113 protein-coding genes and 2 pseudogenes (2 of these 115 cut by a window edge) are annotated in these 111,704 nt (G+C 59.2%); 66 read left to right on the top strand and 49 right to left on the bottom strand.

Annotated elements, in window-relative coordinates:
- Positions 1-78 carry the beginning of an adenylosuccinate lyase gene (gene purB, locus AC2FF8_RS02890; protein ID WP_170343901.1) on the bottom strand. It extends 1,227 nt beyond the left edge of the window, so 78 of the gene's 1,305 nt are visible here — the first part of the coding sequence; its start codon is at positions 76-78; the stop codon falls past the left edge of the window.
- 88 nt (positions 79-166) lie between these two features.
- Here purB and AC2FF8_RS02885 point away from each other — a divergent pair, with 88 nt between their 5' ends.
- The 3 genes from AC2FF8_RS02885 (at position 167) to AC2FF8_RS02875 (ending at position 1,574) form a co-directional block, all read left to right on the top strand.
- A complete protein-coding gene (locus tag AC2FF8_RS02885; RefSeq protein WP_257598960.1) occupies positions 167-499 on the top strand; it encodes a hypothetical protein in 333 nt (110 codons plus the stop codon).
- A gap of 173 nt (positions 500-672) precedes the next feature.
- Entirely contained in the window at positions 673-1,233 is a 561-nt protein-coding gene (locus AC2FF8_RS02880; RefSeq protein ID WP_496878868.1) for a hypothetical protein, read from the top strand.
- 11 nt (positions 1,234-1,244) lie between these two features.
- Positions 1,245-1,574, top strand: coding sequence for a hypothetical protein (locus AC2FF8_RS02875; RefSeq protein WP_496878867.1), 330 nt, complete (start codon positions 1,245-1,247; stop codon positions 1,572-1,574).
- Between the two features lie 30 nt (positions 1,575-1,604).
- On the opposite strand, the gene AC2FF8_RS02870 is transcribed toward AC2FF8_RS02875, so the two are convergent.
- Complete coding sequence (locus AC2FF8_RS02870; protein WP_496878866.1) at positions 1,605-2,819, bottom strand: bifunctional alpha/beta hydrolase/OsmC family protein; 1,215 nt, start codon at positions 2,817-2,819, stop codon at positions 1,605-1,607.
- A 273-nt stretch (positions 2,820-3,092) separates the two neighbouring features.
- On the opposite strand from AC2FF8_RS02870, the gene AC2FF8_RS02865 reads away from it, so the two are divergent.
- On the top strand, positions 3,093-3,287 hold the full coding sequence (locus AC2FF8_RS02865) for a hypothetical protein (RefSeq protein ID WP_496872020.1): 195 nt from the start codon (positions 3,093-3,095) through the stop codon (positions 3,285-3,287).
- A gap of 10 nt (positions 3,288-3,297) precedes the next feature.
- Here AC2FF8_RS02865 and dddP read toward each other — a convergent pair whose 3' ends face one another.
- Entirely contained in the window at positions 3,298-4,641 is a 1,344-nt protein-coding gene (dddP, locus tag AC2FF8_RS02860; RefSeq protein WP_496878865.1) for a dimethylsulfonioproprionate lyase DddP, read from the bottom strand.
- Positions 4,642-4,764: 123 nt separating this feature from the next.
- Between dddP and AC2FF8_RS02855 the strand changes: the two genes are divergently transcribed.
- On the top strand, positions 4,765-5,508 hold the full coding sequence (locus AC2FF8_RS02855; RefSeq protein WP_496878864.1) for a heme-dependent oxidative N-demethylase family protein: 744 nt from the start codon (positions 4,765-4,767) through the stop codon (positions 5,506-5,508).
- Positions 5,509-5,544: 36 nt separating this feature from the next.
- Here AC2FF8_RS02855 and AC2FF8_RS02850 read toward each other — a convergent pair whose 3' ends face one another.
- From AC2FF8_RS02850 to AC2FF8_RS02835, 4 genes are all read right to left on the bottom strand, one after another.
- Positions 5,545-6,456, bottom strand: coding sequence for a hypothetical protein (locus tag AC2FF8_RS02850; RefSeq protein ID WP_170343908.1), 912 nt, complete (start codon positions 6,454-6,456; stop codon positions 5,545-5,547).
- Between the two features lie 197 nt (positions 6,457-6,653).
- Positions 6,654-7,448 (bottom strand): lytic murein transglycosylase, encoded by a 795-nt coding sequence (locus tag AC2FF8_RS02845; protein WP_170343909.1) that lies wholly within the window; start codon positions 7,446-7,448, stop codon positions 6,654-6,656.
- A 376-nt stretch (positions 7,449-7,824) separates the two neighbouring features.
- Complete coding sequence (gene glnA, locus AC2FF8_RS02840; RefSeq protein WP_117868600.1) at positions 7,825-9,231, bottom strand: type I glutamate--ammonia ligase; 1,407 nt, start codon at positions 9,229-9,231, stop codon at positions 7,825-7,827.
- 41 nt (positions 9,232-9,272) lie between these two features.
- A complete protein-coding gene (locus tag AC2FF8_RS02835; protein ID WP_170343910.1) occupies positions 9,273-9,611 on the bottom strand; it encodes a P-II family nitrogen regulator in 339 nt (112 codons plus the stop codon).
- Positions 9,612-9,782: 171 nt separating this feature from the next.
- On the opposite strand from AC2FF8_RS02835, the gene AC2FF8_RS02830 reads away from it, so the two are divergent.
- The 3 genes from AC2FF8_RS02830 (at position 9,783) to tig (ending at position 14,332) form a co-directional block, all read left to right on the top strand.
- The gene (locus tag AC2FF8_RS02830) at positions 9,783-11,384 is read left to right on the top strand and encodes an NAD(P)H-hydrate dehydratase (protein ID WP_496878863.1); all 1,602 of its coding nucleotides are present in this window, start codon (positions 9,783-9,785) and stop codon (positions 11,382-11,384) included.
- 307 nt (positions 11,385-11,691) lie between these two features.
- Positions 11,692-12,816 (top strand): porin, encoded by a 1,125-nt coding sequence (locus AC2FF8_RS02825; protein WP_170343912.1) that lies wholly within the window; start codon positions 11,692-11,694, stop codon positions 12,814-12,816.
- Between the two features lie 184 nt (positions 12,817-13,000).
- Complete coding sequence (tig, locus tag AC2FF8_RS02820; protein ID WP_257598951.1) at positions 13,001-14,332, top strand: trigger factor; 1,332 nt, start codon at positions 13,001-13,003, stop codon at positions 14,330-14,332.
- A gap of 101 nt (positions 14,333-14,433) precedes the next feature.
- Here the strand turns inward: tig and AC2FF8_RS02815 are convergent, their stop codons facing one another.
- From AC2FF8_RS02815 to rpsF, 6 genes are all read right to left on the bottom strand, one after another.
- On the bottom strand, positions 14,434-15,288 hold the full coding sequence (locus AC2FF8_RS02815; protein ID WP_496878862.1) for an acyl-homoserine-lactone synthase: 855 nt from the start codon (positions 15,286-15,288) through the stop codon (positions 14,434-14,436).
- Positions 15,289-15,395: 107 nt separating this feature from the next.
- Positions 15,396-16,097 carry an autoinducer binding domain-containing protein gene (locus AC2FF8_RS02810; RefSeq protein ID WP_170343915.1) on the bottom strand — a complete coding sequence of 234 codons (702 nt, stop codon included), beginning with the start codon at positions 16,095-16,097 and terminating at the stop codon, positions 15,396-15,398.
- A gap of 236 nt (positions 16,098-16,333) precedes the next feature.
- Positions 16,334-16,819 carry a lytic transglycosylase domain-containing protein gene (locus AC2FF8_RS02805; protein ID WP_170343916.1) on the bottom strand — a complete coding sequence of 162 codons (486 nt, stop codon included), beginning with the start codon at positions 16,817-16,819 and terminating at the stop codon, positions 16,334-16,336.
- A gap of 156 nt (positions 16,820-16,975) precedes the next feature.
- A complete protein-coding gene (rplI, locus tag AC2FF8_RS02800) occupies positions 16,976-17,596 on the bottom strand; it encodes a 50S ribosomal protein L9 (RefSeq protein ID WP_170343917.1) in 621 nt (206 codons plus the stop codon).
- Between the two features lie 12 nt (positions 17,597-17,608).
- A complete protein-coding gene (gene rpsR, locus AC2FF8_RS02795; RefSeq protein ID WP_005608650.1) occupies positions 17,609-17,836 on the bottom strand; it encodes a 30S ribosomal protein S18 in 228 nt (75 codons plus the stop codon).
- A 28-nt stretch (positions 17,837-17,864) separates the two neighbouring features.
- Entirely contained in the window at positions 17,865-18,218 is a 354-nt protein-coding gene (gene rpsF / locus AC2FF8_RS02790; protein WP_170343918.1) for a 30S ribosomal protein S6, read from the bottom strand.
- A gap of 283 nt (positions 18,219-18,501) precedes the next feature.
- Here rpsF and AC2FF8_RS02785 point away from each other — a divergent pair, with 283 nt between their 5' ends.
- Positions 18,502-19,020, top strand: a complete 519-nt coding sequence (locus tag AC2FF8_RS02785; RefSeq protein ID WP_117868609.1) for a hypothetical protein — start codon at positions 18,502-18,504, stop codon at positions 19,018-19,020.
- Positions 19,021-19,145: 125 nt separating this feature from the next.
- Positions 19,146-19,718 carry a YceI family protein gene (locus AC2FF8_RS02780; RefSeq protein ID WP_170343919.1) on the top strand — a complete coding sequence of 191 codons (573 nt, stop codon included), beginning with the start codon at positions 19,146-19,148 and terminating at the stop codon, positions 19,716-19,718.
- A gap of 59 nt (positions 19,719-19,777) precedes the next feature.
- On the opposite strand, the gene AC2FF8_RS02775 is transcribed toward AC2FF8_RS02780, so the two are convergent.
- Complete coding sequence (locus AC2FF8_RS02775) at positions 19,778-21,004, bottom strand: cytochrome b/b6 domain-containing protein (protein WP_496878861.1); 1,227 nt, start codon at positions 21,002-21,004, stop codon at positions 19,778-19,780.
- 174 nt (positions 21,005-21,178) lie between these two features.
- On the opposite strand from AC2FF8_RS02775, the gene fabD reads away from it, so the two are divergent.
- The 7 genes from fabD (at position 21,179) to mltG (ending at position 27,489) form a co-directional block, all read left to right on the top strand.
- Positions 21,179-22,117 carry an ACP S-malonyltransferase gene (gene fabD, locus AC2FF8_RS02770; protein WP_170343921.1) on the top strand — a complete coding sequence of 313 codons (939 nt, stop codon included), beginning with the start codon at positions 21,179-21,181 and terminating at the stop codon, positions 22,115-22,117.
- A 42-nt stretch (positions 22,118-22,159) separates the two neighbouring features.
- Entirely contained in the window at positions 22,160-22,897 is a 738-nt protein-coding gene (fabG, locus tag AC2FF8_RS02765; protein ID WP_170343922.1) for a 3-oxoacyl-[acyl-carrier-protein] reductase, read from the top strand.
- 206 nt (positions 22,898-23,103) lie between these two features.
- Positions 23,104-23,337 (top strand): acyl carrier protein, encoded by a 234-nt coding sequence (locus tag AC2FF8_RS02760; RefSeq protein WP_008756330.1) that lies wholly within the window; start codon positions 23,104-23,106, stop codon positions 23,335-23,337.
- A 138-nt stretch (positions 23,338-23,475) separates the two neighbouring features.
- A complete protein-coding gene (locus AC2FF8_RS02755) occupies positions 23,476-24,015 on the top strand; it encodes a GNAT family N-acetyltransferase (RefSeq protein WP_170343923.1) in 540 nt (179 codons plus the stop codon).
- 123 nt (positions 24,016-24,138) lie between these two features.
- The gene (locus AC2FF8_RS02750; RefSeq protein ID WP_496878860.1) at positions 24,139-24,882 is read left to right on the top strand and encodes a 1-(5-phosphoribosyl)-5-[(5-phosphoribosylamino)methylideneamino]imidazole-4-carboxamide isomerase; all 744 of its coding nucleotides are present in this window, start codon (positions 24,139-24,141) and stop codon (positions 24,880-24,882) included.
- 183 nt (positions 24,883-25,065) lie between these two features.
- Entirely contained in the window at positions 25,066-26,331 is a 1,266-nt protein-coding gene (gene fabF / locus AC2FF8_RS02745; RefSeq protein WP_170343925.1) for a beta-ketoacyl-ACP synthase II, read from the top strand.
- Entirely contained in the window at positions 26,332-27,489 is a 1,158-nt protein-coding gene (mltG, locus tag AC2FF8_RS02740) for an endolytic transglycosylase MltG (protein ID WP_170343926.1), read from the top strand. It begins immediately after the preceding gene.
- An 84-nt stretch (positions 27,490-27,573) separates the two neighbouring features.
- On the opposite strand, the gene AC2FF8_RS02735 is transcribed toward mltG, so the two are convergent.
- Both AC2FF8_RS02735 and AC2FF8_RS02730 read right to left on the bottom strand, forming a co-directional pair.
- Positions 27,574-28,839 carry a DEAD/DEAH box helicase gene (locus tag AC2FF8_RS02735; protein WP_496878859.1) on the bottom strand — a complete coding sequence of 422 codons (1,266 nt, stop codon included), beginning with the start codon at positions 28,837-28,839 and terminating at the stop codon, positions 27,574-27,576.
- Between the two features lie 326 nt (positions 28,840-29,165).
- Positions 29,166-29,702 carry a winged helix-turn-helix transcriptional regulator gene (locus AC2FF8_RS02730; RefSeq protein ID WP_257598944.1) on the bottom strand — a complete coding sequence of 179 codons (537 nt, stop codon included), beginning with the start codon at positions 29,700-29,702 and terminating at the stop codon, positions 29,166-29,168.
- 39 nt (positions 29,703-29,741) lie between these two features.
- Between AC2FF8_RS02730 and AC2FF8_RS02725 the strand changes: the two genes are divergently transcribed.
- Both AC2FF8_RS02725 and AC2FF8_RS02720 read left to right on the top strand, forming a co-directional pair.
- Positions 29,742-30,119, top strand: a complete 378-nt coding sequence (locus tag AC2FF8_RS02725; protein WP_496872042.1) for a VOC family protein — start codon at positions 29,742-29,744, stop codon at positions 30,117-30,119.
- Positions 30,120-30,640: 521 nt separating this feature from the next.
- A complete protein-coding gene (locus AC2FF8_RS02720) occupies positions 30,641-31,942 on the top strand; it encodes a DNA-packaging protein (RefSeq protein WP_496879270.1) in 1,302 nt (433 codons plus the stop codon).
- A gap of 19 nt (positions 31,943-31,961) precedes the next feature.
- Here AC2FF8_RS02720 and AC2FF8_RS02715 read toward each other — a convergent pair whose 3' ends face one another.
- A complete protein-coding gene (locus AC2FF8_RS02715; protein WP_496878858.1) occupies positions 31,962-32,930 on the bottom strand; it encodes a cation efflux transmembrane domain-containing protein in 969 nt (322 codons plus the stop codon).
- A gap of 179 nt (positions 32,931-33,109) precedes the next feature.
- Between AC2FF8_RS02715 and AC2FF8_RS02710 the strand changes: the two genes are divergently transcribed.
- From AC2FF8_RS02710 to AC2FF8_RS02630, 17 genes and pseudogenes are all read left to right on the top strand, one after another.
- Positions 33,110-34,270 (top strand): phage portal protein, encoded by a 1,161-nt coding sequence (locus AC2FF8_RS02710; protein ID WP_496878857.1) that lies wholly within the window; start codon positions 33,110-33,112, stop codon positions 34,268-34,270.
- Complete coding sequence (locus AC2FF8_RS02705; RefSeq protein WP_152458319.1) at positions 34,263-34,481, top strand: GTA head formation protein, RCAP_rcc01685 family; 219 nt, start codon at positions 34,263-34,265, stop codon at positions 34,479-34,481. The genes AC2FF8_RS02710 and AC2FF8_RS02705 overlap by 8 nt, the downstream gene beginning before the upstream one ends.
- 14 nt (positions 34,482-34,495) lie before the next feature.
- Positions 34,496-35,053 carry an HK97 family phage prohead protease gene (locus AC2FF8_RS02700; protein WP_496872244.1) on the top strand — a complete coding sequence of 186 codons (558 nt, stop codon included), beginning with the start codon at positions 34,496-34,498 and terminating at the stop codon, positions 35,051-35,053.
- Between the two features lie 34 nt (positions 35,054-35,087).
- Complete coding sequence (locus AC2FF8_RS02695) at positions 35,088-36,266, top strand: phage major capsid protein (protein WP_496872047.1); 1,179 nt, start codon at positions 35,088-35,090, stop codon at positions 36,264-36,266.
- A 170-nt stretch (positions 36,267-36,436) separates the two neighbouring features.
- Positions 36,437-37,036, top strand: coding sequence for a head-tail connector protein (locus AC2FF8_RS02690; RefSeq protein WP_171115395.1), 600 nt, complete (start codon positions 36,437-36,439; stop codon positions 37,034-37,036).
- Positions 37,033-37,371 (top strand): phage head closure protein, encoded by a 339-nt coding sequence (locus AC2FF8_RS02685; protein WP_170343935.1) that lies wholly within the window; start codon positions 37,033-37,035, stop codon positions 37,369-37,371. Before AC2FF8_RS02690 ends, AC2FF8_RS02685 begins: the two co-directional genes overlap by 4 nt.
- Complete coding sequence (locus AC2FF8_RS02680; RefSeq protein WP_480684069.1) at positions 37,368-37,781, top strand: DUF3168 domain-containing protein; 414 nt, start codon at positions 37,368-37,370, stop codon at positions 37,779-37,781. Before AC2FF8_RS02685 ends, AC2FF8_RS02680 begins: the two co-directional genes overlap by 4 nt.
- 20 nt (positions 37,782-37,801) lie before the next feature.
- Positions 37,802-38,215 carry a phage major tail protein, TP901-1 family gene (locus AC2FF8_RS02675; RefSeq protein ID WP_170343937.1) on the top strand — a complete coding sequence of 138 codons (414 nt, stop codon included), beginning with the start codon at positions 37,802-37,804 and terminating at the stop codon, positions 38,213-38,215.
- A 4-nt stretch (positions 38,216-38,219) separates the two neighbouring features.
- Positions 38,220-38,540, top strand: a complete 321-nt coding sequence (locus tag AC2FF8_RS02670) for a gene transfer agent family protein (RefSeq protein WP_170343938.1) — start codon at positions 38,220-38,222, stop codon at positions 38,538-38,540.
- Positions 38,537-38,746, top strand: coding sequence for a rcc01693 family protein (locus tag AC2FF8_RS02665; protein ID WP_170343939.1), 210 nt, complete (start codon positions 38,537-38,539; stop codon positions 38,744-38,746). Before AC2FF8_RS02670 ends, AC2FF8_RS02665 begins: the two co-directional genes overlap by 4 nt.
- A complete protein-coding gene (locus AC2FF8_RS02660; RefSeq protein WP_171204954.1) occupies positions 38,733-39,395 on the top strand; it encodes an RcGTA-type gene transfer agent tail tape measure protein in 663 nt (220 codons plus the stop codon). Before AC2FF8_RS02665 ends, AC2FF8_RS02660 begins: the two co-directional genes overlap by 14 nt.
- Positions 39,396-39,410: 15 nt before the next feature.
- Positions 39,411-40,043 (top strand): DUF2460 domain-containing protein, encoded by a 633-nt coding sequence (locus tag AC2FF8_RS02655; RefSeq protein WP_170343941.1) that lies wholly within the window; start codon positions 39,411-39,413, stop codon positions 40,041-40,043.
- Positions 40,043-40,930 (top strand): phage/gene transfer agent baseplate hub protein, encoded by an 888-nt coding sequence (locus AC2FF8_RS02650; RefSeq protein ID WP_496878856.1) that lies wholly within the window; start codon positions 40,043-40,045, stop codon positions 40,928-40,930. Before AC2FF8_RS02655 ends, AC2FF8_RS02650 begins: the two co-directional genes overlap by 1 nt.
- Positions 40,927-41,373, top strand: a complete 447-nt coding sequence (locus tag AC2FF8_RS02645; RefSeq protein WP_257598934.1) for an NlpC/P60 family protein — start codon at positions 40,927-40,929, stop codon at positions 41,371-41,373. Before AC2FF8_RS02650 ends, AC2FF8_RS02645 begins: the two co-directional genes overlap by 4 nt.
- A pseudogene (locus tag AC2FF8_RS02640) lies at positions 41,373-42,719 on the top strand (baseplate multidomain protein megatron); the annotation flags it as partial. The gene AC2FF8_RS02645 and the pseudogene AC2FF8_RS02640, both read left to right, overlap by 1 nt.
- Positions 42,720-42,866: 147 nt before the next feature.
- Positions 42,867-45,488 (top strand): annotated as a pseudogene (locus tag AC2FF8_RS02635) (baseplate multidomain protein megatron); the annotation flags it as partial.
- The gene (locus tag AC2FF8_RS02630) at positions 45,488-45,784 is read left to right on the top strand and encodes a DUF7742 family protein (protein ID WP_496878855.1); all 297 of its coding nucleotides are present in this window, start codon (positions 45,488-45,490) and stop codon (positions 45,782-45,784) included. The pseudogene AC2FF8_RS02635 and the gene AC2FF8_RS02630, both read left to right, overlap by 1 nt.
- On the opposite strand, the gene AC2FF8_RS02625 is transcribed toward AC2FF8_RS02630, so the two are convergent.
- Positions 45,765-46,103: a TraR/DksA family transcriptional regulator gene (locus tag AC2FF8_RS02625; protein ID WP_170343945.1), complete on the bottom strand. Its 339-nt coding sequence runs from the start codon at positions 46,101-46,103 to the stop codon at positions 45,765-45,767. The genes AC2FF8_RS02630 and AC2FF8_RS02625 overlap by 20 nt on opposite strands.
- A gap of 83 nt (positions 46,104-46,186) precedes the next feature.
- Here AC2FF8_RS02625 and cysE point away from each other — a divergent pair, with 83 nt between their 5' ends.
- Positions 46,187-46,996 (top strand): serine O-acetyltransferase, encoded by an 810-nt coding sequence (gene cysE / locus AC2FF8_RS02620; RefSeq protein WP_170343946.1) that lies wholly within the window; start codon positions 46,187-46,189, stop codon positions 46,994-46,996.
- Between the two features lie 202 nt (positions 46,997-47,198).
- Here cysE and AC2FF8_RS02615 read toward each other — a convergent pair whose 3' ends face one another.
- The 6 genes from AC2FF8_RS02615 to AC2FF8_RS02590 all read right to left on the bottom strand — a co-directional run bounded on the left by AC2FF8_RS02615 (position 47,199) and on the right by AC2FF8_RS02590 (position 53,122).
- Positions 47,199-48,512 carry a pyruvate dehydrogenase complex dihydrolipoamide acetyltransferase gene (locus AC2FF8_RS02615; protein WP_257598931.1) on the bottom strand — a complete coding sequence of 438 codons (1,314 nt, stop codon included), beginning with the start codon at positions 48,510-48,512 and terminating at the stop codon, positions 47,199-47,201.
- Between the two features lie 14 nt (positions 48,513-48,526).
- Positions 48,527-49,900: a pyruvate dehydrogenase complex E1 component subunit beta gene (locus AC2FF8_RS02610; protein WP_496878854.1), complete on the bottom strand. Its 1,374-nt coding sequence runs from the start codon at positions 49,898-49,900 to the stop codon at positions 48,527-48,529.
- Between the two features lie 15 nt (positions 49,901-49,915).
- On the bottom strand, positions 49,916-50,905 hold the full coding sequence (gene pdhA / locus AC2FF8_RS02605; protein ID WP_171328037.1) for a pyruvate dehydrogenase (acetyl-transferring) E1 component subunit alpha: 990 nt from the start codon (positions 50,903-50,905) through the stop codon (positions 49,916-49,918).
- Between the two features lie 170 nt (positions 50,906-51,075).
- Positions 51,076-51,375 carry an FtsB family cell division protein gene (locus AC2FF8_RS02600; RefSeq protein ID WP_170343950.1) on the bottom strand — a complete coding sequence of 100 codons (300 nt, stop codon included), beginning with the start codon at positions 51,373-51,375 and terminating at the stop codon, positions 51,076-51,078.
- Positions 51,376-51,515: 140 nt separating this feature from the next.
- Positions 51,516-51,860, bottom strand: a complete 345-nt coding sequence (locus tag AC2FF8_RS02595; RefSeq protein WP_170343951.1) for a lysozyme inhibitor LprI family protein — start codon at positions 51,858-51,860, stop codon at positions 51,516-51,518.
- A 71-nt stretch (positions 51,861-51,931) separates the two neighbouring features.
- Positions 51,932-53,122 carry a phosphoglycerate kinase gene (locus AC2FF8_RS02590; RefSeq protein WP_496878853.1) on the bottom strand — a complete coding sequence of 397 codons (1,191 nt, stop codon included), beginning with the start codon at positions 53,120-53,122 and terminating at the stop codon, positions 51,932-51,934.
- A gap of 133 nt (positions 53,123-53,255) precedes the next feature.
- Here AC2FF8_RS02590 and AC2FF8_RS02585 point away from each other — a divergent pair, with 133 nt between their 5' ends.
- Positions 53,256-53,762 (top strand): peptidylprolyl isomerase, encoded by a 507-nt coding sequence (locus AC2FF8_RS02585; RefSeq protein WP_170343953.1) that lies wholly within the window; start codon positions 53,256-53,258, stop codon positions 53,760-53,762.
- Positions 53,755-54,312, top strand: a complete 558-nt coding sequence (locus tag AC2FF8_RS02580) for a peptidylprolyl isomerase (protein WP_257598928.1) — start codon at positions 53,755-53,757, stop codon at positions 54,310-54,312. The genes AC2FF8_RS02585 and AC2FF8_RS02580 overlap by 8 nt, the downstream gene beginning before the upstream one ends.
- A 60-nt stretch (positions 54,313-54,372) precedes the next feature.
- On the opposite strand, the gene aqpZ is transcribed toward AC2FF8_RS02580, so the two are convergent.
- From aqpZ to AC2FF8_RS02550, 6 genes are all read right to left on the bottom strand, one after another.
- Positions 54,373-55,062, bottom strand: coding sequence for an aquaporin Z (gene aqpZ / locus AC2FF8_RS02575; RefSeq protein ID WP_257598927.1), 690 nt, complete (start codon positions 55,060-55,062; stop codon positions 54,373-54,375).
- A gap of 113 nt (positions 55,063-55,175) precedes the next feature.
- Entirely contained in the window at positions 55,176-55,985 is an 810-nt protein-coding gene (locus tag AC2FF8_RS02570; RefSeq protein ID WP_257598926.1) for a M90 family metallopeptidase, read from the bottom strand.
- Positions 55,986-56,108: 123 nt separating this feature from the next.
- A complete protein-coding gene (locus AC2FF8_RS02565; RefSeq protein WP_117868644.1) occupies positions 56,109-56,609 on the bottom strand; it encodes a bactofilin family protein in 501 nt (166 codons plus the stop codon).
- Positions 56,599-57,930: a DUF5930 domain-containing protein gene (locus AC2FF8_RS02560; protein ID WP_425078443.1), complete on the bottom strand. Its 1,332-nt coding sequence runs from the start codon at positions 57,928-57,930 to the stop codon at positions 56,599-56,601. The genes AC2FF8_RS02565 and AC2FF8_RS02560 overlap by 11 nt, the downstream gene beginning before the upstream one ends.
- 174 nt (positions 57,931-58,104) lie before the next feature.
- Positions 58,105-58,923, bottom strand: coding sequence for a ferritin-like domain-containing protein (locus AC2FF8_RS02555; RefSeq protein WP_374041621.1), 819 nt, complete (start codon positions 58,921-58,923; stop codon positions 58,105-58,107).
- 84 nt (positions 58,924-59,007) lie between these two features.
- On the bottom strand, positions 59,008-59,469 hold the full coding sequence (locus AC2FF8_RS02550; RefSeq protein WP_170343959.1) for a peroxiredoxin: 462 nt from the start codon (positions 59,467-59,469) through the stop codon (positions 59,008-59,010).
- Positions 59,470-59,549: 80 nt separating this feature from the next.
- Between AC2FF8_RS02550 and AC2FF8_RS02545 the strand changes: the two genes are divergently transcribed.
- The 4 genes from AC2FF8_RS02545 to AC2FF8_RS02530 all read left to right on the top strand — a co-directional run bounded on the left by AC2FF8_RS02545 (position 59,550) and on the right by AC2FF8_RS02530 (position 66,081).
- Positions 59,550-62,924 carry a YhdP family protein gene (locus tag AC2FF8_RS02545; protein ID WP_496878852.1) on the top strand — a complete coding sequence of 1,125 codons (3,375 nt, stop codon included), beginning with the start codon at positions 59,550-59,552 and terminating at the stop codon, positions 62,922-62,924.
- Positions 62,925-62,966: 42 nt separating this feature from the next.
- Entirely contained in the window at positions 62,967-64,013 is a 1,047-nt protein-coding gene (gene queA, locus AC2FF8_RS02540) for a tRNA preQ1(34) S-adenosylmethionine ribosyltransferase-isomerase QueA (RefSeq protein ID WP_496878851.1), read from the top strand.
- A gap of 111 nt (positions 64,014-64,124) precedes the next feature.
- Positions 64,125-65,396 carry an MFS transporter gene (locus AC2FF8_RS02535; RefSeq protein ID WP_496878850.1) on the top strand — a complete coding sequence of 424 codons (1,272 nt, stop codon included), beginning with the start codon at positions 64,125-64,127 and terminating at the stop codon, positions 65,394-65,396.
- A 109-nt stretch (positions 65,397-65,505) separates the two neighbouring features.
- The gene (locus AC2FF8_RS02530; protein ID WP_496878849.1) at positions 65,506-66,081 is read left to right on the top strand and encodes a DUF924 family protein; all 576 of its coding nucleotides are present in this window, start codon (positions 65,506-65,508) and stop codon (positions 66,079-66,081) included.
- A gap of 44 nt (positions 66,082-66,125) precedes the next feature.
- Here AC2FF8_RS02530 and AC2FF8_RS02525 read toward each other — a convergent pair whose 3' ends face one another.
- Positions 66,126-66,560, bottom strand: a complete 435-nt coding sequence (locus AC2FF8_RS02525) for a hypothetical protein (RefSeq protein ID WP_170343964.1) — start codon at positions 66,558-66,560, stop codon at positions 66,126-66,128.
- Positions 66,561-66,773: 213 nt separating this feature from the next.
- Between AC2FF8_RS02525 and lpdA the strand changes: the two genes are divergently transcribed.
- On the top strand, positions 66,774-68,168 hold the full coding sequence (gene lpdA, locus AC2FF8_RS02520; RefSeq protein WP_171328054.1) for a dihydrolipoyl dehydrogenase: 1,395 nt from the start codon (positions 66,774-66,776) through the stop codon (positions 68,166-68,168).
- A gap of 153 nt (positions 68,169-68,321) precedes the next feature.
- Here lpdA and AC2FF8_RS02515 read toward each other — a convergent pair whose 3' ends face one another.
- Positions 68,322-69,707 (bottom strand): dipeptidase, encoded by a 1,386-nt coding sequence (locus AC2FF8_RS02515; RefSeq protein WP_496878848.1) that lies wholly within the window; start codon positions 69,705-69,707, stop codon positions 68,322-68,324.
- A 326-nt stretch (positions 69,708-70,033) separates the two neighbouring features.
- Here AC2FF8_RS02515 and hemA point away from each other — a divergent pair, with 326 nt between their 5' ends.
- The 3 genes from hemA (at position 70,034) to ispG (ending at position 73,785) form a co-directional block, all read left to right on the top strand.
- Positions 70,034-71,257: a 5-aminolevulinate synthase gene (gene hemA / locus AC2FF8_RS02510; protein WP_170343967.1), complete on the top strand. Its 1,224-nt coding sequence runs from the start codon at positions 70,034-70,036 to the stop codon at positions 71,255-71,257.
- A gap of 129 nt (positions 71,258-71,386) precedes the next feature.
- Positions 71,387-72,592, top strand: a complete 1,206-nt coding sequence (locus AC2FF8_RS02505; protein WP_496872072.1) for a helix-turn-helix domain-containing protein — start codon at positions 71,387-71,389, stop codon at positions 72,590-72,592.
- Positions 72,593-72,663: 71 nt separating this feature from the next.
- A complete protein-coding gene (gene ispG / locus AC2FF8_RS02500; RefSeq protein WP_170343969.1) occupies positions 72,664-73,785 on the top strand; it encodes a flavodoxin-dependent (E)-4-hydroxy-3-methylbut-2-enyl-diphosphate synthase in 1,122 nt (373 codons plus the stop codon).
- Between the two features lie 18 nt (positions 73,786-73,803).
- On the opposite strand, the gene AC2FF8_RS02495 is transcribed toward ispG, so the two are convergent.
- From AC2FF8_RS02495 to AC2FF8_RS02485, 3 genes are read right to left on the bottom strand one after another with little or no spacing between them, the layout of a single operon-like run.
- On the bottom strand, positions 73,804-74,874 hold the full coding sequence (locus tag AC2FF8_RS02495) for an agmatine deiminase family protein (RefSeq protein ID WP_496878847.1): 1,071 nt from the start codon (positions 74,872-74,874) through the stop codon (positions 73,804-73,806).
- Positions 74,875-74,898: 24 nt separating this feature from the next.
- Complete coding sequence (locus AC2FF8_RS02490; protein WP_496878846.1) at positions 74,899-75,657, bottom strand: DsbA family protein; 759 nt, start codon at positions 75,655-75,657, stop codon at positions 74,899-74,901.
- Positions 75,654-77,036, bottom strand: coding sequence for a M48 family metalloprotease (locus AC2FF8_RS02485; RefSeq protein ID WP_496878845.1), 1,383 nt, complete (start codon positions 77,034-77,036; stop codon positions 75,654-75,656). Before AC2FF8_RS02485 ends, AC2FF8_RS02490 begins: the two co-directional genes overlap by 4 nt.
- On the opposite strand from AC2FF8_RS02485, the gene AC2FF8_RS02480 reads away from it, so the two are divergent.
- The 8 genes from AC2FF8_RS02480 (at position 77,035) to AC2FF8_RS02445 (ending at position 86,721) form a co-directional block, all read left to right on the top strand.
- Positions 77,035-78,198, top strand: coding sequence for a pyridoxal phosphate-dependent aminotransferase (locus tag AC2FF8_RS02480; RefSeq protein WP_496878844.1), 1,164 nt, complete (start codon positions 77,035-77,037; stop codon positions 78,196-78,198). The two genes, AC2FF8_RS02485 and AC2FF8_RS02480, sit on opposite strands and share 2 nt — an antisense overlap.
- Before the next feature lie 66 nt (positions 78,199-78,264).
- The gene (locus tag AC2FF8_RS02475) at positions 78,265-79,485 is read left to right on the top strand and encodes an N-acetylmuramoyl-L-alanine amidase (RefSeq protein ID WP_496878843.1); all 1,221 of its coding nucleotides are present in this window, start codon (positions 78,265-78,267) and stop codon (positions 79,483-79,485) included.
- Positions 79,486-79,579: 94 nt separating this feature from the next.
- Positions 79,580-82,069, top strand: a complete 2,490-nt coding sequence (locus tag AC2FF8_RS02470) for a penicillin-binding protein 1A (protein WP_496878842.1) — start codon at positions 79,580-79,582, stop codon at positions 82,067-82,069.
- 15 nt (positions 82,070-82,084) lie between these two features.
- Positions 82,085-82,477, top strand: coding sequence for a RidA family protein (locus AC2FF8_RS02465; RefSeq protein ID WP_496872082.1), 393 nt, complete (start codon positions 82,085-82,087; stop codon positions 82,475-82,477).
- Between the two features lie 94 nt (positions 82,478-82,571).
- Positions 82,572-83,699 (top strand): peptide chain release factor 2, encoded by a 1,128-nt coding sequence (gene prfB / locus AC2FF8_RS02460; protein ID WP_170343977.1) that lies wholly within the window; start codon positions 82,572-82,574, stop codon positions 83,697-83,699.
- A 1-nt stretch (position 83,700) separates the two neighbouring features.
- The gene (locus AC2FF8_RS02455) at positions 83,701-84,405 is read left to right on the top strand and encodes a M50 family metallopeptidase (protein WP_496878841.1); all 705 of its coding nucleotides are present in this window, start codon (positions 83,701-83,703) and stop codon (positions 84,403-84,405) included.
- A gap of 103 nt (positions 84,406-84,508) precedes the next feature.
- The gene (locus AC2FF8_RS02450) at positions 84,509-85,909 is read left to right on the top strand and encodes an amidase (protein ID WP_496879269.1); all 1,401 of its coding nucleotides are present in this window, start codon (positions 84,509-84,511) and stop codon (positions 85,907-85,909) included.
- A 26-nt stretch (positions 85,910-85,935) separates the two neighbouring features.
- Positions 85,936-86,721, top strand: coding sequence for a DUF2189 domain-containing protein (locus AC2FF8_RS02445; protein ID WP_496878840.1), 786 nt, complete (start codon positions 85,936-85,938; stop codon positions 86,719-86,721).
- Positions 86,722-86,730: 9 nt separating this feature from the next.
- On the opposite strand, the gene AC2FF8_RS02440 is transcribed toward AC2FF8_RS02445, so the two are convergent.
- From AC2FF8_RS02440 to AC2FF8_RS02430, 3 genes are all read right to left on the bottom strand, one after another.
- On the bottom strand, positions 86,731-87,450 hold the full coding sequence (locus AC2FF8_RS02440; RefSeq protein ID WP_496878839.1) for a helix-turn-helix domain-containing protein: 720 nt from the start codon (positions 87,448-87,450) through the stop codon (positions 86,731-86,733).
- A gap of 314 nt (positions 87,451-87,764) precedes the next feature.
- Entirely contained in the window at positions 87,765-88,325 is a 561-nt protein-coding gene (ilvN, locus tag AC2FF8_RS02435) for an acetolactate synthase small subunit (protein WP_117868667.1), read from the bottom strand.
- Between the two features lie 69 nt (positions 88,326-88,394).
- Positions 88,395-90,146: an acetolactate synthase 3 large subunit gene (locus AC2FF8_RS02430; protein ID WP_496878838.1), complete on the bottom strand. Its 1,752-nt coding sequence runs from the start codon at positions 90,144-90,146 to the stop codon at positions 88,395-88,397.
- Between the two features lie 422 nt (positions 90,147-90,568).
- Here AC2FF8_RS02430 and AC2FF8_RS02425 point away from each other — a divergent pair, with 422 nt between their 5' ends.
- Both AC2FF8_RS02425 and AC2FF8_RS02420 read left to right on the top strand, forming a co-directional pair.
- Positions 90,569-91,414 carry a HalD/BesD family halogenase gene (locus AC2FF8_RS02425; RefSeq protein ID WP_257598909.1) on the top strand — a complete coding sequence of 282 codons (846 nt, stop codon included), beginning with the start codon at positions 90,569-90,571 and terminating at the stop codon, positions 91,412-91,414.
- A 47-nt stretch (positions 91,415-91,461) separates the two neighbouring features.
- Positions 91,462-91,833, top strand: a complete 372-nt coding sequence (locus AC2FF8_RS02420; RefSeq protein ID WP_170343982.1) for a bleomycin resistance protein — start codon at positions 91,462-91,464, stop codon at positions 91,831-91,833.
- Between the two features lie 95 nt (positions 91,834-91,928).
- On the opposite strand, the gene AC2FF8_RS02415 is transcribed toward AC2FF8_RS02420, so the two are convergent.
- Together AC2FF8_RS02415 and AC2FF8_RS02410 are read right to left on the bottom strand one after the other, a co-directional pair.
- Positions 91,929-92,576 carry a response regulator transcription factor gene (locus AC2FF8_RS02415; protein ID WP_170343983.1) on the bottom strand — a complete coding sequence of 216 codons (648 nt, stop codon included), beginning with the start codon at positions 92,574-92,576 and terminating at the stop codon, positions 91,929-91,931.
- A complete protein-coding gene (locus AC2FF8_RS02410) occupies positions 92,573-94,006 on the bottom strand; it encodes a cache domain-containing protein (protein ID WP_257598907.1) in 1,434 nt (477 codons plus the stop codon). The genes AC2FF8_RS02415 and AC2FF8_RS02410 overlap by 4 nt, the downstream gene beginning before the upstream one ends.
- 245 nt (positions 94,007-94,251) lie before the next feature.
- On the opposite strand from AC2FF8_RS02410, the gene AC2FF8_RS02405 reads away from it, so the two are divergent.
- The 3 genes from AC2FF8_RS02405 (at position 94,252) to AC2FF8_RS02395 (ending at position 98,752) form a co-directional block, all read left to right on the top strand.
- On the top strand, positions 94,252-95,334 hold the full coding sequence (locus tag AC2FF8_RS02405) for a TRAP transporter substrate-binding protein (RefSeq protein ID WP_117868673.1): 1,083 nt from the start codon (positions 94,252-94,254) through the stop codon (positions 95,332-95,334).
- 119 nt (positions 95,335-95,453) lie between these two features.
- Positions 95,454-96,380, top strand: a complete 927-nt coding sequence (locus AC2FF8_RS02400) for a TRAP transporter small permease subunit (protein WP_257598906.1) — start codon at positions 95,454-95,456, stop codon at positions 96,378-96,380.
- A 17-nt stretch (positions 96,381-96,397) separates the two neighbouring features.
- Entirely contained in the window at positions 96,398-98,752 is a 2,355-nt protein-coding gene (locus AC2FF8_RS02395) for a TRAP transporter large permease (RefSeq protein ID WP_170343986.1), read from the top strand.
- A 132-nt stretch (positions 98,753-98,884) separates the two neighbouring features.
- Here AC2FF8_RS02395 and AC2FF8_RS02390 read toward each other — a convergent pair whose 3' ends face one another.
- The 4 genes from AC2FF8_RS02390 to AC2FF8_RS02375 form a co-directional block, all read right to left on the bottom strand.
- Positions 98,885-99,274, bottom strand: a complete 390-nt coding sequence (locus tag AC2FF8_RS02390; protein WP_496878837.1) for a VOC family protein — start codon at positions 99,272-99,274, stop codon at positions 98,885-98,887.
- 7 nt (positions 99,275-99,281) lie between these two features.
- Positions 99,282-100,106, bottom strand: coding sequence for an arginyltransferase (locus AC2FF8_RS02385; RefSeq protein ID WP_257598903.1), 825 nt, complete (start codon positions 100,104-100,106; stop codon positions 99,282-99,284).
- A 75-nt stretch (positions 100,107-100,181) separates the two neighbouring features.
- Complete coding sequence (locus AC2FF8_RS02380) at positions 100,182-100,613, bottom strand: RDD family protein (RefSeq protein ID WP_425078424.1); 432 nt, start codon at positions 100,611-100,613, stop codon at positions 100,182-100,184.
- Positions 100,614-100,678: 65 nt separating this feature from the next.
- Positions 100,679-101,101, bottom strand: a complete 423-nt coding sequence (locus tag AC2FF8_RS02375; RefSeq protein WP_170343990.1) for a DUF2852 domain-containing protein — start codon at positions 101,099-101,101, stop codon at positions 100,679-100,681.
- 142 nt (positions 101,102-101,243) lie between these two features.
- Here AC2FF8_RS02375 and AC2FF8_RS02370 point away from each other — a divergent pair, with 142 nt between their 5' ends.
- From AC2FF8_RS02370 to AC2FF8_RS02350, 5 genes are read left to right on the top strand one after another with little or no spacing between them, the layout of a single operon-like run.
- Positions 101,244-101,633: a nuclear transport factor 2 family protein gene (locus tag AC2FF8_RS02370; protein ID WP_170343991.1), complete on the top strand. Its 390-nt coding sequence runs from the start codon at positions 101,244-101,246 to the stop codon at positions 101,631-101,633.
- Positions 101,634-101,682: 49 nt separating this feature from the next.
- A complete protein-coding gene (gene glnE / locus AC2FF8_RS02365) occupies positions 101,683-104,478 on the top strand; it encodes a bifunctional [glutamate--ammonia ligase]-adenylyl-L-tyrosine phosphorylase/[glutamate--ammonia-ligase] adenylyltransferase (RefSeq protein ID WP_496879268.1) in 2,796 nt (931 codons plus the stop codon).
- The gene (locus AC2FF8_RS02360) at positions 104,462-104,734 is read left to right on the top strand and encodes a hypothetical protein (protein ID WP_496878836.1); all 273 of its coding nucleotides are present in this window, start codon (positions 104,462-104,464) and stop codon (positions 104,732-104,734) included. Before glnE ends, AC2FF8_RS02360 begins: the two co-directional genes overlap by 17 nt.
- A 38-nt stretch (positions 104,735-104,772) precedes the next feature.
- Positions 104,773-105,975 carry an RSP_2647 family RNA methyltransferase gene (locus AC2FF8_RS02355; protein WP_496878835.1) on the top strand — a complete coding sequence of 401 codons (1,203 nt, stop codon included), beginning with the start codon at positions 104,773-104,775 and terminating at the stop codon, positions 105,973-105,975.
- Positions 105,972-106,514 (top strand): RSP_2648 family PIN domain-containing protein, encoded by a 543-nt coding sequence (locus AC2FF8_RS02350; protein ID WP_496878834.1) that lies wholly within the window; start codon positions 105,972-105,974, stop codon positions 106,512-106,514. Before AC2FF8_RS02355 ends, AC2FF8_RS02350 begins: the two co-directional genes overlap by 4 nt.
- 70 nt (positions 106,515-106,584) lie before the next feature.
- Here AC2FF8_RS02350 and AC2FF8_RS02345 read toward each other — a convergent pair whose 3' ends face one another.
- Entirely contained in the window at positions 106,585-107,271 is a 687-nt protein-coding gene (locus AC2FF8_RS02345; protein WP_170343995.1) for a M48 family metallopeptidase, read from the bottom strand.
- A gap of 181 nt (positions 107,272-107,452) precedes the next feature.
- On the opposite strand from AC2FF8_RS02345, the gene AC2FF8_RS02340 reads away from it, so the two are divergent.
- A complete protein-coding gene (locus AC2FF8_RS02340; RefSeq protein WP_170343996.1) occupies positions 107,453-108,937 on the top strand; it encodes an inorganic phosphate transporter in 1,485 nt (494 codons plus the stop codon).
- Positions 108,938-108,952: 15 nt separating this feature from the next.
- Here the strand turns inward: AC2FF8_RS02340 and AC2FF8_RS02335 are convergent, their stop codons facing one another.
- The 4 genes in view from AC2FF8_RS02335 to AC2FF8_RS02320 are tightly spaced (at most 4 nt apart) and all read right to left on the bottom strand, a layout consistent with a single transcriptional unit that may run on beyond the window.
- Positions 108,953-110,137 (bottom strand): vWA domain-containing protein, encoded by a 1,185-nt coding sequence (locus AC2FF8_RS02335; RefSeq protein WP_425078418.1) that lies wholly within the window; start codon positions 110,135-110,137, stop codon positions 108,953-108,955.
- A gap of 4 nt (positions 110,138-110,141) precedes the next feature.
- Entirely contained in the window at positions 110,142-110,339 is a 198-nt protein-coding gene (locus AC2FF8_RS02330) for a hypothetical protein (RefSeq protein WP_257600895.1), read from the bottom strand.
- A complete protein-coding gene (locus AC2FF8_RS02325) occupies positions 110,320-111,687 on the bottom strand; it encodes a DUF2927 domain-containing protein (RefSeq protein ID WP_480684103.1) in 1,368 nt (455 codons plus the stop codon). The genes AC2FF8_RS02330 and AC2FF8_RS02325 overlap by 20 nt, the downstream gene beginning before the upstream one ends.
- Positions 111,684-111,704, bottom strand: partial view of a GNAT family N-acetyltransferase gene (locus AC2FF8_RS02320; RefSeq protein ID WP_480684104.1) — the 3' portion only. 438 nt of this gene lie beyond the right edge of the window; the window shows 21 of its 459 coding nt (coding positions 439-459); its start codon lies off the right edge, out of view — the gene reads right to left on this strand; the stop codon is at positions 111,684-111,686. The genes AC2FF8_RS02325 and AC2FF8_RS02320 overlap by 4 nt, the downstream gene beginning before the upstream one ends.

Here is a 111,704-nt window from a genome sequence, read left to right as displayed (position 1 = left end):
GATTTCGTACCAGATGCGAAACTTGGTTTCGGGCGACCAGATGGCAACCATGTCAGGGCGGGAATAACGGGGAATCATTGGCGGCAGCACCTTTATGTGATTGGGATGAGGCGTTGGCGCGGGGTTTAGCCGCCCGTGCGCAAGGGAACAAGATGTGAGAGCAGGTATGAGACGGTTTGCCCTGATTTTCGCCCTTTGGCCGGGTGTTTTGGTGGCAGGAGACTTCCAGAAACTGTCCGGAGAGGAAATCCTGACGGCCTTGGCGGGCAAGAAGCTGGAATACGGTGCGGGTGTTTGGCAGGCTTTCGAAGCCAGCATGACCACGCAGTACTTCTCGGGCGGGCCCAGTGTCGGGCGCTGGGCGGTGAGAGGTGATCAATACTGCTCGACATGGCCACCTGCCGATTTGTGGGCTTGCTACGACGTCTGGCGAAATGGGGAAACGATCCGTTTCGTTGATGACGCAGGCGGCCAGACCGTCGGGGTTTACGCAAAATAGATTTCATGCGTTTGTCTGAAAGCTGGGGCGAGATGCTTGCAGAAGTCGGACAACATGTGTGGTAAACGGCAATACCTGATCGCGGTTTTCTTGGGTCTTTGCAACGCAGTGCTGGACAAGTCGCTCTTTCAGGGGTCAAGCTGAGGGCGAAGAAATTATCAGGTTATTGAGATATGCGTTTCTTATCAGCTCCGATTTTTGCCGTTTGCGCCGCTGTCTGGCTGGGTGGGGCAGGATCGGCATTGGCCGACACTCCGGTGACATATACCGAGGATGGTCGCGCGCTTTTTCGGTTCGACGTGCCCGATTTCTGGGTGCTGCGCACCGGCGGCCCGCGTGAGATCGAAGACACCGGGTTGGATGATCCGCGTGCGGTGGCTCGGGTCATGGGGCTGCGTCCGGTAACGGACGATATGGTCTGGATGGGCTTTGTTTCGCCTGCCGGAGTTGCAACCATCCAGGATGGTGTCCGGTACTTGCAGGATATCGACAAGTTTCTGGTCAAAGACCCGACCATCACCGGCACCAGCGACACCCGCATCGGAGGGTTGCCTGCCCGGGTCTATCGCGGGACCGGGCGCAGGGATGGCAAGGGAGTGAGCTTTACAGCCACTGTCATTGACTTGCCGCGCAATCGTGTCGCCATAGCCGTTGCCATTTTGCGAGACGGGGCAAACCCGGATTATGCAGACGATCTGAATGCCGTATTCGCGTCGTTCCGGTCGCTTCTGTGAGGTGGGGTAGGATGAGCTTTAGACTGATCAAACGGATTTCACTCGCATTGGGTCTGGGGGCTGCGACTTTGACGCTGTCGGCCTGTGACGGTGTAACGGTTGGCGTCGGATATGGGTATGACCCGTTCTATGACTCGATGCTGTGGAACGACTACTATCACGACGTTGATGTGGATGTTGATATCAACCGCCCGGAGCGCCCAAATCGACCTGATCGACCGGTGCGTCCCGAGCGCCCGAATCCACCGGTTACCAAACCTCCTGCGCGGCCGCGGCCCCCGGTGGCCCGGCCACCTGCCGCGCGGCCACCAATCCATCGCCCGGCACCACGCCGCAGATAATCAAAAGGCCGCCTGTCCGGCGGCCTTTTCTCAGGAAAGAAGTTCGGTCGTGATATGCGCCGAGCCTTCAAGTGTCCGGTGAACCGGGCATTTGTCCGCGATTTCCAGCAGGCGCTGTTTTTGTTCCTGATCAAGCGGGCCACTCAGACGGATCTTGCGGCGGAACTGATCCACTTTGCCCTCATTTGCCAAACCGGCATCCTGAGCATGAACTTTGTCATGGCAAACATCGACGCTGACACTGGTCAGCGGCCATTTTTTGCGGCGCGCATACATTCTTATCGTCATGGACGTGCAGGCGCCGAGACCGGATGAGACAAAGCCATAAGGCGACATGCCCTTATCCGTGCCGCCATAAGAGGCAGGCTCATCTGCAACTGCATGATGGTGCGGACCTGCCTGAATATCCTGCATGAAGCCATTCGGATCCGCCTCGGTCACGCGAACGACACCTTCCGGCGCACCCGGAGGTGGCGCGGGTGGGCAAAGTTTCAGATAGCGCGAGACCCAAGCCGAGATGACATCCGCGGCATATTCAGCATCCGAGGCTCGTGTGATCAGGTGATCGGCATCGTCGAGGGTGACGAAGCTTTTCGGGTGTTTTGCTGCCAGAAAGATGGCGCTCGCGTTGTCGATACTGACCGTTTTGTCCCGAGGGGCGTGCAGGATCAGCAGAGCGGCTTTGAGATCAGCGATCGCGGCCGACAGGGCCGTTTCAGCAATGTCATCCACGAATGCCTTGCCAATTCGAAACGGGCGTCCGCCCAAGGTGACCTCGGCGCTACCGTCCTGTTCAATCTGGGGCAGGGCATCTTCGAAATGATGGGACACATGAGAGGGATCGGCCGGTGCGCCCAAGGTAACCACCGCCTTGACCGTCGGAATTCCCGCACGCGCCCGTAAAACCGCTGCGCCGCCAAGCGAGTGACCGATCAACAGGGCAGGGGCCATGTTTCGCCCGGCCAGATAGTGCGCGGCCGAGATCAGATCCTCGACATTCGACGTGAAGGTGGTGTTGGCGAACTCTCCCTCGGAATGACCTAGGCCGGTGAAGTCGAACCGCAGCACCGCTATCCCCATGGCCGCCAGACGGGCTGAAATGCGCCGGGCCGCAGGTATGTCCTTGGAGCAGGTGAAGCAATGGGCAAACAGGGCCGTCGCAAGGACCGGACCATCCGGTAAATCCAGCCGCGCGGCCAGTTGGCTGCCGTCATGTCCGGCAAAAGTGATGCGTTCCGTGGGCATGTCGGCTCCTTGAGCGGTTCGGGGAAACATCCCCAATACTGTGGTCAAGCCCGCCGGGTCACAACCCTTATGTCAAACGCGTCACGGGAAGGTGAGCACGAAGCGAGCGCTTTGCAATCTGACAGATGCCTCGGGTGGGGGCAGAAGCGGTCGTACCCCTGGGGTAGGTTGATAAAATCAAGAATTGTGATGAGATCGACAACAAACATTCGTTTCACTTATGCCACTGTCAGGCCCATCTACTGACCACAGCAATTGATAAAGGAGACACAGATGACACATGCAGACACCGCCGTACACCTTCCCAAGATACTTCCAGGTACAGTTCTGGCGATTGTTCTGGCTGGCCTTTTGGGCTTCGCCGTCGGGCAATCCCGGCCCGCAGTTTTCAGCGGGCCGCAGGCTCAGGCAAGTCCAGCTGTCGAAGACTGGCACGGAAACGTGCGCCGGTCACATTGGTCAGAATGAGGTGCCGGCCTCACTCGAGCCCCATCAACCGGGCATCGAAGGGGTACTTCGTCAGGTTTTCATATCCGTCTTCGGTTATGAGAACCTGATCCTCCAGCTTGATGCTGAAATCGCCACCGACTTCGCCCACGCAGGCCTCGACACACAAGACCATTCCAGGTTCCAGCGGATAATCGTAAGCCCCCTCGACCGCCTTGTCCGGATAAGCAACCAGCGGCCATTCATCGCAAAGGCCGACGCCGTGCATCAGACAGCCATATTTCTGCGCCTGAAACTCTTCGTCCAGCCTGTGGGAATTTGCAGTCAGTTCCGGGATCATCACGCCGGGTTTGAGCATCTCCATATTGGTCATGATGTGCTCATGCGCGTGTTGCATGGCATAGATCATGTCCTCGCGCGGCTTCTGATCGCCGATCCACCAACTGCGTGAAATGTCGACGCAAATCCCGTAGGATCCGATAAGGTCGGTGTCGAACGAGATGATCTCGTTCTGCTGAGTGATCCGCGGGCCGCATTCCTGAAACCAGGGGTTGGTCCGCTGACCCGAAGCCAGCAGGCGGGTTTCGATCCACTCACCACCACGCTTGATGTTTTCGGCGTGAAGAACAGCCCAGATATCATCTTCCGAGGTCTTGCCATCGCCTACATTGGCACGGGCAAACCGTTCCATTTCGGCAACGGCGGTTTCGCAGGCATGGCTGGCGCAACGCATGGCGAGGATTTCGTCGGGCCCTTTGACGGCGCGGGTCTTTTCGGTCAGCTCTTCGCCTTCCATGATGTCGAACCCCTGCGCCTCAAGCGCGCGCAATCCGTGCAGCATGATCTTGTCGACGGCCAGGCGCTTGTTGCCGCCGCCGTGTTCTTCGATCAGTACGCGTACCTCGTTCGAGAACACGTCCGCGGCCACGTCAACCTTGTCGCCGCGGTCAAAGTAGAACAGGTCAGCGCCCGAGCGCTGCTCGCGTACAAGCGGATTGAAGGTGCTGAGGAAAGGCGAGTTCTTGTAATCCCAGATTACCATATAGCCATCCGCACACAGCAGAACCGCCCGAAACGGATTGTGGGTGTTCCACAGCTGCATATTCGTGCTGTCGGTGGCATAGCGGATATTCAGCGGGTCAAAAATCAGCAAGCCGCCATAGCCGCGGTCCACGATGGCCTGTGTCAGCCTCTTCCAGCGGTGTTCCCGCATCCGTGCCAGATTGGGAAGTTCCAGCCCCGCAGCGGCCCATTCGTCAAACGCAAGCTGCGTCGGCCCAATCTCGATCCTGTCATTTTCGTTTGGTGTACCATCGCCCAGTGTCGTGCCACGGCTGGGGTCTATCTTGCGCGTGTCTCGGTAGTGCTGGTTCATGGCTGGCCTCATCGCTTGTTCCAATTACAATTCATCCGCCACAACCAATCGTCTGAGAAAAATGCGACGGCGAGGTTGTCGTTTTCGACCGACAAGAAAAGCTGTGCATGCTAAGCCACTGGCATGAAGCGTATTCTACAAAACAAAATCCCATATGATGTCGGTAACCCACGCGCTTTGCCGGGTATACAACCGGCAACCATGGAAAGCTGGCTGCATCAGGATGAGGCCTTTGCCGACCAGATGCGGCGCCGCGAAGAAATTCTGGCCGAGCGGCGTGAAGACGTTCTTGCACTTGACCCTCAGGCCAAGCCTGCTGCCGTGGAACTACTGGATCTGGTGCTGATGCAGATCTATCCCACGGCCGGTGCAGAGGTCGTACGACCGGATGGCGTATCCGTCGCGATCGATCGGGATCGTCCGCTTGATACACTGTGCAGGCTGGTGCAGGAGGACTTCTGCATCCTTCAGAAACGGGGAAATGAGCATGTTCTGACGGGTGCCATCCTGTGTTTTCCTGCCAGTTGGCGCTTGTCCGAGAAATTCATGCGACCGCTGATTGATATCCACGTGCCCGTGGAAAGCTATGACGCCAATGTCGCGAAACGGGTGCAGAGACTGTTTGACGGTATTCAGCCCGGCCGGCCGCTGTGGCGTTTCAATGCCCTGTGGTACGAAGACCCGGAGCTGTTCCAGCCTCGCAGTGCCAGTGAGCCGCGCGAAATACGAGACCGGCGTCAGGCGTCTTACCTGCGAAGCGAGCGGCAGACGTTGTTGCGGTTGCCGAAAACCAACGCGGTCGTGTTTTCCATCCACACTTACGTTCTGGCCGCAAACGCGATCCCGGAAACGGAAAACCCCGCCTGATGGCGGGGCCTCCTAGGAGGGTCTTCGGTAATTCTTCTACATGCCCAAGGCGCCCGCTACATCGGCGAACGCGTTGCTGGCGTTCAGCGCGACAATGGCGAAAGTGAACACAAGCACCTGTGTGTTGAGGCGGAAATCCTCGCCCCGGATCAGGTTGACTGCGGCCATCGATACGGCAATCGGCGCGGAAATGCTGGCCAAAACTCCGGTCATGCACCAACTGCTGAGACGCAGGATGTCGCTTGGCTTGTCATCATCATCCGCGATGGCCGCGCCTGCATCCCTCTGGGCGGGCAGGTCTGGCTCGTCGTTTCGGAACGCGATGCTGAGCAATTGTTCATCCGTCAGTTGAATCGGACGCGCGGCAGGAGCGTGTAGGGCAGTGATCGTGTCATCCTGTTCAGACTGCTGCATCCCGGCGAACTGTCCGGTCAGTGATTTAAAGATCTGCTTTCGATTCCGCGTTGTTCGGCTTGGTGTCAGGGTGTCAAAAGCGCTCATGAAGTGCTCGACGGTAAGAACCGTGTGCGGCGACAGCCATTCAACCCGCCGGGTCGAACAGATATCGACCATGCGATACAGAGTGACCACCAGCATCAGTTCGGAAATCTCGGCGTCGTCCAAAAGTGGCGAGACCGGCGTGAACGTCACGACCAACCTGTTTTGGGGATGCGACACGCGGGGTTTCGTTATGGTTTTCAACCCCGCGGCGCGATCCATGCGCTCGTATCGGTCCTGCTGCCCGGAGCTGCCTGTATCCAGAGTCATCCGCACAAGATACTGGCTCGAGACGATGCTGGCCTCGGTTGCGCTGAGCAGGGTCTTGCGCTCGACCAGATGACCGTAGTCTTCCAGCGTCGTGGCGACGATCGTTCCAAAGCGCTCTATCGCGCCGGTTGCGTCGCCATCAAATTGCAGGCCGCCATGGTAGCTGTGCTTCCGAGCCACTGCCCCGTCCTTTTTTACGTTCTGTCAGCCAAAGGTTAGCACCCCTTCTTGCAGAGAATTTGGCGAAAAATGCAAAAAAGTGAAATTTCCTGGTGATTGGTTACGCTTTGGAAACCAAGTAACTAAAGGCTTTTGTTTGTCACTGTGGCGGAAATGTGGCGAAATCAGGCGCGGCACGTGGTGCCGGTGCGGCGGCGCTAATTGTCGATTCGGGCGGCCATTATAGCGATGGATTGCTGATAGACAGAGGCTGCATTCCACTGCTGCAAGACGCGAAAATTTGGTTCTCCGGGTTGATAGCCGCGCCCCGGTTTCCACCCCTTCTTGCGAAGAAAATTGGCGGTTGAGGCCAATGCATCCGTCATGTTGTAGAAGTCCACGCGCCGGTCGCCCGTAGCATCGACACCATAGGCCAGGGCGTTGCCGGGCAGGAATTGCGTGTGGCCCAGTTCGCCATGTTTTGCCCCTTTTGTCGCCATTGTGATGCTGCCCATGTCGACCAGTTTCAGTGCCCCGATTGCGTGTGGAATAAAGAACTCGGACCGGCGACAATCATAGGCCAGTGTTGTGATTGCGGAAACAACCTGACTGTCACCCATGAAATTGCCAAAGCCGGTTTCCATGCCGTGAATGGCGATCAGAACGCCGGCGGGAACACCGTATTGCCGTTCGAAGGCAGCATAGTAGTTCGGGTTGGCGGCTTTGCGTTTGCGGCCCTGAGCGACAATCGTATCGGCCCCCCGGACTCGCATGAATTTGTCCAGCGAGTATTTGAAGCTCTTTTGATTGCGGTCCGCGGCGATGGTGCGCGTGGCATATTGTGTCTGGGACAGCGCTTGCAGACCTTTCTTCTTCACCCCCGCCTTGCGTGCCTGTTTGGCAAAATCGGCCTTCCACGCCTCGAATCCTGCGCTGGTGTTGCCACAGGGGGCGGCCAGAACCGGGGAGGTCAGGGAAAGAGAAAGGGCAAGAATGGCGGTCAGGCGAAACATGGGCGTAATCCGATTGATCTGAAATCTGATATTAGCCTAGCGTGAGCCTTGGCTCCGGCAAAGCGGTTAGTGGAAGCCAACGCGGCCTTTTCCTTGAGCGTTTCCATTTTGCCGTGAACATTGGGAATTACACTGACGGGCAGCTTCTTCAGCGTATTATGGAACGTGCCGACACGCTTTTTTTTTCCCGGACGATCCGGGATAAAATCCGGGTATCGGACAGCGCCTTAACAAAGCCAGGCCGCATGCGGTTGTTTCCGACAGGGAGTATCCACATCAGCCTGTTGGATCAATGGCGGTGCGTCAAATCCTGTGGGCGGAAATGAAAAGGGCGCCCGAATGGACGCCCTCCTTGCAAGTCGTTTTCGAATGCAGCTCAGCAGCTGTAGTACATGCCGTATTCAACCGGGTGTGGCGTGTGCTCGTAGGTTTCCACCTCTTCCATCTTCAGTGCGATGTAGCCGTCGATCTGATCTTTGGTGAACACATCGCCCTGAAGCAGGAAGTCGTGATCGGATGCCAGAGCTTCCAGAGCCTCACGCAGGCTGCCGCAGACGGTCGGGATGTCGGCCAGTTCTTCGGCGGGCAAGTCGTACAGGTTCTTGTCCATCGCCTCGCCGGGGTTGATCTTGTTCTTGATACCGTCAAGGCCGGCCATAAGCAGGGCGGCGAACGCCAGATAGGGGTTGGCTGCCGGATCGGGGAAGCGGGCCTCGACACGTTTGGCTTTGGGGCTTTCGGTCCATGGAATACGCACACAACCCGAACGGTTGCGTGCCGAATAGGCGCGCAGAACGGGGGCTTCGAACCCGGGGATCAAGCGCTTGTAGCTGTTGGTCGACGGGTTGGTGAAGGCGTTCAGGGTCTTGGCGTGTTTCAGGATGCCGCCGATGAAGTACAGCGCCTCGTCCGACAGGTCGGCGTATTTGTCGCCAGCGAACAGCGGCTTGCCATCTTTCCAGATCGACATGTTCACATGCATGCCGGTGCCGTTGTCACCTGCGATCGGCTTGGGCATGAACGTGGCCGACTTGCCGTAGGCGTGCGCAACGTTGTGGATGACGTATTTGTACTTCTGCAACTCGTCGGCCTGCTTGGTCAGGCTGTCAAAGATCAGGCCCAGCTCGTGCTGGCACGAGGCCACTTCGTGGTGGTGCTTGTCGACCTTCATGCCCAGGCGCTTCATGGTCGACAGCATTTCCGAACGCAGGTCCTGCGCTTCGTCGATGGGGTTGACCGGGAAGTAGCCGCCCTTGACGCCCGGACGGTGGCCCATGTTGCCCATCTCGTATTCGGTGTCGGTGTTCCACGACGCATCCGTTGCATCAACTTCGAAGGATACTTTGTTGATGCTGTTGGAAAAACGAACGTCATCAAACAGGAAGAATTCAGCTTCGGGACCCATGTAGGCAACGTCACCGATACCGCTGGACTTCAGGTAGGCTTCGGCTTTCTGCGCGGTTCCGCGCGGGTCGCGACCATAGGCTTCACCGGTGTCGGGCTCAACGATCGAGCAGTGCAGACACAGTGTCTTCTCGGCATAGAACGGGTCGATGTAAGCCGATGTCGTGTCGGCGATCAGTTTCATGTCCGAGTTTTCGATCGACTTCCAGCCTGCAATGGACGAGCCGTCAAACATGAAGCCTTCCTCCAGGAAGTCTTCGTCGACCAGATCGACATCCACCGTCACGTGCTGCAACTTGCCGCGCACGTCAGTGAAACGGATGTCGACATAGGCGACGTCTTCTTCGCGGATTGTATTGAGAACTGCGTCTACGCTCATTCCCTTGGTCCTTCTGATAGATGTGTCAGTAATCTTGTGGGTTAGAGTGCGTCCGAGCCGGTTTCACCGGTCCGGATGCGAATGGCTTGGTCGACGGGGGACACGAAAATCTTGCCGTCTCCGATCTTGTCGGTTTTGGCGGCGGACACGATGGCTTCGATCGCGGCGTCGACCTGATCGTCGTCCAATACGACCTCGACCTTAACTTTGGGCAGAAAATCGACGACATACTCGGCGCCGCGATACAGTTCTGTATGGCCTTTCTGGCGACCGAAGCCCTTGACCTCGATGACGCTGAGGCCCTGGACGCCCACATCCTGCAATGCCTCTTTTACTTCGTCCAGTTTGAACGGCTTGATGATCGCTTCGATCTTTTTCATCCCGGTTCACCTTGAATGGTTGTCTCAGGGGCAGTGATCACGTCTAAGATCGGGCGGCAATGTGATTGCGATATCGTGCGGGTCGGGATGCTTGGAAAAACGGCTTGGTGCTAATTTTTGAGCGATTTGCACAAAAAGTAATCAGAACTGAATCGAGCAAGGGGTGGAAGGATGGAATTGCTGACAGCGGCACAGATGCGGACCATTGAGCAAGCCGCCATCAACTCTGGTGACGTGACCGGTCTGGAACTGATGGAGCGGGCCGGGCAGGGTGTTGTTGACGCGATTTTCGAGGAATGGCCCATGTTGGACAGGCGAGGGGCCAGCCCCTCGCGCTCCCCGGGATATTTGGGGCCAGATGAAGAGGATCCGCTGCGCGCAACAGTGCTGTGCGGACCGGGCAACAATGGGGGTGACGGGTTTGTCGTGGCGCGGCTTTTGCAGGCGCTGGGGTGGGAAGTTGAGGTGTTTCTGTACGGGAACCCGGAAAAACTGCCACCGGATGCGCGGGTGAATTATGAGAGATGGGGGGCAAAGAACGAGGTTCGCGTATTTGCCGTCGACTCTGCCCCATTAGAAGGTGATTTTCTTCACCTTCCAAAAGACATGGACCTGGTTGTCGATGGGGTTTTTGGCACGGGTCTCACCCGGCCATTTGCAGGGGCGTTTTCCATGTTGGCCAATGCGTCAGTCAGGGCCCTGCTGCGAGAGCGAGGTGTAAAGGTTGTTTCAATTGACGCGCCAAGCGGCTTGTGCGCCGACAGCGGTCGTATTCTTGGTCAGGCGATTGTTGCAGACATGACGGTGACGTTTCACAGCAAAAAGCTTGGGCATGTTCTAGGTGATGGCCCGGCGACCTGCGGGACGGTCCGAACCAAGTCGATCGGGCTTGAAACACAGGAAGACGGTCAGATCGTTCACACGACCCAGGCCGACAGGGTGAAGCTGTCGAAAGTTTCGGTTGGCCACAAATACTCGCATGGCCATGCTTTGATCCTGTCCGGGGGCTCGGGCAAAACAGGGGCCGCGCGGTTGGCGGCGCGGGGGGCTTTGCGGGTTGGAGCGGGGCTGGTGACGCTGGGCGTGCCGCCGTCTGCGCAGATGGAGGTGGCCAGCCAGATCACGGCCCTCATGTTGCAGAGGGTTGATGGGGCCGATGGATTGTCTGAAATACTGGAGGATACGCGCCTGAATGCGCTCTGCCTAGGGCCTGCGCTGGGATTGGAGCGGGCGCGGGCGCTGGTGCCGATGGCCTTGGCTGCGCGGCGGGCGACCGTGTTGGATGCGGATGCTTTGTCAGCTTTTGCCGAGGATCCCGGTGGTCTGATCGCGCGATTGCACGACCAATGCGTTTTGACGCCGCATGGCGGGGAATTTGCACGGGTATTCCCGGACATCGCCGAGCAGATGGAGGCGCAACCGATCAAGGGCCCGGCGTTTTCCAAAGTAGACGCGACGCGTGCTGCGGCAAAACGGGCCGGGTGCGTGGTTCTGTTCAAGGGCCCGGACACGGTGATTGCCGCACCGGATGGACGATGCGTGGTCAACGCGGCCGTATACGAAAGAGCGGCCCCCTGGCTGGCGACGGCCGGGTCCGGCGATGTGCTGGCGGGTTTCATCGCAGGTTTGCTGGCGCGAGGCTTGGCACCGATGCAAGCGGCGGGAACTGCGGCGTGGCTGCATGTGGAATGTGCGCGCCAGTTCGGGCCGGGTTTGATTGCCGAAGATTTGCCGGAACAGGTGCCGGAGGTTTTCAGAAAGTTGAATATTTGAGTTCGTTGGGCGTGGAACGGCTCAATTCGCGGCGAGTCGGCGGAAATCCGCCGTCAAGGTTTGCAGCAATGCAGACCGAATGTTTGCCAGATGCATAGCTGGACGTCACAATTTATTTGCACACTGTGCCGTGGATTTTCGAATGGATTCGTAACCGTATGATATAAAATAAGAAATAGTCGTTTTTTGACATGCCGTGTTGCGAATTTGCAATGCTTGCGAGGGAGTGTATGCGGGCCACTGGAACGCTCGCAGTTCGTAAACAAATGGACAGTACCTGAACCCCGAACCATTCATGGTGAGTGAAATGAACCTTAACATTAAACCGATATCTGTAGCCGCTGTTCTGACTGCGACGACCGCAATCCCGGCTGTGGCCGAGCTGAAGTACGAAAACAATAGTGGCGGGTATGTGCTGCTGTATGGACAGCTGAACCCAGCCTTGATTTCGGTAGATGACGGTCAGGATACCGAGACCCGAGTTCTCGACAACGATCTGTCGAACAGCCGTGTCGGCCTGCGTCTGATGCAGCCTTTCGGACAGAACGAGTTCACCTTCCGATTTGAATCTGCGCTGGGGTTGCCGAACTCGACCGAGTGGAACCAGAACGGCACGAATTTCAGTGGCTGGACCCGTGAAGACATCCGCCACGTGGATTTTGCCATGAAGGGCAACTACGGCAAATTCTCGGCTGGTCAGGGCAGCATGGTGTCTGATGGTGCAGCGGAAACGGACCTGTCCTATGTCGGAACGGCGCTGTATTCGTTTACCAATGACGAAAACTCGGGCTTCTTCTACCGCGCCACGAACGGAATGCTGAGCGGTATCACGGTTGGTGACAGTTCCAGTAACTTTGACGGCGCGCGCCGTGGGCGGGTGCGGTATGATACGCCATCGTTCAACGGGTTTTCCGCTGGATTCGCTTATGGTCAGAACATTTTGTCCAGCAGCGACGATGACGATTATTACGACGTCGGCCTGTTTTATGAAAACACCTTTGCTGGTGGAGTGGAATTCGCGGCAGCCGTTGCCTATTCGGTGCGCGAGCGCGATGACAATTCGGGCGACCGCAAAGACACCATTGGTTCGGCGTCTGTTCTGCTGCCCAGCGGGCTGGGCTTTACGATCGCGGGCGGTACACGTGACGACGATCAGGCCGGCGCTACGGATCCGAACTATTGGTATGGTAAGATCTCGTACGAAGGCAACTGGGTGTCCTGGGGAAAGACCGGCGTCGGCATCGATTACTATGATGGCTCGGATTTCCAGAGCAACGGGTCAGACACCAAAGCCTGGGGTATCGCGGTCGTGCAGAAAGTCGAGCCGATCAACACGGATGTCTATCTGAAATACCGCAACCACGATTTCGATGACGGCTCGTCCTTCGACAACAACGAAGCATGGGTTCTGGGCGCACGCTGGAAGTTCTGATTGTCAGGCTGGGCCAAGTGCGAGCGCCCCGGTTTCCGGGGCGTTCTTTTTTGCGGTTTTGGTGATCAAATACCACTGGATTCAGCCTTTGCCCCTTGCACGTGGGCGGCTGGGCAAATAGAAGGCTTCAAATTTGCCCGGCGCGCCCTATTTGCGCGCCCCGAATCCTATGGGGACTACCATAATGCAGGTAACCGAGACGCTGAACGAAGGTCTGAAACGTGGCTACAACATCGTTGTATCAGCAGCCGAGCTGGACGAGAAGGTCAATGAAAAGCTGACCGAAGCGCAGCCGGAAATCGAAATGAAAGGTTTCCGTAAAGGCAAGGTGCCAATGGCGCTGCTGAAAAAGCAGTTTGGCCAGCGCCTGTTGGGCGAGGCGATGCAGGAAACCATCGACGGCGCCATGAACAAGCATTTCGAAGACAGCGGTGATCGCCCCGCGCTTCAGCCCGAGGTCAAGATGACCAATGAGGACTGGAAGGAAGGCGATGACGTGGAAGTCGCCATGTCCTACGAAGCGCTGCCAGCGATCCCTGAAGTTGACCTGAAATCGGTCAAGTTGGAGAAGTTGACCGTCAAGGCCGATGACGCCGCCGTCGAGGAAGCGCTGAACAATCTGGCGGAAACCGCTCAGGATTTCAAAGCGCGCCGCAAGGGGTCAAAAGCCAAGGACGGCGACCAGATCGTGTTCGATTTCGTCGGCAAGGTTGACGGCGAGGAATTCGAAGGTGGTTCGGCAGAGGATTACCCGCTGGTTCTGGGCTCGAACAGCTTCATCCCCGGCTTCGAAGAGCAACTGGTTGGCGTGAAAGCTGAAGAAGTAAAAGACGTCAACGTCACGTTCCCTGAAGAGTACGGCGCCGAGCATCTGGCCGGCAAAGACGCTGTCTTCACCTGCACAATCAAGGAAGTCAAAGAACCGGTTGCTGCGGAAGTGAACGACGAGCTGGCCAAAAAATTCGGTGCCGAAGATCTGGAAGCTCTGAAAAAGCAGATCGCCGAGCGCCTGGAAGCTGAGTATGCCGGTGCATCGCGCGCCGTGATCAAGCGCGCCTTGCTGGACGCGCTGGACGAGATGGTGTCGTTCGACCTGCCGCCGTCGCTGGTTGAAGCCGAAGCCAAGCAGATTGCACATCAACTGTGGCACGAAGAAAACCCTGAAGTCGAAGGCCACGACCACGATCCGATCGAGCCCACGGACGAGCACACCAAACTGGCCGAGCGCCGCGTGCGTCTGGGTCTGTTGCTGGCTGAACTGGGCCAGAAGGCCGAGGTTGAAGTCACCGACGCCGAGATGACACAGGCGATCATGAACCAGGCACGTCAGTACCCGGGTCAGGAACGTCAGTTCTTTGAGTTCGTTCAGCAGAACGCGCAGATGCAACAGCAGCTGCGGGCGCCGATCTTTGAAGACAAGGTCGTGGACTACGTGTTGGAGCTGGCTCAGGTCACTGACAAGGAAGTCAGCAAAGACGACCTTAAGAAAGCTGTTGAGGCACTGGAAGAGGAGTAATCCTCTTCCTTCCCTTCCTCAGAGGAAGGGACAAAAAAACGGAGCCGCCTGCATTCAGACGGCTCCGCATGGGTGGCTTTTGTATCTATGAGGTGAGGGGGTCAGGCCTCATGAGCAAAAGCACGGGGGGTTTCCAAAAGAGCGGTTCTTTGCTCGGGCGTGAACGTATCCGTAAGCGCTTCGATCAGCTTGAGGACGTCCTGCCGTTCAGCTTCGGTTTTTGCAGCGCTCATCTGTTCCACAAAGTATTTCTCTAGATCGGTGAGTGGTTTGTGATCCTGGTTCGCCGGGTTCTTGGCCGCGGCATTCTTCGCGGCAAACAGGGCCAGCGCCTCTTCGTCGTCCATGAAGACGTCGTTGTGAATGTCCGCGAATTCACGCAGACCGGCGATACGTTCTTCGGTGCAGTCCAACAAAGCGGCCAATGCGTGAACTTTGCCCATTGGAACCGTCTTGCCGACGTAGTCATAAGGCGCGCAATTCGAACGCTTCAGCACCCGATCCATGACCGGATCGATCACGGTGATGATGTCCTGAATACCTGCGTTCTTCGCATATTCCAGAGATCCGATCATCAACTCGCAAGTGGCGTAGGAGACCGAGTTCTTTTCCTTGCCACGCGTGAGGCGTTGGGTGTCTACGCAGAAACGGGTGGATTCCCACATGGTTGCGCTGCGAAGAGGTGCTTCGCCGCAAAGAATGGCGGAAAAGACATCCGACAACATGTGAGGTCCGGTGGTCTGGAGGGCACGCACGGCTGCGACGACATTCCCCTCATCGTCGAGTCCGATTACATATGCCGGGTCCAGGTGATCGAACTCGTCGATTTCTTTTCCGTCTTGAATGTTGACGTCCCATCCCAGGCGTCCCCCAAAAACACGTGCTCTCAACTCGAACATTTCGTCAAGAACTTCGCTGAACAAATGTCTGTTCAGGCCATCTACCACGATGATCATTTCTTCCCCCTTCGAGTGGTTGTTCGGTAACTTAGACGTTACCGGACACAGGGGATTTTTCTATTGGGGGTTTCCCGTATTTTGGCGAAATTTGGCGATTTTTTTGTTTAACTTGGGGTAATAAGCCCAATTGCGATCGCCCGGCCAACGGCCTGAGGGGTGGTCAGCGCACTAAGCTTTTCTCGGCTGGAACGCAAGTGCACTTCTACGGTTCGGTGCGAAATTGACAAAATATCGCCGATATCCTGCTGCGATTTCCCCGCCGCGACCCACTGCAAAATCTCTGTCTCACGTCTGGAGAGCGTTGGATGATACAGCGCGCTGGTCAATTCGTCTGATGAAACCACGTTGTCATGGATGTGCACTGCCATCGACTGCAAGTCACTGATGACATGCGTGTAAAGCTTGCGCCATTCCTCTTTGCTGCAATCGCGCGTTGCGCTCAGCAAGCCGATATCCCCGTAGGGACCGCGCACGGGAATTGTAACGCCTTGGTTCGGCAATCCAAAATCATGGGCATCCCGGAATACACGTTGGAAGTCGGGGCTGCGCTCCAAGCGACTCCAGTCCACTGGCGCAATGCTGCGGCGGGCCATATGAATGGTCGGGTCGATCATGATCAGACCCTGGTTTGTGTAGTGTTCATTCCAGGCGTCGTCATATGTCACGAATCCTGCTACCGTACCGGCCGCAGGGTTCATGCCAGCATATGCAGCATGATCCATATCATGCTTCTCACAGATTTGCCTTAGAAATTCGGTGTATCGAACTTCTGAATCCGGCAGAGTGCTCAGATCGACAATTTCCATGTGGCGCCTACTAGCTGCGGCCCATCTTACAGCCCGATGGTGTCGTCGAGCATGCATATAACACAGAGTGGAACCCGTTTACCTCACCGGGTCAGAACACCACACTTTCCTAAACATGACAAGGCGAGGTACTAATTGTCTGCGCAATTCCAATTATTGAGACACTCAATAGAACATTTTTGTCACTATTCGGCAAAAAGTGCTAATTTCACGCGGTTTTCTGACGCTAATCACCGTCATTTGGCCGGTTTCAACCCAGTTTCCACCAGCAATCCGCGCGCTTTGGCTTCAGGGTAAAAACCCTTGGCATAAAGAAATATGGCCCGATCCTGGTTGCCATCAGACAGAAGCCAGGCACCGCGAAGGTATTTCCCGGCAAATTCAAGATTGGTGTCGGCGTCCAACAGGCCTTCGGCGTTTCCGGTGTATCCCATGGATCGTGCGGTGGCCGGAAGGATTTGCAGCAGCCCATAATAGGGTCGGTTGACCGCCCAGGGGCGATGTGTGCTTTCGCGAATGGCAAGCTTGTGAACAAGCTCTCGCGGAAGCTGGTAGTGGTCGGCCCATTTGTTTATCGACGCGCGAAGTTCCGGCGTTTCGTTCGGATAGAGCGGAGGATTGAATTGTTGTGTCTCCGCCTTGGATACTTCTCCTGCACCGCAGGCAACCAACGGGGCTGTCAGTAAGAGTGCCAAGAGATTGCGACGGTTGAACAGGGGCATTGGTTTCTCCGGAGTTTCGAGTGGCAATGATATGGTCTGAGTATTTAGCTGCAAGATTGTGGATGGAGTTGGGCTGAAATTTGCTGGTTTGGCTCGGAGACAAGAAAAAAGGCCGCGCTGAAGCACGGCCTTTGTTTTGTTCGAAACCTTGCCGGATCAGGCTTTGGCTTCGTCTTCCTCGGCAGGAGCGGCTTCCGGGGCCAGCTCTTCGTCCTCGGACGCGGCCGAGCCGATGTCGTCGAACAGTTCAGCGATCTCGAATTCAGCGGCTGCTTCTTCTTCTGCGGCCAGTTCCTGGATCGATTTGCCCGAGGCCTGAAGTTCGGCTTCTTCTTCCGAACGCGCCACGTTCATCTTGATTTCAACTTCGACTTCGGGGTGCAGCTTGACTGCAACCGAGTGCAGGCCCAGTTCCTTGATCGGATTGATCAGGATAACCTGCTTTTTGTCGACGGTGAATCCGGCTTCGGTTGCAGCGTCTGCGGCGTCACGCGGGGTGACCGAGCCGTACAGAGCGCCAGCATCCGATGCCGAGCGAATCACGATGAACTGCTGTCCGTCCAGCTTTTCAGCCAGTGCTTCAGCTTCTTTCTTGGTTTCCAGGTTGCGTGCCTCAAGCTGCGCTTTCTGGGCTTCGAACGACGCGATGTTGGCGTCCGAGGCGCTCAGGGCCTTGCCCTGGGGCAGCAGGAAGTTGCGGGCGTAGCCGGGTTTGACGTCAACGACGTCGCCCATCTGACCCAGTTTCGCAACGCGTTCCAGAAGGATAACTTGCATGTCAGTCTCTCCTTACTTCACGGCGTAGGGCAGCAGGGCGAGGAAGCGGGCGCGCTTGATAGCACGGGCCAGTTCACGCTGCTTTTTCGCCGAAACGGCGGTGATGCGCGAGGGCACGATCTTGCCGCGCTCAGAGATGTAGCGTTGCAGCAGACGGGTGTCCTTGTAGTCGATTTTCGGCGCGTTCTCACCCGAGAACGGGCAGACCTTGCGGCGGCGGAAAAATGGTTTTGCGGCCATGGTTTAGTGTCCTTTCCTCAGGCGGTGATCAACGACGCTCGCGGCGGTCGCCACGTTCGTCACGCTTCTGCATCTGAACCGACGGGCCGTCTTCGTGACCGTCAACCTTGATGGTCAGAACGCGCATGACGTCATCATGCAGGCGCATCAGGCGTTCCATTTCCTGAACCGCACCCGAGGGCGCATCGGTCTTCATAAAGGCATAGTGGCCCTTGCGGTTCTTGTTGATCTTGTAGGCCATCGTCTTGACGCCCCAATACTCGCTGTCGACAAGCTTGCCGCCGTTGTCAGCCAGTACGGTGCCGAAATGTTCGACGAGGCTTTCCGCCTGCGCGTTGGACAGATCCTGACGCGCGATCATTACATGCTCATACAGTGGCATGTGCACTCCTGTTTATGTCAAGGCGCATTTCATAGGCGGGGCCATCCGGTCCTTCGCGACCCTGCCACGAGAGGCTGCGCGATTCATTTGATTGCGAAGGATGGCCCGATATACACGTTTGAACCGCAGGAGCAAGCCCCGCCACATATGCCTTTGAGACGCCGCCCAATTTCCTTTGGGGTGCCCAAATGCTGACGCTTTTCGGCTCAAAGTTGTTTTGCATACCGGACGTTACCCGGACCAAACAGAAATTCGACAGTAACCTGAAAAAGGGTGAAGTGTTATGACCGCGACAAATACAAACACATACCGGGAAGAGGCGGCAAGCTCGCGCTTTGAGCATTCGGTGCCGGTAATGATTGCCTTCGCGCCAAACTGGAAGGCCCGTTTGATCCTGGCGCGGTTGGTCGGAGCGTTCCTGATCTTTTCCGCGTTTTCGATGTGGCTGATGCCGGGTTCGATCGTGGGTGCAGATGTCTGGCCGATCAAGATGGTGGCCTCGATGCTGTTTCTGATCGTCGGTGTCAGTTTGCTGACGATCGAAGTTCTTGATCAGCGCCCGGATGCCTATTTTGATCCGATCCGCCGCGAAGTCCGTGTTCTGCAAAAGAACGAAGACGGGCGCCCTCAGACAGTGCTGCGACGCAGCTATGAATCGCTGGGTGGTGCGCGTTTTGAAGAAAACGAAGTTCACCTGTTCGATGTGGATGGAAGCCTTTTGATGAAGCTGCCCCTTGAATCGGCGGATGTCAGCCGAGCGTTGAAGGGACAATTGAGCAAGAGCGTAACAATTTTCGGCTGAACTTTATTCTGTTCAAAAAGGAACAGATGTTGTGACTCGAAAAAGGTTGTGTGCCGCCGATAGGCGGCACATTTTGTTTGTGAGCAACCCAGACGGTTTGCATTCACAAAAACGCGGAGATTGTTATGAAATCCACCCTTCTTGCTGCTGCACTGGCCGTATCGGCGACCACGGCATTCGCCAGCGCCGAGAAATACGTGCTGGACCCGAGCCACAGCCAGGTTGTCTTCAGCTATGACCACCTGGGCTTTTCAACCACAACCGGCATGTTCTCGGGCTTTGAGGGCGAGATCATGTTTGACCAGGAAAATCCCGCCGCCTCCAGCGTGAGCGTATCGATGCCGGTACTGGAAATGTTCACCGGCTGGAAGCCGCGTGAAGATCACTTCATGACCGAAGATTTCTTTGGTGCGACCGAGGGCGATCTGATTACCTTTACCTCGACTGGTATCGAAGTGACCGGTGAAAACACTGCCAATATCACTGGCGACCTGACCATGAACGGCGTGACCAAATCTGTTGTTCTGGACGCCAAACTGAACAAGGTTGACACCCACCCGATGGCAAACAAGCCATGGGCCGGTTTCAACGCCACCACGACCCTTGTCCGTAGTGAATTTGATCTGGGCCAGTTCGCACCGTTTGTAAGTGACGAAGTGCAGGTGCAGATCTCGGTCGAAGCGCAAAAAGCCGAATAAGCGCGAGGCGACGAACAGGAAAACCGCCGGTGACAGGATCTCCGGCGGTTTTTTTGGCACTACTGACCGCGGGACGCAGCGAGTTCCACAGCGACTGTGACGGTGAAGCCGAGCGAATCTTCGGTGGGTTGCGATGCGCCTATGCCGAAATCCAACCTGTTAAGATCAACCGAGCCTGTCATGGTCGCGGTGTTGTCCTGAAGCTCCAGTGAAAACGGGAGTATGATATCGATCGTCTTGTCGCGGATTGTCAGCGGCCCGCGTGCCTCATATCCGCTTTCGGTTTTGAAAAGGTCAGCCGTGAATTGGGCCGTCGGAAACTGGGCGTTGTCGAAGAAATCCGCCCCCATGGCCTGTTCAGTTACGGTTCCGAGGCTGAGAGATCCTATTGCAATCGTGACGTCGACGGCCCCGGCCGGGCCGGGGTCAGTAGGTTCGTCAAAAGCAATTGCTGCCGTCCAGTCGGAGAACGAGCCGGTGACCGGGCTGCCCAATTGCGAGATCGTAATGGACAAGGTGCCGTTCTGAACCTGCCAGTCTGATTGCACCTCGGCCAGTTGGACGTCGGCGTCATCATCGTCGGCCTCACGCGCAAATTCGCCAGAGACCCAGCCGCCGGTGAGGACAAGCGCCCAAACGGCCACCGCGGCGACGGCGGGGACCAGGGAATGATGCTGGCGTGGAGGTTCCGGTGCGTCCGCCCCACCCGGCAACATCCTGCGCAACGTGCTGTCCTTGTCTATGACATGATGCTTCAATGCCCCGGCAACATGCAGGACCAGCGCGCCGACGAGCGTCCACATGAACAGCCAATGCAGGACGCCTGTCACCTCGGCCACAATGGTCGATTTTGGAACGAAAGGCAGGTTTTGGCCGAAGGGCCAGAGGATCGGAGCAAACCCTTCGGTTGCGGCGTGGTGCACCCAACCGGTCAGTGGCACAAGCACCAGTGACCCGTAGAGAAGCCAGTGGACAGTTTCGGCGGCGAAAGCCTCGGGCTTGTTGTCGGCATTCAACAGGCCGGGCTTGGTTTGCGTGAAAGCCCACACTATCCGAGCCAAAGCAACGAAGAACACGGTGACGCCCACGGTCTTGTGCAATGAGAACATGCGCGCCGCGCGTGCGATTTCGGCCTCGCTTGGGGCTGTGGGGGCATGCAATACGGCGTGGGCCAGGTTGTCCGCAATCCAGCCGAGCGGCAGGGCCGTGAAGATCAACAATGCGGTGAGCCAGTGAAACGTCTTTGCGACACTTCCGTAGCTTGAGAAGGAATTGGTCGAGGCCATGGGTGCAACGCTCCGGGATTCTGTGCTGCGCCCAAGTTAAGGTTATCGGAGGTCGACACAAGTAAGCGCTTGTGCACAGCCAAGGTGCCAGAATGCAGAACACAGGCAGAGCTTGTGCCAGACGATCAGTCAGTTTACACCCCGCCGCAACCTGACATCATCCATGAGGTTGCAATGACACTCGCGTTCGTTTTTCCGGGGCAGGGCGCCCAGACCATCGGTATGGGCAAAGCACTGGCCGATGCCTATCCGGCGGCGCAGGCCGTCTTCGATGAGGTGGACGAGGCGCTGGGAGAGAAGCTGAGCCACGTGATCTGGGAAGGCGACATCGCCGACTTGACGCTGACTCAGAATGCCCAGCCGGCTCTTATGGCGACATCCATGGCGGCAATGCGTGCGCTGGAAGCCGAAGGCGTTTCGGTTGGTCAGGCGGCTTTCGTGGCAGGTCATTCCTTGGGTGAATACTCGGCCCTTGCAGCTGCGGGGGCTTTGTCGGTTGCGGACACCGCGCGCCTGCTGCGCACCCGCGGTCTGGCGATGCAAAGTGCCGTACCGGTCGGCGAGGGCGCAATGGCGGCCATTCTTGGATTGGATCTGGAGGCGGTGCGCGCCGTTGCTGAAGAAGCCGCGCAGGGGCAGGTCTGTCAGGCTGCCAATGACAACGATCCAACCCAGGTCGTTGTGTCCGGTTCCAAGGCTGCTGTCGAGCGTGCCGCCGAGATTGCCAAGGAAAAAGGTGCAAAACGTGCCGTCATGTTGCCTGTAAGTGCTCCATTTCACTGTGCGCTGATGCAACCTGCGGCAGATGTCATGGCGGAAGCGCTTGCTGCCGTCGAGATAAAGGCGCCTTCCGTGCCTTTGGTAGCCAATGTGCGCGCCGAAGCCGTCAGTGATCCGGATCTGATCCGCCAGTTGCTGGTGGAACAGGTGACGGGGTCGGTTCGCTGGCGTGAAAGCGTGCAGTTCATGGCGGCGCAAGGCGTGACCGAGACATGGGAAATCGGTGCTGGCAAAGCGCTGTCCGGCATGATCCGCAAGATCGATCGTGCCATTTCGGGCAAGGCCGTGGGCACCCCGGAAGATGTTCAAAAGGCCGTTCAGGCCGAATCGTAAGCTCAAAACGCGTCGTGGCCGACGCACCAAGAGGAAAACCGAATGTTTGATTTGACAGGTAAGAATGCGCTGATCACCGGTGCTTCGGGCGGTATCGGAGGCGACATTGCACGTGCGTTGCACGGTGCTGGCGCAGCAGTCGGATTGTCCGGTACACGGGTCGAGCCATTGCAGGCTCTGGCAGATGAACTGGGCGAACGCGCGCATGTGTTGCCTTGCAATCTGAGCGATCCGGAGGCCGTCGAAGCGTTGCCAAAGCAAGCGATCGAAGCGATGGGATCGGTGGACATCCTCGTGAACAACGCCGGTATCACGCGCGATAACCTGTTCATGCGCATGTCTGATGAGGAATGGCAGAGCGTGATAGACGTGAACATGACCTCGACCATGAAACTGTGCAAAGGCGTGATCCGGGGCATGATGAAGTCACGCTGGGGCCGGATCGTGAATGTCTCGTCCGTGGTGGCCGTAATCGGTAATCCGGGGCAGGCGAACTATGCGGCGTCAAAAGCCGGAATGATAGGGTTTTCCAAGGCTTTGGCGCACGAAGTGGCAACGCGCGGAATTACCGTGAACGCCGTGGCGCCGGGTTTCATCACGACTGCAATGACCGAAAAGCTGACCGAGGAACAGAAAAAGGGTCTGTTGTTGAAGGTTCCGGCGGGCCGCATGGGTGATCCCGAAGAAATTGCAGCGGCTGTTCTGTACCTTGCCAGTCCCGAAGCGGGCTATGTTACCGGAAGCACCTTGCATGTGAACGGTGGTATGGCCATGTTGTGATCGCCACAGGGGCAGCGCGAAAGCGTTTGCCTCTTGCGTCGACTATGCTATAGGCGGCGCATCTATGCGGGGCCGGTTGTTCAGGTCGGCCTTCGACTTCCCGGTTCGCCGGGACCCAAACCGCCCGAAACGGGCAAATCAAAGCCAACCCGTGCGGGCAAGGGCAGAATCGGGCAGACCGCCCTGTAAAGGAATGAGGAATAGACATGAGCGACGTCGCAGATCGCGTTAAGAAGATCGTTGTTGAGCACCTGGGTGTTGAAGAAGATAAAGTCGCGGAAAACGCGTCCTTCATCGATGATCTGGGCGCAGACAGCCTGGACACCGTTGAACTGGTCATGGCCTTCGAAGAAGAGTTCGGCATCGAAATCCCCGATGACGCAGCCGAGACCATCCAGACCTTCGGCGACGCGGTCAAATTCATCAGCGAAGCGTCCTAAGCGTTTCCTTCTGATCAAAAGCGGCGCTTCCGGGCAACGGAGGCGCCGTTTTTTTGTGCCCGCTCAAAATTCATGCTTGCGCGTTTATATTCGGATACGCACTGTTTCCATTGAGGCAAAATTCAAAGTGGACAGGGCATGATAAGATCCACTCCCATGATAAATACCGCGCGTTTGACGCTGTGTGCCATGCGCCCGGAGGACTTTGACCGGTTCGCCGAGATCTGGAGAGATCCGTGCGTCGTTCAGCATGTTGGCGGCTCACCCCGATCGCGCGGAGAAGCATGGGATTCCTTTTTGCGCAATGCCGGGCATTGGCAGATGGCCGGGTTTGGACAATGGGGTGTGCTGCAACAATCGAATCGAAAGCTGATCGGACAGGCCGGTTTCTTTTACGGAAACCGTCAGATGGGCGAGGATTTCGACGGCTTTCCCGAGGCGGGCTGGGTTCTGGCGCCCGAGGCGCAGGGGCAGGGCCTGGGGTATGAGGCGGCCAAGGCAGCGCATGACTGGTTTGACCGGGTGATTCCCGGGCCATTGGTTGCGATGGTGAATGCGTCCAACGCCTCGTCGCAGAAACTTGCCAAAAAGCTGGGCTATGTATTGATGCGGGAAGGGGTGTATAATGAAACCCCGGTGCATTTGCTTCGGCGCAATGGGCCACCAGCGCTGGCGTGAATCCGCCACCTCGACACTATGCCGCAAAATGGCCAAACTGTGCCGATCCCAGTGATATTGGGAGGGCATTCCAGGTGTATGCTTCCGGGGATTTTCAGAGCGATTGAGCGGAGGACCGAGCTCATGAGGATATACCCCACTATGGAATTGCAGAACGGCCGGTGTGTCACGTTGGACAAAGGTCGTTTGCACAACGCCATGATTTGGCATGTAAACCCGGTCGAAACGGCGCGAAGCTGGGCCGAAGCGGGTGCCGAATGGATGCACCTGACCGATTTCGACGCGATCGAGGGCAAAGATACCAACGTCGAATTGATTGAAGAGATTATCCGCGCAGCCGAAATCCCGGTTCAGTTGGCAGGTGGTATGCGGACCCGCGAACAGGTCGAACGCTGGATCGACAAGGGCGTCGGTCGCGTTGTGATCGGGACGCTGGCAGCGCGCGAGCCGAAACTGGTCAAGGAGTTGGCCACGCTCTACCCGGATCAAATCGTGCTGTCGGTCGATGTCTGGCAGGGTTTTGTAATGACGGATGGCTGGCGCAGCCAAAGCGTATTCACGCCCGAAGCGTTTATCGACGCATTCGAAGGGGCGCCGTTTGCTGCTATCGTGGTGACGGATATCGACAGCGATATGGAGGACGTCGAGGCTCAGCTTGGCCTGATCTCGGGGCTTGCCAGCCATTCGCGCACCCCGGTGATAGCAAGCGGTGTTGTGCGTACTGCGGATGACATCTCGCGGCTGGCCTATATTCCCAATATCTCGGGTGCGATCGTGGGACGTGCACTGTTTCGCAAGACACTTGACCTGAACGATGCACTGGAAATGGCGAAAACGGCGCATGAGCCGGTGGCACAGTTCCAATAAACACGCTTCGCCCTTTCAATCGGATCCGAGAAAGGGCGGGCACCTGTTTCCGTAACCCAAAGCGGTACTGCTTCGGTTGCCCGGCGGCGGGAAGCCCGCCTGAAATCGCCGTTGCTCTTGCCCCCGCACCCCGGGCCGGGGTAAGAGCGGTTCTCATAACAGGAAGCAGGCAAGAGGCACTTCATGCGCAGAGTCGTTGTAACCGGTCTTGGATTGGTCACTCCTTTGGCCAGCGGGGTCGAGGAAACCTGGTCGCGGCTGCTGGACGGAGAGTCCGGCGCTGGTCCCATCACGCATTTTGATGCGGAAGGCAGTGGTGTCACCACGACCTATGCCTGCGAGGTCCCCCGCGGGGACGGAACCAACGGGACCTTCAATCCCGATGACTGGATGCCGCCGAAAGAGCAGCGCAAGATTGAGGACTTTATCCTGTATTCCATCGCAGCTGCGGAAATGGCCTGCAAAGATGCGAACTGGTTGCCGGAAGATGAAGAGGACCGGCTGCGAACAGGGGTTCTGATCGGTTCCGGAATCGGGGGGTTGGGTTCGATCGCGAATACCGCCAATCTGATCCGCGACAAGGGCCCGCGTCGGGTTTCACCGTTCTTTATTCCGGGTGCTCTGATCAACCTTGCATCAGGTCAGGTGTCGATCCGGCACGGCTTCAAGGGGCCGAACCATTCGGTCGTGACGGCGTGTTCGACCGGTGCCCATGCCATCGGCGACGCCAGCCGCATCATTCGCGCAGGTGACGCAGACGTCATGGTCGCAGGTGGCGGTGAAGGCTGCATCTGCGAGATCGGCATCGCCGGGTTCAACGCATGCAAGGCGTTGTCGACCAAATATGCCGATAACCCCAAAGCGGCCAGCCGACCCTATGACGTGGACCGCGACGGGTTCGTCATGGGCGAAGGTGCGGGCATCGTCATTCTGGAAGAGTATGAACACGCGAAGGCCCGCGGTGCGAAGATCTACGCCGAGGTGCTGGGCTATGGCATGTCGGGTGACGCGTATCACATCACGGCACCGTCCGAGGATGGTGACGGGGCAGAACGCTCGATGCGGGCGGCGCTGCGCAGTGCGGGGCTGGAGCCGAAAGATCTGGACTATATCAACGCCCATGGCACCTCGACCATGGCGGATACGATCGAGCTGGGCGCGGTTGAGCGTTTGCTGGGTGACCACGCCGCGAACGCCACCATGACGTCGACCAAATCGGCAACCGGTCACTTGCTTGGTGCTGCGGGCGCGATCGAGGCAATCTTCTCGATTCTGGCGATCCGTGATCAGGTAGCCCCGCCGACGATCAACCTGGACAACCCTGCGGTAGAGACACCGATTGATCTGGCCCCGAACGCAAAACGCGAGCGTGAGATCAATGTGGCCTTGTCGAATTCGTTCGGGTTTGGCGGCACCAATGCCAGCGTGATCTTCGGAAAGGCCAGCTAAATGTGGCGGGCCATTGCTTCGAACGCGCTGACCATTCTGGTGGTCGGCCTGTTCCTGATGGGCGGACTGATCCTTTGGGGGCAGAGCCAGTACAAGGCCGAGGGCCCGCTTGAAACCGCAATCTGCCTTCAGGTCAGAAGCGGATCGAACATGACACGTGTCAGTCAGCAGCTGCAAGAGCAGGGCGCGATCAGCAGTGCCACGATCTTTCGGATGGCCGCGGACTACACGGATCGGGCGCAGCAGTTGAAAGCAGGCAGCTTTCTGGTACGGGAAGGTGCGTCGATGGAGCAGATCATCGACGAGATCACCAGCAGCGGTGCCAGCACCTGTGGATCCGAGATTGAGTATCGTATCGGTGTGACGCGTGCTCAGACCCGTGTGCGCGAGTTGAACCCGGCGACCCTGGATTTCGTAGAAATCGCGTCGTTTGATCCCTCGGAAGACGAGGTGCCTGAGGCCTATACCGAGAAACGCAACGAGGCGGACACCCGTTACCGCGTATCACTGGCCGAAGGTGTGACCTCGTGGCAGGTGGTCGAGGCGTTGAAGGCGTTCGACGCTTTGACAGGTGAGGTGACCGAGATCCCGGCCGAAGGGATGCTGGCGCCGGACAGTTACGATGTTGTGGCGGGCCAGGACCGTAACGACATTTTGCAGGCGATGCAGGACAAGCAACAATTGCGGATCAATGCCGTTTGGGAAAGCCGTCAGGACGGGTTGCCGCTGCAAAGTCCCGAAGAAATGCTGATCCTTGCGTCGATCATCGAAAAGGAAACCGGAGTTCCGGAAGAACGCGGGCAAGTGGCCAGTGTTTTTGTGAACCGGCTGAAACAGGGGATGCGGTTGCAGACGGACCCGACCGTCATCTATGGCGTTACCAAAGGGCAAGGCACGTTGGGGCGCGGGCTGCGCCGCAGCGAGCTGAACCGACCAACGCCGTGGAATACCTATCAGATAGATGGTTTGCCGCCGACGCCGATTGCCAATCCGGGCCTGGCCAGCCTAAAAGCTGCTGTTGCGCCGGATGACACGGATTTCGTGTTCTTCGTTGCCGATGGCACGGGCGGTCATGCATTTGCCGAAACCTTGCAGGAACACAATCGCAATGTCGCCAAATGGCGCCAGATTGAGGCAGAGCGGAATTCGGGAAATTGATCTGAACGAAATCTGGTTCCGTTCATCGTGTTGCGCCAACGCCGGTCATTGAACCGGCGTTGGCTTTTTTGTGCCGTTCCGACCTTACGCCGCCGGACGTTTGCCGCGTGGGCGTCGCCGCTTGTTTGCCGCGGGTTTTCCTTCCCCGTAGGTGGGTTTGGGTTTGAACCCCCGGCGGCGGTTGTTCGGGCGGCGCGCCGGTTTTTCAGGTTGCACAGCTTCGGGCATCGAGCCACTGGCAACTGGGATTTCGATCTTCATCAGCTTTTGGATCTGGCGCAGCAGATCAACTTCTTCCGCGGAACAGAAGGCGATGGCTTCGCCTTCGCGCCCTGCGCGGGCGGTGCGCCCGATACGGTGGACGTAGTTGTCAGGCACCTCGGGCAGATCGAAGTTGATCACGTAGGCGACGCCCGGAATGTCGATGCCTCGGGCCGCAACGTCGGTGGCCACCAGAATGTTGATTTCACCCGCGCGGAACGCCTTGATCGCGCGATCGCGCTGACCCTGGCTTTTGTTGCCGTGGATGGATGCGGCGTTGTAGCCGTCAGCTACTAGGCCCTTCATCAGCCGTTCTGCACCATGTTTGGTGCGCGTAAAGACCAGTGTCAGGGCATCCACATCTTTCGAAAGGATTTCACGCAGCTTGATTGGTTTTCCGGGTTTGGAAACGAAGTGCAACGACTGCGTAATCTTGTCGGCCGCTTTGCCCGGAGGCGAGACCTGCACCCGCTGCGGGTTGGTTAGGTAAGCGCGGCTGAGCTCTTCCATCTGCTTCGGCATGGTGGCCGAAAACAGCATGGTTTGGCGTGGAGTGCCCAGTGCCGGCGCGATTTTACGCAACGCATGGATAAAGCCAAGGTCGAGCATCTGGTCAGCTTCGTCCAGCACCAGATGGCGGACCGCTCCGAGATTTACTGCACCACGTTCCATCAAGTCTATCAGGCGACCCGGTGTGGCGACCAGAATATCAGTGCCACGAGAGAGGAACATTATCTGCTTGTTGATCGACTGGCCGCCTACAACGGTGGCCACGCGCAGCTTGGTGCCCTTCGTCAGGGTGCGCAGGCTGTCGGCGATCTGGTTCACGAGTTCGCGGGTGGGCGCCAGGATCAGTGCCTTGGCGGTTTTCGGGTCGGGCTTGCCGGGTTGGGCCAGAAGGTGATCGATCAGAGGCAGGCCGAAAGCCAATGTCTTTCCGGTGCCGGTTTGCGCCAGTCCCAGAATGTCGTGACCATTCAGAGCAAGCGGAATCGCCTGGTTCTGGATCGGTGTGGGTTGAGTGAAATTGGCGCGTTTGAGTGCCTCGTTCAGTGCCGGGGCAAGGCCCAGCATATCAAAGTCGAACAAATAACTATCCTTTACAGCCCGGAGCGTTGGCCCGCGGACAGGTCATGAAGGGTCGCGCGTTGGCGACCGGCAGGGGTTGTGCGAGACCTCGGAACGAGCAGGTGCATCCTGCGCCATCCGGCCGTCGCGTCAAGAACCCTGCGTGATGGGGAACTGGAATGATGAGTTGGCGCTGTGGGGCGGACGAGGTCCGCTCGGGCTCACGCATCAGCGCTGTGATGTGGCGGACATGAGGGTTTCGCAATGGAATGTCAAGCACTGGTAAGTCTTCTGGTGGTCTTCTGAGTTGAAAGAGGCACTGTTCGCGGCACCGGACTGCCATGGAATTAGTGCGTTAAACCAACGGCCCTGTTGATCGCCATTCCAGTATTCACGGCTTGATAGGTTGGAAATGGCATCCTCTCGGCTGTGTAAATGTCGCGTCGGATCCAGTTTTGTGCTTCCAACTGGTGAAGGGATGAGGACAGCGCCCGATCTGTAATAACCGCAAGACCTGATTTGATGGCCGAGAAACGATGCGGGGTGCCTGCCAACGCCAGAACTGGCACAGTCCATGATTTTCGTAGAAGTTTGATTTCATCCTCAGAGCGGGCGGTATTAATTATCTTGCTGGCGACCGTGGCGGCCTGGGTTCCGAATGGCGTAAGTCGAAATTCTGGACGTAAAGGGTGCCCATGGCCGGGATTTCTTTCGATCATTCCAAGTTCAATAAGATGAGAAAGGCTGGCTGCAAAGGCCGTTCGGCTAGCGTCGGTCGCTGCCAAAAGCGGGGCTTGCCGGCCCGGAACTTTGGCGTGCAGCAGGGCAAGAATTTTCAGGGACCAAGCCCGCGATGTCAGCTTGACAAGTGTATTGATGTCCATAAAGTATAGTAGCTATATTTTAGATAAAAAGGAAGCCTCATGCCGCTCGTTTCATTGAAAAACACTATCACACTTGCGATGTCGGTGCGGGATCGACATGCCAGCGCGGAATGGTACGCTGCCAAGCTGGGATTTAAGCTTATCCACCACATTGATGAAGCAGGATGGAGCGAAATGCTGACGAATGTCGACGGAGTCACTTTGGGGCTGGGCGAACAGGCCGAAGCCTCTCCGGGGAATTGCGTGCCTGTCTTCGAAGTCGCGGATATCGTGGATGCGCGCAGAAAGTTGGAGGCGGCTGGAGTGGAATTTGACGGCGAAACGGACACGATTGAGGGGATGGTCAGCACGGCCACGTTCTATGATCCGGACAGGAATGCGCTAATGCTGGCGCAGGATTTGACAAGCCAGGGCTGAGAGCATCAGGTAAAGGAATACTCAACACAGCGGTCGCCCTGCGTTGCGCTCGTGTTGCGTAACTTATTGACATTACGTGCGTAATTCCGTACTAATTATGCCATGCTAGAAGAAGTGGGCAACGGCCCCGGGGCGACCCGGTGGCCGTTTTTTGCTTCTCTCGTGCGGAGAAAACTCACGCATGAGGTCACAGGCAAACATGACTTTGATTACCCCGGAAGAGCGGATTTCCCAGACGGCTGAATTGTTGCAGTCGCTTGAGAGGTCCATTCGCGATCTGCGGCAAGCGGCGGAAGACCTGCGCAAACAGATCGGAGCCGGGGAGGATGCAGATCTTGCTGGTTCAGCCAAGCAACTCGGGCAGTTAGAGGGGCTGATCCGAAGTTGTCAGAAAGTGGAGACAAGCTTTGTCGAACAACATCACAGACAAGCCGGAATTGCACAAGGTGGGTACGCGCTCGACCTTGACCGAGCTCGGTTTGAAGTCGGGTGCAGGCTGGCTCGCCTCCGCGCCTGTTGCGGTGCAGAACAGATTTCTGAGTGAGATCGGGGAGGGAGGGCTGTGTGCCCTCCCTTTCCTGTTCGAATTCTGGGCGCTGCCGCATCAGTTGCCGCCCGAGGGCGACTGGCGGTCCTGGGTGATCATGGGCGGGCGCGGTGCGGGCAAGACGCGCGCCGGGGCCGAGTGGGTGCGACAGATGGTCGAGGGGTCTTTGCCGTTGGATCGTGGTGAGGCCTGTCGGGTGGCCTTGGTGGGTGAGACATTCGATCAGGTGCGCGATGTGATGATCTTTGGCGACAGCGGGATATTGCAATGCTCGCCCCCGGATCGTCGGCCGCAGTGGAAGGCATCCGAGCGCAAGCTGGTCTGGCCCAACGGGGCCGAGGCGCAGGCCTTTTCCGCGCATGACCCCGAGGGGCTGCGCGGCCCGCAATTCGATGCGGCCTGGGTGGATGAGCTGGCCAAGTGGAAGAAAGCGGGTGAGACCTGGGACATGCTGCAATTTGCGTTGCGGCTGGGCGAGCGGCCTCGGGTCTGTGTGACGACCACGCCGCGTAACGTGAAGGTTTTGAAGGAGTTGCTGGCGTCGCCCTCCACGGTGCAGACCCATGCACCGACCGAGGCGAACCGGGCCAATCTGGCGGGTGCTTTTCTGGAAGAGGTGCGCGCGCGCTATGCCGGTACGCGGTTGGGGCGGCAGGAGTTGGACGGGGTATTGCTGTCAGATGCCGAGGGGGCGCTGTGGACCGGCTCGATGCTGGAGGCGGCGCGGTGCACGCAGGTGCCGGAGTTGGATCGGGTTGTCGTGGCGCTGGATCCGGCGGTAACGGCGGGGTCGGGTGCAGATGCCTGCGGGATCGTTGTTGTTGGTGCGCAGGTGCAGGGGCCGCCCGAGGCGTGGCGGGCCTATGTGCTGGCCGACCGCACGGTGCAGGGCGTGGGTCCTGCGGGCTGGGCGCAGGCGGCGATTGACGCGATGGATGAGTTCGGGGCCGAGCGGCTGGTGGCCGAGGTCAATCAGGGCGGGCAACTGGTGGAAGAGGTCGTGCGGCAGGTAGACCCTCTGGTCCCTTATCGGGCGGTGCGGGCGTCACGCGGTAAGGTGGCGCGGGCCGAGCCTGTGGCGGCTTTGTACGAGCAGGGACGTGTGAGCCATGTGACCGGGCTGGATGCACTGGAGGAGCAGATGTGCCAGATGACCGCGCGCGGGTTCGAGGGGCAGGGCTCACCCGACCGGGTCGACGCGCTGGTCTGGGCGCTGCATGAGTTGGTTGTGGGGCCTGCTGGGGTGTTTAGAAGGCCGAGGGTGCGGGCTTTGTGAGCCCATTGCGGCAAACACATCAAGCGCTTTGGGCAGGGGCGAGTTCATCTGGCCATCGTCTGGGATGTTCAGAGACAATCAGCAAAACGTCAGCCCCGGCCAATACGGTTCGAACATCGCGTATCAAGTCCAGGTTGAGGCGGTCGATTTCGTGCGCGAGAACGGAACGACATGGGTCGTAGTAAACAGTCACTAAATGGGAACGGCCCAGTTTGGTAACAGACAGATCCCGGATCCGCCCGCCATCTTCAATGAGAGTTGCACGTACTGCGCGGCGCGCGGTCGCGATAGTGGCAGGGCTGGCGCTTAACCCTGCAAGCTCGCCCAATCCGCCTTTGAATTCACGGATATAAGCCCCGAGGGCCAGCAGGCAAAGCAGTAGGACAATCACTGAGTCCCCGATCGGAGCGATCAAAGCAAGTGGTCCTTCCCTGAAAAAGTAGATGGCAGCCAGGCCGATGCCTGCCGCCGCAGTGATCATCCCGTCAAAAAGCGCCGCTTTGGCCTCCAGTCGCAGGATTGAGCTGTTTCGACCGATGCGTCGCCAGGTGAAATGATGAAAGGCCCAGAGCAAGGTGCAGGTCAGCCCAATCCCTGAGAAATAGAGGATCATTGGCGCAAAGCTCAATGGTTCGGGGGGCAGGCCGTTCAGATAGTTGTAGATGCTTTTGAGGGCGCTGGTGATCGCAAACAAAACAAGACCCAACAAGGATAGAGAGCGGAGTGTTGAAAAGATGGCTTCGTCTGCGGCATAGCCGAACGGTCTTAACTTGTCGGGTCCGGCATCAATTCGTTGGCTGATCCTTCGGCCGAGAACGGCTGAAGTAAAACCGATCAGTGAGAACAGTCCGTCCATCATGATCGCGTTCGAATTCGACAGAATGCTGGCCAGGATTCCAGCGGCACCCATGAAGAGATTTCCTCCCATTGCTACCACGAGTGCGCGGCTTTCCAGTCGTTTTCTGATGGCCAACTCTGGCTGGGTCATTCGATCGGTCCCGCTTTGCTTTCAGTACTTCTACCAATAGCCATCCATTCGGAATTGGCCACCCACTTTGGTTGTTCGTGTTGCCCACCCCCCGTACGCCCCATTCCCGAGGCTTAAACTTCTTTCCGTCATAACTCCTTTCAACAAGCCGGGCAGAGCGGCGGCAGAAAGGAGCACAGATGGTATTCGATTTCTTGCGTCGTGGATCGGCTGAAGCGGCGCCCGAGGCAAAGGCAAGCGCGGCGGGGCCGGTGGTGGCGTGGCAGACGGGCGGGCGCGTGGCGTGGAGCCCCAGGGACGCGGTGTCGCTGACGCGGACGGGATTTTCGGGGAACCCGGTGGGGTTTCGTTCGGTCAAGCTGATTGCCGAGGCGGCGGCGGCTCTGCCGTTGGTGTTGCAGGATCAGGCGCAGCGGTTTGATACGCATCCGATCCTGTCCCTGATGCGCCGTCCGAATGCGGCGCAGGGGCAAGCGGAGTTGATGGAGGCCTTGTTCGGGCAATTGCTGCTGTCGGGCAATGCCTATGTTGAGGCGGTTCACGCCGAGGAAGGCTTGCCGGTTGAGCTGCATGTTCTGCGCTCGGACCGGATGAGCGTCGTGCCGGGGGCGGATGGGTGGCCCAAGGCGTATGACTATGCGGTTGGCGGCAAGAAGCATCGGTTTGCGGCGGAAAACATCTGCCATATCAAATCGTTCCACCCTCAGGATGACCATTACGGGTTCTCGCCGATGCAGGCGGCGGCAATGGCGATTGATGTGCATAACAGCGCGTCGCGCTGGTCGAAGTCGCTGCTGGACAATGCGGCGCGGCCTTCGGGGGCGCTGGTCTGGAAAGGCGATGGCCACGGGGTGATGGCCGAAGATCAATTCCGGCGTCTGTCAGACGAGATCGAGCAGAACTATCGCGGGGCGCGCAATGCAGGCCGTCCGATGGTTCTGGAAGGGGGGCTGGATTGGAAGCCGATGGGGTTCTCTCCGTCCGATATGGAGTTTCAAAAGACCAAGGAAGCCGCCGCCCGCGAGATCGCGCTGGCCTTCGGCGTCCCGCCGATGCTGCTGGGGATACAAGGCGACGCGACCTATTCGAACTATCAGGAGGCCAACCGGGCGTTTTATCGCCTGACTGTTCTGCCTCTGGTGACGCGGGTGGCGGCGGCGGTGTCGGACTGGCTGGCGGGCTTTACCGGCGAGGAGCTGGTGTTGAAGCCTGACCTGGATCAGGTGCCTGCGCTGTCCGCAGAACGGGATGCGCAATGGGCGCGGGTCAATGGGGCCGACTTCCTGACCGATGCCGAGAAGCGTGCCTTGCTGGGCCTGCCGGAGCGTGCGGATGGGTGAGGGGTATCCCTCGTTCGAGTGCGCGCCAGGTCTGCGTCTGGCCGCGCATGAGCGGGTGGCCGAGATCCAGCATGCACATCTGTGCCGGCGTCTGGATCAGATCGAAGAGATGATGGAGCGGCTGGAGCGCCGGCTGTGGCTGACAGTCTATGGCGTAGCGGCGGTGATCCTGGCGCAGGCGTTTCAATCTCTCTTGGTGGTGGCGCCATGAGTTCAATGGGTTACATGGAGAAGTTCATGGATTTGGAACATAAGTTCGCACGGTTCGGCGACGGTTTGTCGGTTACGGACGATGCGGTAATCGAGGGCTATGCGAGCCTGTTTGGGCAGGTCGATCAGGGCAGTGACGTGGTCCAGCGTGGGGCGTATCAAAGCTCGCTTGACGGGCTGGCCAAGGCGGGGCAGCGGGTCAAGATGCTGTGGCAGCATGATCCAGCCCAGCCCATCGGCGTGTGGGACGAAGTACGCGAGGACGACAAGGGGCTGTGGGTCAAGGGGCGTCTGCTGGAGAGCACGCAGAAGGGCCGCGAAGCGGCAGAATTGATCCGGGCGGGTGCGATGGATGGTCTGTCGATCGGTTATCGCACCAAGCGGGCCGTGAAGAATGACAAGGGCCAGCGGGTCCTGACCGAACTGGAGCTGTGGGAGGTGTCATTGGTGACCTTCCCGATGCTGCCCAGTGCGCGGGTGGCGGCGAAGGGAAGGACACCTGACGCCGAGGAAGCCCTGCGCTGTATTGCCGACGTATTCAACGATGCCCGGCAGGAGCTGGCGCGGAACTAGCGCGCCTCAAAACCACTCAGAACAGGACATGCTGATGAGCAAGACCGAAACCCCGGCCTTGACCGGAGAGGGTGCGCCCCTGGTTCAAGAGGTGAAGCAGGCGATGGCTGGCTTCGTGAATGAATTCAAGGGCCTGAAAGCCAAAGTTAACACAAAACTGCAACAGACAGAAGAGCGACTGACCATGCTGGATCGTAAATCAACTATCGCGGCACGCCCGCATCTTGCCGCTTCGATCGAAGACGGAGCCCCGCATCAGAAGGCATTTGACGCCTATGTGCGGTCCGGCGAAGATGACGGGCTGCGCGGCCTCGAGATGGAGGCCAAGTCCCTGTCCACCGCGGTCAACAGCGATGGTGGCTATCTGGTTGATCCGCAGACCGCCGAGACGATCAAGTCGGTTTTGAACTCGACGGCCTCGATCCGTTCGATTGCATCGGTTGTGAATGTCGAGGCAAATTCGTTCGACGTGCTGATCGATCACACCGATGTAGGTGCGGGCTGGGCGGACGAAAACTCGGCCACGGCGGAAACCGGAACGCCGTCGATCGATCGCATCTCGATCCCGCTGCACGAGCTGAGCGCGCTGCCCAAAGCGTCGCAGCGTCTGCTGGATGACAGCGCCTTCGATGTCGAGGGCTGGCTGGCCGGGCGTATTGCCGACAAATTTGCACGCGCCGAGGCGGCGGCATTCATCAACGGTGATGGCGTCGACAAGCCCAAGGGGTTGATGATCCACCGCGCGGTTCCGAATGATGGCTGGTCCTGGGGCAGCCTTGGTTATGTCGCGACCGGTATTGATGCGGGTATTGATGCGGATGCGATTGTCGATGTGGTTTATGCGCTGGGCGCGCAATACCGGGTCAACGGGACCTTCGTGATGAATTCGAAGACCGCAGGTGTGATCCGCAAGTTGAAGGACAGTGATGGCCGCTTCCTGTGGTCCGATGGTCTGGCCGCAGGTGAGCCGGCGCGTCTGATGGGCTATCCGGTTCTGATCGCCGAGGACATGCCGGATGTGGCAACCGACAGTTTCTCGATTGCCTTTGGTGATTTCCAGGCCGGTTACACCATTGCCGAGCGTCCTGATTTGCGCGTGCTGCGCGATCCGTTCAGCGCCAAGCCACATGTCCTGTTCTATGCGACCAAACGCGTCGGCGGCGATGTCAGCGATTTTGCTGCGATCAAGCTGTTGAAATTCGGCACCGCCTAACGCGGGCTGAATCCGGGGGGCCCTGGCCCCTCGGACGGCGGGCGCGGGCCGGAGTGAGATCCTCTGCGTTGTCTAGCTGCTCCCCTCCGTCCGAGCAACGTGGGGCGGCGCGTGCCCGCCAATTTCCAAAGATGGGGCCCTGGAGGGGTCCGAGATTGCGGAGTGAGTGGATGATGTTGATCGAAGAGACCGCCATCGCGGATGCGGCGCTGCCGGTGGATCAGTTCAAGGCGCATCTGAGGTTGGGCACGGGCTTTGCCGAGGATGATGTGCAGAATGAAGTGTTGAAGGGGTTCCTGCGGGCCGCCATTGCGGCGATCGAGGCGCGCACTGGCACGGTTCTGATCACACGGGATTTCTCGTGGAGTTTGAACAGGTGGCGCGACCCGTCGGGCGAAGTGCTGCCTGTGGCCCCGGTGGTTTCAGTTCAGGCTGTGACGCTGACTGACAAGCAAGGCGCCGAAACAGTTGCAGACGCTGCGACCTATCGGCTGGAGCATGACAGCCAGCGGCCCCGGATACGCCCATTGGGATCCAGCCTGCCTGCCATCGAAACTGGTGGTTCCGTAAAGATCTCGTTTGTCGCGGGGATGGCGCAGGATTGGGGCGGGCTGCCTGCCGATCTTGGGCAAGCCGTGCTGCTGCTGGCGGCGCATTACTATGAATACCGGGATGAAACCTCGTTGGGCGCGGGTTGTATGCCCTTTGGTGTCACCAGCCTGATCCAGCGCTATCGCATGGTGCGTTTCGGGGCGGGGGTATCGCAATGAACACGCCGCATCTGAACCGTAAATTGGTGCTGGAGGCGCCAATGCGAACTGCTGATGGGGCGGGGGGCTATACCCAAACATGGGCTGCGATGGGGACACTGTGGGCCGAGGTGACGGCGCGCAGTGGGGCGGAACGGCAGATCGCCGGAGCGTCCGTGTCGCGTGTCGGGTACCGCATCGTGGTACGCGGTGCGCCCATGGGGTCTTCGATGCGCCCCGCGCCGGATCAGCGGTTTCGCGAGGGAAATCGCTGTTTCGTAATCCGCGCCGTGGCCGAGCGTGACCCGCGCGGCAAGTTCCTGACCTGTTTCGCAGATGAAGAGGTGGCGGCATGAGCTATGGCGTTTCCGCCGCATTGCAGGCGGCGGTGTATCAACAGCTTGCAGCGGACGCAGCAGTCAGCAGCCAATCGGGGGGCGCGATCTATGATGCCGTACCCGCGGGAACCGTGCCGCAGACCTATGTGACGCTGGGCCCCGAAGAGGTGCGTGACGCGTCGGACCGAACAGGCACGGGCGCGATACACCGCTTCACCGTTTCGGTGGTGTCCCAGGAGGCAGGGTTCGGTGCTGCCAAAACACTGGCCGGCGCGGTGTGTGACGCGCTGGAAAACGCGCCACTCAACCTGGTTCGCGGGCGTTTGGTGGGCCTGTGGTTCGAGCGGGCCTCGGCCCGACGCACCGGGACCGGCGGCACCATCCGCCAGATCGACCTGAAGTTCCGCGCTCGCGTGGAAGATGACTAAGCAATCAACGGAGAGAGCACATGGCTGCCCAGAACGGAAAAGACCTGTTGGTCAAAATGGATATGAACGGTACCGGCCTGTTCCAGACCATCGCGGGGCTGCGGGCCACGCGTATAAGTTTCAATGCTGAAAGTGTGGATGTCACCAGTCTGGAAAGCCAGGGTGGATGGCGCGAGCTTTTGTCCGGGGCGGGGGTCAAATCGGCTTCGATCTCTGGCTCTGGCGTGTTCAAGGATGCCGGCACGGATGAGCGTGCGCGGCAGTTGTTCTTTGATGGCGAAACTCCGGCCTTTCAGGTCATCATCCCTGATTTCGGGATTGTTGAAGGTCCGTTCCAGGTGACCAGCATCGAATATGCGGGCTCGCACAACGGTGAGGCGACCTATGAGATGAGCATGGCCAGTGCCGGTGCTCTGACCTTTACGGCGCTTTGATCCGATGGCCAATCCGTGGACAGGCGAGGTGGCGCTGACCATCGATGGCGAGCAGCGGGTGCTCAAACTGACGCTGGGTGCTTTGGCGGAGCTGGAGCAGGAGCTGAATGCTGGGTCGCTGGTTGAGCTGGTGCAGCGGTTTGAGGGCGGTGCGTATTCCAGTGCGGATGTTCTGGCGCTGATCGTTGCCGGTTTGCGGGGCGGTGGCTGGAACATTGCCCGGGCCGACCTGATGCATGCCGAGATTGAAGGCGGCCCCATGGCTGCCGCCAGAACCGCAGCCGAATTGTTGGCGCGCGCCTTCATGGTGCCGGAGGGCACATGAGCGGGTTCGACTGGCCTGCCCTTATGCGGGCCGGGTTTCTGGGGCTGCGACTGACGCCGGATCAATTCTGGCGTCTGACCCCGGCAGAGCTGCGGCTGATGCTGGGGCAGGGGTCCGGAGCGTCTGCAATGAACCGGGCGGGGTTGGATGCCTTGCTGGCGGCTTATCCGGACAAGACACAAGGAGAGCGTGATGACAGATCGTGACGGGTTTGATGACCTGCAAGAACGAGGCGAAGCGCTGGGCGATTCCCTCGGCGATGCTGCGACTATGGCGGCGGCGTTTGACAGCCAGATGAAGCGCATCAGCGCCGCATTTGAAGAAACCGGCAAGGATGTCGCCACGCTGGAGCGCGGCATGTCCAGCGGATTGCGCAAGGCCTTCGATGGTGTCGTTCTGGATGGGATGAGTCTTTCCGGTGCGCTGGATGTCCTGAAGAACTCCTTGATCCAAACGGCTTATGCGGCCGCGATCAAGCCGGTGACGGACCACTTTGGCGGAATGCTGGCCAACACGGTCGGCGGGTTGGTGAAGGGAATTCTGCCTTTTGCTGATGGCGGCAGCTTCAGCCAGGGCCGGGTGATGCCCTTCGCCAATGGCGGTGTGGTCAGCGGCCCGACAACGTTTCCCATGCGCGGAGGCACCGGGCTGATGGGAGAAGCCGGGCCCGAGGCGATCATGCCGCTTGCGCGCGGGGCCGATGGCAAGCTGGGTGTGCGGACGCAGGGCGCTGGGCGTGCCGTGAATGTGGTGATGAACATTTCAACACCGGACGTGCAAGGGTTCCGCCGATCTCAGGGGCAGATAGCGGCCCAGATGAGCCGCGCGTTGGGGCGCGGCAATCGCAACAGATAAATCAGGGAGCAGCTGATGAATTTCCACGAGGTGAGATTTCCCGCCAGCCTGAGCTTTGGCTCGGTCGGCGGCCCGGAACGGCGCACGGACATCGTGACGCTGGCCAATGGTTTTGAAGAGCGCAACACGCCCTGGGCCCATTCGCGCCGCCGATATGATGCGGGGTTGGGGATGCGTTCGCTGGACGATATCGAGACATTGATTTCCTTCTTCGAAGCACGGCAGGGCCAGATGTTCGGCTTTCGCTGGAAAGACTGGTCGGATTTCAAATCCGGCAAGGCCTCGGCGGACACCAGTTTCGGAGATCAGGTGATCGCCAAAGGCGACGGAACACGCACCGAATTCCAGTTGATCAAGACCTACCAATCGGGCGGAGTAAGCTATGCGCGCCCCATCGTGAAACCGGTATTGGGGACGGTGCGTCTGGGGCTGGATCAGGATGAGGTCCGCGAGGGCGTGGATTTTGACGTTGATCTGACGACGGGTAAGGTCACGTTTGCGGACCCGCCGCCGGAAGAAGTCGATATCACCGCGGGTTTTGAATTTGATGTGCCGGTGCGTTTTGACACCGACAAAATCCAGACCAGTGTGGCAAGTTTCCAGGCCGGCGACGTACCGAACGTTCCAGTGGTCGAGGTGCGCATCTGATGGCTGAAGATATACAGGGCCTGCACGCGCATCTGCAAAGCGGGTTGACAACGGTCTGCCGCTGTTGGGCGATCAAACGCACGGACGGTCAGGAATACGGTTTCACCGACCACGACATGGAGCTGAGTTTTGACGGGTTGACCTTCAAGGCCAGTACCGGTCTGACGGCCGCTGCCATCGAGCAGGCTACGGGTCTGTCAATCGACAACACGGAAGCGATGGGCGCCCTGTCTGATGCGGCCATTCGCGACGAGGATATCGAAGCGGGGCGTTTTGACGGGGCCGAGGTGCGCGCCTGGTTGGTCAACTGGACAGATCTGGATCAACGCGTCCTTCAGTTCCGGGGTTCAATTGGTGAGTTGCGCCGCTCTGGCGGCGCGTTCCATGCGGAATTGCGTGGCCTGACCGACTTGCTGAACCGCCCTTTGGGGCGCGTTTACCAAAAGCCTTGCACGGCTGTGTTGGGGGATCGGGCCTGCCGGTTCAACACTGACACGCCGGGGTATTGGTTCGACGGTGTGATCTCGGGTTTCGATGGCGGCACCCTTCTGCATGTCGCAGGAGGCCAGACCATTGAAGAAGGCTGGTTCGAACGGGGGCGCGTGGATGTTTTGTCCGGTTCTGCCAAGGGGTTGTGGTCTTCGATCAAGAACGACAGGCAGGCGGCAACCGGGCGGGAGATCACGCTTTGGTCCGGCTTCGGGGCAAGCCTGGCGATCGGCGACAGTGTGAAGCTGCGGGCAGGATGCGACAAGCGCATGGAAACCTGCCGGTTCAAGTTCAACAACTTTTTGAATTTTCAAGGGTTTCCAGATCTTCCGGGCGAAGACTGGGTCATGGCTGTTCCCAAGAAAAGCAAAGCCAATAGCGGAGGCAGCTTACGGTGACAATACGTAGAGAGGATATCGTGACAGAGGCGCGCGAATGGCTTGGAACGCCTTATGTGCATCAGGCCTCGGTCAAAGGTGCCGGTGCGGATTGTCTGGGCCTGTTGCGGGGCGTTTGGCGCGCCGTGATCGGGCGGGAACCTGAATCTGTTCCGGCCTACAGCATGGACTGGTCCGAACCGCAGGGTGAGGAACGGATGTGGGTGGCTGCCAGGCGGCATCTGGTCGAAAAACCAATAGGCAAGATGGCATCGGGGGACGTTCTGCTGTTTCGGATGCGCGACACAAGCGTCGCCAAACACCTGGGCATCGTCAGTACCACGCAACCCGAGCCGCGCTTTATTCACGCGTATTCCGGCCACGGCGTGGTGGAAAACGCACTGAGCAGGCCGTGGTACCGCCGTATCGTTTCCTGTTTCGAATTCCCGATGGAGATGCATTGATGGCCACTATTCTTCTTTCTGCAGCCGGGGCCGCGCTGGGCGGTTCGATAGGGGGCACGGTCGCGGGCCTTTCAACCGCAGTTATCGGTCGGGCCGTCGGTGCGACGGTCGGGCGGGTCCTTGACCAGAAGTTCTTTAACCAGTCCGTAATGGGCAGTGGCAGTGAAGTCGTCGAAACCGGCCGCATGGATCGGTTTCGGTTGACGGAAACCGGCGAAGGTGCGCCGGTGACCACCGTGTTTGGCCGTATGCGTGTGGGTGGTCAGGTCATTTGGGCTTCGGATTTTCTCGAGACCCAGACGACCACCACAGAGGGTGGTGGCGGGGGTGGCAAGGGGAAACCCAAGACCCCTGAGGTGACTACCGTCACGTACAGTTACTCGATTTCGCTGGCGATTGCGGTCGGCGCTGGTGAGATTGCCGATGTCGCGCGCATCTGGGCGGATGGAGAAGAACAAGATCGATCCAGCCTCAACATGCGGGTTTACCATGGTACGTGGGATCAGTTGCCGGACCCGCTGATCGAGGCGATTGAAGGCGCGGGAACAGTTCCAGCGTATCGCGGAACCGCCTATGTCGTGATCGAGGACTTCCCGCTCGGCGCTTTCGGCAACCGGGTGCCGCAGTTTTCATTCGAAGTTGTTCGCCCCACGCAGCGGGACATGCCCGATCATGACAGTGCATTGCCTCAGATCGTGCGCGGGGTCGCCATGATACCGGGGACCGGAGAATATGCTCTGGCCAGCTCTCAGGTGAATTATTCACAATCTGGTAAAAGCTGGCCTGCCAACGCACATTCCGCGTCCGGCACCTCGGATCTTGTCTCCTCGACCCGAGCGCTGGAAAGCGAGTTGCCCAATTGTGATGCCGCATCATTGGTGGTGTCGTGGTTCGGCGATGATCTGAGATGCGGGCAATGCGAAATTCGGCCCAAGATCGAACAGCGTGAGATCGACAGCAGCGATATGCCCTGGATCGTATCTGATCAGGCCCGAAGCGGCGCCGGGCTTGTGGTGCGACAGAACGGCCGCCCGGTCTATGGGGGAACTCCGGCGGATGCGGCCGTGGTCGAGGCGATCCGGCATCTGAACCAATCCGGCAAGCGGGTGATGTTTTACCCATTCATCCTGATGGAGCAATTGCCGGGGAATGGGCTGCCTGATCCCTGGTCGGATGCGTCAAGTCAGCCTCACCTGCCGTGGCGTGGGCGGATCACCCTGGATGTGGCGCCGGGGCGTCCGGGTTCTGTGGACCAGACGGCCGCGGCCGATGCACAGGTTGCCGCGTTCTTCGGAACAGCACGAGCGCAGGATTTTGCGATCAACCAAGATACGAACGGATCGGGCGGCTCCGGCGGTGGCTCGGGTGGTCCGGTCAGGCCCAGACCGGGTGGTCGGCCCGACGACAGAGGGGATACCGGTTTAACCTGGGTCTCCGGGGGCGGTACCTTTGGCGGGCTGCTGGGGGACAGCGGAGTCACGGCCAAAGAAATCATCACATATTCCGGCCCTCAGGAATGGGGCCTGCGGCGTTTCATTCTGCACTATGCCATGCTGTGCAAGGCTGCTGGCGGAGTTTCGTCATTCTGCATCTCGTCCGAGATGCGTGGCCTGACCCAGATCAGGGGGGTTTCGGGCTTTCCAGCCGTTGCGCAGCTTCGCGCCTTGGCGGCCGAGGTCCGTCAGATTCTGGGGCCGGACACGAAAATCGGCTATGCAGCGGACTGGAGCGAGTATTTCGGATACCAGCCACAGGGCACCAGCGACAGGTTTTTTCACCTCGACCCTCTTTGGGCGGACGACAACATCGATTTCATCGGCATCGACAACTACATGCCGTTGTCCGATTGGCGCGACGGTGAACACCATCTGGACGCCGAGGCCGGCGCGCCTTCGATATACGACCTGGGGTATCTTCGCAGCAATATCGAAGGCGGTGAAGGGTATGACTGGTATTACGCCTCTCCGGAAGAGGCGGAAGCGCAGATCAGGACTCCGATCGAGGATCAGGGGCATGACGAGCCGTGGATCTGGCGATACAAGGACCTGCGCAACTGGTGGTCGAATCCGCATCACGAACGGGTCGGAGGCGTGCGTCAACCCAACCCGACCGATTGGGTGCCCGGCTCGAAACCGATCTGGTTCACCGAGTTGGGGTGCGCGGCAATCGACAAAGGCACGAACCAGCCAAACAAATTCCTGGACCCGAAATCATCGGAATCGCTGTTGCCCGCGTATTCAAACGGGCTGCGCGACGACTTCATTCAGGTTCAGTATCTGACGGCGATGCTTGGCTATTGGAATGATCCGAAGGTCAATCCGACCTCGGACATCTACGGTGCGCCGATGCTGGACATGGCAAACGCGTATGTCTGGGCATGGGATACCCGTCCGTTTCCGACCTTTCCTAACCTGAAAAGCCAGTGGGACGATGGCGAGAACTATCCCAGAGGGCACTGGCTGAACGGTCGGTCCGGGTCTCGTACGTTGGCCTCCGTGGTGACCGAAATCTGCCACGGCGCAGGTGTCACGGATATAGACGTTTCTGGTCTGTACGGTGTGGTCCGCGGGTATGTCATCGAAGACGTGACGAACGCCCGTTCCGCTTTGCAGCCGCTGATGCTGCGCTATGGGTTTGATGCGATCGAAAGGGACGGAGTGTTGAGGTTCCAGATGCGCGACGGGTATGGCGCAGTTGCCTTGAACCCCGATCATCTGGCGATCAGCAGCGATCTTGAAGGGACGGTCGAACACCGGCGTGAGGCCGAGGCCGAAATGACCGGGCGCGTTCGTCTGCGCTTTGTTCAGTCGGACGCGGATCATGATGTCGTCGCGGAAGAGGCGGTTTTGCCCGATGATCGCACCCATTCCGTATCGGTGAATGAGATGCCCCTGTCCATGACCCGCACCGAGGGGCGGCAAACAGCCGAACGCTGGTTGAGCGAAGCCAGGGTTTCGCGCGATACGGTTCGGTTTGCGCTTCCGCCGTCTCAAATGCACCTGGGGGCAGGGGATCTGGTTCGTTTGACAGACGCTGAAACCGGGCCGGTTTACCGGATTGACCGGTTGGAATCCGCTGACCTGCAACTGGTTGAAGCGGTCCGGATCGAACAGGGCGTGTATAAGGCGTCCGAATTGAATGACGACCCGACAACGGTCAAACCCTATGCCGCGCCGGTCCCCGTTCTGCCGGTCTTTCTGGATCTGCCCTTGATCACGGGGGCCGAGGCCCCTCACGCGCCCTATCTGGCCGTTACCGGAGACCCATGGCCCGGGGCGGCAGCGGTCTATTCCTCGTCCAGCGACGATAGCTATCGCCTGAGCGACGTCATTGCCCAGCGGGCCGTGGTCGGCGTGACCAAAACACCGCTGAGACGCGCCAGTATCGGTGTCTGGGATGAGGGCCCTGCCTTGAAGGTCAAACTGCTTGCAGGTCAGTTGGAATCCCGCCCTCGCAGCTCGGTGATGAATGGCGTCAATCTGGCTGCAATCGGTGACGGAACACCCGGTAACTGGGAAGTTTTTCAGTTCTCTGACGCGGCGCTCGAGGCCCCGGATGTATACGCATTGTCCGGGCGGCTCAGGGGTCAACTGGGAACAGACGCTTTGATGCCTGATGTATGGCCGGATGGATCAGTATTCGTTCTGCTCAATGACAGGGTGCAGCAAATCAGCCTGCTGCGAAACGAAAGACGTCTTGCCAAACACTATCGCATTGGGCCTGCGACCCGCGGCTATGATGATCCGTCCTATCAACACCTGATTGCCTCGTTTGCAGGCAACGGATTGCGCCCGTACGCGCCTGTGCACATGCGGGTTCGGTCTGGTGCCGCCGGGGATGAGCTTACGTGGATTCGACGTGCCCGAACGGATGCAGACGACTGGTCGGGGCTGGAGATTCCCCTGGGCGAAGAAAGCGAATCCTATCTGGTCCGTGTCATTGCGGGTGGAACCGTTCTGCGTGAAGAACTGACATCCGAACCAAGGTGGACCTATTCGGCAGCCATGAAGGCGGCGGATGGTCTGTCTGGGGGCTATGAGGTCGAAGTGGCCCAGGTATCTGCTGTATTCGGACCGGGTGCTTGGTCGCGTCTTGCGGTTGGGCACGCTGCCTGATGCGGCCGGTTCTGCATGGGGATGTCAGTGCTGCGGCGCGCGCCTTGCTGGCCGTGCCGCAGCCGGACAGGGGGGCTTTGTGTGTGCGGATGATCCACGAGGCGGAATTGGCGGACAGGCATTTGGAGCGCACCGGCAAGCTCCACCCGGTTTACGGCAATGGTTCACTCATGGCCGTTGCGCGAAACAGGACACTGGCAGATGAACCCGGGTTTGACGATCTGCAATATTGTCAGTGTTTTGAGTTGGTTCTGCACCAGCTTGCCAGATTTCAGGCTAGCCGGACGCGCAGCTGACGCATTTGCTGGCGGCCAGATCCAGAGTCAGCCGCCCATCCGGAATACGCTCGCCGCAGTCCTCGCAATATCCGAACTCGCTCGATTCAAGCCGTTCCAACGCGGCCAGAAGCCGGCGTGTTTCCACATCGCGATTGGCCTGCTGTGCCTTGGCCATGGCCTGGTTTTGCAGCGCATCCATGCGGCTCAGCCGTCCAACGGCCTGTTGATCCAGTTCGACTATGGCCTGAGCCTGCTGTCCCGAGGCTGACACCGCTTGCAATTCCGCCAATCGTTCGCGAATTCGTGTTTCGAAATGGGTGCGCTCTGACTCATTCATTTTCGTTACATGACCGATCATGGGTTTGCGTTTGGTCTTTTTGCCACTAAATGGCATTCTAGGCGCAGCAAAGGATCAAAGCCATGTTCGAAAAGCGCAGCCATGTGACACCGGTTGATCCGGTCTGGAACCGTATCACATCCGAGGCCCATGCGGCCGTCGAGAAAGAACCCCTCATGGGGGGGCTCGTACACGCCTGTATCCTGCATCACCGCAGCCTTGAACGCGCGCTTTCATATCGGGTGGCGGCCAAGCTGTGCTCGAACGAAATGTCGATGATGGTCCTGCGTGAAGTCGTGGATGAGGCATATGCCGACGATCCGGGTTTGCTCGAAGCCGCCCGCGCGGACCTTATGGCCGTTTACGAACGTGACCCGGCCTGTCATCGGTTGTTGCAGCCGATCCTTTATTTCAAAGGGTATCAGGCCATGCAGGCATATCGCGTGGCCCATTGGTTGTGGCGCAAGGGGCGCTATGATCTGGCCTATTTCTTCCAGATGCGCTCATCCGAGATTTTCGGGATCGACATCCACCCGGCTGCGAAGATTGGCAAGGGCATCATGATCGACCATGCCCATTCCATCGTGATTGGCGAGACGGCAGTGGTTGGCGACAACGTGTCGATGCTGCACTCGGTGACACTGGGCGGAACCGGCAAGGAAGAAGAAGACCGTCACCCGAAAATCGGAGACGGTGTTCTGATCGGCGCCGGGGCCAAGGTGCTGGGCAATATCACCATTGGCCATTGCAGCCGCATCGCGGCCGGTTCGGTGGTGCTGCAAGAGGTGCCGCCCTGCAAGACGGTCGCCGGTATCCCCGCCAAGATCGTTGGTGAAGCCGGGTGCGACCAGCCTTCGATCTCGATGGATCATATGCTGGGCAAGGATCAGTAACAGCTTAGTGGGAGCGGTTGGCGCGTTTGTCCAGCCGCTTGCGCCGCCGTTCTTCCCGTGTTTGTTTGCGAAGCTCTTGCCGTCTGGCCTGTGCGGCTTTCTGCTGGGCAATCGGTGCCCCGATCACGCAAGTTCAACTCAGTGCAAACACTTGAGGCTGCCCGCGCCCCGGCTGTCCGGGGCACGGGCGTTATTCGGATCCTCAGGCCAGCATGACCATCGGGTTTTCCAGATTGTCGACAATAGCCTTGAGCAGCTCTGCGCCCAACGCGCCGTCGATGACGCGGTGATCGACGGACATGGTAACAGACATTACGGTCGCCACCGTCAGTTCTCCGTCGTCCCCGACAACCGGCTTTTTCACGCCTGTTCCCACCGCCAGAATACCGGCGTGAGGCGGGTTCACGATGGCGTCGAAATTGTCGATGCCGAACATACCCAGGTTCGAGATGGCAAACGTGCCCCCCTGGTATTCATGCGGTGCCAGCTTGCGCTCGCGGGCACGGGCGGCGAGGTCCTTCATCTCGGTCGACAGAGCAGACAGAGATTTCATGTCGGCGTCCTGAAGAACCGGGGTGAACAACCCGCCCTCGATCGCGACCGCGACGGCCACATCCGATGGCTTGAGTTGCAGCACGCGGTCGCCTGCCCAGACGGCGTTGCAGGCCGGAACCTGCTGCAACGCGTTGGCGACGGCCTTGATGATGAAGTCGTTGACGCTCAGTTTCACGCCACGGCCTTCCAACTGCTTGTTCAACTGGCTGCGGAACTTCAGCAGTGCATCCAGCTTGATGTCGCGGCGCAGGTAGAAATGCGGGATGGTCTGTTTGGCCTCGCCCAGACGCGCAGCGATGGTTTTGCGCATGCCGTCGAGCTGAATCTCTTCGTATTCGCGACCCTCATACATCCGCGCGACCATATCGGCGGACGGTCCTGAGGCCGCCGCCGGCGCAGTCGCAGGTGCGGCTGCGGTGGCTGCCGGGGCAGGGGGCGTCGCAGTGGCCGTCGCGCCTTCGACATCCGCCTTGACGATGCGGCCATGCGGGCCAGAGCCTGTGATCTGTGCCAGATCGAGACCTTTCTGAGCGGCGATCCGTCGTGCCAGAGGGGACGCAAAGATACGACCGCCATCCGCCTTGACCGGAGCGGCCGGCGCGGGGGCAGGGGCGGGCGCCTCGGACGCCGCAGGGGCGGCGGCCTCGTTGCCCGCGTCGGCTGCGGAGGCAGCCTCGGGTGCCTTGGCCGGGGCCGCGGCGATGTCATCGGCGCTTTCGCCATCTTCCAGCAGCACGGCGATGGGGGTGTTCACCTTGACCCCTTCGGTGCCTTCAGGAACCAGGATCTTGCCGACGATGCCTTCATCGACGGCTTCGAACTCCATCGTGGCCTTGTCGGTTTCAATCTCGGCCAGCAGGTCGCCGGAGGAGACGGTGTCGCCTTCCTTGACCAGCCATTTTGCAAGCGTGCCTTCCTCCATGGTCGGTGAAAGGGCGGGCATCAGAATTTCGGTGGGCATCTGTCTGTCGCTCCTTACCGGTAGGTCACTTGTTTGACGGCTTCGATCACCTCGTCCGTAGTGATCAGCGCCAGCTTTTCGAGGTTTGCGGCGTAGGGCATCGGAACGTCCTTGCCGGTGCAGTTGATGACCGGCGCGTCGAGATAGTCGAACGCTTCCTGCATCACGACGGACGAGATGTAGCTGCCGACCGAGCCTTGCGGCCAACCTTCTTCCACAGTCACCAGACGGTTGGTCTTCATCACCGAGTTGACGATCGCGCCGGTATCCATCGGGCGGATGGTGCGCAGGTCGATGACCTCGGCGCTGATGCCCTCTTCGGCCAGCTTGTCTGCGGCTTCCAGCGCGTATTGCATGCCGATGCCAAAGCTGACGATGGTCACGTCCGAGCCTTCGCGCCAGATACGCGCCTTGCCCAGCGGGATGGTCAGGTCGTCCACCTGTGGCATGTCGAAGGAGCGACCGTAGAGGATCTCATTTTCCAGGAAGATCACCGGGTTTGGGTCGCGGATGGCTGATTTCAGCAATCCTTTGGCGTCAGCCGCCGAATAGGGCATGACGACTTTCAGGCCGGGGATCTGCATGTACCAGGCGGCATAGTCCTGGCTGTGCTGGGCCGCGACGCGGGCGGCGGCGCCGTTGGGACCGCGGAACACGATGGGGCAGCCCATCTGGCCACCGGACATATAAAGCGTCTTGGCGGCCGAGTTGATGATCTGGTCGATCGCCTGCATGGCGAAGTTGAACGTCATGAACTCGACGATCGGTTTCAGACCGCCAAAGGCCGACCCCACGGCGATGCCCGCAAAGCCGTGCTCGGTGATCGGTGTATCGATCACGCGCTTGGGCCCGAACTCGTCCAGAAGACCCTGGGAAATCTTGTAGGCGCCCTGATACTCGGCGACTTCCTCGCCCATAAGATAGACGTCTTCGTCGTTGCGCATTTCTTCGGCCATCGCGTCACGCAGCGCTTCGCGAACGGTTTCGGATTTCATCTCGGCATCTGCGGGCCAGTCGGGCGAAAGATCCACCACCGGAGCGGCCGGAGCCGCAGCGGCAGGAGCGGGGGCCTCGACCGCCGCAGGGGCGGCTTCGGCCACCGCTGCGGCTGCGGGTGCAGCCGTGGGCAGGGCCGAGGCGTCTTCGCCTTCTTCGACCAGAACCGCAATCGGGGTGTTCACTTTGACCCCTTCGGTGCCTTCGGCGATCAGGATCTTGCCGACGATGCCCTCGTCGACAGCTTCAAATTCCATTGTCGCCTTGTCGGTCTCGATTTCGGCCAGGATGTCACCGCTGGAGACGGTGTCGCCTTCCTTGACCAGCCATTTGGCCAGCGTGCCCTCTTCCATCGTGGGTGAAAGGGCGGGCATGAGAATTTCGGTTGCCATGTCTTATTCGTCCTCTCAGGCGTAAATGTCGGTCCAGAGCTCTTCAACGGCGGGCTCGGGGCTTTCTTTCGAGAATTCGGCGGCCTGATTGACGATCTCTTTGATTTCCTTGTCGATCGCCTTCAGGTCATCCTCGGTCGCGTGTTTGCCGGTCAGAAGCAGCTCGCGCACATGTTCGATCGGGTCGCTTTGTTCGCGGACTTTCTGAACCTCTTCGCGGGTGCGGTATTTGGCCGGGTCAGACATCGAGTGGCCGCGATAGCGGTAGGTCTTGACCTCAAGAATGTAAGGGCCCTTGCCGGCGCGGCAGTGGGCAACGGCCTTTTCACCAGCAGCTTTGACGGCCAGCACATCCATACCGTTGACGATCTCGCCGGGAATGCCGAACGCTTCGCCGCGCACATAGATATCAGGTGACGAGGTCGAGCGCGCCTGCGCTGTGCCCATGGCGTATTGGTTGTTCTCGATCACGAAAACCACGGGAAGATCCCACAGGGCGGCCATGTTGAACGTCTCATAGACCTGACCCTGGTTTGCGGCACCGTCGCCGAAATAGGTAAAGGTCACGCCGCCGGTCTCCTTGTACTTGTCGGCGAAGGCCAGACCGGCACCCAGCGGAACCTGCGCGCCAACGATGCCATGGCCACCATAGAAATGCTTCTCTTTCGAGAACATGTGCATCGAACCGCCCTTGCCCTTGGACAGGCCGCCTTCGCGGCCGGTCAGTTCGGCCATCACGCCGCCCGGGTCCATGCCACAGGCCAGCATATGGCCGTGGTCCCGATAAGAGGTGATCCGCTTGTCGCCGTCCTGAGCTGCCGCTTCGAGCCCAACAACAACCGCCTCTTGTCCGATGTAAAGGTGGCAGAACCCGCCGATCAGACCCATGCCGTAAAGTTGGCCTGCCTTTTCCTCGAATCGACGGATCAGAAGCATCTCGCGGTAGTATGTCTTGAGTTCTTCCGCAGAAACATTTGGTTTCTTTGTGGTTTTTCGCGCAGCCATAGTGGCGATCTCCCCCTTTCGGCAAGATAGTTTAGCGTTAAACTATCTCATAAAGCATTTGGGGCTTTCTGGCGAGGGGAAATGTGACGCAGCGTCCGCGCGGGCGCGGCGGTGCTGAAATGCAAAGCGGTGCAACGATGTATCGAAGAATTACGGCGGCCCGAAAAGGATCAGCGGATCACGATTTCATCCGCCCGGATCATGCCAAGAACCGAACGCGCCTGCTGATCGAGCAGGTCGAGATCCAGATAGGTATCAGACAGGCGGCGGGTCAGGTTTTCCAATTCGGCGATTTGGGCATTCAGTTTTTCCAGGTCGTGTGACAGGGCGTCCCGTTCCGCAGCGATTTCGACCCGCCGAAACAGGCCATAGTCACCCTGCACGGCGGCAAAGGTGAAATACACACCAAGCATGAAAGCCACCGAGAAGAAGACGATTGAGCCCAAACCGGGCCGATGGGAACGGGACACTCTGTTTACCGCCGTATGAAAACTTGCCTCAAAAACGTGCCCTTTGCGGACATCTGAACGCACTATGTCACAGGTGATTCGGGTTGTGAATCCCCTGATTCGATTTTTTCATCAGTATTTTATGCGCGCTCTGGTACAGATCAGCGCCACGCTTGCAGCGCCTGGTTTCGTGCCTCGGTCTGCTCTTTCATGCAGGTCCAGTAGAACATCGGGGCAGCGCTGCCGCCGCCCGACAGTTCTTTTTCGCAGGTTGCGTCTCGGGCTTTCAGCCAGGCGCGTTGTTCGGTCAGAAGAGCATCACCGTCGCCGCGCGCATCGGCTGCGGGTTTGATCTGTGCCCATAGCTGGTTGAGTTCACGATCAGCGATTTCCCATTGTTCTTTGGCGCAGAAATTGGCGTCAAGTTGGGTCTGACCGCCGCAACTGGTTTGAGCTGCGGCAGAGCAGGGCAGGATGGAAAGGACAAGAAGGTAAATTGGCTTCACGGTAAAATCCCCCGTTCAAAAGGGGATAATACCATGAACCCTATCAGGCGATCAAAAACGGTAAGTGACGCCTATTGATCCAGCGCCGCGACACCGGGCAGCGTCTTGCCTTCCATCCATTCCAGGAATGCACCACCTGCGGTCGAGATGTAGGTGAAGTCCTTGGCGGCACCCGACGCATTCAGGGCCGCGACCGTGTCTCCACCCCCGGCGACCGAGATCAGGTGGCCCGAACGGCTGAGCGCGGCCGCCTTCAAGGCGGCGGCGTTGGTGGCGGCGTCAAACGGTTCCAGTTCGAACGCACCCAGCGGACCGTTCCAGATCAGGGTTTTGCTTTTGTCGAATATCTCGATGATCGCGGCCACGCTTTCGGGGCCAGCGTCCAGGATCATGCCATCCTCGGGGCATTGATCTGCGGGCAGGACCTGATGAGGGGCGTTGGCTTCAAACGTTTCGGCCACCACGACGTCACGCGGCAGAACGATCTGACAGCCGGTGCCTTTGGCTTTGGCGAGGATTTCGGCGGCGGTGTCTTTCATCGCGGTTTCGGCCAGAGATTTACCAACACTGATGCCCTGTGCGACGAGGAATGTATTCGCCATGCCTCCACCGATCACCAGATAATCGACCTTGTCGATCAGGTTGCCCAGCAGTTCCAGCTTGGTCGAGACCTTGGCACCGCCCACAACTGCGGTTACCGGGCGTTTGGGCGCGCCCAACGCGCTTTCCAGTGCCTGCAACTCGGCCTGCATCAAACGACCGGCACAAGCGGGCAGCAGGCGCGCGATGGCCTCGGTCGAGCTGTGGGCCCGGTGCGCCGCTGAAAACGCGTCGTTGCAATACACGTCACCCAGCCTGGCCATACCTGCGGCCAGATCGGCATCGTTCTTGGTTTCCGCCGCGTGAAAACGCGTGTTCTCGAGCAACAGCACCTGGCCGGGCTGCAACGCCTGTGCCGCCAGTTCGGCCTCGGTTCCGACACAGTCGGCAGCAAACAGGACTTTGGTGCCAAAAGCGCTTTCGAGGGTCGGAACCAGTTGCTTGAGCGACAGGTTTTCGCGCCGCTCGCCTCCGGGGCGACCGAAATGGGCCAGAAGGATCGGCTTGCCGCCTGCGGCCAGAATGTCGCGCACAGTGGGCACGATTCTCTGGATGCGGGTGGCGTCGGTAACTACGCCATCCACGACCGGCACATTGATATCCACACGCACCAGAACGCGTTTGCCGTTCAGGTCCATATCGTCCAGCGTTTTCCAGCCCATTGTGCGATCCTCGTCATTTGCAAATGATTTAGGCGGTTCTTTTCCTGCAATTTGCCCTCAGGTCAATGCGTCACTTGGCATTCGTACGCGTGCGTCATAGGTATTTGCGCAAGATAAACGACAGGAGGGCCTCATGGCCGAGATCAAGGATCCCGAAAACACAATCATCATCGAGCTGAAAGACGGCAATGTCGTCATCGAACTGCTGCCGGATGTGGCGCCATTGCACAGCGCGCGGATGAAAGAACTGGCCCGCGACGGACAGTACGACAACGTAGCCTTCCACCGTGTGATCGACGGTTTCATGGCGCAAACCGGCGACGTGCAGCATGGCGACATGGAAGATGGGTTCAACCTGCGTATGGCAGGAACCGGCGGTTCGTCACTGCCGAACGTTCCGGCAGAGTTTTCCAAGCTGCCCCATGATCGCGGCACTTTGGGCGCCGCCCGGTCGCAGAACCCGGATTCGGCCAACTCGCAGTTCTTCATCAACTTCAAGGACAACCATTTCCTGAACGGCCAGTACACCGTTTATGGCCGCGTCATCGAAGGTATGGAGCATGTGGACGCGATCGTACGTGGCGAACCGCCTGCAAACCCGGACCGCATGATCAGCGTCAAGGTGGCCGCAGATGTATAGGTTCGCCGCCGCCTTTGCTTTGCTGGCAAGCCCGGCGCTGGCCAGCGGTTTGCAGATCGAGGTCGAAGGGGAAGGGGCCAATGGCACGATCACCATCGACCTGTTCGAGGATGTCGCGCCCAAGCATGTGGAACAGATCACGGCGCTGGCTGCGGATGGCAAGTATGATGGCGTGGTGTTCCACCGCGTGATCGAAGGCTTCATGGCCCAGACCGGCGATGTTCAATACGGCAATTCCACCGCGGACGGCTTTGACATGCGGTATGCCGGGCGTGGCGGATCAGACCGCCCGGATCTGCCGGCAGAGTTCTCTGACGTGACCTTTGATCGTGGCGTGGTCGGCATGGCCCGGTCGCAGAACCCGGATTCAGCCAATTCGCAGTTCTTCATCATGTTCGAACCCGGCCCGTTTCTTGACGGTGAATATACCGTGGTCGGTCAGGTGACCGACGGTATGGACGTTGTGGATGCGATCAAGCGGGGCGCAGGCCAGAACGGAGAAGTTACGGGCCAGCCCGACGTGATGAAAAAAGTCACCGTTACCGAGTGAAATGAAAAAGCCCGGCGCTCCTCAAAACGCCGGGCTTTTTTATGGTTGGTTGCAAGCGTATCAATCGTCCGGTGACATCGCTTTCCAGATGAGCGCTCCGATCGCGCCGCCAATCAGCGGGGCCACCCAGAACAGCCACAGCTGCGACAGGGCAGGTCCGTCGGCAAACAGGGCGACGCCTGTGGACCGGGCCGGGTTGACCGAAGTGTTGGTGACCGGAATTGATACCAGGTGGATCAGGGTCAATCCCAGACCAATCGCGATGGGGGCGAAACCCGCCGGTGCCTTGTCCGAGGTTGCGCCCAGAATGATCAGGATGAAGAAAGCGGTCATCACGATCTCGATCACCAGAGCGGACATCAGGGAATACCCGCCGGGTGAGGCCTCGCCATATCCGTTTGACGCAAATCCTCCGACGCCGGTGAACTCGGGCGCACCGCTGACGATCAGGTACAAAACCACAGCGGCGGCGATGGCGCCGATGACCTGAGCGATCCAGTAGGGCAGCAGATCCTTTGCCGGAAACCGTCCGCCGATCATCAAACCCAGGCTGACCGCCGGATTGAAGTGCCCGCCCGAGATATGGCCAACCGTGTAGGCCATTGTCAGAACCGTCAGGCCGAAGGCGAAGGACACGCCAAGCCACCCTATGCCGACATCCGCAACGCCCGCTGCCAATACGGCACTGCCGCAACCTCCGAGAACCAGCCAGAAGGTGCCGAAGAACTCGGCCAGTAGTTTTGATGACATGAAATTTCCTCCACAATGCAATGCGCTTAAGTGTAATTCATAAATTAACTTTTGTTAAATTGAGCCGAACGGGGAATTTTCCCGACGCCCGCGCAACAGGGGGCGAAAAACCTTTAGTGCCATTGAGAAGGATCCAGGTGAAACAGCTTGGACAGTTGCTTGTAAACCTCCGGGTCCGACCTGCGCAGGGCCTTTGGCCGCTCAAAGAACACTTCGACCGAAACGGCGAAAAACTCCTCGTGCCCTTCCGCGCCATAGGGGTCGATTACGGTTGGCTGCCCGGATTCAACGGCGCGTACATGCGTGTCATAGGCTGTCAGGAACGCGGCTTCCCATTCCGAAAAGCTTTGGTCGTCGCTAAGTACGGGCACCCCGTTGGCCGACCCGGTTAGGTCGTCGATCTGATGGGCAAATTCGTGAAACACAACATTCTGGCCATCATGATCGTTCATGGCCCCGCGCTGGCTGTGGGCCCAGGACAGGATCACCGGGCCGCGGTTCCAGCTTTCCCCGGTGCGCACGATTTCCTTCTCGGTGACGACATAGCCGCTGTGCCGGCTCTGCCTGGATTTGAAAGCGCTGGGATAGATCAGGATGGTGGTCAGGTTGTCGTACCAAAGCTCGGTATTCACTACCAGCAGGCAGGCCTGCGCGGCGATGGACAGTTGCATGTCTTCGGTAACGTCCAGTCCGTCGCACCCGATGAATTCAACCTGATCAAGGAACAGGTTGATCTTGCCTTCCAGCTTTGCGCGCAGGCCCTGCGGCAACTTTCGCAAGATCGGGACCTGAGCGTCAACAAGGTGCCGTTGACTGTCCGTCAACGGCGCGGCCAACAGGGCATGACGCGCCTGTCGTTTGGACCAAAAGAAAAGGGTCAGACCTGCCGCGATCACTGCAACAAGTGTCAGGAAAATCAACATGACTCGACCCTAACGTGATCCCGGCGGGATCAAAACAAGTTTCCCGGACAACGGCTGCGGTCCCAAAAAAAGAGACACCGCGGGTCTCCCCGCGGCGTCTCCGGTCTGACCTCAAGGGTCGAATTATTGTTTGACGTCTGCCGCCGGGTTCGATCCGGCTTTGGCGCTGCGGCCCGGGTTCAGCGGATCGTCCTGGCGCTGTACCGACCCTTCGAAATGCGCACCGCTTTCGATGGCGATGGTCTTGTGGATGATGTCGCCTTCAACGCGTGCGGTCGACGTCAGGCGTACCTTGAGGCCTCGCACGCGACCCACGATGCGGCCGTTGATCACGACGTCATCTGCGGTGACTTCACCCTTGATCGTCGCCGATTCACCAATGGTCAGCAGGTGGGCGCGGATGTCGCCTTCAACCGTGCCTTCCACCTGAATGTCACCGGAGGTCTTGATATTGCCGGTGATGTGCAGATCCGAAGACAGAACCGACGCAGGCGGCTTGGGCTTGGGTGCGGTGGCAGGTTTCGACTCGGTCGGTGCAGGGGCCGCTGGGGTCGCCGGAGCGGCTGGTTTGGCCGCCTCAGGTGCCTTGGATGCGGGCTCGTTGATTTTGCTTTTAGAAAACATTTCTCGCAGCCTTGATGTAAGTCATTGGGTTTACGGGTTTTCCGTTCACGCGCACCTCATAGTGCAGATGCGTGCCGGTCGACCGTCCGGTGCTACCCATATCAGCAATATGATCCCCGCGCGAGACCCTTTGACCAACCTTCACGTTGATCTTGGTGTTATGAGCGTAAAGAGTCTCAATTCCGAATGCGTGCTTGATTTTCACAAGCCGCCCGAAACCGGATTGCCAGCCTGCATGGGTAACGACGCCGTCTGCGGTCGCAAAGATGTCCGTGCCTTGCGGCCCCGCAAAATCGACCCCGTTATGCATCCGGCGACCACCGGTTTTGGGGTCACGACGGTTGCCATAGCCGCTGGTGAAACGCACGGCCGAATGTACAGGATTGGCAAAGGGGGCTTTTTCCGCCGCAAGACGATACAGGTTCAGCTGATCCATCTGTTTCAGCAATGTGTTCGCGCGGGCTTCGTCGGCGGACAACTCCTCGACCTCGCCGCGCGTGCTAAGGGATAAAGGGGTCAGCGGACCGCCCATACCGCTGTATCCGCGCCGGACTTCTTCGATGATGCGGTCTGTTGGCATTCCCGCCTGACGGAACATCTTGTCCAGAGGCTCGACCGAGATCACCATGGCTTCTTCCAGCTGGCGGAAAATCTCGTCACTGCGTTCCTGCATAAGGCGGATTTCCAGCTCAAGATCATCGCGCTGGTCCAGTGCCTGTCGGGCGTTGGCGGCGATCTGGTCGCGTTCCTCGGCCGTGCGCGCCAGGGCGTCCGTCATGAACGCCATCTGCACCGGGGCGGTGGAGGCAGCAACGTACATGTCAGCGTTGCTGGTTTCCTGCTTCAGTGCCGCCAGTTCCGCCCGCGCATCTTCCCGCTGTTTCATGGTCGTGCGCAGCGTGGTCTGGATGACTTCGATCCCCGTCTCAAGTTCGCGACGGCGGTTTTCCGAGGCCAGCAGTTCGGACTGCATGGCGGAAATCTGTTCCAGCGCGGCGTTGAAACGATCCTGAGCGGCCAGGGCCTCCTTCGCACGCGCGTCGCGTTCAGCGGACAGGATATTCAAACGTTCCTGATAGGTGGCCTGGTCGCGTTTCGCCTGTTCCCGGAAATTGCCCGAACCGATGCTGTCCATCAGCAGAATGGCGGTTGCCACCGCAGTCCATCCGACCATGACAGCAACACCGGCCACCGCGACCACCTGCGTTTCCGAACTGAGACGGATAAAGCGTGTATCTTTGTCAGACTTCAGAAAAACCCGGCGTTCCGGAAAGTACCGTTCAAGTGCAGAGTGTATTTTTATTGCCAGACGTGTTCGCACGCGTCCTACCTCTCATCCCCAAGATCGGGCCCGGTCGTGAGTGCCGGCCGCTCCTTGGGCCGACTGCATAAAGGGCAGGCAGCGTTCGGGCAAGTTTGTTGATCAGTCTGGCGCCAACAGCGTGGAAATCCCCCCAAAGATCGGCGGGAAATTGCCGAAAACAATGCTGAGGTGTCAGTTTGTGATTTCGCCGGGCGCGGGCAGGTCTTCGGTCAGCGGCCAGTAAAAGTCCGGCGGCAACCCGGCCTCTGCCCGCTTTTCCTCGTTGAAGGGTGGTTTCAGGACGCCGTGGAAATACCGGCGCACCAGAGTGTGAAACACATCCTTCGGGTCGGCGTTTTCCCGGCCGCACAGGAAATGGAACCACTTGGACCCATAGGCGACATGGCCGACTTCTTCGGCATAGATCACCTCAAGTGCGGCAATGGCCTGCTCGGCCCTGGCCTTGCGAAAGATCTCGATCATGCCGGGGGTCACGTCCAGACCGCGCGCTTCAAGCACCATCGGCACGACCGCCAGCCGTCCCATCAGGTCGTCTGCGGTGTCCTCGGCCGCACGCCACATTCCGGCATGGGCCGGCAAGGCACCATAGTGGCTGCCCATCTGTTCAAGGCAATCGCAGACCATCTCGAAATGGCGCGATTCCTCTTCGGCGCATTTCACCCAATCGTCATAAAACCCGATCGGCATCGGCACATGGCCAAAGCGGGCGATGATGTCCCAATGCAGATCGACGGCGTTCAGTTCGATATGCGCGACGGCATGCAACAGGGCGATGCGTCCCGCTTCGGTGCCCGGCTTCCGCTTTGGCACCTCGCGCGGAGACAGGAGTTCGGGCCGGTCCGGGCGCGCGGGTCGCAGCGGCGGTGACGCGGTTCCGATCTCGATCGGCGGTGCGTCGCCCTTGCGCGACGCAAACCACGCGGCGGCGTGCTGTTTGGACAGGGCGGTCTTTTCCCGACCTTCCGCCGTTGCAAGAACTTCGGTCGCCATCTGAGTCAGCGATTTGGACACCATTATTCTCCGCCTGGTTGATCCTGTGGCTCTTAAACCGGATGGCGACCGTGGTCGAGGGCGTTACAGCGCCCGCACGGCCTCCAGCACCTCGTCCACGTGACCGGGAACCTTGACCTTGCGCCAAACGCGGGCAATTTTGCCTTCCGGGTCGATGATGAAGGTGGAACGCTCGATCCCCATCGACTTGCGCCCGTACATGTTCTTTTCGACCCACACACCGTAATCCTCGCAGACGGTCGCGTTCTCATCCGACAACAGCGGTGTTGTCAGCCCATGCTTGGCGACGAATTTGTCATGTTTGGCGACGCTGTCGCGCGAGATGCCGAAAACTTGAGCACCCGCATCCGCAAAGGCCTGAAGTTGTTCCGAGAAACCGATGGATTCCTTGGTGCAGCCCGGCGTATCATCACGGGGGTAGAAGAACAGAACCACGGTGCTACCGCGCAACGCCGAAAGCGTCACCTCGCCGCCGCCGTCGCGCGGCAAAGTGAAGTCAGGGGCGATGTCTGAAACGTCGGGCATTGGAAACTCCGCTGAAGGTTTTTAAAGGCTGCCTGGTATCATAGAGCAACGCGTGCGGGTTGGAAGGCGTGGACAGCAATTTGAAGCAGCACGAAGACGACGACGGAGCACAGGCGGACAAGCCCGTGCGCCGTCGGTCTCGCCGCCGGGCCGCTGGCCTGTGGGCCATGCGCGGCGCTTTCGTGCTGGTGCTGCTGGCGCTGTTCACCGGTTTCATGGTTGTCGGGCAAAGAATGCACGCACCCGTCTGGCTGCGGGACAGGGTCGAGGCGCGGCTTGAGCAGGCTTTGGGCGGGCTGCAAATCCGGTTTGGCGATGTCAGTTTCATCATTCACGAGGGTTGGCGGCCGCGCCTGCGTCTGACCGATGTGGCCATCAGCGACGCGGCGGGTCGGCAAATTGCGCAGGTGTCCGACATGCGCGCCAGTCTGGCCATGCGCCCCTTGTTGCGGGGGCACGTCCGCCCGAAAAGAATTATTCTGAGCGGTGCGCAGATCGCCGTGACCCGGGACAAGGACGGGGCGCTGAGTCTTACGGTCGGGTCCGGCAGCGCACCGGTGCAGGAGGCCCCGAACCTGGCGCAGCTTATCGCAGCTTCGGATCAGGTCTTCCTGTCTCCGGCCCTGTCTGCACTGACCTCGGTCGAGTTTGATGCGATCACGCTGGATTATCGCGATCTTCGGCAAGGGCGGTCCTGGATTCTGGATGGCGGGCATATTCAAGCCAACCGAAGCGGCAACGAAGTGCGCTTGGCGACCGGGTTTTCGGTTCTTGCGGGGCGAGACTATGTCAGTGCCATCGAGGCCAATTACACAAGCGTTCTGGGTACACCTGCCGCACAATTCGGGATCTCGGTCACTGACCTGCCAGCCGAGGACATCGCGGGCCAAACGCCCGCCCTTGCCTGGTTGCAGGTTCTGCGGGCCCCGATTTCGGGTGCCTTGCGGGGTGGAATCGATGAACAAGGATCGATCGAAACCGTATACGCAACTCTGAATCTGGGGGCGGGGGCCGTTCAGCCAAACCCCGAAACACGCCCGGTCCCCTTCGAATCTGCCCGCACGTATTTCACTTATGACCCCAAAGGGCAGGTGCTGGACTTCAACGAAGTTTCAGTTGTCTCGGCCTGGGGCGAGGTGCAGGCTGACGGGAAGGCGTTTCTGGAAGGTGCGGAAGATGGCGTGCTGGACAGCCTGTCTGCGCAGTTGCAGTTGTCCGGAATCAACGTAAACCCGGCAAACCTGTTCCCGCAACCTATTCAGCTTTCGCGGGCCAGCCTGGATTTCAAGATGGTCCTCAACCCGTTCCAGCTGCATCTGGGTCAGATGACCATCGAAGATCCGGGCCATACGGTGCGTGCCTTTGGTGTCCTGACCGGGCGGCCGGATGGCTGGGCGGTCAAGCTGGACGCACATCTGGACCAAATGACGTCGGACAAGGTTCTGGGGTACTGGCCCGAACGTCTGGCCCCGAAACCGCGAGAGTGGGTGACCAAAAACCTGTACGAAGGGGTTCTGTCGGATATGGACTTTGCCCTGCGCCTGTTGCCCGGATCGAAACCGGATCTCTATCTGGATTTCGGGTTTGAGAAGGCGAAGGTCCGATTTGTCAAAACGCTGCCGCCGATCGAAAGGGCGCAGGGTCAGGCCAGCCTGATCAACCGCAGGTTCACGGTCACTGCGCAGCAGGGCGTCGTGATCGCGGAGGACGGTGGTGCGGTGGATGCATCGGGAACGTCCTTCATCATACCCGACACGGACATCAAGAAATCCGCGCCTGCGATTGCGCGCATCCAGGCCAAAGGCAGCGTGACGGCCGCGTTGTCATTGCTGGACCGGCCTCCGCTGGAATTGCTCAGCAAGGCAGGGTTGCCCGTTGATGTGGCGAAGGGATCCGTGTCGTTGGCGGGAACCCTTTCCCTGCCCTTGAAAAAGGGTCTCAAGTTTGACGAGACCGAGTTCCATTTCAACGGCAGGCTGGCCAACCTGTTCAGTGACCGCTTGGTGCCCGGTTTTGATGTCAGCGCCGATCTTCTGGATATTTCGGGTGATCAGTCCGGCGTTCAGATTCAGGGGCAGGGGCAGTTCGGGGACGTGCCGCTGACGGCGCTCTGGCGGCAGCCGATAGACGGCAAGTCGGAACAGCGAAGCACCCTGACCGGTCAGATCGAGCTGTCGCCGCGATTGATGGACGAGATCGGCGCCGGTCTGCCTCCGGGGATGCTGACCGGCAAGGGGGTTGCGGATATCACCCTGGGGCTCGGTGCCGGGGTTGCCCCGAAGCTGTCCGTGACGTCCGATTTGCAGGGTGTCGCGCTGGCCATACCCGAACTTGGTTGGAGAAAGGGGGCCGACGCGACCGGATCTCTGACGGCCGAAGCGACTTTGGGATCGCAGTTGAAGGTGGATAGCCTGCGCTTGAATGCGGCGGGTTTGCGCACATCTGCCTCAATTACGTTTCGTGAAAACGGCGAATTTGACCGGGTTCGGTTCACTTCTTTTGACCTGGGCGACTGGCTGGCGGTCCCGGCAGAGCTGATCGGGCGCGGGAGCGCCATGCCGGATATCCGTGTCCTTGGCGGCGTCCTTGATATGGGCCGCGCGAGTTTCGGCGAAAGCGGCGGATCGGGCGGCGGGGGCAGTGCCGGGCCGAAACTGGACGTGACGCTGGATCGCCTTCAGGTTACGGAAACCGTCGCGCTGACCGGGTTCCGGGGTGCTTTCCAGACGACCGGCGGCATACAAGGGAACTTCACTGCGCGGGTCAATGGCGGTGCGCCGGTCAGAGGGCAGGTGAGCCCCAGAGGGAACCGAAGTGCCGTTGACCTAACGTCGCAAGAAGCAGGGGCCGTGCTGCGATCGGCCGGGGTTCTGACACAGGCGCGGGGCGGAGAAATGAACCTCAAGCTCGAACCTGTGACGGCACCGGGCAGTTATGACGTGATGCTGAAAATCACCAACACGCGGATCACCGACGCCCCGGCCATGGCAGCCTTGCTGAATGCCATCAGCCTTGTGGGCCTGTTGGATGAAATGGCGGGGCAGGGTATCTTTTTTGCTGCAATCGACAGCCGGATGCGGATCACGCCGACGGATATCAAGGTGCTCAGCGGCAGTGCCGTCGGGCCATCCATGGGCCTGTCTTTTGACGGCACCATCGATACGGTGAACGGAATGCTGAACCTGCGCGGTGCGATCTCGCCAATTTACCTCCTCAACGCGGTCGGCAGCGTTTTCACGCGCAAGGGCGAAGGCGTCTTCGGCTTCAACTACACGCTGACCGGCCCGCTTGCCTCGCCCAAAGTGTCGGTAAATCCGTTGTCCGGTCTTGCACCTCTGTTCCTGCGCGACCTGATGCGTGCCCCGGCACCCAAAGTTCAGGATGGTCCGAACGCGGTGCCTCAGAAACCGGATGAACCCAAACGCACATTCGGATCATCCCCAAGTGACCGCTGACAGGATATGGCCGAATCTGATGCAGGGTTGTAAGGCGCGGGCATGAAACTCAGCGATTTTGACTTCCACCTGCCTGAAGACCTGATTGCCACGCGGCCTGCCAGCCCGCGTTCCTCTGCGCGTCTGCTGGTGGCGCAGGGGGATGCAATCACGGACAGCCATGTCTTCAACCTGCCCGATTTCCTGCGGTCCGGTGACCGGCTGGTGTTGAATGACACCCGCGTCATTCCGGCGCGTCTGAACGGTCGGCGCCATCGCGACAGCGCGCAGGGGCCGGTTTCCGCCGGGATCGAGGCCACCTTGCTGGACCCGCAGGCCGACGGTACCTGGTCCGCGTTGATCAAGCCGCTCAAAAAGGTGAAACTTGGGGAAGAGATTGTCTTCTCGGATGATCTCAGCGCCACCCTGGACAGGGTTGCCGACGGTCAGGCGTATCTGCGCTTCAATCTCAGCGGCGAGGATTTCGACGCGGCGCTGGATCAGGCCGGAGCAATGCCTCTGCCGCCCTACATCGCAGCCAAGCGCCCGGCCGATGAACGTGACAAAACGGACTATCAGACCATCTGGGCAAACCGTTCCGGCGCCGTGGCCGCCCCGACCGCATCGTTGCATTTCGATGAGGCGCTGATGAAGGCGTTGGCCGAGCGAGGTGTAAGCTTCACGCATGTGACGCTGCATGTGGGGGCAGGCACTTTTCTTCCGGTCAAGGTTGAGGATGTCACAACCCACAAGATGCATGCTGAATGGGGGCAGGTAAGCCCCGAGGCCGCGGCCCAGATACAGGCAACCAAGGCGGCTGGCGGGCGTGTGATCCCGGTGGGGACAACCGCTCTGCGCCTGATCGAAAGCGCGGCAAGGTCAGGAAAGATCGAACCCTGGGAAGGCGACACGGATATCTTCATCTATCCCGGTTTCGAATTCCATGTTACAGACGCATTGATGACCAATTTTCATTTGCCGAATTCCACTTTGCTCATGCTGGTATCGGCATTGATGGGGCAGGATCGGATGCGCGATATCTACACGCATGCCATAGCACGAAAATATCGGTTCTTTTCTTATGGCGACGCGTCGCTTTTGATCCCCTGAAGGGCGCGTATACGGCATCACGGATCGGGAATGTCGTAGACAAGCGCGACGTAGGCGGTCTTTGATCGCAGAACGACACTAAAATCAGGTTGGCATTAGTCGGAGGCCCCAATGATTCAGGTCCTTTCCAGCGCATGGGCGCTGCTGCTCGGCATGGGGTTGCTGATGGTCGGAAACGGCCTTCAGGGCACGATTCTGGGTGTGCGGGGTGAGATCGAAGGCTTTTCGACCCTCGAGATGTCTTTTGTCATGTCGGCCTATTTCCTGGGTTTTCTGGGCGGTTCACGCCTTGCGCCCGAGATGATCCGGCGCGTTGGCCATGTGCGGGTCTTTGCGGCCCTTGCGTCGTTCATCTCGGCCGTGATGATCATGTATCCGATGCTGGCAGACCCGATCGCGTGGGCATTGGGCCGGGTGGTGATCGGGTTCTGTTTTTCTGGCGTATATGTCACCGCCGAAAGCTGGCTCAACAATGCGGCCAGCAATGAAAATCGCGGGCAGGCGCTGTCGCTCTATATGATCGTCCAGATGACGGGGATCATCAGTGCGCAGGCGCTTGTTCTGGTCGGCGACCCGGCCGGTTATGAGACCTTTGTGATCGCCTCGATCCTGGTTTCGGTATCCTTCGCACCCATTTTGTTGTCGATCTCGCCGACACCGGCCTTTGACACCACCAAACCGATGACCCTGAAGGAATTGCTGAAGACCTCTCCGCTGGGCTGCGTGGGCATGTTTCTTCTGGGGGGCGTGTTTTCGGCGCAGTTCGGCATGGCGGCGGTGTATGGCGCCCGGGCAGGGCTGTCGCTTGTTGAAATTTCGACCTTCGTTGCGTCGTTTTATATCGGCGCAGTGGTTCTGCAATACCCTTTGGGCTGGTTCTCTGACCGTATGGATCGCCGCTTTCTGATCCTGCTTGTGGCGCTCGCCGGTGCCGGTGGCGCAACGATCGCGATGATGATGGGGGGATCGTTTCCAATTCTGCTTGCCTCGGCTTTCCTGATCGGCGGCACCTCCAACCCGCTCTACTCATTGCTGATCGCGCATGCGAATGACTTTCTTGAATACGAGGATATGGCGGCGGCATCTGGCGGACTGGTGTTTATCAACGGTCTGGGCGCAATTGCCGGGCCGGTGATCACCGGCTGGTTGATGGGGGATGCCATATTCGGGCCACCGGGCTTTTTTCTCTTTATTGCGGCACTGTTACTCGCAATGGCACTCTACGCTTTGTATCGAACGACACAGCGGGCTTCGATTCCAGTGGACGAAACCGGCACAATGTCGGCGCTGTATCCAACATCCTCGCCAGTTGCACTTGAAGTGGCACAGGAAGTTGCAATCGAAGCGGCCGAGGCCGAACAGGCTGAGCAGGAAGATGCCTAGGACACAGGATTATGTCGCAAGTGTTGCAATATGTTACTGTAACAGTTCTGTAAAACGGCCTTAAATGACGTTACGTCCGAAGTACGGGCACAAGACGGAGTTTAAGGCAATGGTAACGCCTGAAGAAGTATTGAGTTTTTGGTTAGATGAGGTGGGTCCAAAGGGCTGGTACATTGAGGATGAAGCGCTGGATTCAGAAATCCGCGCACGTTTTCAATCAACGTGGGAAGCTGCGGCCGAGGGCAAGTTTTCGCTCTGGCTGACCTATCCCAGCGGGTCACTGGCTTACATAGTTTTGACGGACCAGTTTCCACGCAACATGTTCCGCGGGCAGGCGCGTGCTTTCGCGACGGACCGAGCGGCCCTGGCGGCGGCGAAATGCGCGGTCGACAAAGGTTGGGACAAGAAGATCGATGAACCGGCCCGGCAGTTCTTTTACCTGCCGATGATGCATTCGGAGAATCTGTGCGATCAGGAACGCTGCGTGCGTCTGATCTGTCAGAACCTGAGCGGCGATACAAGCAATCTGCTGCACGCCCGAGCCCATCGTGAAGTGATCCGCAAGTTCGGTCGTTTCCCCTACCGGAACAAAGCACTGTCGCGCAGTTCGACCCCCCATGAAGAGGCATACGTCGACATGGGCGGCTATGGCAGCACCGTGCGAGAACTGCAAGCGATGGCCTGAGAACGCAGTACAGGTTGTGCGCCTCGGTCGTTCGTGCGGTGGCTTCAGGATCCCGGCTCACATCCTTTGAACGCCAAGACGCGTTCGGATGCGATGTCTGCTCCGGTCTGTATGGCTTGGGCGATCAGAACCTCTGGTGTCTCGGCAAGTTCAGTGAACCGCTCCTGCGCAGTTTGCAGCTTTTGGTCAACTGCGTTCAGGCGGCGCAACGTTGCCTGGATGTCTTGTGCGGCTTGACTGTCGGTGATCTGGTTCTCACTCCTCAGGGTCGCCAAATCACCACGCAGCGCGGAAAGTTCGCCCCGAATGCCCTTTGCCTCATCCCGAATAGGGGCAAGAACCTGCACAGCCTCCGAAAATTCTGCCGAGACGCTTTCGACTTTCGATACCAGCTTCCAGCCCAGAAACAGGCACAGGGCGACAAGTATCAAAGTTGCGTTGAGCAGAGCAAGCGCCAGATCTTTTAGTGTTTTGGCCATAGTAAACCTCTTGAATTCAATGTCTTCACAAATGTCCGAGCGGCGTCGGCGGTTCTGTTCTAGCCATAGCACGGGCCGGGGTATAGGCTGAAATCCGCATATTCAGGCATGGTTTACCCTGCGTCTCATTTGTCGCGGGAAGGCGTGTTGATGCGTTTCTGGAAATAGTTTAATGGTAAACTAAATTTTCACCACCTGCGCCGAGAGGAACACATGGCTGCACAATCCTATGATCTGATCGTAATCGGGGCTGGCCCCGGTGGCTATGTCGCCGCTATACGTGCGGCTCAGCTTGGTCTGAAAACCGTCGTGGTCGAGCGCGAGCACCTTGGTGGCATCTGCCTGAACTGGGGGTGCATCCCGACCAAGGCATTGCTGCGGTCCTCCGAAGTGTTTCACCTGATGGAACGCGCCAAGGATTTCGGATTGAAGGCCGACAAGATCGGTTACGATCTGGACGCGGTCGTCAAGAGATCCCGTGGCGTTGCCGGGCAGCTTTCCGGCGGCATCGGCCATCTGCTGAAGAAGAACAAGGTCGCCGTGGTGATGGGTGAGGCGACGATCCCCGCAAAAGGCAAGGTCAGCGTCAAGACCGACAAGGGCACCGAAGAACTGACGGCCAAGAACATCATTCTTGCAACCGGCGCGCGGGCCCGCGAACTGCCCGGTCTCGAGGCTGACGGCGATCTGGTCTGGACCTACAAGCACGCGCTGCAACCGCCCCGGATGCCCAAAAAGTTGCTGGTCATCGGCTCGGGCGCGATCGGCATCGAGTTTGCGAGTTTCTACAACACGCTCGGGGCCGATACGACGGTGGTCGAGGTGATGGACCGCGTGTTGCCCGTGGAAGATGCGGAAATCAGTGCCCTGGCCAAGAAAGCCTTTACCAAGCAAGGCATGACCATCATGGAAAAAGCCATGGTCAAGCAACTGGATCGCGGCAAGGGCAAGGTGACCGCTCATATCGAGGTCAAGGGCAAGGTTGAGAAGCACGAGTTCGACACCGTGATTTCCGCTGTCGGGATCGTAGGAAATGTCGAGAACCTCGGTCTGGAAGCTCTGGGCGTAAAGATTGATCGCACACATGTGGTAACGGATGAGTATTGCCGCACCGGTGTCGATGGCCTTTATGCGATTGGTGACATCGCGGGCGCGCCCTGGCTTGCACATAAAGCCAGCCACGAAGGGGTCATGGTCGCCGATCTGATCGCAGGCCAGCATGCGCATCCGGTCAAGCCCGAAAGCATCGCCGGATGTACCTATTGTCAGCCGCAGGTGGCCTCGGTGGGATATACCGAAGCCAAGGCCAAGGAGCTGGGTTATGACATCAAAGTCGGTCGCTTCCCTTTCATCGGCAACGGCAAGGCCATAGCTCTGGGCGAACCGGAAGGTCTGATCAAAACCGTGTTCGACGCCAAGACAGGCGAACTGCTGGGGGCGCATATGATCGGCGCGGAAGTCACGGAACTGATTCAGGGCTATGTGGTTGGGCGGCAGCTGGAGACCACCGAAGAAGATCTGATGAACACGGTCTTCCCGCACCCGACTCTGTCAGAAATGATGCACGAAAGTGTGTTGGATGCGTATGGCCGCGTGATCCACATGTAAGGTCGTCCGCGTGTTGCGGCCGGGCAGGGGGCGCTGCCCCCGCCTTGCTGCGCGCGGCTCCCCCGGGATATTTTGGGCCAGATGAACAAGGGGGCCTTTATTCATCTGGCTGCAAATATCCCGGAGCGCGAGGCAGAGCCTCGCTGAAATCCGCTACCTGTTCAAAGCATCCAGAATGCGGGCCCACGAACGGATGCCCTTGTGGAAGCTTTTGACGTCGTATTTTTCATTCGGCGAATGGATGGCGTCGTCCTCGTTGGCATAGCCGACCAGCATCGAATCCAGCCCCAGAACGGTATTGAAGTACCCGACGACGGGGATCGAGCCGCCCATGCCGGTAAACACCGCTTCGCGGTCCCATTCGTCCGACAATGCTCTGCGCGCGGCTTCGAATTCCGGGCGATCGATATTCATGACCGAAGCGGGCGAACCTTCCAGATCGTTGTCCCAGACTACTTTTGCATCCGGGGACAGGCGATCCTCGACATGTTTGCGGATCTTGCTGCGCAGCGCGTCGGGGTCCATGTCGCCGACCAGTCGGCACGTTATTTTACAATGCGCTTCCGAAGGAATTACGGTTTTCGAACCCGCGCCGTTGTACCCGCCCCACAGCCCGTTCACCTCAAGTGTCGGACGCGCCCATTGCTGCTCGAGCGTCGAATACGCTTTTTCGCCGTGTGGCTGGGTGTATCCGACCGAGTTCAGGTAATCCGCTTCGTCGAAGCCGCAGTTTTGCCACTGACGCAACTGGTCCTGCGGCACTTCATGAACGCCTTCATAAAACCCTTCGACCGCGACACGGCCGGTTTCGTCATCATAGAATGAGGCAACGATTTTCGACAGTTCGCGCAGCGGGTTCAGGCCCGGGCCACCGTAATGGCCAGAGTGCAGATCGATGCGGGGCCCGATGATGGTGAACTCGTCCTTCAGCATGCCGCGCAGCTGTGCGGCGATCGACGGAACACCTCGCGATACCATGGATGTATCGCAAACCAGCGCCAGATCCGCTTTGAGTTCGGCCGCGTTGTCTTCGAGGAAGGGGACCAGCGAGGGTGAGCCGGATTCTTCTTCGCCCTCAAAGAAGAAGGTGATGCGGCAGGGCAGGGATCCGTGCACGGCTTTCCAGGCGCGGCAGGCTTCGACGAATGTCATCAGCTGACCTTTGTCGTCCGATGCCCCGCGCCCGCGGATGACCGGGCCGTGCTCGGTGTCTTCGATGGCGGGGTCAAACGGGTCGCGTGTCCAAAGGTTCAACGGATCGACAGGTTGCACGTCATAATGGCCGTAGAACAGGATATGCGGTGCATCTGAGTCCTCGCCCACATGGCCTACGACCATCGGGTGCCCCGGGGTTTCCCGTTTTTCTGCTGCGATTCCGATACTGTTGAGGTCGGTAACCAGCCAGTCGGCTGCACGGCTGACGTCGGCCTTGTAGGCGGGATCGGTCGAGATCGAGGGGATGCGCAGCAGCTCCATCAGGCGGTCGATCGATGTTTGCAGATCTTCGTCAATCCGGTTCAGCACGGTGTCTAGCGACATGGGGATCTCCTGCTTGTCTGTTTCCGGGCGAACCCTAGCAGCGTTGACAGCGCCGTCCAGAGCGGTTGATCTGAATTCTGCATGCGATCACAAGCCCGCGAAATCGCGCTGTGCGGGCTGCGTCGTTTCCACGCGTCCGATGGCCGGAACTATACTTGCCGTGAGCATTGCAAACTTATATTTGATGCAAATCAAAGTTGGGTTCACCTGTTCGGCTGTAACCAGCTGAATAAAGTAACACAAAGCTGCTGATACAGGTTAAGCTGTGGGATGTGGCAGACTAATTGCCCGAGGGAAACCGGAAACGGGCATTCAAGGAGGGTCCGTTGGACTATACTGCTCAGCTCGATTCAGCGATTGCCAGGCTGCATGACGAAGGACGTTACCGGACCTTCATCGATATCGAACGTCGCAACGGACAGTTTCCCCATGCAGTGCGTACGCGCCCCGACGGGTCGCAGCAGGACATCACCGTGTGGTGCGGCAATGACTATCTGGGCATGGGCCAGCACCCGGTCGTGTTGCAAGCGATGCACGAAGCGATCGACGCAACCGGCGCCGGGTCGGGCGGGACGCGCAACATCTCGGGGACAACGGTCTATCACAAACGGCTCGAGGCCGAACTGGCCGATCTGCATGGCAAGGAAGCCGCGCTGTTGTTTACCAGCGCATATATTGCCAATGACGCCACCCTCAGTACGCTGCCCAAGCTGTTCCCGGGGCTGATCATCTATTCTGACGCGCTGAACCATGCTTCGATGATTGAAGGGGTGCGCCGAAACGGGGGCGCCAAGCGCATCTTCCGTCATAACGACGTGGCACATCTGCGCGAATTGCTCGAGGCGGACGATCCCGCCGCGCCCAAGCTGATCGCCTTCGAGTCCGTCTATTCGATGGACGGTGATTTTGGTCCGATCGAAGAAATCTGTGATCTGGCCGATGAATTCGGCGCCCTGACCTATATCGACGAAGTGCACGCGGTGGGCATGTATGGCCCGCGCGGTGGCGGCGTGACCGAGCGGGATCGCCTGGCACATCGGATCGACATCATCAATGGCACTCTGGCCAAGGCCTATGGCGTCATGGGGGGCTATATCGCGGCCAGCGCCAAGATGTGCGATGCCGTGCGGTCTTATGCGCCGGGCTTCATCTTTACGACATCGTTGCCGCCGGCGGTTGCCGCAGGGGCTGCGGCATCCGTTGCATACCTGAAATCCGCGCCTGAACTGCGCGAGCAGCACCAGACTCAGGCGAAGATCCTCAAGCTGCGGCTGAAGGGAATGGGCCTGCCGCTGATCGACCACGGCAGCCACATCGTGCCTGTGATCGTCGGCAATCCGGTACACACCAAAAAGCTCAGCGACATGCTGCTGGACGATTATGGCATTTACGTGCAACCGATCAACTTCCCGACCGTTCCGCGCGGAACCGAGCGTCTGCGTTTTACCCCGTCTCCGGTGCATGGACCCGACGAAATGAACCGTCTGGTGCAGGCGATGGACGAACTTTGGTCACATTGTGCGCTAAATCGCGCCGAACTTGCCGGATAACCTAACGCCAAAGTGTGCAACGAGTTTGCCGCGTGTTAAGCTTACGCTAACAAAACGAGTAGACGAATCATTGTGGGGATGATTCGCCACTTACGCGAAATACGCGACAGGCAGAATGGGGCAGCAGGGATGATTGGGCGCAGATCTCAGCGCGAATCCGAAGAGGACGTAGATGTCAGACCAAAAGGGTTTGACGATTATGAAGTTCGCCTAGGCGACAAGATGCGCGGTGAACGCGCAACGATGGGCAAATCTCTTCTGGATGTTCAGCGCGAGCTGCGGATCAAAGCCAACTATATCGCTGCAATTGAAAACGCCGACCCCGATGCGTTTGATACACCCGGCTTTATCGCCGGGTATGTGCGTTCCTACGCACGCTATCTGGGCATGAACCCTGATGAGACCTTTGCGTCTTTCTGCCAGGAAAGCGGATTCGAGGTCGCGCATGGCATGTCCGCAGAGGCCTCGGTGGTGCGGAAGCCTTCCGGGGCTCTGCCTGCGCGCGGCCCGATGGGTCGGGATCCGTTCATTTCGCCCAATACACCCTATATTCCGGGCAAGGAGTCCCTGGTCAGCCAGATTGAACCCCGCGCAATCGGTTCGTCACTGGTATTGCTGGCGGTGATCGGTGGCATCGGCTATGGCGGCTGGGCTGTTCTGAACAGAATTCAGCAAGTACAGGTCAGCCCGGTTGAACAAGCGCCGGTGGTTCTGTCTGATCTGGATCCGCTGGATGCGGCGCGCAGCAACGTGTCGGATGATGCTGCACAGGTGGCAAGTGCCGAAGCATTGGACCGTCTCTATCGTCCGCAGGCACTGGATGTTCCGGTGCTGGTTGCGCGGGATGCTCCGATCTCGACGCTTGATCCGCGCGAGGTTGGAACTTTCCGCCCGCCCGAATTGCCGCAGTTCGAAGTGGCTGAACTGCACACGGTCGAAAAACCCGCCCTGCCGCAAGTGGTCGAACAGATCGATACCACGCTCAAGATCGTGGCTGTTGATCCGGCATGGATGCGCGTGACGGCTGCGGATGGCAGCGTCATTTTCGAAGGCACACTGGGTACCGTCGAGCAGGGCAGTGTGTTCGAAGTGCCCCTGACGGAAGAACCGCCGTTGTTGCGTGCGGGCGCATCGGGATCCGTTTACTTCGCGATAAACGGTAAGCACTACGGCCCGGCGGGTGCTCCGGGCACGGTCGCCAAGGGTGTCGTTCTGTCGAAAGACGCCGTGTCCGAGTCCTATGCCGTCGCCGATCTTGAGGCGGAACAGAACAGCGCGCTCAAGCAACTGGTGGCGGAACTGCAAACCGAGGCGACAGAAACGCCCGCCGAGTGATCTAGCCATTGCGATAACCCCGTTGCCGAACTATCTACAATCGCAACTCAGGCAGACGCGGATCCGTCCTTATGTCCCTCAATCACGTGCGCCCATGGCGCGACATCTACCGTCGTAAATCCCGTCAAATCATGGTCGGCAACGTCGCCGTTGGTGGCGATGCACCCATTGCCGTTCAAACCATGACCAACACGTTGACCACCGATGTGGCGGCGACCGTGGCGCAGGTGCAGGCGGCGGCCGAGGCTGGCGCTGACATCGTTCGCGTCTCGGTTCCTGATGAGGCGTCGTCCAAGGCGCTGAAACAGATCGTTCGGGAAAGCCCCGTGCCCATCGTGGCGGATATTCATTTCCACTATCGGCGCGGCATCGAAGCCGCCGAAGCGGGCGCTGCCTGTCTGCGCATCAATCCCGGCAATATCGGTGACGAAACCCGCGTGAAAGAGGTAATCCAGGCGGCGCGCGACCACAACTGCTCGATCCGCATCGGCGTGAACGCGGGCAGCCTGGAAAAGCACCTGCTTGAGAAATATGGCGAGCCGTGCCCCGAGGCGATGGTCGAAAGCGGGCTGGAACATATCCGCATCCTTCAGGACAATGATTTTCACGAGTTCAAGATCAGCGTAAAGGCCAGCGACGTGTTCCTGTCCGCCGCGGCCTATCAAGGTATTGCCGAGGCGACGGATGCCCCCATCCACCTGGGCATCACCGAGGCTGGGGGGCTGGTCAGCGGTACGATCAAATCGGCCATCGGCCTTGGCAACCTGCTGTGGATGGGGATCGGCGACACGATCCGCGTCAGCCTGTCTGCTGATCCGGTGGAAGAGGTGAAGGTCGGGTTTGAGATCCTCAAATCTCTTGGCCTGCGCCATAGGGGCGTCAATATCATCTCATGCCCGTCCTGCGCGCGACAGGGTTTTGATGTCATCAAAACCGTCGAGGCGCTGGAACATCGCCTTGAACACATCAAGACGCCCATGAGCCTGTCGATCATCGGTTGCGTGGTCAACGGGCCGGGCGAAGCGCTGATGACCGATGTTGGTTTCACCGGCGGCGGGGCAGGGTCCGGCATGGTCTATCTGGCCGGTAAGGCCAGCCACAAGATGTCGAACGATCAGATGATCGATCACATCGTGGAAGAGGTCGAGAAAAAGGCGGCTGAACTGGACGCGGCGGCTGAAGCGGCTGAATAGTCGGGTTCTTCGCTACATCTAAAAACCCGGCATCTGTTGTGTGGCGCAATGGATGCCGCCGCCAAGTTCTCCCAGCAGATCAACGTCAAGTGTTACGACGTCACGTCCGGGATAGTGTCTTGCAAGCGTTTCTGACGCGATCTGGTCTGTTTCCGCGTCTCCGAACCGGGCCGCAATCACACCGCCATTGCAGACGTAGTAATTGGCGTAAGAGGCGACGAAATCCGGGTTCTTGACACGGCGGTAATGCGGTTCGGGTATCACGTCCATGTCCAGGCCCGCGGCAACCAGTCGATCATGGGTGTCCAACTCGGCCATGTGGAAAGGATCATGATTGTCCGGCTTATCCGGCAAGTTGATGATGCCGCGACCGGGGCCGGAAAAGCGGGCCAGACTGTCAATGTGATAGTCGGTGATATCTTCGCCCCAGACACCTTCGGACCAGATCATGCGTTTGGCCCCATAGGCCGCCAACAACCGGGCTTCGATCTCGTCCCGAGTGAGGCCGGGATTGCGGTTGTCATTCACCCACGAGCTTTCATGCGCCATAAGTGTCCCATGCCCATCCTGCTCGACGCCACCGGCTTCGCCGATCAGCCCGGTCGGCAACAGGGGCAGACCCAGCCTTTCGGCCACTCTGCCAGCAATTTTCGCATCATGTGCGTGAACCTGCTTTCGCCCCCATCCATTGAACTGGATCTGTTTGATTGCAAGCGCACCGCGGTTGTTGATCGCGAACACCGGGCCTGCGTCCCGGCACCACAGATCTTCGGTCGGGACATCCCAAATCTCGACCGCTGCAGAAAGCCGTTTGCGGATATCTGCGTGATACTCTGATCCGGCCAGCAGTGTGACGGGCTCAAAAGCAGAGATCGTGTTTGCGATTACCGCTATGGTCCCCTGTACCATTTCCAGAAAAACGGGGTCGGGGTAGACGCTGCGGCTGACCGGCCATTGCATGAAAGTGCGATCATGCCGGGCGTCTTCGGCCGGGACGTGGAGGCCGGTTGCGGACTGCGCAATAGACTGGCCAGAGAAACCCGTCATACCCAACGCTCCTCCGGCCACCAGAAATTCTCGCCGCTTCATGGCACGTTGCCGACAAATCCGGCCTTAGCCGCGTTCGGCACGTATGCCGTCAACGATCTGCTGCATCTGATCAGCTGGCAAATAGCCACGCAACATCTCTGTGCCCAACACAAACGAAGGCGTGCCCGAGATCTGCATCCGCTGTGCCAGAGCGCGGGTGCGCGCGATCTCATCCGTGACGCGATCGCTGTCCATCGCCGCGATGATCTCGTCGCTGTTCAGCCCCAAACCGTCCGAAATGCGGCGCAGGGAAACTTCGCTTGGCTCGCCGGTGAATTCCAGCAGGGCATCATGGACCTGCTTGTACGCATCATCGCCCGCCACGTGTTTGGTGGCCACGGCAAAGCGTGAGGACAGCACGGACGCATCACCCAGGATGGGGAGTTCCTTGATCACAAGGCGGATGTTGCCGTCTTCTGACAGCAGACTGGCCACTTCGGGCACGGCCCGGCGGCAATAACCACACCGGTAGTCCATGAACTCGACCAGCGTGATGTCACCATCCGGGTTGCCACCGACCCAGCTGTACCCGTCATCGAACAGTTCATCCGAGTTGGCGGCGACCAGTTCTTTGTCCGCAGCGGCCTCTGCAACGGCATTGCGCTGTTCCAGAATGTTGATGGCTTCGAGGATCACTTCGGGATTTTCCAGCAGGTATTCGCGCACCTGGGCACCAAATTCCGCTTTTTCGGCATCGTTCATCTCGTTCAGGTCCAGCGCCTGCGCCGAGGTTGCCGCCATGGAAAGCCCCAGAAGGGCGGGTGCAGCATGTCTGAGGATCATTTCCGTTTCCTTTTGTCTTTGTTGAGTCGTTCCGACGCAATCAACACGTCTTGCGCCCTTTGCCAACCCGGTGAGCCCTCGGGCAGTCGCGCCACGGCGCGTTTCGCGTGAATTCCGGCATCTTTCAACCGCCCTTGCAGCGCATACCGCTCTGCCGTCACGGTCGATGCCATACCATCATTGCCAACCTGAGCATAGGCCACACCAAGATCCTGCAACAGCCTGGCGTTCCGGTAATCCCGGGCGCGGGCTTTTTCCAGAACGCTCAAGGCCTGTTTGGTTTGCCCCTGCGCCAGCAACGCCCGCCCGTATCCAGCCAGGATCAGCGCATCGTTCGGAGCCATTTCAACAGCGTTTCCGTACGCTTCAACAGCCGCGCCTATTTGCCTGTTTTCCAACAGAATTTGCCCTTTCAGGTCATAGTAGTACGGGTCATTCGGGCGCAGCGCCAAGGCCTCGTCGATGGCACGACGCGCGCGATCCAAATCACGGTTCTGATGATGGGCCGAAGCCTCGCGCATCAGGCGGATGTCCTGGGCGGTTTCCTCTTTGGCGCGTCGTAGCGTCCAACTGGGTGAGCGTAAAAAGGCCGACAGCTTGCCTTTGACGCGGGCAAACCAATAATCGGCATTGGCATTCGGAACCGCCTTGTCGCCGAACTCATCCAGAAACGCTTCGGCGGCGCGCAATCGTTCACGACTGGTGGGATGCGACCGCATATACGGGTCCTGATTGGCGACGCTCAGCAATTCCTGACCCGCGAATTTCCTGTGCAGCTTCACCATGCCGCTGGGGGAAATCTGAGCCCATCGCAGATAGCTTGCGGCGCTTCGGTCGGCCGAGGCCTCTTCGGCGCGGGTATGGCCCAGAAAGCTGCGGATTGCGGCGCCCTGGGTGCCTGCGGCAATACCAATGGCGGCTTCACCCCCTCCGGCCGCAGCCGCAAGCAGGGCCAGAGCGGTGCCGAGGCCCGCATTGCGCCGCGCCGCCTTCAGGTTTTCGGCGCGGCGGGCCAGATGACCATTCGCGATATGCGCCGCCTCATGCGCGATCACCGCTTGCAGCATTTCGGGGCTTTCGACCGTAAGGATCAGCCCGTAATTCAAATAGATCGCGTTGTAGTCGATGACGAAGGCATTGAACGTGTTGTCATTGACCACCAGGATTTGAACCCGGTTGGTGTTCAGGCCGGCGGCGCGCAGAACCGGAAACGCCAGCTCGCGCAGGCCATGCTCGATATCGGGGTCGCGGATCAGGCTTTGCCCATGGGATTGCGTTGCCGCCGTCAGCCAGACGACAACCGACAGTATCAGAGCCGGGATTGACGTCAGCCGGGATACGCGTTCAAAAGCCATGGCTGCAACATGGGAGATGGGCATGAGAAACTCAACCCGGTCCGAGGTCGATCCCTTCATCGTGATGGACGTTATGGAGGCCGCGCGCCGTGCGGAAGAAGCGGGCCGCCATGTGATCCACATGGAAGTTGGCCAGCCCGGAACCGGCGCACCCAAGGGCGCGACCGAGGCGCTGGCGAAAGCGATGGATCAAAGCCCGTTGGGCTATACGGTGTCCCTGGGCTTGCCTGCGCTGCGAAAGCGTATCGCGCGGCTTTATGGGGATTGGTACGATGTGGACCTGAACCCGGGGCGCGTGATCATCACGCCCGGATCGTCCGGCGGGTTTCTGCTGGCTTTCACGGCATTGTTCGACAGCGGGGATCGGGTTGGAATCGGTGCGCCGGGATATCCGTCCTATCGCCAGATTCTCAGGGCACTTGGATTGGAACCGGTCGATCTGCCGACCGCGCCTGAAAACCGTCTGCAACCCGTTGCAGCGGATATTCAGGGAATGGGCCTGAAGGGTCTGATGGTGGCCTCTCCGGCGAATCCAACCGGCACGATGCTGGACCGTGCCGCCATGGGGTCGCTGATCGAAGCCGCACACGGGCAGGGGGCGTCTTTCATCAGCGACGAAATCTATCACGGTCTGGAATATGAAGCCAAAGCCGTGACGGCGCTTGAACTGACGGATGAGTGCTATGTGATCAACTCGTTTTCCAAGTATTTCTCGATGACCGGTTGGCGCGTGGGGTGGATGGTCGTGCCCGAGGATCAGGTGCGCGTGGTCGAGCGGATATCCCAGAACATGTTCATCTGCGCGCCGCATGCCAGTCAGGTCGCGGCACTGGCCGCGATGGACTGCGAGGACGAGTTGCAGGCCAATCTGGACGTGTACCGCCGAAACCGCGCGCTGATGCTGGAAGGCCTGCCCAAGGCGGGCTTCACGAACATCGCGCCGCCGGACGGGGCGTTTTACGTCTATGCCGACGTGTCCGATCTGACCGATGACAGCCGCGCATTTGCGGCCGAGATTCTGGACAAGGCCGGTGTCGCGGTCACGCCGGGTCTGGATTTCGATCCGCAACGCGGCCATACGACGTTGCGGTTTTCCTATGCGCGTTCGACGGTCGACATTCAGGACGGGCTGGAACGGTTGCGCCTGTTCATGACCGAGCGGAAGGCGATCGGGGAACCTGCCTGAGCCGTTCACAAATCAGCCCGTGTGGTATAGGCTGCCCGGCAAGCGATCTCGGGAAAACTTGAGGCCATGAGCAGGATCATCTTTTGCATCGCCCTGATATGGGCGCTGGCAGGCAGTGTCGTCGCGCAGGATTTCAGCGCGCTGGCACGCATTCAACCTGACCAAAGCCGCATCACGGATGTGGGGCGAACCGGCGTTCGCGTGGATATCGGCCTGAGCCAGGGGGTGCCGTACCGGGTTTTCACCTTGCAGGATCCGTACCGGATGGTTCTGGACTTCAACGAAGTGGACTGGACCGGGCTGAACCGAACGGATTTTCTGCAATCCGAACGCGTCAGCGGCGTGCACTTCGGGGCCTATGTTCCGGGTTGGTCGCGGCTGGTGTTGGAACTGGGCGCACCGATGGCCGTAGACACAGCCGAGCTGTCGGTGGCCGAGGATTCGGGGGCGGCGCTGCTGTCTCTGAACCTCAAGGGCACGGATTTTGACACGTTCAACGCAACCGCAGGTGCGCCGCGCAATCCGGGTTGGGACTTGCCGGAACCGGCTGATGTGCCGCAGGCACCTTCGCGTTCCGCGGACCGGCCGTTGCGCGTAATGCTCGATCCGGGGCATGGCGGGATCGATCCGGGCGCCGAAACCTATGACGTTGATGAAAAAACCCTGATGCTGACCTTTGCCCGCGAACTGCGCGAAGTGTTATTGCGATCAGGAGGTTACGAGGTGGTCCTGACCCGCGTTGATGATCAGTTCGTCTCGTTGGAACGTCGGATCGCCCTGGCGCATCGGGCTGGCGCGGATCTGTTCATTTCGCTGCACGCGGATTCCCTGTCGGAAGGGCAGGCCCATGGGGCGGCCGTCTATACCCTGTCTGCCGATGCTTCGGATGTGGCCAGTTCAAAACTGGCTGAACGACATGACCGGGGGGATTTGATCTCGGGCATCGATCTGAATGGTGCCGATGATCAGGTGGCTGATGTTTTGCTTGATCTGGCGCGCCAGGAAACGATGCCGCGGACCAGGTCGCTGGCCAGCGCGATCGCCAACGGAATGGCCCAGCAGGGCGGGCCGATGAACCGCAAACCGTTGCGGACCGCGTCTTTCTCGGTGCTCAAGGCGGCCGATATTCCGTCTGTTTTGATCGAGCTTGGGTTCCTTTCCAGCCCCAGAGACCGAGAAAACCTGAGAAATTCGGAATGGCGGGCGAATATGGCGTTGGGGATCTTTCAGGGGATCGAAGACTGGCGTCAGCAGGATGTGATCCGCAAATCCCTGATTGGCCAGTGACCTTACGGCGCAAAACGGCTAGAATGCGCTTGGTGTTTTGACCCTTGGGCGGTGCAACACTATATAGGCACCACCGCGAGAAAAAGGCAGTAACGTGATCCGGTTCATTCTTTCGATTTTCGGGGCGATCTTCAGTATCGTCACCTTGGGTATTTTCATGGTCGCACTGGTGATCGGTGCGGTGTTCTGGATGTATGGCCGCGATCTTCCCAGCCACGAATCCCTGGCCCAGTACAAGCCCCCGACGATCAGCCGGATCTATTCGGGCGAAGGCCAGTTGATCGACGAATTCGCGCAGGAACGCCGCCTGTTCACGCCGTCCTCGGAAATTCCCGATCTGGTGAAACAGGCGTTTATTTCGGCGGAAGACAAGAATTTCTATACCCATCAGGGCTATGACCCGCGGGGGATCATCGCGGCAGGAGTCGAAGCGGTGCGAACCAAGGGCGGAACCGTGCGCGGTGCGTCGACCATCACGCAGCAGGTGATGAAGAACTTCCTGTTGTCGGGCGACCGCCGGGCAGAACGCAAGATCAAGGAAATCATCCTCGCCACCCGGCTCGAAGATACACTGGACAAGGAGCAGATCCTTGAACTTTACCTTAACGAGATCTTTCTGGGTCAGAACTCGTACGGTGTGACGGCCGCCGCGCAGACCTATTTCAACAAGACCTTGCAGGAACTGGCCCCGCACGAGGCCGCGATGTTGGCCGCAATGCCCAAGGCGCCGTCGGATTATCACCCGGTTCGGGAAAAGGAACGCCTGTTGGCCCGCCGAAACTATGTGCTGCGCGAGATGTACCAGAACGGTTACATCGATCAGGCGACCTATGAGACTGAAGTCGAGATGCCGCTGCGCTCGGTTCAGAACGGCGATTTCGAAAGCTTCCGCACCGCATTGCCGCCGCGCGACTACTTCACCGATGAAATCCGTCGTCAACTGAGCGAGGACTTTGGTGAAGGAGAGTTCTTTACCGGCGGCTTCACGGTTCGTGCGTCGGTGGACGAAGAAATGCAGGTCGAGGCCGCTAAGGCCCTGCGTACGGCGTTGCAGAAATATGACCGGTCGCGTGGGAAATGGCGTGGCACCGGCGAAGTGATCCCGGAAGAAAAACTGGCGGATGAGGCACAGTGGCGCGAGGCGCTTTCGCTTCTGGAAATCCCGCGCGATGTGGTGCTGCCGACCCGCTGGTATCCCGCCGTGGTTCTGAATGTCTCGGATCAGCAACTTACCGTCGGGATCGAGGACGGCCCTGCGGATGGCACCATTCTGCGGTCCGATATCAAGTGGATGCAGGGTGATTTTGCGGCGAACTTCAAGCGCGGGGATGTGATCCTTGTGGTCGAGGGCGAAGAGGGGCAGTGGTCTGCCCGTCAGGTGCCCGAAGTTCAGGGCGCCTTTGTGGCGATGGATGTGAACTCGGGCCGCGTTTTGGCGATGCAGGGCGGTTTTTCTTATCAGGACACTGTTTTCAACCGCGCCACGCAGGCACAGCGCCAGCCGGGGTCCAGTTTCAAACCCTTTGTCTATGCCGCCGCGCTGGACAGCGGCTACAGCCCCGCAACCATCGTCGTGGACGCACCGATCGAGGTGAACACGCCACAGGGCTTGTGGCGGCCCAAGAACTCGTCGAACAAGTTCTACGGGCCGACCCCCTTGCGCACCGGGATCGAGCAGTCGCGGAACCTGATGACCATCCGTCTGGCGCAAGAGGTCACGATGCCGGTGGTTGCAGGTTACGCCGAACGCTTTGGCGTCTATGACCGGATGGGCGCGTTCCTTGCCAACTCGCTGGGGTCCGAAGAGACGACGCTGTACAAGATGGTCGCCGCTTATGCGATGTTCGCGAACGGGGGTCAGCGGGTCGAGCCCACTCTGGTCGACCGTATTCAGGACCGGTTCGGCAAGACCATCTATCGTCATGATGATCGTCAATGCCTGAATTGCAACTCGACCTGGCTCGAGCCCGACGAGGCCCCGACCCTCGTCACGGACCGCGCGCAGGTCATGGATGCCATCACGGCCTATCAGTTGACGTCCATGATGAAAGGCGTGGTGGATCGTGGCACGGCCTCGCGCTATGTGAACCTGCCGGTGCCGACGGCCGGCAAAACCGGAACCACCAACGAATCCAAGGATGCGTGGTTCATCGGCTTTACCTCGAATATCGTGGCGGGCTGCTACATCGGTTATGACCGCCCGCGCCCGATGGGGCGGGGGGCTTATGGTGGGACCTTGTGCGGCCCGGTGTTCCAGAGCTTCATGGAAAAAGCCGTCGAAAAGTATGGCGGTGGGCCATTCAAGGTTCCGGAAGGGGGTCACTTCATCAAAATCGACCGTTTCAGCGGCGCCCGCCTGCCGGATGACGCCACCGGCGACTATGTCGTGGCCGAATTCTTCCGCGACGGTGTCGATGGGTTCATCGACCGTGTTTATGACGGTGGTTTTGCGATTGGTTCGGACTTGCCCTTGTTCGAGGAAGCACAGCGCGCAGGTGTGCAGGTTCAGACGTCGACGGGTGAAACCATCACGGTCGGGCCCAAGGCCTCGCAAGGCGATCTGAGTACCGGTGGTCTTTACTGACAGGGACTGACCAAGTTGGGTAAGACACCTCTGATTCCACATGCTTTGCTGGGTGCGCCCGGGCAGCTAAGCATCTCTCCGGGTGTCATCTCGGGAGGGCACGTGTTTCTCACCGGTATGACCGGGAGCGCGGCAGACGGTTCAATGCCGTATGATCCGGAACTACAGTTCCGGAACGCCTTTTCCAAGATTGCCGAGGTATTAAAGGAAGCGAACCAAGGTTTGGAGACTGTGGTCGAGATGACGACCTACCATGTTGACATGCGAAAGCATTTCGATCTGTTTGACCGTGTGCGCTTTGAGGTTCTGCCTGCGCCTTACCCGGCTTGGACCGCAGTTGAGGTTGCGGGACTTCGACGGGAGGGTGCCTTGGTTGAAATTCGGGCGATCGCACATCTTTCCGAGTGAGTCACGAGAGTCGCTCCATCCATCCAGCCTGTCTTGTGGTGTCTCGCACCTCTTGCTATCACGCAGGCCTGATTGAGCAAGTTGGGACAAGACCATGCGCGCCGAAACCCAGAACATCATAGCGGAAATCGAAAAGTCGCTGGAGCTGCTGGCGCAGCGCATGGACTATGAGACCGCGCCGCATCGCCTTGAGGAATTCAATGCGCGTGTCGAAGATCCCAACCTGTGGGACAATCCCGAAAAGGCGCAGAAACTGATGCGCGAGCGGCAGATGCTGGTCGACGCGATCGAGACCTACGAGTCCATCAAAACCGACCTCAGCGACAATATCGAATTGATTGAGCTGGGCGAAATGGAAGAAGACGAAGAGGTCGTCCAGGACGCCGAAGCCGCAATCAAGGCGCTTCAGGCCAAGGCCGCAAAGAAAGAGCTTGAGGCGCTGCTGGACGGTGAGGCTGACAGCAACGACACCTTCCTCGAGATCAACTCGGGCGCGGGCGGAACCGAAAGCTGCGACTGGGCCTCGATGCTGGCGCGGATGTATGTGCGCTGGGCCGAGAAAAAAGGCTATACGGTCGAGCTTCAGTCTGAAACCCCGGGCGAAGAGGCAGGGATCAAATCGGCTGCGTACAAGATTTCCGGCCACAACGCCTACGGCTGGCTGAAATCCGAAAGCGGCGTACACCGGCTGGTGCGGATTTCGCCTTTTGACTCGGCGGCCAAGCGGCACACCTCGTTCTGTTCGGTTTGGGTTTATCCGGTGGTCGACGACAATATCGAGATCGAGGTGAACCCCGCCGATATCCGCATCGACACCTACCGGTCATCGGGGGCGGGCGGTCAGCACGTGAACACCACGGACTCGGCCGTGCGCATCACCCACATTCCGACCGGGATTGTCGTGACCTCCTCCGAGAAGTCGCAGCACCAGAACCGCGATATCGCCATGAAGGCTCTGAAATCGCGCTTGTATCAACTGGAACTGGACCGCCGGAACGCCGACATCAACGCGGCACACGAGGCCAAGGGGGATGCGGGCTGGGGCAACCAGATCCGGTCATATGTTTTGCAGCCCTACCAGATGGTCAAAGACCTGCGGACCAATTACGAGACCTCGGATACCAAGGGTGTTCTGGACGGCGATCTGGACGGCTTCATGGCGGCCACACTGGCCCTGAACGTGGCGGGCAAGAGCCGCTCCGAGGCCCAGGGCGACAGCTGAGGTGAAGCGTAACAGCCCTTTCCTGAACGTTTTGAAAGGGCATTGGCAGCTTATCCTGATCACGGCCCTGGTGTTTTTTCTCTGGAATACACCGGTTGCGGTTCCACTGAAGATACTGGTCGTCTTTCTGCATGAGCTGTCTCATGCGGTGACGATCCTGATGACGGGCGGCTCGGTCGAGAGCTTTTCGATCTCATCGCAACAGGGCGGCGTTGTCCTCGGCCGGGGCGGCAATCGCTTTCTCAGCCTGTCTGCCGGATATCTTGGTTCACTGGCGCTTGGCATGGCCCTTTTGATCCTTGCCCTGCGAACAAAGGCCGACCGCGCCGTTCTGGCGGGTTTTGGCGGTGTCATGTGTCTGGTGGCGGTGCTGTATATCCGCGACCCGTTCGCCCTTGTTTTCAGCATCGGAACCGGGGCTGCGATGATTGCTGCGGCGTGGTATCTGCGCCCCGATGTAAGCGATCTGGTGCTGCGCGTGATCGGATTGACCAGCATGATCTATGTCCCTTTCGACATCTTCGACGACACGATCCGACGGTCCGGCGCGCGTTCGGATGCATTCATGCTGGCCGAGGAATTCGGTGGCTCTGCCATGTTGTGGGGCGGGATCTGGCTGGTGCTCAGCTGCATGGCGATTGCTCTTTGCCTGCGCTATTGGCTTGGGGCTGACAGCAACCTGCATTTTCGCGGATCAGCGCGCTGACATTGCCGTCCGGGACTTCACTGAAAAGATACATTTAAACAGTGGGTTTAAATGATCTGAACTGCCCGCTAGGCTGCCGGAAACGACAATGGATTGGCGCGTCATGGACCTGACCCGGATATCGGCTACAGACCTTTTGAAACAGTTGGCCAGCCGGCAGGTTTCAGCCTCGGACGTGATGCGGGCCTCGCTGGATCGCATCGCCACGGTCAATGGTGAGGTGAATGCCATCGTCGCGCTAAGGGATTCAGATGATTTGATGGTCGAGGCGAAGGCCTGTGACGATGGCCCGATCACCGGCCCGCTGCACGGTCTTCCAATCGCAGTCAAGGATCTTGTGAACGTGGCGGGCGTCGTCTCGTCTCAGGGCTCACCGATGTTCAAGGGCTTCGTGCCGGACACTGACGATCTGATTGCCACCCGGATGCGGGCCGCAGGTGCCATCCTGATCGGCAAGACCAATACGCCGGAATTTGGGCTGGGATCGCACACGTTCAATCCGGTCTATGGTGCAACGCGCAACCCTTATGACGCCAATCGTACCTGCGGTGGTTCGTCCGGCGGGGCGGCGGTTGCCTTGGCGACGGGCATGGTTGCGCTGGCCGATGGCTCGGACATGATGGGCAGCTTGCGCAACCCGGCTGCATGGAACAACGTTTACGGCTTTCGGCCAAGCTGGGGCAGGGTGCCTTCCGATCCCGTGGGCGACAGTTTTTTGCATCAGTTGTCGACACTGGGCCCCATGGCGCGCTGCCCCGAAGACCTGGGTGTTCTGCTTGATGTCATCTCGGGTCCGGATCCGCGCTTGCCGTTGGCCGCTGAAAGTGCCCCGGTGTCGCCGGTGACCGCCGCCGATTTGCACGGGCTGCGGATCGGGTGGCTTGGCGACTGGGGCGACGCTTTTCCGACCGAGCCCGGTATTCTCGACATCTGCAAAGACGCGATGGGCGTATTCGAAACGCGTGGAGCGCAGGTTGAGGACATCCCCCCGCCTTTCGATGCTGAAAAACTCTGGACCAGCTGGATCACCTTGCGGTCGTTCAGCGTGGCCGCAGGGCTGGAACCTTTGGCTTCGCAAAAAGAGCATTTGAAAGACACGGCGCAATGGGAGCTGGATCGGGGGCTGGCGATGAGTGCGATGGAGGTGCACCACGCCAGTGTCATCCGCTCGGAATGGTTCCGTTGCGCGGCGAACCTGTTCGAACGGTTTGACGCGTTGGTTCTGCCGTCTGCTCAGGTCTGGCCGTTCTCGGTTGATCTGCCTTACCCGACAGAGATCGCGGGCCGGGCCATGGATACCTATCACCGATGGATGCATGTCACGGTACCGGTCAGCCTGATCGGCCTGCCTTGTCTTGCTGCGCCCGCGGGGTTTGGCACGCAGGGGCTGCCCATGGGGTTTCAACTGTTCGGACCCAGAGGATCGGATCGAAAACTATTGTCAGTCGGAGCGGCTTACCACGCCGAAACAGATTGGCCGAACAAGAGGCCGGCGATGCCATAACGCCGGTCAGGGAGGAGGAAGACAACATGGACAAACCCTTTGGTGTTCCGGATATGCGACCGGTCGATACCGCCATGCTGCGCACTGCTTTGAAGCGCGCCTGGGCCGACTTTCGCCGCGCACCGCTGTTCGGCCTTGTTTTTGCGGGGTTTTACGTACTGTCCGGGTGGGCGATGGCATGGGTGACAGTTCAGACCGGAACAACCTTCTGGCTGGTGCTGGCGGCCATCGGGTTTCCGTTGATCGGCCCGTTTGCCGCTGTTGGTCTGTACGAGGTTTCGCACAGGTTGGAACAAGGCGAGCCGCTCGATTTTGGCGCGATCTTCGGGGTCGTGATGCAGCAAAGCCGCAGACAACTGCCCTCGATCTGCGCGATCATAGTCGTCGTGTTTCTGTTCTGGTTTTTTCTGGGGCACATGATCTTTGCCCTGTTCATGGGGTTGGCGACGATGACCAACGTGTCAACCTCGCTTGAGGTGTTTCTGACGCTGAATGGCCTGACAATGCTGGCAGTCGGCACGGCAGTCGGGGCGGTTTTTGCGACCGTTCTGTACATGATCACCGTTCTGTCGATTCCGTTGCTGCTGGATCGTGAACTGGATTTCGTGACGGCCATGATCACCAGCTTTACCTACGTGTCAAAGAACTACCCAGTGATGCTGGCCTGGGGCGCGTTCATCGCGGTGCTGACATTTCTGGCGATGGTGCCCTGGTTTCTGGGGTTGCTGGTGGTCCTGCCGCTGCTGGGGCATGCCAGCTGGCATCTGTACCGGCAGATCACGCAGAACGATGAAGGGAAAACACCAACCTGAGACGGTAGGTTACAGGTGCTGAGCCACGTTGTTCGTCGACAATCGTGCAGCAGCAAAAATGGCCGTCGAGTCGTGCCCAAGGTATTTCAGCACAACGGGTTCGGGCCTTGTCGCATTTGCCGGACTGATGACCGACCCACGCCAATGAACTGCCGTTCCCGTAGGGTCCGGCGAGATCAGATAGACCCGGCTGTTGTGACCTTCCCGCTGCGAGGTCAGCATATAGACAGTGTCACCGCTTGAGGCCGCTATCCCCTGTATTTCCCGGGCTTTCGGTGTTGCCTCGGGCATTGCCGCACGCGACACGTAGCCACGGATCAACGTACATTGGGCCAGGGGTCGGGCGTGCAGCAGGGTCATCCGGTGTTCAGCCGAAAGGCTTTCGATCACCGCGTAGAACCCGGGTGAAAACAGGGATTTCTCGATCGCATCCGCACCCGAGCCCAGAAACTCTGTCAGCGCCGGAGTTGCGGGGTGTTCTTCGATCTTTTCGATCTCGTCCAGCGGTTTCAGAAGAATGCGGGCATCGACATCGAAGAACCGGCAAATACGGTCCAGCACATCCGGTCTGGGAACGCTTTCACCGGAAAGATATCTGTTGAACTGGGTGCGGTTCACGCCAAGTTGGCGGCACAGCGCCGAGACCGAGCGATATCGCTTTGCCAATTGCCGAAGGTTCGCACCAAACATTGCGCGAAGCTCAGCAGGACTGCGAATGTCGTCGGTCATGGGTGCCCACGTCTTGCTCAGTTTCCGGAAGAAACCATCTTCGCACAGAAGCCAAAGCCCGGTGCGCATCGAAAAATCGTACAGAATGACCCCAAGCAACGTATCCCCACGTCGCGTTGCGGCTTCAAGGCTAACGGCCCTATGCGCAAAGGCAATAGGCTTTATCTGAAAATGACTGATCTTTAACCGGAAAAGCTGACCTTATGGCAATTTTAGCGCATTCAGATCGCCAAAGTTGCATTGCATATCGCCGGCCACTCTTAAAAGTGTTCCCGCCTTGGCCGCAAGACAAGTGCCAAGGCGGGACAGGTCGATCAATCGCCGCGCAGCAGGGCCGCCACGCCGGTACGGGCGATTTCCATCAAGCCCAGGGGGCGCATCAGATCGGCAAAGGCGTCGATCTTGTCGGGCGCGCCGGTGATCTCAAAAATGAAAGAATTCAGGGTACTGTCGACTACATTGGCGCGGAAGATATCGGCCAGTCGCAGCGCTTCGACCCGCTTGTCGCCTTCGCCGACGACCTTGATGATCGCCAGTTCACGCTCGACCGATGCGCCCTCGACCGTCAGATCATGCACGTCACGCACCGAGACAATGCGCCCAAGCTGCGCCTTGATCTGTTCGATCACCTGCGGCGTGCCGGTGGTGACAATGGTGATGCGGCTCAGGTGGCCGGTATGATCCACCTCGGCGACGGTGAGGCTTTCGATGTTATAGCCGCGGCCCGAAAACAAGCCGATCACACGCGCCAGTACGCCCGGTTCGTTTTCGACCAGAACCGCGATGGTATGGCGTTCCTGCACGTCCGAGAAGGTGGGCCGTAGGTTATAGGCCGAATGGCGGGTGGAGCCTTTTTTGATATGTAGGGCAGACATTTATGTCCCTTTCATCATCCTTGACAGGTTGGGCGCAGCGCGGCGCTCAATCAAAACTGTCGAATTATGTTAAACCAGAACCGAGCCCTTGGAGTCGATTACGCCCTGCGTCTCGGCTTCGCCCAGAAGCATCTCGTTATGCGCCTTGCCCGACGGGATCATGGGGAAGCAGTTCTCGTGCTTTTCGACCAGACAGTCGAAGATCACTGGACCGTCATAATTGATCATCTCCATGATCGCATCGTCCAGATCGGCGGGGTCGGAACACAGGATGCCTTTCGCACCAAAGGCCTCGGCGAGTTTGACGAAATCGGGCAGGGCCTCGGACCAGGAATGCGAATACCGCTCGCCATGCAGCAGCTCCTGCCACTGGCGCACCATGCCAAGGCGCTCGTTGTTCAGGATGAACTGTTTCACCGGCAGACGATACTGAACGGCGGTGCCCATTTCCTGCATGTTCATCAACCACGAAGCCTCGCCAGCGACGTTGATCACCAGCGCGTCCAGATGTGCCATCTGCACCCCGATCGAGGCGGGGAAGCCATAGCCCATCGTGCCCAGCCCGCCCGAGGTCATCCAGCGGTTGGGGTCTTCGAACCCAAGGTACTGTGCCGCCCACATCTGATGCTGACCCACTTCGGTGGTGATGTAGCGATCATGCTTTTTCGTCAGCTCTTCAAGACGTTGCAGCGCGTATTGCGGTTTGATCGACTTCTCGCTGTTGGTGAACGCCAGACAGTTGATCTTGCGCCATTCCGCAATCTGGTTCTGCCATTGTTTAACATTCGCGGCGTCCGTCTTGCGCCCGCGCGACTTCCAGATCTTCAGAATATCCTCGAGCACATGCGCCACATCGCCGACGATCGGGATGTCCACCCGGATGACCTTGTTGATCGAGGACGGATCAATGTCGATATGTGCTTTCTTCGAGTTCGGCGAGAACGCATCGATACGCCCGGTGATCCGGTCATCGAACCGCGCACCGATATTGATCATCAGATCGCAATCATGCATCGCCATGTTGGCCTCGTAGAGACCATGCATCCCGAGCATTCCCAACCAGTTTTCGCCCGAGGCAGGATAGGCGCCAAGGCCCATCAGGGTTGAGGTGATCGGAAAGCCCGTTGCATCCACCAGTTCACGCAGCAACTGGCTTGCCGCGGGGCCGGAATTGATAACGCCACCGCCGGTATAGAAGATCGGTTTCTTTGCGGTTTCGATCGCGGCAACCAATTCGGTGATCTCTTCCAGATCTCCTTTCATCGCTGGTTGGTAATGCGAGGTCGAAGGTTTCGGGCTGGCATATTCGCCCGACGCGAACTGCACATCCTTCGGGATGTCGATCAGCACCGGGCCGGGGCGGCCCGAGGTGGCGACATGGAATGCCTCGTGCAGGGTTTCAGCCAGCAAGTCCGTATCCTTCACCAGCCAGTTATGCTTGGTGCAGGGGCGGGTGATGCCAACGGTGTCGGCCTCTTGAAACGCGTCCGACCCGATCATGAAGGTCGGGACCTGTCCGGTCAGAACCACGATCGGGATCGAATCCAGCAACGCATCGGTCAGACCGGTGACAGCATTGGTGGCACCGGGGCCGGAGGTGACAAGCGCGACGCCCGGTTTTCCGGTCGATCGGGCATAACCTTCGGCCGCGTGGATCGCGCCCTGTTCGTGACGCACCAGAATGTGGCGAATGTCGTTTTGCAGAAAGATCTCATCATAGATCGGTAGCACGGCGCCACCGGGGTATCCGAATACCGTGTCCACGCCCTGATCCTTGAGGGCCTGAACCACCATCTTTGCGCCGGTCATCTCACGTGTCATCTGCTTTGCTCCGTTCGCGACATGTGTCTTGCGTTCGACAAAAAAAAGCCCCCGAGATTTTCGGAGGCGCATGGGTTCGATTATGGTTTACCGTTACCGGCCCATGCGCGTGGTTCCTACGATTACGACTAGCGTTCTCATCGCCAGAGGCTCCTTTTGCTTGGAGGCGACATTATGGTCGGGGGGAAGGGGCGTCAACAGGCAATTGCACCAATTTTCTATCTCAGCAGCGGTATTTTGCGACATTTTATTGCGCAGATTGCCGCATGTCGGGAATTTCCGGGAATTCGGTGTGTGAATTGGCCGTTTTGTGCACGGATCAGGCGGTCTGAAAGCGTCAGGCCGATGTCCGAAACGGGCATGATCATTACTTTTTTCTGCGCCACGCTGAGCGTGCAGGGGGCAAAACCCGGAGGCTTAGAATGTTGCAGGACCTGGTTGATCTTGGCCGCTATCCAATCGATCGCCCCGATTCACCGGCTTATGATCGGCTGATCGAGGATTTGAGACGCGAATTGGAGCAGGATGGATGTGCTGTTCTGCCTGGTTTCGTGCACGACGCAGGGGTCAAGCTACTGGTGCAAGAAGCCGAGGGGGTGGCGCCCAAGGCGCATCGGTCCTTCAACAGAACCAACGCCTATTTCACGAAGGACGATCCAAGGCTTGGCATCGCCCATCCGATCCGCCGGTTCTATGATCGTTCGAACGCCTTTGTTCCGGCCGACAATCTTTCGAAATCCGGCCCGCTGCGGCGCATTTACGAGTTCGACGGTTTTCTTCCCTTTGTCCGCGATGCCCTGAATGAACCCGAAGACCGTTTTTTTCGCTACGATGATCCATTGGCGGATGTGATCATCAATGTCGTGGAGGAAGGGCAGGGCTTTCCCTGGCATTTCGACACCAACAACTACACCGTGACGCTGGCCATCCAGAACGCAGAGACGGGCGGCGCGTTCGAGTACGCGCCCAACCTGCGCACGGCAGAGGATGAAAACTTTGATCTCGTGGCTGCGGTTCTCGATGGGAACATGGGGCGCGTTCGCCGGTTGGATCTGCGGCCGGGGGATTTGCAGATATTCAAGGGCCGGTATTCACTGCACCGGGTTGCTCCGGTCAGAGGCAAGCGCCGCCGCTATGTCGGCATCTTTTCCTTTGTCGAGGCTGAAGGCATGTGCGGTGGGGTCGAGCGGACGCAGCAATTGTATGGCCGCGTTTTGCCGCATCATTACAAGCGCGCGGGGCTGCGCAAGGATCAATTGCTGGATTGAATGTCCAACCTCGGTACAATGCATCTGTTTCCTGTTCGGAGAGTCAGATGCCCAAGATTTTGCAGCTTACACCATTTGTGTTGTGCTCGTCCCTGAAGGACCAGATCGACTTCTATTGTAATCGCCTTGGGTTCACCTGTGGGTTCACGCAGGACAATTATGCCTTTTTGAAACGTGGTCCTGTTGCGATCCGCCTTTTGGAGTGCCCACCCCGGGATGATGGCAAGCCATTGGGTGATGAACACTCCTTCTATATCGATGTTGAAGATATCGATGGGCTTTATGACAGCCTGCGCGACGGATTGGCCGATCTGCCTGAAGGCCGTGTCAGGTCGCCGTTCAATCAGCCATACAATCAGCGTGAATTCCACGTTCTTGACGAAGACGGGACATTGGTTTTTTTCGGAGAAGGTATCTGACCCGGCGCGTAGCGCTCCCGCCCATCGTCAATGCGACTGCGTCGCATATCCTCTGGTTGGGCCGGGCAGCGCTGCGCGCTGCGGGCGCGTGCAGATCAGAAACCGACGCCAGTGCCTTGCAGTACGCCGTGTTCCAACGCGTAGCGTGTCAGCCCGGCGGTTGAAGAGATGCCAAGCTTGCGCTTGATATTCTTGCGGTGCGTTTCGACCGTCCGCACGGAAATATCCAGCGTTTGCGCAACTTCCTTGTTGGATTTGCCCTGCGCCAGTTCCAGCAGAATGGTCTGTTCACGTCCGGTCAGCGCTTCGCGCGTGGTGTCGCCCTTGGGTTTCAATGATCCGCTGGCGCCTGTGCACAGATACTGTTCACCCCGCATCACCGCGTCGATGGCCTGCTTGATCTCATCAGTGGGCACATCCTTGAGCACATATCCTTTGGCACCGTGGCTGAGCGCGGTCGATATGTATTCCGGGCTGTCATGCATCGACAGGATCAGGATGCGGGTTTCCGGCAATCGTTCCAGGATGATTTCCGTCGCGCTGAGACCACCAAGCCCGGGCATGTTCAGATCCATCAGGATCACATCCGGGGCAAGGTCAACGGCCTGATCCACTGCCGCCTGTCCGCTGCCAAGCGTGCCGACCACTTCGATCTCATCATAGCTTTCCAGGATGGACTGAATGCCCTCGGCCACCATGGGATGGTCGTCGACGATAAGAACTCGGATGCTTTCGGCGCTCATGTGCCGGCCTTTCGGTTCGGGGTTGCGTCTTCCTGCGGTGGCAGAAGGTGGCTCAGCGGCAGGCTGACTTCGATGACGGTGCCGCCACGCGGTCCGCGTGATGACAGAATGCGCAGGGACCCGTCAAGCTGTTCGATGCGCTCTTGCATGTTGCGCAACCCGATCCCGGTGCTGGGGGTACCCGGATCGGTCCGCATGCCCCGGCCATTGTCGGTGATCCGCATGGTTGCCCCTTTCTTGTGCCCGCGCAGGTCTATCGTAACATGCGTGGCGCCCGAGTGGCGCTCGATATTGGTCAGCGCTTCCTGGGCAATGCGATACAGGGCAATCTTGCTGTCCTGATCCAGCCGGTTGCGGAATACTACGGTCGAGAATTCCGTCTCGATCCCGGTGCGGTCCCGGAAATCGTCGGTCAGAGCTTTCAGCGCGGGCCCAAGGCCCAGATCGTCCAGTGCGCCGGGGCGCAGGTCGCGACTGATGCGGCGGACCTCGGTGATGGCAGTGCCAAGATGGTCAATCCCTTTGTCCAGCGGATCGCGCGCGCCCGCATCATCGCCACGGGACAGGCGGCGCCGTGCGTTGTCCAGCGCATAGCGTACACCGACCAGAATCTGGCTGATGCCGTCATGCAGTTCACGGGCAACCCGGCCTCGTTCTTCTTCCTGCGCATCAAAGACGCGCTGGGTCAGTTCCTTCAGCTTGGCGTCCGCAAGTCTGCGCTCGCGGATGTTCAGCAGCATGCCCGATGCAAAGACGATGAGCACCGCCGCCACGACGATTGCGCCGATATACATGAAAGTGCGCTGAACGCGGGCCTCGACTTCGGCCCTTGCATTGGCCACCGTTGCGACGATGTCGTCGATGAAGACACCGGTCCCCACGACCCAGCGCCAGTCCTGAAGCCCGACGACATAGGCGATCATCTGCGCCTCTTCCCCGGTCGAAGGCTTCTGCCACATGAAGCTGTGCCAACCAGCCCCCTGGCGGGCGAGGCGGATGAACTCGTCAACGATCGGGGTACCATCGCTGTCCGTCAGCCCCTCCCAGTTTCGATTGATGAATTGCGTCTGGCGCGGGCTGACCAGATTGTTGCCGTCATAATCGTAGACAAAGAAGAACCCATCCTGACCATAGATCATTGCCGACAGGATCTGGGACACGAGGTTTTTTGCGACCTCGTCATCAGGCTCGGCCCGGCCATAGATGTACGCGAACCCGTTGCGGGCCTGTGTCACGTAGTTGCGCAGCTCTTCCTTCTTGGCTTCGATCAGGCTGCGTTCCAGCGCTTCGATCTCACGCTCGGCGGTCGCGCGGGCCTCGTAGGTGACAAGCATGGCAATTGCCGCCACGGCCACGACCAGCGGGATTGCCGCCACCAGCGACAATTTCTGCGCATAGGTCAGCGAGACCAGATGTCGGAGTCTTTGCATGGACGAATCGATACGCAAGCAGCGGCGAAAATGCAAAAAGATTGGGCTTTGTCCCGCAAATACGATGATGATCATCATAACTGCTGGGCTTCACCGCCCGATTTCTGGTCGAAAAAAGCAAAGAAATCGATTCTCTACGCAGTAGTAGGTATTCCCTTTCACTTCGGCCACATTAGGCTGACGCGCACTGAATGCGACAGGTCCGGTTCTGCCGGATCGTGACTATGAAGGGGAGGAACACTCATATGGATCGTCGTTCATTTCTAAAAAAATCCGCGCTGGGCGGCTCGGCGGCTGCGGCAACTGCTTTGGCAGCACCGGCTTATGCGCAGGGACAGCGTACTCTGACCATGGTGACCTCGTGGGGTCGTGGTCTGGCGGGTGTGTTTGACAGCGCGCAGCGGTGTGCCGACAGCATCAACGCCATGTCGGATGGCAGCCTGAATGTTGAAATCAAGGCAGCGGGCGAGCTGGTTGGCGCGTTCGAAGTATTTGACGCCGTGTCGTCAGGTCAGGCCGACATGTATCACGCGGCCGACTATTACTTTGTGGGTCAGCACCCGGGCTATGCGTTCTTCACGGCCGTGCCTTTCGGTATGACGGCACAGGAACTGGTGAACTGGTACTATCATGACGGCGGGATGGAGCTGCATGACGAGCTGGGCGAAATCTTTGGCCTGAAGTCCTTCCTGGCCGGCAACACCGGTGCGCAGGCGGGTGGCTGGTACTCGAAAGAGATCAACAGCCCCGAAGACTTCAACGGTCTGAAGTTCCGTATGCCGGGTCTGGGCGGCAAGGCGCTGGGTAAACTGGGCGCATCGGTCCAAAACATTCCGGGGTCGGAAGTGTATCAGGCGCTGTCGTCCGGCGCGATCGACGGTACCGAGTGGATCGGTCCATGGGCCGACGAAAAGGCCGGCTTCCAGGAAATCACCAAGACCTACTACACTGCGGGCTTCCACGAGCCGGGCGCAGGTCTGTCGCTGGCAACCAACCGCGACGTGTTCAATGAACTGACCCCGGCACAGCAGAAGATCATCGAGATCGCTGCTGCAGAAGCGCACCAGTGGAACCTGGCACAGTTCCTGGCCAACAACGGCGCAGCGCTGCAGCGCCTGCAGGCGGGTGGCGTCAAGGTTCTGGAATTCCCGGACAGTGTCTGGGACGCGTTTGGTCAGGCAAGCCAGGAAGTTCTGGACGAGAACATGGGCGATGAGCTGTTCAAGAAGATCCATGACAGCGCAATGACGTCGATGGCTGCTTCGTCTGCCTGGAACAACCTGTCGTCGGGTGTCTACACTGCTCAGCGTGACCGTGTTCGCGGCTAAGCCTTTCTGATCCAAGGACAACCGGTTCCCCCGCGCGGCGGGGGAACCTTTCCCGTTGCGCTTGAAGACTTGGGCAAGCAACAATAATCCATGCGCAACTGAGACGACCTGGGGACAACATGCAGGACGAAAACGGTATCTCGTTCTTCGGCGCCCTGTGGAATGGACTGGTCTGGTTCATTCAGAGCATTGCCGAAGCCTTCTATAATTTCGGATACGCCATCACGCATCCGCAGCTCTGGCTGGACTGGTCCGACAAGGCGTCGATCATGCGCTTTGTCTATTACGGCGGTTCGGTCGAGTTCTTCTTTGTGGTGTTCACGTTCTTTCTGGTTCTGACGGCCATCGGGCTGTACTACCGGAACTTCATGTGGGCCATCGTGCGGGGCCTTGAGGGGTTTGCCAACACCACCGGGCGCTTCTTTGCCTGGGCGGGGCTTCTGATGGTGATCCAGCAGATCGTGATCGTTTTCATGCAGCGGGTCTTTACCAGACCCGATATGTCGTTTGGTTTGGGTATTCCGTTCCAGATGGACATCAGCTGGTTCGCGGAAGAACTGAAGCTTTACAACGCGATGGTTGTCTGCCTGTGCTGTACCTACACATTCGTGCAGGGTGGGCATGTCCGCGTTGACCTCATCTATGCCGGCATCAGCCACCGGGCCAAACGGGTGGTGGATATGTGTGGTGCGGTTTTGTTCATGATGCCCATGGCCGTCCTGACCTGGATGTATGGCTGGTACTTCATGTGGCGGCACCTGATCGTGCCGAAACCTTCGGCCAGTGACACGCTGGACCGACTGGTGGCCAAGTCCCGTGCGCTGCGCTGGAACGTGGAAACCATTGGGTTCAGCCCCAACGGATTCAACGCCTACTTCCTGTTCAAGATCTTGCTGGTGGCCTTTGCGGCCATGGTGTTCCTGCACGCAATCGCATTCCTGTACCGGTCGTATCTGGAATACGTGGAAGGGCCGGAAAGCACCGGAAAATACCTCGACAAGGACAGCCTTGGTGAGGGTGAAGAAGCCTATGAAGGCGCACATTAGGGACGGAGACCCAGACTATGTTGTTCGGACTTGATGGCGTCGAGATAGGCCTCATTATCGTATTTTTCTGCCTCTTCGGAGGCATCCTTTCCGGCTTCCCGGTGGCCTTTGCCATCGGCGGCGCCGGAGTGATTTCCTTTGGGATCATCGCGGCACTGGACAGTGCCGGGCTGTTGATCCACCAGGCAATCGACACAGGCTCGCAAGCCTATCGGGATATTGTAAATTCCGGGGTAAAACCTGATGTCATATCGGTATTCCGTTACCCGGATTTGCCAAGGATAGCCGAGCCGGTCTTTGTCTCTGGCTGGGAAACCGCGCTGGACCGCAACGTGTCGTTCATCGTCAATCGCATGAACGAGCGCGTACTGGCAGGGCAGTCCATTGAGACCCTGTTGGCCGTGCTGATGTTCGTTCTGATGGGGATCACGCTGGAACGCTCCAAGATCGCGAACGATCTGCTGACGACGATGGCGCGCGTCTTTGGACCGCTTCCGGGTGGTCTGGCCGTGTCCATCGTGGTTGTGGGGGCGTTCTTGGCGGCCTCTACCGGCATCGTCGGCGCGACCGTGGTGACCATGGGCCTGCTGGCCTTGCCGACCATGCTGCGGAACAACTACTCGCCCGAGCTTGCCACGGGTGTGATCGCGGCGTCGGGGACGCTGGGGCAGATCATTCCGCCGTCTATCGTGATCGTTCTGCTTGGCACATTGGCGGGTGATCTGTATTCCACGGCGCAAGAGACACGGGCTGTCGAGGCCGGCTGTACCGATGCGCTGACCTATTTGGGAGAGCCGGCGGTTGTCTCGGTCGGAACCTTGTTCCAGGCGGCGCTTTTGCCGGGGATCCTTCTGGCGCTGCTCTATGCGTTGTATGCCTTTGGCTATGCGCTGCTGAATCCACACAAGGCACCTGCCGTTGCAATGTCGGGTGGCTCAGGTGAGCCGATCACCCGTTCTGAAGGTCTGACCTGGCTGCTGGGCGCACCGGTTGCGTTGATCGTCGGCGCGGTGTTGCTGGGCAATGTCGGCGTGATCGGCAGCCAGAGCGTCTCGGTCTCGGCTTTCTCGGATATCGGGCAGGGCGCATCGCTGCGTACCAACGTGTCGGAAGAATGCAAGGCTTCGATGATCGATCTGCATGGTCAGGCCGCCTGGGATCAGGCCGTCGCCGAGCAGGAAGCCATTGATGCCGCCGGCGGTGCGGCTGAATCTCACCGCCTGACCGAAGAAGAACTGACCGTCGCAAAACAGGAAATGATCGCATCAGCCGCGCCAATTGGCACAGGTGTCGCGATCACCGTCGTGCTGTTGGGTCTTACCCTGGTGCTGGGCCGTGGCATCGCCCCTTCGCGTGCGCCACAGCCGCTTATCGTTGGTGCGATTGGTCTGCTGCTTATGGTATTGGTCGATATCCTGCTGATTTCGCCCACGACATCTTCGGGGGCAACGTTCCTGTTGCTCGCGTTGCCCTTCGCACTGACCATGTATGGTTGCAGGGAAGCCGCGGCGCGATGTGCGACCAATGACCTGATCCGCGTGGTCTTCCCGCCACTGGTTCTGATCATCGCGGTTCTGGGCTCGATCCTGGGCGGTGTGACCAACCCGACGCCGGCGGCGGCGCTGGGGGCGGGTGGCGCCATCATGCTGGCGGCCTATCGCAAGCTTCAGGACCAGGGGCGATCGGGCAAGGTGATCATCTGGTCGACCTTTGCCGTGATCATCGCCTTGCTGATGGGGGTGAACTTTGACCTGCGGGTCAATCAGGGCAATGTGACCTTGGAGACCTGGATCGCCTTCATCATCGCGTATGCGGCTTATCTGTACGCCTTGTTCGGCCTGCTGTTCGGGTGCTGGGTGCTGTACTCCAGCGGAGTTCTGACCCCGGTGGTGCGTGAGACGGCCAAGGTGACATCGATGGTGTTCACCATCCTGATCGGATCGCAGTTGCTGAACCTGGTGGTGATCTCGTTCGGAGGGGAGCACTATATCCAGCAATTCCTGAAGAGTTTTGACAACGAATTCACGGTCTTCCTGATCGTGATGCTGGTGTTGTTCATTCTGGGATTCGTGCTGGATTTCCTCGAGATCATCTACATCGTGATCCCCATCGTGGGGCCGGTGATCTATGGCGGGTCGTTCGACCCGAAATGGGTGACGATCATGGTGGCGGTGAACCTGCAAACATCCTTCCTGACACCACCGTTCGGGTTCGCGTTGTTCTATCTGCGGGGGGTTGCGCCGAAGGAAGTGACGACGGGCCATATCTATCGCGGGATCATACCGTTTGTTCTGATCCAGGTGGTGGGGATCGCAATCCTGTGGTTCTTCCCGGCGATTGTCACGATCGTGCCGGACCTGATCCCGAACTGATCCGGACCATCAATATGCAAAAGGGGGCCTTGGGGCCCCCTTTTTCTTGATTGTTGGGGGGAAGGGGCCAGCCCCTTCTTGCCCTGCGGCCAATTCATCCCCGGGATATTTTGGGCCAGATGAAGAAGCGGATCAGGTGAATTGGATCAGGTCCCAGCGGTTGCCATAAGGATCGCGCCAGACGGCGACAGTGCCATAGGATTCACTGCGGGGATCTTCTTCGAAATGGACCCCGTTGGCACGCATCTGTGAGTAGTCGCGGAGGAAATCATCGGTTTGCAGGAAGAATCCGACGCGGCCACCGGTCTGGCTGCCTATGGCGGCGCGCTGTTCAGGCCCGTCGGCCTTGGCCAGAAGAAGGGCGCTGCCGTCTGAACCCGGCGGTGCGATCAGGACCCAGCGTTTTCCGCCTCCGAGATCTAAATCCTTCAAGAGCTTGAAACGGAGTTTTCCTGTGTAAAACGAGATGGCTTCATCGTAGTCCGGCACCACGAGGGTGACGGCGTGCAGGTTCTGTTTCATGGGGTGGTCAGCCCTTGGTCGGGTGGCGGTCGGGAAGCTGGATATTGGCCACCTGCTCGGCAATCGGAGCGGTGGACAGGGGGTGCCGTGAGGAAGCGCAGAAGGTATCAGGATCCGTGATCTTTTGCCATTCGCCCTGAACATAGGCCTCAAGCCCGGAGAATTTTGCCTTGTAGCCCATCTTGGGGCTGCCGGGGACCCAATAGCCCAGGTAGATATAGGGCAGGCCCGCTTCACGCGCGATCTCGATATGGTCCAGGATCATATAGGTGCCCAGAGAATTCTGAGGCTGGTTCGGATCGTAGAAGGAATAAACCATGCTCAGCCCATCATCGAGCACATCGGTCAGGCTGACAGCGATCAGGTCGCCGGTTTCCGGATCTGCATATTCCACCACGCGGCTTCGAATCGGCGTTTCTTCGATCATTGCCGCAAACTCGAACACGTCCATGTCGGCCATGCCGCCGTCGGCGTGCCGGGTATCAAGATAGCGGCGGAACAGCTCATACTGCTCGTCCGTGGCCCAGGGCGACGTGGCACGGCGTTGCAGATATCCGTTGCGTTTCACCGCGCGTTTCTGGCTTTTTGTCGGGCGGAACGCCGAGACGTCGATCCGGGCGGACAGGCAGGCTGCGCAATCTGTGCAGGAGGGGCGGTAGAGTACATTCTGCGACCGGCGAAACCCCTGCTGTGACAGGGAATTGTTCAGCTGTTCCGCGCCTTCGCCCTGGAGCGCGGTGAACAGCTTACGCTCCATCCTGCCGTCGAGATAAGGGCAGGGTTGCGGGGCCGTGACATAGAATTGTGGCGCAATTGGCAGCGTGTGTCGCATGAAGTTCCCAGGTAGCCTCGGGTGGGATGATAGCAACCGTTCCCGAGGCCGCCAAGTGTTTCGCGCAACCGCGTGTCAGGCCCGTCGATTGATCATGACCGTGCCCAGAAAACTGTCGGTCAGGCCCTGGCCGCGGGCGCTGGTCAGCATCATGATCACCGAGATGATCTGAATCACAGCGACCGCCATGCTGACGAAATAGCCGGCAGTGTGGGCGATGGCCTTGCCCATATCCATCCGCTCTCCGAATGCGTCGCGCAATTCGATTCCCATGAACCGCATGCCCAGTGTGGCCGAGCCGTTGGTGATGGTTACTACGCGATAGACAAAGCTGATGACGGCATAGATCACGGCCAGAAAAAACAGACCGAGGCCTGCGCTCAACAGGATCGCCACCGTGCAGAGCAGCGAGATGAAGGCGACATCAAACAACCACGCGACAAAGCGTTTGCTTGTCACTGAGTTGTAGAATTCTGGTTGGGTATCCGGGTCGGGCAGGTGATTCATTCGTCAGGTCCGAAAAAAAGGGTCAGGGTACCCTGTCCCGGAATGCCGGGACAGGGCAAGGTCAATCAGGCAGGCGTGGCTTTGCCGTCGTCTTCATGGTTCTCGCGGGCGCGTTCGTCCATGAACTCGTCGAATTCGGCCTTGTCCTTGGCATCACGCAGGCGGCGCAGGAACGCCTCGAAGTCCTGCTGTTCGCGTTCAAGGCGGGCCAGTGTATCTGCCTTGTAGGCGTCAAATGCGCTGTTGCCGGACGGCTTCATCGCGCTCATGTGGCTGTGCCAGGATTTGCGGCGGTTGCAGGATTTGCTGAACATGCGTTTGCTCCAGATCATGTAAGCCAGAAGGGCCAGGCCAACAGGCCAGAAGAAGATGAAACCAAGGACCATGGCGGCGATCCACGCCCCTTTGCCTTTGTCATCCAGCCAGGCCTCAATTCGGTAAAGCCATCCCGGATTCGCGGGGACGGCGGGGTCGGACAATGCGGTCATTTGAGCTCTCCAGGGTTGATGTAAATTCTTTTCACATTGTCTAGATGGGGTCCCTGTCGGGTGTTGCAAGGGGATAATGTGAAAAAGATTTACATTGAGCAAATCGGTTGACGATAAACATCTTCAGTCTCAGGGTGCGTAAATGGAAATGACAGAACACAAAACGGCACCTGCGCTGAATGAAATCCTCGAACTGGAAAGGCAGGTCTGGATGGCGCTGGTCGAGGGCAACGCAAGCGCGGACCGGGCTTTGCTGAGCGTCGATTTTCTTGGGGTCTATCCGACGGGATTTGCCAATCGTGACGATCATGTTGGGCAATTCGCGGATGCGCCGACAATGGCCGCGTTTGATCTGAGCGACGCGAGATTGCGCGTTCTGACACCGGATATCGTCCTGTTGACTTATAGAGCCGACTACCTGCGCCCGGGTGCGACAACGCGCGAGGCGATGCTGATTTCGTCGTTGTGGGAACGCAGAAACGACGTTTGGGTCAACAGTTTCAGTCAGGACACGCCGGTTCAGAAAACCTGATCAGAATGCCCCATTGACGATCACGCGCCGCGATGCGCAGTTTGCGCGTATGACAGACGCTCTTGCCATTACACGACTTCCGCGTTCTTTCGATCCATTCCTGGGCGACGAAGCGCGGGCCCTGATGCCTGATATGCCGGCCGAGATGGCGGAATTGGTGGCGGGCACCGCCGGTTCGAGCCCCTATCTGAAAGGTCTGATCGAACAAGAGAAAGACTGGCTGCCCGAGGCCCTGATGCGCCCGGATCAGGCATTGGCTGACGTCATGGCTGCCGCGCGTGATCTGCCGCCGGATCAGTTGAAACCCGGATTGCGGCAGGCCAAGCGGCGTATGGCTCTGCTCACGGCGTTGGCCGATATTGCAGGTGCGTGGCCATTGGAGAAGGTCACGGCGGCCCTGACCGATTTCGGTGCGCTGGCCGCCGATGTTGCGGCCAAGGCCGAGATCGCAACACTGATCCGGCGCAAGAAGCTGCCGGGTATGACCGAGGAAGATGTCGAAACCGCAGCCGGGTTGGTCATCCTGGCGATGGGAAAGATGGGCGCGCATGAGCTGAACTACAGCTCGGACATCGATCTGATCGTCCTGTTCGATGAAACGCGCTTTGACCCCGATGACTTTTACGAGGCCCGGCACGGTATGGTTCGGGCCACGCGCAACTTTTGTGCGACGTTGAGCGAAAAGACGGCGGACGGCTATGTCTTCCGCACGGATCTGAGGTTGCGCCCCGATCCCGCCGTGACACCGGTTTGCATGGCGATGGAGGCCGCTGAGCGGTATTACGAAAGCCTCGGCCGTACGTGGGAGCGGGCCGCTTATATCAAGGCACGGCCCTGTGCCGGAGATCTGGCTGCGGGGCAGCGTTTCCTTGACGGCCTGCGCCCCTTTGTCTGGCGCCGCCATCTGGATTTTGCCGCCATTCAGGACGCCCATGACATGCGCCTGCGCATCCGCGAAAACAAAGGCACCGGAGGGTCTTTGTCGATCCCCGGTCACGACATGAAACTGGGGCAGGGCGGTATCCGTGAGATCGAGTTTTTCACGCAAACCCGCCAGTTGATCGCCGGCGGGCGAGACGCTGACCTGCGGGTGCGCGGTACGGTTTCGGGGCTTGCGGCGCTGGCCTCCAAAGGATGGGTGCCGCAGGATGTGGCGGACAAGCTGACCGATCATTACCGCGCGCACCGCGAAGTCGAACACCGCATCCAGATGATTCATGACGCACAGACCCACAAGGTGCCGAGTTCGCCTGACGGGATCGAACGCGTTGCCTGTCTGATGGGGATCAGCAGTGCCGAGTTGACGCAAGACCTGACAAATCGCCTGACCGAGGTGCATGAGTTGACCGAAGGATTCTTTGCCCCCGGACCTGGTGCGGCACCGGTCCAAGTGCAGGATGTGGAATTCGACAAAAGCGTTTTGGCCCGCTGGACGACATACCCGGCCCTGAGGTCCCAGCGCGGCGCGCGGATTTTCGAACGTCTGCGGCCCGAGCTGTTGTCGCGTCTTGCCAAAACCGCAAAGCCCGATGAAGCGCTGATGGCTTTGGACGGGTTCCTGGCGGGCCTGCCAGCCGGGGTGCAGCTGTTTTCGCTGTTCGAGGCGAATCCGCAACTGATCGACTTGTTGATCGATATCGTTGGCACGTCGCATGCTCTGGCCTCGCACCTGTCGCGCAACGCGTCGGTGTTTGACGCGGTGATCGGGGGCAGTTTCTTTGCGGATTGGCCCGGGCAAGAGGCGTTGCAAGCGGAATTGACGCAGGCTTTGTCGGAAGAAACGGATTATGAAACCCAGCTTGATCTTGCACGGCGCTGGTGCAAGGAATGGCATTTCCGGGTTGGTGTGCATCACCTGCGCGGCCTGATCGACGGGGCGCAGGCAGGCCAGCAATATGCCGAGCTTGCGCAGTCGGTCATCGCGGCCATCCTGCCACATGTCACCGACAATTTCGCCCGCAAACACGGCCCCGCACCGGGGCGCGGCGCTGCCGTGCTTGGGATGGGGTCGCTGGGGGCGGGCCGGATCAACTCGCAATCCGATCTGGACATGATCGTGATCTACGATCCGCTGGATCAGGACATGTCCGAGGGTCCGCGCCCTTTGGCCACGCGCACCTACTACGCGCGGTTCACGCAGGCTCTGATCACGGCACTGTCCGCGCCGATGTCGCAGGGACGCTTGTATGAGGTCGATATGCGGCTGCGCCCTTCGGGCAATCAGGGGCCGGTCGCGACCAGTTGGGCCAGCTTTGTCAATTATCAGCGGAACGAAGCCTGGGTGTGGGAGCATCTGGCCCTGACCCGTGCGCATGTTGTTGCCGGAGACGTCGGGCTGGCCGAGGAAATCGAAGCCTTCCGTACCGAGTTTCTGTCGCACCCGCGAGACCGGGACAAAGTGCTGCGCGACGTGGCCGAAATGCGGTCGCGCCTGGCCGCGGCCAAGGCGCCCGCCGGCATTTGGGACGCCAAGAACGGCCCCGGCCGATTGATGGATATCGAGTTGATGGCCGAAACCGGCGCCTTGCTGGCCGGGTTCGCACAGCGTGATGTGTCCTCTGGTCTGGATGGTGCCGTCGCAGCCGGTTTGCTGGATGTCGCGCAGGCGCAATCTCTGAAAGACTGCTATGACTTATGCTGGTCCGTGCAATGCGCGGCGCGGCTGCTGTCGGGCAAGGCGATCGAAGCCGACAAGATCGGCGAAGGCGGAACTGCTTTTTTGTGCCGTGCCACCGGGTTCGAACAGGTCGAGGCGTTGCAGGCGGCATTGCTGGAGAGTTATACGACCGCAGCCGATCTGATCGGGGGCGTGATCAAGGGGGAAGAAGATGGCGCGCAGCAGTGATCCCAACGACCACAAAGGTCTGATCCGCGAAGCCTATCGAATCGAGGGCATAACCTTGCCGGAATGCCGCAGCATCTTTCTGGACTGGGCACTCAGCCTTCCCGCGGATCGCGACCAGAACACGGCGCTGACGGAACTGCACGCGGGCTATGCCCAGCAGAACCCCGATCACCCGATGACGCAGGTTCTGACCGAAGGTCTTCAGACGGCTCGGGCACCGAAACGCCGTGGCGGCTGGCGCTCCCGCAACCGCTAGGGCTTTCCCACCGGCGCGTTCAGGACTAAGAGGGCGCCATGACTCAATCTGCCGACCGCCCCCGTATCCGCCTTAAACCAAAAGCCAATGCGCGCGGCCTGCGCCATGGCTTCCCGTGGGTCTACGCCAATGACATCGTCACCGACCGCCGCACCCGCAAGATTCCAGCGGGCGCTTTGGCCGTGCTCGAAGACGACAAACGCGCGCCCATCGCGCTGGTCGCGGTCAATCCCGCGTCCAAGATCATGTGCCGGGTGCTGGATCGTGACATCGACGCGCAGCTTGACGCGGCGTGGTTCGAGAGCCGTTTGCAGCGCGCCCTTGATCTGCGAGAAAACCTGTTCGACGCCCCGTATTACCGCTTGATCCATGCCGAAGCGGACGGCTTCCCCGGCGTCATCATCGACCGCTTTGGCGAGGCCTGCGTCATTCAGCCGAACGCGGCCTGGGCCGAGGCGCACCTGGACCTGCTGACAGAGGCTCTGGTCAAAACCACAGGCGTGACCACGGTGCTGAAGAACGCCTCGGGCCGCACGCGCGGGCTAGAGGGGCTGGACGACGTCAATCAACTATTGTGCGGAACTGCGCCCGATGCACCCCTGCCGGTGCCGATGAATGGCGCCACCTACATGGCGGATCTGACCGGTGGTCAGAAGACCGGGCTGTTTTATGACCAGCGCCCCAACCACGCCTTTGCCGCGCGCCTGGTTCATCCCGATGCGCAGGTATTGGACGTGTTCAGCCATGTGGGCGGTTTCGGTCTGGCGATGCTTGCAGGCGGTGCGGGGCAGGCATTGTCCGTCGATGGCTCAGCCGCCGCGCTCGATCTGGCGAAAAAAGGAGCCGAGGCGTCGGGCCTTGCTGAAAAGTTCCAGACCCGGCAGGGCGACGCGTTCGAGGTTCTGACTCAACTGGGCGAAGAAGGCGCGCGATTTGACGTGGTGATCTGCGATCCGCCCGCGTTTGCGCCGTCCAGACAAGCGCTGGATGCGGGTCTGCGCGCGTATGAACGTGTCGCAAGACTGGCGGCGCCGCTGGTCAAACCCGGTGGTTACCTTGGCCTGTGTTCGTGTTCGCACGCCGCTGATCTGGGCCGTTTTCGTGATGCGTCTTCCCGTGGGATTGGCCGCGCCGGGCGCCAAGCCCAACTGATCCACACCGGCTTTGCAGGCCCCGATCACCCGCAACTGCCGCAACTGGCGGAAAGCGGCTATCTCAAAGCGGTGTTCTATCGCCTATGAAAGCCGTGCTCGACACCTGCGTCATCTATCCCACGGTAATGCGCGAGATGCTCTTGGGCGCTGCCCGCCTGGGCCATTTCACTCCGATCTGGTCCGCGCGCATCCTCGAAGAATGGGCCCGCGCCGCGCGCAAGCTTGGCCCGACGGGCGAGGCGCAAGCCCGCGCCGAAATCGCGCTGACACAAGCCAACTGGCCCGACGCCGAACGGACTGCGAACGCAGGCCTGCACGACCGTCTTTGGCTTCCGGATGCCGCCGATATCCACGTGCTGGCGACGGCGATCGCCGCGTCCGCCGATATGATCGTCACGGTGAACGCCAAGGATTTTCCCAAAAACATATTGGCGGAAGAAGGCCTGAACCGCCGAGACCCCGACAGCCTGCTGCATGGTTTCTGGCAAGCTGATCCAAAGGGTATGAACACGCTCGCGGCTCAGGTCCTTGCCGAGGCCAGCCGCCTCTCGGGCGACCAATGGACCCTGCGCGCACTGATGAAAAAGGCCCGGCTACCACGCCTTGGCAAAGCCCTGAGCGCCTGAGCGGGACCCCCTTTCATCTGGCTAAAAATATCCCGGAGAGCGCGAGAGGCTGGCCTCTCGCTGCGCACCCTCAGCCACGCGCCCAACGCTGTTCAAGGGCCTCCAGCGCCGCAATGCGCTCACCCGTCTTCGGGTGGCTCATCAACCATGCCGGGGCAACGCCCGCCCGTTGCTGTGTCAGGTCTTCCAGCTTGTGAAACAAGGATTTCTGCGGCCCGATCCCGATTCCGGCCTTGGTCAGCAAGGCGGCGGCATATTCGTCCGCCTCATACTCATCCTGACGCGACAGGCGCGAGGCCAGCAATGACGTCAAGGCATTCGCAATCATCGCTCCGATAAACGGAATAAAGCGGTTCAGCACCATGATCAGCGCTGTCCGCATCGCGTTTTGACCCGAAAAATCAATCATCCGTCGCCTTGCGTGACCCAAGGCAACATGTCCCAGCTCATGAGCGATGACGCTGGCCATTTCCTCGGCCGAAACCTCTCCGTTGCGGAATTTTCGGTAAAACCCGCGCGTGATGAAAATCCGACCGTCCGGAGCAGCCAGCCCGTTTACCGGGTCGATCTCATAGATATAGACGGGCACCCGATCGATGCCCAAAGCTGCGGCCAGCCGGTCTGTCATCCGTTTCAGCACCGGATCGGCCAGTTCGGTCGATTTTGCATCCAACTCACGATGGGTTCGCCAGACGGAAATCCGGTACATCACGATGGCATAGCCAATGGCCAGCAGGATCGGAGTCAATCGAAGCATGCCAAAGATATGGTCCGAACATGGGCATTGCGCAAGTCACACCTGCGGGATGTTCGTCGGGGCCCGCATGTTCGTGCGCTGAAATCGGCACAAACTTCGATAAGTTGCGATCTTGCGACATGAGCTGTTGATTATTTCAACGATCCCACTTAACCGACAGGGCGCTATCGATGAGGGACCCATGACCGACAAGAACTATGAAGCGCGTCACCTGGAAACGCTCGACCGGGATTTGCGTCGCTTTTCACGCCTCGAAATGGCGACCGCACAGGCTGGACGGCCCTTTGTGGGCTCAGGGATCGCTCTGGTATTCATTGTTGTCGCAGGCCTTGTGGCCGCTTTCCTGTTCGGGCAGGGCAGCAACGCGCTCATCGTCGTGATCGCGGCGATGTTCGGGGCCTATATGGCGCTGAACATCGGGGCCAATGACGTCGCCAACAACATGGGGCCCGCAGTGGGGGCGAATGCGCTGACGATGGGCGGTGCCATCGCCATTGCCGCCATTTTTGAAAGTGCCGGAGCGCTCGTCGCCGGGGGCGATGTCGTATCGACCATCGCTAAGGGTATCATCGCGCCGGAAAGCATGGGAACGGCCAACGTCTTCATATGGGCGATGATGGCGGCGCTGCTGTCCTCGGCGCTGTGGGTCAATCTGGCGACATGGATCGGGGCGCCGGTTTCCACCACGCATTCGGTCGTCGGCGGCGTCATGGGGGCCGGGATCGCCGCTGCCGGGTTCGGTGCCGTAAGCTGGGGCACCATGAGCAAAATCGCCGCCAGCTGGGTGATCTCGCCGGTTCTGGGGGGCTTGGTCGCAGCCGGTTTCCTGTGGTTCATCAAGGCCAGGATCATCTATCAGGAAGACAAGATCGCCGCGGCCCGCAAATGGGTGCCGATGCTGGTCGGGATCATGGCGGGCGCCTTTGCATCTTACCTCGCGCTCAAGGGCCTCAAGAAGATCATCAAGATTGATCTCGGGACGGCGCTGCTGATCGGTGCGGTCTGTGGCGGGCTGATCTGGGCCGTGATGATCCCGATTATCCGCCGTCAGTCCGAGGGGCTTGAGAACCGCAACAAATCGCTGAAAATTCTGTTTGGAATTCCCCTGATCGTCTCTGCGGCGTTGCTGAGCTTTGCGCATGGCGCAAATGACGTTGCCAATGCAGTGGGCCCGTTGGCCGCGATTGTGCAGGCCTCTGCCTCGGGCGATTTCACGCATGCCGTCAGCATTCCCTATTGGGTCATGGTCATCGGTGCGTTTGGGATATCGTTCGGCCTGTTCCTGTTTGGTCCGAAACTGATCCGCATGGTCGGCAGCCAGATCACCAAGCTCAACCCGATGCGGGCCTATTGCGTCGCGCTGTCAGCCGCGATCACGGTGATTGTCGCCAGTTGGCTGGGCTTGCCAGTCAGCTCGACCCACATCGCGGTTGGCGCTGTATTCGGCGTCGGGTTCTTCCGGGAATGGGATGCCGAGCGAAGGCTGAAACGCTCAAGGCTGGCTTTTCCCGAACGCCCCCGCGTCGCGGCGGAAGAACGCCGCCGCCGCAAGCTGGTTCGCCGGTCGCATTTCCTGACCATCGTTGCCGCGTGGGTTATCACTGTTCCCGCAGCGGCCATGCTGGCAGCGATCCTGTTTCTTGGGATTCAGGTGATTGCCGGGTAAACTCTGGCGCTGACCTTAACGGGTCAGCGCTTTCATTCCCTGTTCCAGCCCGGCCAGGGTCATCGGCACCATATGGCCTTCGAAGATCTCCTGGATCATGCTGATGGAATGGGTGTATTCCCAGTACTTCTCGGGCACGGGATTGATCCACAGGTTCGATGTCCATTGATCCCGCGCGCGTTGCAGCCAGACCTGCCCGGCCTCTGCGTTCCAATGCTCGTTGGCACCGCCGGGATAGGCGATCTCATATGGGCTCATCGAGGCGTCGCCGACGAAGATGCATTTGTAGTCGGGCCCATAGGTGCGCAACACTTCATGTGTGGGCGTCTGCTGGTCCCAGCGGCGGCGGTTGTCGCGCCAGACGCCTTCATACAGGCAATTGTGGAAATAATAATATTCCAGATGCTTGAACTCGGACCGTGCGGCCGAAAACAGCTCTTCCACCACCTTGATATGCGGGTCCATTGATCCGCCAACGTCCAGGAACAGCAGGACCTTGACCGCGTTGTGACGTTCCGGGCGGGTCTTGACGTCCAGATAACCGTGCTCGGCGGTGGCGCGAATGGTGCCGTCCAGATCCAGTTCCTCGGCAGCACCTTCGCGCGCCCAGCGGCGCAGGCGTTTCAGGGCGACCTTGATGTTGCGCGTGCCCAGTTCAACCGTATCGTCCAGGTTCCTGAATTCGCGCTTGTCCCAAACCTTGACGGCGCGCTGATGGCGGCTTTCCTTCTGACCAATGCGGACCCCTTCGGGGTTGTATCCATAGGCTCCGAACGGAGAAGTTCCGGCCGTGCCGATCCACTTGTTTCCGCCCTGATGGCGGCCTTGTTGTTCCTTTAGGCGTTCGCGCAGCGTTTCCATCAGCTTGTCGAACCCGCCAAGCGCTTCGATCTCGGCTTTTTCCTCGTCCGACAGGTGTTTTTCGGCCAGTTTGGCCAGCCAGTCGCCGGGAATGTCGACGGCTTCCAGAACCTGATCGAAACTGATTTCGTTCAGCCCTTCGAAACTGGCGGCAAAGGCGCGGTCGAACTTGTCGATGTTGCGTTCGTCCTTCACCATCGACACGCGGGCGAGATAGTAGAACGCCTCGACATCATAGGTGGCCAGACCCTTTTTCATGCCTTCCAGAAAAGTCAGATACTCCCGCAGCGATACCGGGATGCCAGCTTTGCGAAGGTTTTCGAAAAAGGGCAGGAACATCGTCTCAGGCCACCAAACGCACCAGAACCAGCGAGATCACCAGACCCACCAGCGCAAAGGCAATGCCATACCCGGCGGCATATTGCGCCATGTCGGCCCGATTGCCGCTGCGCTTTTTCGCGGTCAGGGCGCCCAAGGTTGCACCCAGTGCCGCCATTCCCAGAACTACCAACATATGTGTGTCATCCGTCTTTCGTGCCATCCGTGTTTCTTCGGCCATTGCCCCGCGACAATGACTGGGCCACCAGATCCGAACCAAACCCGTACCGCGCCCATCCCAGGCTGTCCAGCCTGACGGCACGTGCCTGCTGTATCTGCCCCGCCTGTTTCAGCGCTTCTGATTTCAGCAACAATAACGTGGCCAGCAGAGACGCATTTTCAGCCCGTGTCATGACATCGATGGCCCTGTCCAGTTCAGGCAGAACACTGGGCCCCTTGTCCTGTGCCAGCGCAAATGCCGCGGTTTGCGTGGTGACATAGGCCTGATGCACCTCTGTGCCGGGCGTGGCCTTGAGAAATTGCTGCGCAATCTGAAACTGGCGCTGAGCTTCGTTGGGGTCCCGGAATTGTTCCATCCGGCCCATCAGGTAATGGGGATAGGCGCGGCGGTGATCTGTCCATCCCTGTTGCTGACCGATCCGTGCCGCCTTTCGCGCCGCGCGCATCTGTCTGGGCGAACCCGACCCCGGCCCCAGTGATTTCTGAATCGCGTCAATCCACTCGCGCGGCGTATCCGTGAAGGGTTGAACGGGCACCCTGTCCCCGCGCGGGTTCATCCGGCTGAGAACCCCCGGGATGACCGCGGCGACCTGATCTCGGGTCATGCCGGTGCGCAGTTCCGGCGCGTAAGCAGCCCGCAGGATCAGCATGTCGAACCCGGTCAGAACAGTATGGATATTGTCGTCGTTGAACACCGAATCCGGCAGATGGTAGAGGTCGTTCAGCGGACCAAGCGCTTGTGCCAGTTCTTCATGCAGGCAATCACGTATTTCCTGCGGACTGACGTCGTATGGGATGAAAATCCCAAGCCGTTCGCGTTTGCGCAGTTCAGTCCAGCTGCTTTTGATCTTTCGGCGGTCACGGCGATATTCTTCAAGGCTGGACGAGTTGGGGACGACGAAACAGGCCGCGTTGGGCAGGATGCGCAGAATGTCTTTCTGACTGACGGCTTCGATGGTGATATTGGCCTGACCCTCGTTGACCTGCCGGATGTTGATCCCGGCTTCGCGCCTCAGACGGTTGAGCAACCGGGTCAGGTCCTGCTGCATGCTTGCGGTCGGTGATCCGGTCAGACGGACTGTGACCGGGGCCTCAAATCGCGTGAAAACGGGCAGGGCGGCCCCGCTTTCCAGCTCGAAATGCAGGGACAGGAAGTCAGAGGCGATGTTTTTGTTGGACCGAGCAGGCGGCGAAGGACGTGCCGTTGAAAAAGACTTGGCAGGCGGCAGGCTTACTTCGACGACCGTGACCTGATCGGGCAGCTCGATCGTTTCAACCGTCGCGCAGCCAGCAACAACCAGTGCCAGAAAAAGGGCACTCAATCGCTTCATGAGCGGGCGTACTTGAT

This window comes from Ruegeria sp. YTSA144 (genome assembly GCF_059610125.1).
This window is presented reverse-complemented; position numbering and strand designations above follow the sequence as displayed.

Excerpts from the sequence above, each read along its gene's own strand:
- AC2FF8_RS02665 (WP_170343939.1), top strand. The coding sequence starts at position 38,537 with ATGAGCGGGTTCGACTGGCCTGCCCTTATGCGGGCCGGGTTTCTGGGG.
- AC2FF8_RS02750 (WP_496878860.1), top strand. The coding sequence starts at position 24,139 with ATGAGGATATACCCCACTATGGAATTGCAGAACGGCCGGTGTGTCACG.
- glnA (WP_117868600.1), bottom strand. The coding sequence starts at position 9,231 with ATGAGCGTAGACGCAGTTCTCAATACAATCCGCGAAGAAGACGTCGCC.
- AC2FF8_RS02590 (WP_496878853.1), bottom strand. The coding sequence starts at position 53,122 with ATGGGCTGGAAAACGCTGGACGATATGGACCTGAACGGCAAACGCGTT.
- AC2FF8_RS02355 (WP_496878835.1), top strand. The coding sequence starts at position 104,773 with ATGACTCAATCTGCCGACCGCCCCCGTATCCGCCTTAAACCAAAAGCC.
- AC2FF8_RS02880 (WP_496878868.1), top strand. The coding sequence starts at position 673 with ATGCGTTTCTTATCAGCTCCGATTTTTGCCGTTTGCGCCGCTGTCTGG.
- AC2FF8_RS02405 (WP_117868673.1), top strand. The coding sequence starts at position 94,252 with ATGGATCGTCGTTCATTTCTAAAAAAATCCGCGCTGGGCGGCTCGGCG.
- aqpZ (WP_257598927.1), bottom strand. The coding sequence starts at position 55,062 with ATGTCATCAAAACTACTGGCCGAGTTCTTCGGCACCTTCTGGCTGGTT.
- AC2FF8_RS02695 (WP_496872047.1), top strand. The coding sequence starts at position 35,088 with ATGAGCAAGACCGAAACCCCGGCCTTGACCGGAGAGGGTGCGCCCCTG.
- AC2FF8_RS02675 (WP_170343937.1), top strand. The coding sequence starts at position 37,802 with ATGGCTGCCCAGAACGGAAAAGACCTGTTGGTCAAAATGGATATGAAC.
- AC2FF8_RS02775 (WP_496878861.1), bottom strand. The coding sequence starts at position 21,004 with ATGGCCTCGACCAATTCCTTCTCAAGCTACGGAAGTGTCGCAAAGACG.
- AC2FF8_RS02570 (WP_257598926.1), bottom strand. The coding sequence starts at position 55,985 with ATGTTGATTTTCCTGACACTTGTTGCAGTGATCGCGGCAGGTCTGACC.
- AC2FF8_RS02685 (WP_170343935.1), top strand. The coding sequence starts at position 37,033 with ATGAACACGCCGCATCTGAACCGTAAATTGGTGCTGGAGGCGCCAATG.
- AC2FF8_RS02525 (WP_170343964.1), bottom strand. The coding sequence starts at position 66,560 with ATGGCCAAAACACTAAAAGATCTGGCGCTTGCTCTGCTCAACGCAACT.
- AC2FF8_RS02345 (WP_170343995.1), bottom strand. The coding sequence starts at position 107,271 with ATGCTTCGATTGACTCCGATCCTGCTGGCCATTGGCTATGCCATCGTG.
- AC2FF8_RS02495 (WP_496878847.1), bottom strand. The coding sequence starts at position 74,874 with ATGAAGCGGCGAGAATTTCTGGTGGCCGGAGGAGCGTTGGGTATGACG.
- ispG (WP_170343969.1), top strand. The coding sequence starts at position 72,664 with ATGTCCCTCAATCACGTGCGCCCATGGCGCGACATCTACCGTCGTAAA.
- AC2FF8_RS02390 (WP_496878837.1), bottom strand. The coding sequence starts at position 99,274 with ATGAAACAGAACCTGCACGCCGTCACCCTCGTGGTGCCGGACTACGAT.
- AC2FF8_RS02825 (WP_170343912.1), top strand. The coding sequence starts at position 11,692 with ATGAACCTTAACATTAAACCGATATCTGTAGCCGCTGTTCTGACTGCG.
- AC2FF8_RS02485 (WP_496878845.1), bottom strand. The coding sequence starts at position 77,036 with ATGCCCATCTCCCATGTTGCAGCCATGGCTTTTGAACGCGTATCCCGG.
- AC2FF8_RS02335 (WP_425078418.1), bottom strand. The coding sequence starts at position 110,137 with ATGTTCCTGCCCTTTTTCGAAAACCTTCGCAAAGCTGGCATCCCGGTA.
- AC2FF8_RS02615 (WP_257598931.1), bottom strand. The coding sequence starts at position 48,512 with ATGCCCACCGAAATTCTGATGCCCGCCCTTTCACCGACCATGGAGGAA.
- AC2FF8_RS02420 (WP_170343982.1), top strand. The coding sequence starts at position 91,462 with ATGCCCAAGATTTTGCAGCTTACACCATTTGTGTTGTGCTCGTCCCTG.
- AC2FF8_RS02585 (WP_170343953.1), top strand. The coding sequence starts at position 53,256 with ATGGCCGAGATCAAGGATCCCGAAAACACAATCATCATCGAGCTGAAA.
- AC2FF8_RS02370 (WP_170343991.1), top strand. The coding sequence starts at position 101,244 with ATGGAAATGACAGAACACAAAACGGCACCTGCGCTGAATGAAATCCTC.
- AC2FF8_RS02705 (WP_152458319.1), top strand. The coding sequence starts at position 34,263 with ATGGGTGAGGGGTATCCCTCGTTCGAGTGCGCGCCAGGTCTGCGTCTG.
- AC2FF8_RS02535 (WP_496878850.1), top strand. The coding sequence starts at position 64,125 with ATGATTCAGGTCCTTTCCAGCGCATGGGCGCTGCTGCTCGGCATGGGG.
- AC2FF8_RS02325 (WP_480684103.1), bottom strand. The coding sequence starts at position 111,687 with ATGAAGCGATTGAGTGCCCTTTTTCTGGCACTGGTTGTTGCTGGCTGC.
- AC2FF8_RS02610 (WP_496878854.1), bottom strand. The coding sequence starts at position 49,900 with ATGGCAACCGAAATTCTCATGCCCGCCCTTTCACCCACGATGGAAGAG.
- AC2FF8_RS02530 (WP_496878849.1), top strand. The coding sequence starts at position 65,506 with ATGGTAACGCCTGAAGAAGTATTGAGTTTTTGGTTAGATGAGGTGGGT.
- AC2FF8_RS02655 (WP_170343941.1), top strand. The coding sequence starts at position 39,411 with ATGAATTTCCACGAGGTGAGATTTCCCGCCAGCCTGAGCTTTGGCTCG.
- AC2FF8_RS02870 (WP_496878866.1), bottom strand. The coding sequence starts at position 2,819 with ATGCCCACGGAACGCATCACTTTTGCCGGACATGACGGCAGCCAACTG.
- AC2FF8_RS02650 (WP_496878856.1), top strand. The coding sequence starts at position 40,043 with ATGGCTGAAGATATACAGGGCCTGCACGCGCATCTGCAAAGCGGGTTG.
- AC2FF8_RS02715 (WP_496878858.1), bottom strand. The coding sequence starts at position 32,930 with ATGACCCAGCCAGAGTTGGCCATCAGAAAACGACTGGAAAGCCGCGCA.
- AC2FF8_RS02440 (WP_496878839.1), bottom strand. The coding sequence starts at position 87,450 with ATGACCGACGACATTCGCAGTCCTGCTGAGCTTCGCGCAATGTTTGGT.
- AC2FF8_RS02815 (WP_496878862.1), bottom strand. The coding sequence starts at position 15,288 with ATGATCATCGTGGTAGATGGCCTGAACAGACATTTGTTCAGCGAAGTT.
- AC2FF8_RS02490 (WP_496878846.1), bottom strand. The coding sequence starts at position 75,657 with ATGATCCTCAGACATGCTGCACCCGCCCTTCTGGGGCTTTCCATGGCG.
- AC2FF8_RS02875 (WP_496878867.1), top strand. The coding sequence starts at position 1,245 with ATGAGCTTTAGACTGATCAAACGGATTTCACTCGCATTGGGTCTGGGG.
- AC2FF8_RS02380 (WP_425078424.1), bottom strand. The coding sequence starts at position 100,613 with ATGAATCACCTGCCCGACCCGGATACCCAACCAGAATTCTACAACTCA.
- prfB (WP_170343977.1), top strand. The coding sequence starts at position 82,572 with ATGCGCGCCGAAACCCAGAACATCATAGCGGAAATCGAAAAGTCGCTG.
- AC2FF8_RS02805 (WP_170343916.1), bottom strand. The coding sequence starts at position 16,819 with ATGCCCCTGTTCAACCGTCGCAATCTCTTGGCACTCTTACTGACAGCC.
- AC2FF8_RS02730 (WP_257598944.1), bottom strand. The coding sequence starts at position 29,702 with ATGGACATCAATACACTTGTCAAGCTGACATCGCGGGCTTGGTCCCTG.
- AC2FF8_RS02885 (WP_257598960.1), top strand. The coding sequence starts at position 167 with ATGAGACGGTTTGCCCTGATTTTCGCCCTTTGGCCGGGTGTTTTGGTG.
- dddP (WP_496878865.1), bottom strand. The coding sequence starts at position 4,641 with ATGAACCAGCACTACCGAGACACGCGCAAGATAGACCCCAGCCGTGGC.
- AC2FF8_RS02430 (WP_496878838.1), bottom strand. The coding sequence starts at position 90,146 with ATGACACGTGAGATGACCGGCGCAAAGATGGTGGTTCAGGCCCTCAAG.
- AC2FF8_RS02425 (WP_257598909.1), top strand. The coding sequence starts at position 90,569 with ATGTTGCAGGACCTGGTTGATCTTGGCCGCTATCCAATCGATCGCCCC.
- AC2FF8_RS02350 (WP_496878834.1), top strand. The coding sequence starts at position 105,972 with ATGAAAGCCGTGCTCGACACCTGCGTCATCTATCCCACGGTAATGCGC.
- AC2FF8_RS02865 (WP_496872020.1), top strand. The coding sequence starts at position 3,093 with ATGACACATGCAGACACCGCCGTACACCTTCCCAAGATACTTCCAGGT.
- AC2FF8_RS02450 (WP_496879269.1), top strand. The coding sequence starts at position 84,509 with ATGGACCTGACCCGGATATCGGCTACAGACCTTTTGAAACAGTTGGCC.
- AC2FF8_RS02700 (WP_496872244.1), top strand. The coding sequence starts at position 34,496 with ATGGAGAAGTTCATGGATTTGGAACATAAGTTCGCACGGTTCGGCGAC.
- AC2FF8_RS02680 (WP_480684069.1), top strand. The coding sequence starts at position 37,368 with ATGAGCTATGGCGTTTCCGCCGCATTGCAGGCGGCGGTGTATCAACAG.
- glnE (WP_496879268.1), top strand. The coding sequence starts at position 101,683 with ATGACAGACGCTCTTGCCATTACACGACTTCCGCGTTCTTTCGATCCA.
- AC2FF8_RS02565 (WP_117868644.1), bottom strand. The coding sequence starts at position 56,609 with ATGTTTTCTAAAAGCAAAATCAACGAGCCCGCATCCAAGGCACCTGAG.
- fabG (WP_170343922.1), top strand. The coding sequence starts at position 22,160 with ATGTTTGATTTGACAGGTAAGAATGCGCTGATCACCGGTGCTTCGGGC.
- rpsF (WP_170343918.1), bottom strand. The coding sequence starts at position 18,218 with ATGCCACTGTATGAGCATGTAATGATCGCGCGTCAGGATCTGTCCAAC.
- AC2FF8_RS02845 (WP_170343909.1), bottom strand. The coding sequence starts at position 7,448 with ATGTTTCGCCTGACCGCCATTCTTGCCCTTTCTCTTTCCCTGACCTCC.
- AC2FF8_RS02340 (WP_170343996.1), top strand. The coding sequence starts at position 107,453 with ATGACCGACAAGAACTATGAAGCGCGTCACCTGGAAACGCTCGACCGG.
- fabD (WP_170343921.1), top strand. The coding sequence starts at position 21,179 with ATGACACTCGCGTTCGTTTTTCCGGGGCAGGGCGCCCAGACCATCGGT.
- queA (WP_496878851.1), top strand. The coding sequence starts at position 62,967 with ATGAAACTCAGCGATTTTGACTTCCACCTGCCTGAAGACCTGATTGCC.
- AC2FF8_RS02630 (WP_496878855.1), top strand. The coding sequence starts at position 45,488 with ATGCGGCCGGTTCTGCATGGGGATGTCAGTGCTGCGGCGCGCGCCTTG.
- AC2FF8_RS02710 (WP_496878857.1), top strand. The coding sequence starts at position 33,110 with ATGGTATTCGATTTCTTGCGTCGTGGATCGGCTGAAGCGGCGCCCGAG.
- AC2FF8_RS02625 (WP_170343945.1), bottom strand. The coding sequence starts at position 46,103 with ATGAATGAGTCAGAGCGCACCCATTTCGAAACACGAATTCGCGAACGA.
- AC2FF8_RS02375 (WP_170343990.1), bottom strand. The coding sequence starts at position 101,101 with ATGACCGCATTGTCCGACCCCGCCGTCCCCGCGAATCCGGGATGGCTT.
- AC2FF8_RS02330 (WP_257600895.1), bottom strand. The coding sequence starts at position 110,339 with ATGGCACGAAAGACGGATGACACACATATGTTGGTAGTTCTGGGAATG.
- AC2FF8_RS02550 (WP_170343959.1), bottom strand. The coding sequence starts at position 59,469 with ATGCCCGACGTTTCAGACATCGCCCCTGACTTCACTTTGCCGCGCGAC.
- AC2FF8_RS02810 (WP_170343915.1), bottom strand. The coding sequence starts at position 16,097 with ATGGAAATTGTCGATCTGAGCACTCTGCCGGATTCAGAAGTTCGATAC.
- pdhA (WP_171328037.1), bottom strand. The coding sequence starts at position 50,905 with ATGGCTGCGCGAAAAACCACAAAGAAACCAAATGTTTCTGCGGAAGAA.
- AC2FF8_RS02780 (WP_170343919.1), top strand. The coding sequence starts at position 19,146 with ATGAAATCCACCCTTCTTGCTGCTGCACTGGCCGTATCGGCGACCACG.
- AC2FF8_RS02690 (WP_171115395.1), top strand. The coding sequence starts at position 36,437 with ATGATGTTGATCGAAGAGACCGCCATCGCGGATGCGGCGCTGCCGGTG.
- AC2FF8_RS02835 (WP_170343910.1), bottom strand. The coding sequence starts at position 9,611 with ATGAAAAAGATCGAAGCGATCATCAAGCCGTTCAAACTGGACGAAGTA.
- fabF (WP_170343925.1), top strand. The coding sequence starts at position 25,066 with ATGCGCAGAGTCGTTGTAACCGGTCTTGGATTGGTCACTCCTTTGGCC.
- AC2FF8_RS02480 (WP_496878844.1), top strand. The coding sequence starts at position 77,035 with ATGAGAAACTCAACCCGGTCCGAGGTCGATCCCTTCATCGTGATGGAC.
- AC2FF8_RS02580 (WP_257598928.1), top strand. The coding sequence starts at position 53,755 with ATGTATAGGTTCGCCGCCGCCTTTGCTTTGCTGGCAAGCCCGGCGCTG.
- rplI (WP_170343917.1), bottom strand. The coding sequence starts at position 17,596 with ATGCAAGTTATCCTTCTGGAACGCGTTGCGAAACTGGGTCAGATGGGC.
- AC2FF8_RS02415 (WP_170343983.1), bottom strand. The coding sequence starts at position 92,576 with ATGAGCGCCGAAAGCATCCGAGTTCTTATCGTCGACGACCATCCCATG.
- AC2FF8_RS02475 (WP_496878843.1), top strand. The coding sequence starts at position 78,265 with ATGAGCAGGATCATCTTTTGCATCGCCCTGATATGGGCGCTGGCAGGC.
- AC2FF8_RS02755 (WP_170343923.1), top strand. The coding sequence starts at position 23,476 with ATGATAAGATCCACTCCCATGATAAATACCGCGCGTTTGACGCTGTGT.
- AC2FF8_RS02515 (WP_496878848.1), bottom strand. The coding sequence starts at position 69,707 with ATGTCGCTAGACACCGTGCTGAACCGGATTGACGAAGATCTGCAAACA.
- cysE (WP_170343946.1), top strand. The coding sequence starts at position 46,187 with ATGTTCGAAAAGCGCAGCCATGTGACACCGGTTGATCCGGTCTGGAAC.
- AC2FF8_RS02830 (WP_496878863.1), top strand. The coding sequence starts at position 9,783 with ATGGAATTGCTGACAGCGGCACAGATGCGGACCATTGAGCAAGCCGCC.
- AC2FF8_RS02660 (WP_171204954.1), top strand. The coding sequence starts at position 38,733 with ATGACAGATCGTGACGGGTTTGATGACCTGCAAGAACGAGGCGAAGCG.
- AC2FF8_RS02385 (WP_257598903.1), bottom strand. The coding sequence starts at position 100,106 with ATGCGACACACGCTGCCAATTGCGCCACAATTCTATGTCACGGCCCCG.
- ilvN (WP_117868667.1), bottom strand. The coding sequence starts at position 88,325 with ATGTCTGCCCTACATATCAAAAAAGGCTCCACCCGCCATTCGGCCTAT.
- AC2FF8_RS02855 (WP_496878864.1), top strand. The coding sequence starts at position 4,765 with ATGAAGCGTATTCTACAAAACAAAATCCCATATGATGTCGGTAACCCA.
- AC2FF8_RS02505 (WP_496872072.1), top strand. The coding sequence starts at position 71,387 with ATGATTGGGCGCAGATCTCAGCGCGAATCCGAAGAGGACGTAGATGTC.
- AC2FF8_RS02785 (WP_117868609.1), top strand. The coding sequence starts at position 18,502 with ATGACCGCGACAAATACAAACACATACCGGGAAGAGGCGGCAAGCTCG.
- AC2FF8_RS02670 (WP_170343938.1), top strand. The coding sequence starts at position 38,220 with ATGGCCAATCCGTGGACAGGCGAGGTGGCGCTGACCATCGATGGCGAG.
- mltG (WP_170343926.1), top strand. The coding sequence starts at position 26,332 with ATGTGGCGGGCCATTGCTTCGAACGCGCTGACCATTCTGGTGGTCGGC.
- AC2FF8_RS02360 (WP_496878836.1), top strand. The coding sequence starts at position 104,462 with ATGGCGCGCAGCAGTGATCCCAACGACCACAAAGGTCTGATCCGCGAA.
- AC2FF8_RS02725 (WP_496872042.1), top strand. The coding sequence starts at position 29,742 with ATGCCGCTCGTTTCATTGAAAAACACTATCACACTTGCGATGTCGGTG.
- AC2FF8_RS02555 (WP_374041621.1), bottom strand. The coding sequence starts at position 58,923 with ATGGCGACCGAAGTTCTTGCAACGGCGGAAGGTCGGGAAAAGACCGCC.
- rpsR (WP_005608650.1), bottom strand. The coding sequence starts at position 17,836 with ATGGCCGCAAAACCATTTTTCCGCCGCCGCAAGGTCTGCCCGTTCTCG.
- AC2FF8_RS02395 (WP_170343986.1), top strand. The coding sequence starts at position 96,398 with ATGTTGTTCGGACTTGATGGCGTCGAGATAGGCCTCATTATCGTATTT.
- AC2FF8_RS02760 (WP_008756330.1), top strand. The coding sequence starts at position 23,104 with ATGAGCGACGTCGCAGATCGCGTTAAGAAGATCGTTGTTGAGCACCTG.
- AC2FF8_RS02410 (WP_257598907.1), bottom strand. The coding sequence starts at position 94,006 with ATGCAAAGACTCCGACATCTGGTCTCGCTGACCTATGCGCAGAAATTG.
- AC2FF8_RS02445 (WP_496878840.1), top strand. The coding sequence starts at position 85,936 with ATGGACAAACCCTTTGGTGTTCCGGATATGCGACCGGTCGATACCGCC.
- tig (WP_257598951.1), top strand. The coding sequence starts at position 13,001 with ATGCAGGTAACCGAGACGCTGAACGAAGGTCTGAAACGTGGCTACAAC.
- lpdA (WP_171328054.1), top strand. The coding sequence starts at position 66,774 with ATGGCTGCACAATCCTATGATCTGATCGTAATCGGGGCTGGCCCCGGT.
- AC2FF8_RS02400 (WP_257598906.1), top strand. The coding sequence starts at position 95,454 with ATGCAGGACGAAAACGGTATCTCGTTCTTCGGCGCCCTGTGGAATGGA.